Here is a 115,343-nt window from a genome sequence, read left to right as displayed (position 1 = left end):
CTTGAGGGCAATAAAGAAGGACAGGTTGCTCGCCGACGAAGACTAAGTTAGGACACTCCATCATATAAGCTGTACGATCATTGTTGAAATCAAGATTTCCTACTTCAACCCAGTTGCTATAATCGTTATTCACTGCTTTGTAAAGGCGAACGAATCCTTTTTTCTCAAGGTCTTGACCACCGACGATGGCATAGTATTGATCTTTGAATTTAAAAATTTGTGGGTCGCGGAAGTGGTCGGTAGCATCCTCTGGTTGATCAATAAGGATTTGGTCGATTTTTTTGAGGTTCCCATTCTGGTCTATGAGGGCTCCGATTTGGTAAGGATGGCGGATCCAGTTCTCATCTCGTACATTTCCTGTATAGAATAAGAAAAGTTCGTCATCGAATTGCATAGCCGAACCAGAATAGGCTCCATGGCTATCTAAAGGTGTGTCTGGTAAAACTTTAAGACCAGTTTCTTTAAAATGAACTAAATCATCACTTTCCAGTTGTACCCAAGACTTCAATCCGTGAGCGGCTCCAAAGGGAAAGTTCTGGTAAAAGAGAATCCATTTACCATTAAAATAGGAGAAACCATTTGGGTCATTTAAAAGGCCAGTTTTGGGTTCGACATGGTAATGAGTATGCCAAGGAGAATTAGCCATGTTTTCTTTTATTTGTTTCTTTTCTTCTTCGGTCCAGTCTTCATACCGTTTGTACCGAAGTTCTGTTGTCCATTCCATTTGACTCCTCCAAAATTTTTCTTACTTCCATAGTACCGATTTCTATAAAAAAAAGCAAGACTTTGGCCAAAGAATTAAGAAAAAATGTCAAACGTTTATCATAAAATATCGAGGCAGAGGCTAGATTTGGTTTATGAAAACAAATGAAAGAATGAAAGTTTTTGAAAACTTGAAAACCAGATAAGAGCCATATCATACAGTGGAAGGGCGTTTAATTTAATGAAAATAAAAAGCACTTCTTTCAAACATTCAAAAATCGCAAATAAACATCAAAAACTTTCTGCAAAACGGTTGACATATTCTTGATACATGGTACAATTAAATGCGTAGAGACGGGTGAACCGTTTTCAAAACAATAAAAAAATAAGGAGATTTTTGCAAATGTCAAATACAGAAATTGCAAAAAAAGTCATCGATGCAATCGGTGGAGTTGAGAACGTTAGCAGTGTTGCTCACTGTGCGACTCGTCTTCGCGTGATGGTCAAAGATGAATCAAAAATCAACAAAGATGTTGTTGAGAACATTGAAAAAGTACAGGGAGCTTTCTTTAACTCAGGTCAATACCAAATCATCTTTGGTACTGGTACTGTAAATAAGATCTACGATGAAGTAGTGGCTCTAGGCTTGCCAACTTCTTCAAAAGATGAAATGAAAGCTGAAGCAGCGAAACAAGGAAATTGGTTCCAACGCGCAATCCGTACCTTCGGAGATGTTTTTGTCCCAATTTTACCAGCAATCGTTGCAACTGGTTTGTTTATGGGAATTCGTGGTGCTATTGCTCAAGACCAAGTGCTAGCTTTGTTTGGTACTACAGCAGACGCATTTAAATCTACAGATTTCTATACCTATTCAACAATTTTGACAGATACTGCGTTTGCCTTCTTTCCAGCCTTGATTTCATGGTCTGCGTTCCGAGTGTTTGGAGGAAATCCTGTTCTTGGGATTGTAATTGGTTTGATGATGGTTAGTCCGACACTTCCTAATGCGTGGGTTGTAGCGGAAGATCCTTCTAAAGCAGCAACATTCTTTGGTATCTTCCATCATGTAGTTGGATTCCAGAACTCAGTTCTTCCCGCTTTCTTCGTTGGTCTAATTGGTGCGAAACTTGAAAAGTGGCTCCATAAGAAAATTCCAGATGTCTTAGATTTGTTATTGGTTCCATTATTTACATTGACAATCATGTCATTCCTCGCTTTGTTTATTATTGGACCATTCTTCCACAGCATCGAGGAACATGTACTGAATGCAACTAAGTTTATTTTAAATTTACCATTCGGCCTTGCAGGTCTTCTTATCGGTGGGGTTCATCAGTTGATTGTCGTTACTGGTGTCCATCATATTTTTAATCTTCTTGAATCGCAATTAATTACTTCGGATAAGAAAGATCCATTTAATGCAATTATTACAGCTGCTATGACTGCACAAGCTGGTGCGACTTTAGCGGTGGCAGTGAAATCAAAATCTCAAAAAGTGAAAGCTTTAGCATTTCCTGCAACTATTTCTGCCTTATTAGGTATTACTGAGCCTGCAATCTTTGGTGTGAACTTGCGTTATGTAAAACCATTCGTTATTGCTTTGGGAGCAGGTGCTGTAGGTGGTTGGATTGCATCTATGTTAAACCTTGCTGGTACAGGATTTGGTATTACAATTATTCCAGGAACACTTCTCTATCTAAATGGTCAATTATTGAAATATGTATTTATGGTTGTATTTACAACTGCACTAAGTTTCGGTTTGACATATATGTTTGGTTATGAAGATGAAGCTTCATCTGTTCCTGCAGAGGACAAAGAAGCTGGTGCAATTATTGAAGAAGAAACAACTGGAACTGTTCCAGAAACTCTTCAAGATGAAACGATTATCTCTCCAATCGTTGGCCAAGCGGTTGCTTTAGAAAATGTGAATGACCCTGTCTTCTCAAGCGGTGCGATGGGGCAAGGGATTGCAGTGAAGCCATCTGAAGGTGTCGTTTATGCTCCTGCAGATGCAGAAGTAACCATTGCTTTTGCAACAGGTCATGCCTTCGGTTTGAAGACAGCCAACGGTGCTGAAGTTTTGATCCACGTTGGTATCGACACAGTTTCAATGAACGGTGAAGGGTTTGATCAAAAGGTTGCGCAAGGTGACAAGGTCAAAGCTGGCGATGTTCTTGGAACATTTGATTCTGCTAAAATTGCAGCAGCTGGTCTTGATGATACAACAATGGTCATCGTCACAAACACAGCCGACTATGCTTCAGTTACTCCAGTGGCAACTGGTGAAGTTGCTAAAGGCGATGCGATTATCGAAGTGAAAGCTTAATTAAATCTATGTTTGTTCAAGGACTGGTTAGGGCTTCCTCCAGTCCTTGAATTGTATATGAAGATAAGGAAGAGGACGGGGAAGATTATCTTTTATACCTAAATAAGAGTAGTTTTTTCTATAAGGAATAGAAGTGAACCGTTTTCCTTTATGATATAATAGAAAAAAAGAGAATTGAAGAAGAGGTTTGATATGACTAAATTATATGGAAGTCTTGAAGCAGGTGGAACAAAGTTTGTTTGTGCTGTAGGTGACGAAAATTATAACGTCATTGAGAAAATACAGTTTCCGACAACGACCCCTATTGAAACCCTTGATAAATGTATTGAGTTTTTCTCTAAGTTTGAAAATCTTGCAGGTTTAGCGATTGGTTCATTTGGACCGATTGATATTGATAAAAATTCAAAAACATATGGTTTTATTACAACAACTCCAAAACCACATTGGGCCAATATTGATGTGGTAGGTGCTTTCCGTCGGGCATTAAATGTACCGATTTACTTCACAACTGACGTAAATAGCTCAGCTTATGGTGAGGTCGTGGCTCGTAATAATGCGGGTGCGCGGATTGAAAACCTAGTCTACTACACGATTGGTACAGGAATTGGGGCTGGTGTTATCCAGCGTGGTGAATTCATTGGTGGTGTGGGACATCCTGAGATGGGCCATTACTATGTTGCCAAACACCCAATGGATGTTGAAAAAGAATTTAATGGGGTTTGTCCATTCCACAGAGGCTGTTTAGAAGGTCTTGCGGCTGGTCCAAGCTTGGAAGCTCGTACCGGTATTCGTGGGGAAAATATCGGACTCAATAGCTCTGTATGGGATATCCAAGCCTACTATATTGCCCAAGCTGCTGTCAATGCGACTGTAACCTTCCGTCCAGATGTGATTGTATTTGGTGGAGGAGTGATGGCACAACAGCACATGCTGGATCGCGTCCGTGAAAAATTCACCGTCTTATTGAACGGCTATTTACCAGTGCCGGATGTTCGAGACTACATCGTGACTCCTGCGGTGGCTGGAAATGGTTCAGCAACCTTGGGTAACTTTGTCTTAGCAAAACAAGTCAGTAAAAAAGACTAATCAGTTAAGGCTGAAACAACAAAAAGCATGAAATGCTAGGGGAGGGAGTTCTTCGTCGGGAAGATGGATGAATGACCTTCTCTTTTTTAAGCAAGAGAGGAGAAAAGATGGAAAAAGCCATTATGAAGGATCCCTTCTTTTTGAGTCAAGTATCTGAAGAAGCGGCTAAAGAGGATTTGTATTTGGCGCAAGATTTACAAGATACCTTACGAGCTCACCAAGATTCCTGTGTTGGCATGGCTGCTAATATGATTGGTGTACGCAAACGAGTGATTATTATCCAATTTGGCGTGATGCCCTTGGTTCTCTTTAACCCTGTTCTAGTCAAGAAAGAAGGAGCTTATGAGACAGAAGAAGGCTGTCTTTCTTTGGCAGGAAGTCGAAAAACAAGTCGTTTTGAAAAGATTCAAGTCTCCTACTACGACATCAATTGGAAACCTCAGCTCATAAGCTTAGAAGGTTTTGCGGCCCAGATTTGCCAGCATGAGCTAGATCACCTGGAAGGGATTTTGATCTAAGTCCAGCTGCTTATTAAGTAATCGATCGAAGAGAAATTGTTGATGAAAAAAGAATATTTGTTCTATGAACGGATTAGACCATTTTTTGTGTCCCATCCCTGTTATCTTTCTTTATTAAAGTGGGTCAACCGCCTCGTCACCCTTCTGATGCCTCTCCTTTATGTCTATGTCCTTTGGTCAGTCTATCTGGAGAATTCCAAGAGTTGGGAAGTTCTTGCCTATCTGTTGGTTCCGGCATCTGGCTTTATTTTGTTGAGTGTCATTCGAAAACAAATCAATTGGCCCCGTCCCTATGAGATTGGGATGCTTCCTCCTTTATTAGACAGAGAAGGAAAGGGGAGCTCCATGCCTAGTCGTCATGTCTTTTCTGCAACGATTATTTCTATAGTAGCTTGGGGCGTAAATCCTATCCTATCTATCCTTGGCCTGTCCTTGACTCTTCTATTGGCAGGAGTTCGTGTTCTGGCTGGACTCCATTTTGTCCGTGATGTTGTGGTCGGATTTGTCGTTGCATTCCTATGGGGAATCGTCAGTTTTTCTCTATTAGGAATTTTCTGATAGAGGTTGGATGGGAGAAGTTTTTGAATGTAGACAAACTAGTGTTTTACATAAAACAGTTAGATGATTACCAAAAAATGACTTTTATTGTTTAGTTATTTAAGAAGATAAAGACTTTCCGCTGTGAGAAAATGCCTGAAACATAATTGTTTCAGGCATTCGGAATTATTGAGACCTTAGGCTCAATAATTAGTCATGGAACTTCCTGGATTGCTGAAATCATCCACTGGATAATTTCACCTAACGTCCGTACTCACCTAAGGAAAGTTTTTCTGAAGACTTTATCTTAAATCTGAAACTGCCTAACTTAGTTAGGCAGTTTTAATTATGTGAGATTTGGTGTTGGAATTTTTGGAAAAATCGTTCGCGTTCTTCTATAATAGCTGGACTAGGGTTTTTGAGGGAAGTTAATAAATCAACCAAGTCAGGTGTGACTTCTCGAATCAGCTCTCCCAGTGACCAAATGGCGGTTGCAATATGAATCTGGTTTTGCGAGGTTTCGATAATTTCTAAAAGTTTAGGGATGGCAGACCGGTCGTTAGCATTGGCCAATGCAATGATGGCATTGCGCTGAAGGATATTTTTCCCCCGCCAACTACCAGCGACCATTCCGAATTTTTCTTTGAATTGTCCATTGGATAGCTCGATAAAGGGGATTAATTCTGGGTGAGCGAGTTCCGGATCAATGTCAGTGGCTAGTGGATTATCCAAACCACGGTTGTAGGGACAACAGATTTGACAGATATCACAGCCGTAGATGACCGTTTTAATCTTTTTACGGAATTCCATATCCATCATGCCCTTGTCTTGGGTCTGAAAGGATAGACAACGTCGGGCATTCATGGTGCCATCTCCGATTAAGCAAGAAGTCGGGCAGGCTTCTACACAGCGGTTACAATCTCCGCAACCATAGTCAACGGCTTGATCGGGTTCAATCTCTAGGTTGGTGATAAGCTCCCCTAAAAACATATAAGAACCGTATTCTTTCGAGATGACGAGGCCGTTCTTTCCGATAAAGCCAATCCCTGCTCGTTGAGCAACCGCGGTATCAACTAAGGCACCGGTATCCACCATGCCCTTGTATTCGAAGTCGGCGGTCAATTCTTCAATCCCTCGTGCTAGTCGGTCTAATTTATCCTGCAAGACATAGTGATAATCAAGGCCCCAGCTATTGGGGGTGAATTTTCCGCGTTTATAGGCCGTCTTTTGAGGTTGTTGTTTTAACTTGTGGGGATAGGCAACGGCAATGGAAATAATCGTTTTAGCAGAAGCTAAACTTAAACGTGGTTGGATTCGTTCTTCAATATTTTTGTGCTCAAAACCAGAATTTCGGCCTTCTTCCACAGCTAGGCGGAGGGATTTTTCTAAATAGGAAAAATCATCCGCAGTGGTAAAGCCGATTTTTGAAATACCAATGGAGTGAGCCAATTCAATAATGGATTCTTTGAGGTTCATATTCCTATTATAGCGGAAAGCCGGTAAAAATGCGAAAATCGTGCAAAAAATTAAAAAGAGGCTAAAGAGCTTGGCAGGGCTTTCAAAAACGAGTGAAATTTGGTATAATAAAGTATTGAATACAAGGATCTATGGAGGCAGGTATGTCACAACCGTTATTTTTACAATCCGTCATGCAGGAAAAGATTTGGGGTGGAACTAGATTACGAGATGAGTTTGGCTATGAAATCCCGAGCGATCATGTTGGTGAATACTGGGCTATTTCGGCCCATCCACATGGTGTTTCTATTGTTAAGAATGGACCTTATGCTGGAATGGGCTTAGACCAACTATATGCAGAGCATCGCGAATTATTTGGAGATCGAACAGAACCGGTTTTTCCTTTGTTGACAAAGATTCTAGATGCAAATGACTGGCTCAGTGTTCAGGTTCACCCAGATGATGCCTATGGAATGGAGCATGAAGGAGAACTTGGAAAAACCGAATGCTGGTATATTATTGCTGCTGATGAGGGGGCAGAGATTATCTATGGTCATCACGCCCAGTCCAAGGAAGAATTGCGCCAAATGATCGAAGCCAAAGAATGGGATGATCTTTTAGCACGGGTTCCTGTGAAAGCGGGAGATTTCTTCTATGTACCAAGTGGAACCATGCATGCGATCGGTTCGGGTATCTTAATCTTGGAAACCCAGCAATCGAGTGACACGACTTATCGGGTTTACGACTTTGATCGTAAAGACGATCAAGGGAATCTACGTGAGTTGCATATTGAACAGTCCATTGATGTACTGAACTTAGGTGCTCCGGCAAATAGCCGACCAGTTGAGGAAAAAGTTGATCACTTGTCATCGACTTTGTTAGTGGCTAATGACTTCTTTGGTGTTCACAAGTGGGTAGTTAATGGGGAAGTTCGATTTGAAAAGACCCATGATTATAGCTTGGTGAGCATTCTCTCAGGGCAAGGAAGTCTTCAAGTAGATGGGGAGAATTATCCGATTGGAAAAGGGGACCACTTTATCTTAACGAGTGATATCCAGACTTGGACCTTGTCAGGAGAAGAGATGGAATTAATTGTCAGTCATCCATAAAGAAGAAAGAAGGTTGAGTCATCAAGTGCTCAGCCTTTTGTTGTTTTTAGGAATTTTCTAATGGATGGTTGGGAGGTGAAATTGATAAGAGAAAAAGAGGGAGAAACCATCTTCTAATCAATGGAATTTCTTGATGGATAAGCTACAGTGTGCTATAATAAAAAGAACGTTTAAAATTTAAGAAATTTGAAAAGTAAGGAAACTAATGGCTAATTTATTAAAAACAATTATCGAAAATGATAAAGGTGAATTAAGACGATTGGAAAAGATGGCAGATAAGGTCTTCTCGTATGAAGATCAAATGGCTGCCTTGTCAGATGATGAACTGAAAGCGAAAACAGAAGAGTTCAAGCAACGCTACCAAGATGGTGAATCATTGGATGATCTCCTCTATGAAGCTTTCGCAGTAGTTCGTGAAGGTGCTAAACGTGTCTTGGGCTTGTTCCCTTATAAAGTACAGGTCATGGGGGGAATTGTTCTTCACCATGGTGACGTTCCAGAAATGCGTACAGGGGAAGGGAAAACCTTGACCGCGACCATGCCGGTGTATTTGAATGCCCTATCTGGTAAAGGAGTTCACGTTGTTACTGTCAACGAATACTTGACAGAACGTGACGCGACAGAGATGGGGGAATTGTACTCATGGCTAGGTCTTTCAGTTGGGATCAACCTAGCTGCAAAATCACCTTCTGAAAAACAAGAAGCTTACGCTTGTGATATCACCTATTCAACCAACGCGGAAATCGGTTTCGACTACTTGCGTGATAACATGGTTGTTCGTGCCGAAAACATGGTACAACGTCCTTTGAACTACGCATTGGTCGATGAGGTAGACTCCATCTTAATCGATGAAGCCCGTACTCCATTGATTGTTTCAGGTCAGACTTCTACAGAAACTAGCCAACTTTATCACATGGCGGATGCCTTTGTGAAATCTTTGGAAGAAGAAGACTACATTATTGATGTCCCTTCAAAAACGATTGGTTTGTCAGATTCTGGAATTGATAAGGCTGAAAGCTACTTTAAGCTTGAAAACTTGTATGACATTGAAAATGTTGCTTTAACGCACTACATTGACAATGCTCTCCGTGCCAACTACATCATGATTTTGGATATCGACTATGTGGTCAGTGAGGATCAAGAAATCTTGATCGTCGACCAATTTACAGGTCGGACCATGGAAGGTCGTCGTTATTCAGACGGCTTGCACCAAGCGATTGAGGCTAAAGAAGGTGTGCCGGTTCAAGAAGAAACCAAAACATCAGCTTCTATTACCTACCAAAACTTGTTCCGTATGTACAAGAAACTTTCAGGGATGACAGGTACTGGTAAAACAGAAGAAGAAGAATTCCGTGAAATCTACAACATTCGCGTCATTCCAATTCCAACTAACCGTCCGATTGCACGTATTGACCATCCAGACCTTCTCTATCCAAGCTTGAAATCGAAGTTTAAAGCTGTAGTAGAAGATGTAAAGGCTCGCTATGAAAAAGGCCAACCAGTCTTGGTGGGTACTGTTGCTGTTGAAACCAGTGACTACCTATCTCGCCTTTTGGTCGAAGCAGGCGTTCCTCACGAAGTCTTGAATGCGAAAAACCACTACAAAGAAGCACAAATCATCATGAACGCTGGTCAACGTGGTGCCGTTACGATCGCGACCAATATGGCCGGACGTGGTACCGATATCAAGCTCGGCGAAGGAGTTCGTGAACTCGGTGGACTTTGTGTCATTGGTACAGAGCGTCATGAAAGCCGTCGTATTGATAACCAGTTGCGTGGACGTTCTGGACGTCAAGGGGATCCAGGTGAATCTCAATTCTACCTTTCTCTTGAAGATGAGTTGATGCGTCGTTTCGGTTCAGAGCGCATCAAGGCTTTGCTAGACCGTTTCAAACTAAGCGAAGAAGAATCTGTCATCAGATCCAACATGTTTACACGCCAAGTTGAAGCAGCTCAAAAACGAGTGGAAGGGAACAACTATGACACTCGTAAGCAAGTCCTTCAGTATGATGATGTTATGCGGGAACAACGCGAGATTATCTACTCTCAACGCTATGATGTTATTACAGCGGATCGTGATTTAGCTCCAGAAATCAAGGCCATGATTAAACGGACCATTAAACGGATCGTTGAAGGAGCAAGCCACTCAAGCAAGGAAGAACGGATCGAAGCTATTCTGAACTTTGCCAAATACAATTTGGTCCCTGAAGATACGATTTCAGAGAGCGATATTGAAGGCAAATCGGATAAAGATGTGATTGATTACTTGTATAAACGCGCTGAAGAGGTTTATGAAAACCAAGTAGCGAAACTACGTGATGAAGAAGCAGTCAGAGAATTCCAAAAGGTCTTGATCCTTCGTGTTGTGGATAGCAAATGGACCGATCATATCGATGCTTTAGATCAATTGCGTAATGCTGTCGGTCTTCGTGGCTATGCACAAAACAATCCTGTAGTTGAATACCAATCTGAAGGATTCCGTATGTTCAACGATATGATTGGTTCTATCGAGTTTGATGTGACTCGTTTGATGATGAAAGCTCAAATTCATGAACAAGAGCGTCCACGTACAGAACACAGTATTTCAACGACTGCGACTCGCAACATTGCCGCTCAAAAAACTGATTTACCAGAAGATCTTGATTTGAGTCAAATCAAACGCAATGACATTTGTCCATGTGGATCTGGTAAGAAATTTAAAAACTGTCACGGTAAAAAACTCTAATCGTATGAAAGGATTTGCCTATGTCTTTTACAGCTACTAGCCCAATCATTGATGAAACAACGGTGACTTCTCTTTACCGCTTAGAAGGGGAACATTTGGCTCGCAAAGAAGCGCGTGATCGTGAACTAGCCTCTATTTTAAAGGGGGAAGACAAGCGGATCTTGCTTGTGATGGGACCGTGTTCATCAGATAATGAGGAAGCGGTGATGGAATATGCTCGTCGACTTGCAGCCCTTCAAGAAGAAGTCAAAGATCGGGTCTTCATTGTGATGCGGGTCTATACTGCTAAACCTCGGACCAATGGAGATGGCTATAAAGGCATGATGCATCAGCCAGATACTGCTTCAGAACCAAGTTTTGTAGCTGGTTTAAAGGCTGTTCGTCGCTTGCATCATCGAGTGATTACAGAAACCGGATTGACAACAGCAGACGAATTGTTGTATCCAGAGACCTACCCATTTGTTGAGGATTTACTTTCCTATGTTGCTATTGGGGCACGTTCTGTAGAAGATCAAGGCCATCGATTTGTAGCGAGTGGAATTTCAGTCCCAACTGGATTGAAAAATCCGACATCTGGAAATCTGTCTGTCATGTTTAATGCGATTTATGCTGCACAGCATGGGCATCATTTCTTCTATAATGGTCGTTCTGTGGAGACAAGCGGAAATCCATTCGGACACGCTATTCTGCGTGGGGCCTTAGATGCGAATGGGAAAAATATTCCAAACTACCACTATGAAGATCTGTTAGAAGCTGCGCATCGCTACCAAGCCTTGGGATTGCAACATCCATTTATCCTGGTTGATACCAATCATGATAATTCAGGGAAAAAATTTGCTGAGCAGATTCGCATTGTCAGAGAAACCCTTACAAATCGTAGCTGGAATCCAATTATCCATGATGTAGTCCGTGGATTTATGATTGAATCTTATCTAGAGGACGGTCGTCAAGATCAACCAGAAGTATTTGGTCAATCGATCACAGACCCATGCTTGGGTTGGGAAAAGACAGAAAGCTTAGTACGAGAAATTTATCAGTATGTAGCTGAATAAGAGGAGAGGGCTGGAGAAAACATTCTCAGCCCTTTCCTTCTTAAATAGAGTTGCTGATAGAGAATCATTAAAGAGGAAAAGATATGATTGTTGGACATGGGATAGATATCGAATCGATCCAATCCATTGAAGAGGCCTACCAGAGACATCCGAGATTTGCTTCCAAGGTATTGACAGAGACGGAACGAGAACGGTTCGACCAATTATCTGGAAAACGGAAAATGGAATACCTGGCAGGTCGATGGTCTGCCAAAGAAGCCTTTTCCAAGGCTTGGGGAACAGGAATTGGTCCAGTAGGATTTCAGGATTTGGAAATTTTAACCAATCAAAAAGGAGCTCCTTATTTTTCAAAAGCTCCTTTTAGTGGAAAGATTTGGGTATCGATTAGTCACTCAGGCGATTTAGTTTCGACCAGTGTCATTTTGGAGGAAAGAAATGAAAGCTAGTTTACATAGACCAACGCGAGCATATGTGGATGTAGAGGCTATTGCCTATAATGTTCAACAAATACAAGCCCATATTCCGAAAGAGACCTTGACTTTTGCAGTTGTCAAGGCTAATGCCTACGGCCATGGGGTTGTGCCAGTGGTAGAACGTTTATTGCCACTAATAGATGCTTTTTGTGTCTCCAACCTAGATGAAGCCTTGGAAGTTCGCCAAGTAGCAGGTGAAAAGCCGATCTTAATTTTGGGTGTTGCACCAGTAGAACACGTTGCGATTGCCATCAAAGAGGGAATTCGCTATACAGTGGCTAGTCTCGAGTGGTTGAAAGCTTTGTTAGCTAAAAAGACTGATTTGAGTGGGTTGAAGGTTCATATAAAAGTGGATTCAGGAATGGGACGAATTGGTTTCCGTTCAGCAGAAGACTTGCAAGAAGCCATGATTTTATTAAGAGACCATGGAGCAGAAGTGGAAGGGATCTTTACTCATTTTGCAACAGCTGATGAGAAAGATGACCGCCATTTTCAAAACCAATTGCAACGATTTAAGTGCTTGTTGGAGCTCTTGCCCTTTACTCCGAAAATCGTTCATGCTAGCAATTCAGCAACAACTTTATGGCATGCTGATACCATATTTAATGCGGTCCGACTGGGCGATGTCATGTATGGCCTCAATCCAAGTGGAAGAGAGTTAGAACTTCCCTATGACATCCGTCCTGCTTTGAGTTTGGAAACAGAATTGGTGCATGTCAAGCCACTAGAAGTGGGGCAGACAGTTGGCTATGGAGCGACCTATCAGACTAGTGATGAAGAGTGGATTGGGACCATTCCGATTGGCTATGCAGATGGCTGGACCAGAGATATGCAAGGTTTTCATGTCCTTGTTGATGGGCAATTTTGCCCGATTGTCGGTCGCGTATCCATGGACCAAATCACCATTCGCCTACCGAAGGCCTACCCGATTGGGACCAAGGTAGTATTGATCGGAGTGGATGGTGATCTAGCTATAACGACAACGGACGTAGCAGATTATAGAGGCACGATCAACTATGAGGTTGTTTGTGTCTTGAGCGATCGCGTCCCAAGAGTTTATCGTCCAACAAAGGAAGATAGTGGGAAGTAAGCTGTTTGTCTTTTCCTAGCTTCCTTTCATAAAAAGTTCGAGATGAAAGAGGTTGAAGACGAATGTCCCAGCCTCCTTTCTTATCTAGGAGGAATGAATGAACTTACACCAACCACTCTCTGTCCTACCAGGAATTGGACCAAAATCAGCAGAGAAATACAAGAAATTGGGTATCGAAACGGTTGAAGATCTCTTACTTTACTTCCCATTTCGGTATGAAGATTTTAAATCAAAAAATGTTTTAGACCTAGAAGATGGAGAAAAAGCCGTTGTTTCTGGACTTGTCGCTACTCCAGCCAATGTCCAATACTATGGTTACAAGCGTAACCGTCTTCGCTTCACTATTAAACAAGGGGAGCTGGTCCTAGCAGTTAGTTTCTTTAACCAGCCCTATCTAGCGGACAAGATTGAACTGGGGCAAACGGTGGCTGTCTTTGGTAAATGGGACAAAGCCAAGGGAACCTTGACAGGAATGAAACTGTTAGCGCAAGTCGAAGATGACCTCCAACCGGTCTACCGCTTGTCTCAAGGGGTGAGTCAGTCTGCCTTAGTAAAGGTCATTAAAACAGCTTTTGAAGCTGGATTGGATCAACTGTTGGAAGAAAATCTCCCCCAAATCTTAATGGACAAGTATCATCTGCTTTCTCGCAGACAAGCAGTCAGAGCCATGCATTTTCCAAAGGATCTTGAGGAATACAAGCAGGCTCTGAGACGAGTAAAATTTGAGGAACTGCTCTTTTTCCAATTGCAACTGCAGGTCTTGAAGGAAGAAAATCGTTCCGTCGGACAGGGAATCGTGCTGGATTGGGATGAGAAGAAGCTAAAAGCTCTTCAAGCTAGTCTTCCCTTTGCTTTGACAGAAGCCCAGGAGAGAAGTCTGAGCGAAATTCTAGCAGATATGCGTTCTCCTTACCACATGAATCGTCTCTTGCAAGGGGACGTTGGAAGTGGAAAAACCGTCGTTGCTGGATTAGCCATGTATGCTACTGTGACAGCTGGCAAACAAGCGGCTTTGATGGTACCGACAGAAATTTTGGCCGAGCAACATTTACAAAGTTTGACCTCTCTTTTTTCTAACCTTAGAATCCTTCTTTTGACAGGAAGTCTAAAAGCTGCGGAGAGACGAGAACGGTTGGATTTGATTAAGTCAGGGCAAGTGGATCTTGTTGTGGGAACCCATGCCTTGATTCAGGAGGGGGTTCATTTTCATGATTTAGGCTTGGTCATTATTGATGAGCAGCACCGTTTTGGTGTGGCCCAAAGACGGGTCCTGCGTGAAAAGGGCCAAAATCCGGATGTCTTGATGATGACAGCGACCCCAATCCCTCGGACCCTGGCAATCACTGCTTTTGGAGATATGGACGTTTCCATCATCGATCAAATGCCAGCTGGTCGAAAAGAAATCATCACCCGATGGGTCAAGCACCAACAGTTAAACTTGGTTTTGGATTGGCTGGTCAAAGAAATTCAAAAAGGTTCCCAAGCCTATGTTATTTCTCCTTTGATTGAAGAATCTGAAGCCTTGGACCTTAAAAACGCTATTGCCTTAGAGGAAGAATTGATTGCTTACTTCGGGGATCGTGTCCGTATTGCCCTCCTCCATGGTAAGATGAAGGGGGAAGAAAAAGACGCCATTATGCAAGCCTTTAAGCAAGGAGAAATTGACTTACTAGTTTCTACAACTGTTATCGAGGTTGGAGTTAATGTTCCCAATGCCACCGTCATGATTATCATGGATGCAGACCGCTTTGGATTGAGCCAATTGCACCAGCTGAGAGGTCGGGTAGGACGTGGTGATAAGCAGTCTTACGCAGTATTAGTTGCCAATCCTAAAACAGAATCAGGCAAGCGACGAATGAAAATCATGACCGAAACAACCAATGGGTTTGTCTTGGCAGAAGAAGACCTCAAGCTACGAGGCTCTGGGGAAATCTTTGGAACGCGTCAATCAGGTATACCAGAATTTCAAGTGGCCAACCTCATTGAAGATTATCCGATTTTAGAGGAAGCGCGAAAGGTAGCTGTTCAAGTGGTGACAACTCCTAATTGGCGTGAACACTCAGACTGGCACTGTCTGTCTCTGCATTTGGAACAGAAAGAACACCTGGATTAAGAAGTGATAAGAAAAAGAGGCTAGGACGAAAGTCCGGCCTCTCAATTGTCTTTGGATTGTCGAGCAAGACGCAGTGGTTGAGTAGGCTCTACTACGCTGATTTCATCAGCTTTTATAGCCCTACTCAACTGTGCGGAGGTGGGACGATGAAATCGAATTCTAACGAATTACCGATTTCTGTCCCACTCTCTTTTTATCTTAATTTAAGTTTGTGGACCTATAATCGTAAAAAATAGAAAAGAGGTCTTAGCTATGCGAACCATGTTAAAATTCATCTTGTCAATCATTATCTCAGTCCATCAGAGCTATTTTTAAATACAAAAGGTGGATGTATCCATCATCGTGCCTTCTATCTATATTTTAACCTTCTATATAGTCTCTCAATTCATCGCCTTTTAATCCGGCATTGAGAGCAATCAATAGTTTCAGCCGGGCCTTAGCTGCATTGAGCTCTTTGACAAAGAAGATGCCGTGCTCGTGAAGGTTGACTCCGCCCCCATCGTAAGCATAGACAGGTTCCGCAATTCCATTGAAGCAACGGGACACCAAGGCAATAGGAAGGCCAGCCTCTTGAAATTCAAAGAGTTTCTCAGCCACTTCCTTTGGAAGATTCCCAGCTCCAAAGGCTTCAATGATCAAACCATCCATTTGCTGGACATCTAGTAGGTCAAGGACTTCTGTTTTCATGCCAGCATAGGCTGAAATGATGGGGACAACTCCCTTGATTTCTTGCAAATCAAAACGCACACGGGGTTCTGCTGTTTTGAAGAAAAGAACTTCTTTTTTCATGACCAAGCCTAGAGGGCCATGTGTGGGGGTTTGGAAGGTGCTGACATTGGTGGTATGTGTTTTGGTCACGTACTTGGCTGCATGGACTTCATCATTCATCACGACCAAGACACCCTTGTCTTGTGATTTGGGATCTGCTGCAACTCGGATGGCAGTCAGATAGTTATAGACGCCGTCGCTTCCTAATTCATTGGAGCTTCTCATGGCTCCTGTCAGGACTACTGAAATAGTTGGCAAGTCCATGGTATCTAAGAAGTAGGCTGTTTCTTCAAGAGTATCGGTACCATGGGTAATGACAATCCCATCATACTGGGAAGCCTCTTTCTGAATCTTATGATAGAGCTGCAACATGTGCTGAGGAGTTACATGAGGGCTGGGTAAATTTAAAAAATCTTCTGAAGTAAGCTCAATTCCTGCCAGTGACAGATCAACATGGTTCATAGGATTGGATGAATTGGTCACGACAGCTCCAGAGGCATCCGCCTGCATGGAGATGGTCCCTCCTGTATGAAGGGCCAAAATTTTCTTAATCATGTGTGTCTCCTTGGAATGTGTGTTATAATTTATTGTATCATAAAACGGAAAGAAAGCAGTCATCATGGAAATAAAAGCGGTCTTTTTTGACATTGACGGAACCTTGGTCAATGATAGTCGAATGGTCTTGAAGTCAACTGAAAAAGCCATTCGCGCCTTAAAGGAACAAGGAATTTTTGTTGGTTTGGCAACAGGGCGAGGGCCCTTCTTTGTCCGTCCTTTTATCGAGCGCTATGACTTTGATTTTGCGGTCACCTATAATGGTCAGTATATTTTTACCAAGGACAAGGTCTTATCTGCTTCTCCAATTGATAAGAAGAATCTGCATGACTTGATTGACTACGCAAAAAAACATCGTATTGAGATCGCCTTAGGAACAGAAGATGGAGTTGAAGGCTCTCGCATTATGAGTTTTGGTCTGAGTCCGATTTCTCTATGGTCTGCACGGTTTGTACCAAAAGGCTTTTCGAAGGCAGTTAGTCAGGGCTTCAACAAGGTGGTTAGCAAGGCTGTCCCTCAGGATCAAAAGCAACTGCAACAAATTGCCCAAGGACCGGTTTATCAGGTTCTCTTATTAGCTAGTCCTAAAGACACTCAAAAAGTTGAGCAAGCTTTTCCTGAATTAAAATTTACGCGTTCCAGCCCCTTTGCGGCGGACGTTATCAATCCAGACAACTCAAAAATGGAAGGGATTCGGATTGTAGGAGAGGAGTTTGGCTTTTCAATGGACCAGGTGATGGCCTTTGGAGATTCGGATAATGACTTAGAGATGCTCTCGGGTGTTGGCTTGTCGATTGCGATGGGCAATGGAACCAGCAGGGTCAAAGAAGTGGCTCAGCATACGACGACCAGTAATACCAAAGACGGGATCCAAAAAGCGCTGGAACATTTTGGCATTATCACGGATCAGTCACTGTTTGTTAGTCGCGACGATCACTTTAATACGGTCAAAGCCTTCCATCAACTCATGGATGGTCAAACTCAGGAAGAACCAAAGGCCTGGGACAATCAAGAGGCTCTTTACCGAACCATGTTTAAGCAGGAGGAATTGGTTGAATTTATTCGGGCAGCGAGCAAGGATGAAGTAACCTTTGATCGTTCAATTGAAAGCTTGCATCAAGCCCTAGATGAGGCAGCTAATAAGGTTCGTAGCAAACATCCAGCTGAGATCTCCTTGGTGGGGCAGGTTGATGCCTTGATTGATACGCTGTATCTGACTTATGGTAGTTTTGTTCTAATGGGGGTTGATCCTGAAGAGGTCTTTGAGATTGTTCACCGCGCCAATATGGGGAAAATTTTCCCAGATGGTCAGGCACACTTTGATGAAGTCACGCATAAAATTTTAAAACCAGACGACTGGGAAGAAAAGTATGCACCTGAGCCAGCCATTCAAAAAGAGCTGGAACGGCAAATCAAAGCTTATCAAAAACATTGCTCTGAAAAAACAGTAGAATCTGCAGAAACTAAAAAGGTGTGAGGAAATTCATTTTCCTCACACCTTTTTGTTTTTTATAAAGTTTATAAGGTCTTTTCTGATTCGCGAACCACTAACAAATCGACATTGGCATGGCGGAGGATATATTCAGAAGAAGAACCAACTAGTAAACGTTCAAAAGCATTTAGACCAGTCGCCCCAACCATGATGAGGTCAACACCTTCTGCTTCTGGGATATCAGTTGCTAAGAGAACTTTTGGATTTCCCATTTCAACCACCGAAGCAATATCTTGGACGCCAGCTTCTTTTGCACGCTTGATATACCCTTCTAATAGTTCATTGGCTTCTGTTTGGAATCCTTCATACACCTCGGCATCAAAGCTAGAGACACTTTGTAAAGCACGTGTATCAACGACATGAGCAAGGGTAAGTTTAGAACCGTTTCGCAACGCAACATTGACCCCCTTCTCAAAAGCGAGTTCAGCTTCGCGAGATCCATCGACTGCAACCATGATGTTTTCGTATTTTTGAGACATGTTCCGTCCTCCTTTACTGCTTGAAAAACGTGAAAATGAAATGGATAAACCCATTTATGTTACCTATAATTATATTTTAAACCTTTTACCATAGAAAGTAAAGGTCAAATCAGATATCTATTGGATTTCATCGAGAATGAAAGAGGTTGCTTAGTTGTACTCGAGATTAACTAGTGGTATAATGGAAGCAGTTTGATAAAGTGAGGAAAAAATCATGAAAGAATACAATAAGTCCGTCAAACTGGAGCACGTCGCTTACGATATTCGTGGTCCAGTCTTAGAAGAAGCGATGCGCATGCGGGCAAACGGGGAGAAAATCCTTCGCTTAAATACAGGAAATCCGGCTGAATTTGGGTTTACAGCTCCCGACGAAGTCATTCATGATTTGATTATGAATGCTCGGGATAGTGAAGGGTATTCGGATTCAAAAGGAATTTTTTCTGCTCGTAAGGCCATTATGCAGTATAGCCAATTGAAAAAGATTCCGAATGTTGAGATTGATGATATCTATATCGGAAATGGTGTTAGTGAGCTAATCGTGATGTCTATGCAAGGCTTGCTGGATAATGGGGATGAAGTACTTGTACCAATGCCAGACTATCCTCTTTGGACAGCAGCGGTCAGCCTAGCAGGTGGTAATGCAGTGCACTATGTCTGTGATGAAGAGGCTGAGTGGTATCCTGATATTGATGATATCAAGTCAAAAATCACATCGAACACCAAGGCTATCGTCGTGATCAACCCTAACAACCCGACCGGAGCGCTTTATCCAGATGAGGTGTTGTTGGAAATTGTCGAGATTGCTCGCCAACATGGCTTGATTATCTTTGCAGATGAAATCTATGATCGCTTGGTCATGGATGGAGCCAAACACACAGCCATTGCTAGTCTCGCGCCAGATTTGTTCTGTGTCAGCATGAACGGTTTGTCCAAATCACACCGCATCGCGGGCTTCCGTGTCGGCTGGATGGTCTTGTCTGGACCAAAACACCACGTGAAGGGCTATATCGAAGGTTTGAACATGCTTTCTAATATGCGCCTGTGTTCAAATGTCTTGGCCCAACAAGTGGTACAGACTTCTTTGGGAGGCTACCAGTCAGTGGATGAACTCTTGCTCCCAGGTGGTCGAATTTACGAACAACGGAACTTTATCTACAAGGCCATCAATGATATTCCAGGACTTTCAGCTGTCAAACCAAAAGCTGGTCTCTATATCTTCCCTAAGATTGATCGCGAGATGTACCGAGTGGATGATGATGAGCAGTTTGTCTTGAATTTCTTGAAACAAGAAAAGGTTCTCTTGGTTCACGGACGTGGATTCAACTGGAAAGAACCAGATCATTTCCGGATTGTTTACCTTCCACGAGTGGAAGAATTGGCTCAAATTCAAGAGAAGATGACCCGTTTCTTAAAACAATACAAACGATAAGTGTAAGAGAAATCGCTAATAGGCGGTTTCTTTTTTTGAATGAATCTAGCGAATATTTTGTTACATAAGCCTAATTTTTCAGAATTGAATAGAATTGTAGAAAAAATAAATAATTTTCAGATAATTTGATTGAAATTCCCTCACTTATATGATATACTTTAGCTGACTACATGCGAGGTTTATTATGGCTAAATTATTAGAAAAAACGAGAAAAATTACATCTATCTTGAAACGTTCTGAAGAACAGTTGCAAGATGAAATGCCTTATAATGCAATTGCCCGTCAACTGGCTGATATCATTCATTGTAACGCTTGTATTATTAATAGCAAGGGAACTCTTCTAGGTTATTTCATGCGCTACAAGACGAATAATGACCGGGTTGAGGCTTTTTTTGACAATAAAAAATTACCAGAAGATTATGCTAAAGCAGCTAGTTTAGTCTATGAAACAGAAGCAAACCTTCCTATCGAACATGATTTGACCGTCTTTCCGGTAGAGACCAAGTCTGAATTTCCTGATGGCTTGACGACCATTGCTCCTATCCACGTATCTGGGATTCGTTTGGGATCTTTGATTATCTGGCGCAATGATAAAGAGTTTGACGATGATGATTTGATCTTGGTTGAGATTGCTAGTACTGTAGTTGGGATTCAAATGTTGAACTTCCAACGAGAGGAAGACGAGAAAAACATTCGTCGCCGGACAGCGGTCAATATGGCTGTTAATACCTTGTCTTACTCTGAACTGCGGGCGGTTTCTGCCATCCTTGGGGAATTGAAGGGGAATGAAGGACAGTTAACTGCTTCTGTGATTGCGGATCGAATCGGTATTACCCGCTCTGTGATTGTCAATGCGCTTCGGAAATTGGAATCAGCTGGTATTATTGAAAGTCGTTCACTCGGGATGAAGGGAACTTATCTTAAAGTTTTAATCCCAGATATTTTTGAAGAAATTAAGAAAAGAGACTACTAATGAGCAAAGCATTAATTTCGATTGACTACACTGTTGATTTTGTAGCGGATGAAGGTAAGCTAACGGCAGGAGCTCCCGCCCAAGCCATTTCTGAGAGCATTGCCCAGGTGACCCAATTAGCCTTTGATCAAGGAGCCTATGTCTTTTTTGCTATTGATGCACATGATATAGACGACCCCTTTCATCCAGAAAGCAAGCTCTTCCCACCCCATAATATTATTGGGACTAGTGGACGGGATTTGTACGGCCCCTTAGCTGATTTTTATCGGGAGCACAAAGCGGATCCTCGCGTCTTTTGGATGGACAAGCGTCATTATTCTGCTTTTTCAGGAACGGACTTGGATATCCGCCTCCGGGAACGTGGCGTAGATACCGTTATTTTAACGGGAGTCTTAACGGACATTTGTGTCCTCCATACAGCAGTGGATGCCTATAATTTGGGATATCAGATTGAAGTGGTCGCGCCTGCAGTGGCGTCGCTTACTCCTGAAAATCACCAGTTTGCTTTAAATCATTTCAAACATGTTTTAGGAGCAAAACTGGTGAATGAACAACTAGAAGAATTGTAAGATTAGAGTTCGAGGAGAAAGGCCTAGTGCCTCCCATTCCTCGGACTCTATTTTCTTGCCAAACTACCGCATAAATACTAAAAATATGGTAAAATAGAGGGTATTGAAAAATCATCATTTCACGAAAGGAAGCAAGATGAAAATTACGCAAGAAGAGGTAACCCACGTTGCCAATCTTTCAAAATTGAAATTCTCTCCAGAAGAGACAGCTGAGTTTGCGACAACCTTATCGAAGATTGTTGATATGGTGGAATTGTTGGAAGAAGTGGACACAACCGGTGTGGCCCCAACAACAACCATGGCGGATCGTAAGACCGTATTGCGTCCGGATGTCGCTGAAAAAGGCACTGACCGCGACCGTTTGTTTAAAAATGTACCTGAAAAAGACAATTACTACATCAAGGTGCCAGCTATCCTAGAAGATGGAGGAGATGCCTAATGTCATTCAACCATAAAACCATTGAAGAGTTGCACGACCTCCTTGTCTCTAAGGAAATTTCAGCAACCGAATTGACTCAAGCGACGCTTGACGACATCAAGGCGCGTGAAGAAGCAGTCAATGCCTTTGTGACGGTGGCTGAAGAAGCGGCCCTTGCACAAGCCAAGGCCATTGATGAAAAAGGGATCGATGCAGATAACCTCTTATCAGGGATTCCACTCGCCGTCAAAGACAATATCTCAACAGATGGCATCTTGACGACTGCGGCATCAAAAATGCTCTATAACTATGAACCAATCTTTGATGCGACAGCGGTTGCTAACGCCAAAGCTAAAGGTATGATTGTTGTCGGAAAAACCAACATGGATGAATTTGCCATGGGTGGATCTGGGGAGACTTCCTACTATGGGCCAACCAAGAATGCTTGGGACCATAGCAAGGTGCCTGGTGGATCTTCAAGTGGTTCTGCTGCAGCTGTAGCTTCAGGGCAAGTCCGTTTGTCTCTTGGTTCAGATACAGGTGGTTCTATTCGCCAGCCTGCTGCCTTCAATGGGATTGTTGGACTCAAGCCAACCTATGGAACAGTTTCTCGTTTCGGTCTCATTGCCTTTGGTAGCTCACTCGACCAAATAGGACCGTTTGCTCCAACCGTTAAGGAAAATGCGCAATTGCTTAATGTGATTGCCAGTGCAGATGACAAGGATTCGACTTCTGCACCTGTTCGTGTAGCAGACTTTACTTCTAAGATTGGTCAAGACATCAAGGGTATGAAGATCGCCCTTCCGAAAGAATACCTTGGGGAAGGAATTGACCCAGAAGTCAAAGAAACGATTCTTAATGCAGCTAAGCACTTTGAAAAATTGGGAGCAACTGTCGAAGAAGTCAGCCTGCCTCATTCTAAATACGGGGTTGCTGTCTACTACATCATCGCTTCCTCTGAAGCTTCTTCAAACTTGCAACGTTTTGACGGGATTCGTTATGGTTTCCGTGCGGAAGATGCCAAGAACTTGGATGATATCTACGTGAACACTCGTAGCCAAGGCTTTGGTGATGAAGTCAAACGTCGGATCATGCTGGGAACCTTCAGTTTGTCATCTGGTTACTACGATGCTTACTACAAGAAAGCTGGTCAAGTCCGGACACTTATTATCCAAGACTTCGAAAAAGTCTTTGCGGATTACGATCTCATCCTTGGTCCTACAGCTCCAAGCGTGGCCTTTGATTTGGATTCGCTCAACCATGATCCTGTTGCCATGTACTTGGCGGACTTGTTGACCATTCCAGTTAACTTGGCGGGTCTTCCAGGAATTTCGATTCCTGCAGGATTTGCTCAAGGTCTTCCAGTTGGTTTGCAGTTGATTGGTCCTAAGTATTCGGAAGAGACCATCTACCAAGCTGCAGCGGCCTTTGAAGCAACGACGGATTACCACAAGCAACAACCCCTTATTTTCGGAGGTGACAATTAATGAACTTTGAAACAGTCATCGGACTTGAAGTCCACGTTGAATTGAATACAAACTCAAAAATTTTCTCACCAACCTCTGCTCACTTTGGGAATGAGCAAAATGCCAATACCAATGTGATTGACTGGTCTTTCCCAGGGGTGCTTCCTGTCTTGAACAAGGGTGTTGTGGACGCTGGTATCAAGGCTGCTTTGGCCTTGAACATGGATATCCACCAGCACATGCACTTTGACCGTAAGAACTATTTCTACCCTGATAATCCAAAGGCCTACCAAATCTCGCAATTTGATGAGCCTATTGGTTACAACGGTTGGATTGAAGTAGAGTTGGAAGACGGCTCAACCAAGAAAATTGGGATTGAACGGGCCCACTTGGAAGAAGATGCTGGTAAGAACACGCATGGAACAGACGGCTTCTCTTATGTAGACCTCAACCGTCAAGGGGTGCCATTGATCGAGATTGTCTCTGAAGCAGATATGCGTTCTCCAGAAGAAGCCTATGCCTATTTGACAGCCCTCAAAGAAGTCATCCAATACACAGGTATTTCTGACGTCAAGATGGAAGAAGGATCGATGCGGGTCGATGCCAACATTTCTCTTCGCCCATACGGTCAAGAGGAATTTGGTACCAAGACGGAGTTGAAAAACTTGAACTCTTTCTCAAACGTCCGTAAAGGTCTTGAATACGAAGTGGAGCGTCAAGCGAAAATCTTGCGTTCAGGTGGGATTATTCGTCAAGAAACACGCCGTTATGATGAGGCCAACAAGAGCACGATTCTTATGCGTGTCAAAGAAGGGGCGGCGGATTACCGTTACTTCCCAGAACCAGACCTTCCCTTGTTTGAAATCTCAGATGAGTGGATCGAGGAAATGCGTACGGAGTTACCAGAGTTTCCAAAAGACCGTCGTGCTCGCTACGTGGCAGAGCTTGGCTTGTCTGACTATGATGCCAACCAATTGACAGCGACGAAAGTCACTTCTGACTTCTTTGAAGCAGCTGTAGCCCTTGGTGGAGATGCCAAGCAAGTGTCTAACTGGCTGCAAGGGGAAGTCGCACAATTCTTGAATGCAGAAGGTAAAACGCTGGAAGAAATCCAATTGACACCAGAAAACTTGGTTGAAATGATTGCCATCATCGAAGATGGCACCATCTCTTCTAAGATTGCCAAGAAAGTCTTCGTTCACTTGGCAAAAAACGGTGGCGGTGCGCGTGAATACGTCGAAAAAGCCGGATTGGTACAGATTTCAGACCCTGAAGTCTTGATCCCGATCATCCACCAAGTCTTTGCAGACAATGAAGCAGCCGTAGCCGACTTCAAGTCAGGGAAGCGGAATGCGGACAAGGCCTTCACAGGCTTCCTCATGAAAGCAACCAAAGGCCAAGCTAACCCACAAGTAGCCCTCAAGTTACTTGCCCAAGAATTGGCTAAGTTGAAAGAAGAGTAATAGAGAAAAACTAGCCGAGAGGTTGGTTTTTTCTATCCATAAAATTGTGTTAGAATAGGAAAGACCATTACATATCAACTAGCATTAGGAGAAGTTACATGAACAAATTTTTAAGAGCCTTATTTGTCCTAGTTATCATCGCCATGTCTGGAGCCATTATTTTTCAGTTCTTCTTTCCATCCTATATGGGAAGTCATTCGGGATATGGTGTTTCTGTCGGTTGGCAGCGAGAGATTGGGATTTGGAATGTGGCAGTTCTTGTGATTCTTATTGCTGTCAATCTCAAATATGATTGGTTCTATCTTCGAACGGTACTATTGGCCTTGATCATTGGTGGGCTTGGGATTGGGACCAATCATTTATTTGCTTATCTCAACTATCATTTGCCAGTAAATGCTATTGGAGCTTTTGAAAATTATCTTCTTGTTCTGGGCTGGATTGTCGGTTGGAAATTAGAGTCATCTCGGACTGATAATTAAGATATTAACCGTCTGTTTTTTCTTGACAAACTTTGTGAAAAGGCTTACAATATAGTTGTCGGGTTTCCTGAAAGGGAAATGCAATTCATGGAAATACAAAGGAGAAACACATGGAAACAATGAAAGCTGCTCGCTGGCATGGCAAGAAGGACGTTCGTATCGAGGAAGTGGAAGTCCCTAAAGTACAACCTCATCAAGTAAAGGTTGCGGTCAAATTCACAGGAATCTGTGGAACAGACTTGCATGAATACTTGGATGGGCCAATCTTCATTCCAACAGAAGAGCATGTTTATTCTGGTCAAAAAGCACCCGTTACCCTCGGTCACGAGTTTGCTGGAGAAATTGTTGAGGTTGGAAGCGATGTGACTCGTGTCAAAGTTGGGGATCGTGTGACGATTGAACCAATTTTGGCAAAACATAACCTAATCGGTGAATACAACCTCGATCCAAACTTGAACTTCGTCGGCCTTGCGGCAGATGGTGGTTTTGCGAAGTATTGTGTGCTTGATGGTGATCTTGTGCATGTGATTCCAGATAGCTTGAGCTACGAGCAAGCAGCGCTTACAGAACCTGCAGCTGTTGCTGTTTATGCCGTTCGTCAATCTGCATTGAAAACTGGGGATACAGCCGTTATCTTTGGCTTGGGTCCAATCGGTCTTTTGATTGTTGAAGCCCTTCGTGCGGCTGGTGCTTCAAAAATTTATGCAGTTGAATTGTCTCCGGAACGCCAAGCTAAGGCTGAAGAATTGGGTGCCATTGTGGTTCGTCCAGAAGAAGGTGAATCAATCGTTGAAGCGATCCATCGTTTAACAGGTGGTGGCGCCGATGTGTCTTATGAAGTAACAGGGGTTCCTGTTGTTCTTGGACAAGCTTTGGCAGCTGTTCATAAGGCTGGTGAATGTATGGTCGTATCAATTTGGGAACGCGAAGCGAGCATCAATCCAAATGAATTTGCTATTCAAGAAAAGACCCTCAAAGGGATTATCGCTTATCGCCACATCTTCCCTAAAGTATTGGAATTGATGGAACAAGGCTACTTCTCTGCTGAAAAATTGGTTACCAAGAAAATCAAATTGGAAAATATTATTCAAGATGGCTTTATCGAATTGACGCAAGATAAATCTCAAATCAAGATTTTAGTTGAGCCGTAATGTACTAAACTTATAGTATGAAACCAGTCCATATGGGCTGGTTTTTTTATGAAGGAGAACAATATAAAAAGATAGTATAAATTACGAAAACGCTTGCATAAATAATTTTTACATGCTATACTGGTTGAACACTAATTATTTTAAGGAGACATTTATGAAACAGAAACCTTCTGTGACAGGCGATAAACAAGTGGTCTATGCGATTCGTCGATTGAAAAATGGCGTTGGTTCGGTGGCGATTGCGACGAGCTTGGCTTTATTAACAGCCTTTGCTAGTCCGGTCAGTGCGGATGAAGGGATAACCCCCTCTGCACAAGCCTCAGAAGTGGTGGCAACCCCTTCTAATGAAGAGGTTAGTTTTTCATCTGATGTGAAACCAGCTGCGACCACTGAGACAGGTGAAACCCCAAAAATGGCGGATGAAAGTGTCACAGCGCCTGAAAATGTAAGCGCACTCACTGAAGAGGTGGCATCTCCTAAGGCTGAGAAGGCAGAAGAGCCGATTGCTGATCAGACTATCCGGATTCACGTGAAAAAGTTACCGGAAGAAAACAAGGAAACTCAAGGTCTTTGGACCTGGGATGATGTTGAAAAACCATCGGAAAACTGGCCGACAGGTGCCCAATCCTTTAAGGACGCACAGACGGATGCCTACGGCTATTATCTAGATGTCAAGCTCAAAAATGAGCAGGCGAAGAAGATTAGTTTCCTCATCAACAATGTTAAAGGGGACAATATCACAGGCGACAAGTCCATTGAATTGCTCTCGCCAAAAATGAATGAAGCTTGGTTGGACGACAAATTTAAAGTCTATTCTTATCAGCCTCAAGCAGAGGGGACTGTCAGAGTGAATTATTACCGGACAGATGGCAACTATGACAAAAAATCTCTCTGGTATTGGGGAGATGTAGAGAATCCGAGCAGTGCTGCTTGGCCGGATGGGACAGATTTTACAGCGATAGGGAAATATGGTCGTTACATCGATATCCCCCTAAAGGAAGCTGCAAAAGAATTTGGTTTCTTATTATTGGACGAAAGCAAGTCTGGAGACGATGTGAAAATTCGACAAGAAGATTATAAATTTGCTGATTTGAAGAATCACAGCCAAATATTCTTACGAGACGATGATCCGACCGTTTATACTAATCCATACTATGTCAACGATATCCGTATGACAGGTGCCCAGCATGTCGGAAAAGAAAAGATTGAAGCTAGCTTCTCGACCTTGGCAGGAGCACAGAAAGAGGAGTTGCTCAAGCGGACCAAGATCACAGATGCTCAGGGAAATCCTGTCACCATCTCGGACCTTCTTTTAGATGAAGCAGGGAAGAAAGTAACCTATACAGGGGATTTCTCTCAGGTTGATCAATCATATACGGTTCAATATGACAATGATCGCTTCACAACCAAAATGAACTGGCGCCTCAAGGATGAAGCTTATAGCTATGATGGAACTCTCGGAGCTCATCTTCATGAAGCTGGGGAAAAAGTGGATCTCACCCTCTGGTCACCAAGTGCGGATAAAGTATCCGTTGTCGTCTATGATAAGAATGATTCTGAAAAACTAGTTGGTCGTGTGGCTTTAGAAAAAGGGGAGAGAGGTACTTGGAAGCAGACCCTTTCTGCTGATTCAGGACTGGATATCCAAGATTATACGGGCTATTTCTACCAGTATGAAATTGAACGCCAAGGGAAAACCTTCACAGTCCTTGATCCTTATGCCAAATCGTTAGCAGCTTGGAACAGTGAATTGGCCAAGACAGATGATGTCCATAAAGTAGCTAAAGCAGCCTTTGTAGATCCAAGTAGATTAGGTCCGAGTGACTTAACCTATGCGTCCATTCCAAACTTCAAGAAACGGGAAGATGCCATCATCTATGAAGCCCATGTCCGCGACTTCACTTCTGATCCGGCTTTGGCGTCAGAGCTTAAGAGCCAGTTTGGGACCTTTGCTTCCTTTGTTGAAAAATTAGATTACCTCAAAGATCTTGGTGTAACGCACGTTCAACTCTTACCAGTTCTGTCTTATTACCATGTCAATGAATTAAAAAATAGCGAGCGCTTGTTAGAGTATGCATCAAGCAATAGCAACTACAACTGGGGCTATGATCCACAGAACTACTTCGCCTTGTCAGGGATGTATTCAACAGATCCAAGCAATCCTCAAAAACGGATTGAAGAATTCAAGAATTTGGTCAATGAAATCCACAAACGTGGAATGGGAGTGGTACTGGACGTTGTCTATAATCACACAGCTAACGTGGACATCTTTGAGGATATCGAGCCGAATTACTATCATTTCATGGATGCGGACGGTACGCCTCGGACAAGCTTTGGTGGTGGACGCTTGGGAACAACCCACTACATGTCCAAACGGGTCTTGGTCGATTCGATCAAGTATTTAGTGGATACATATAAGGTGGATGGTTTCCGATTTGACATGATGGGAGACCATGATGCAGCCTCTATCGAAGAAGCCTACAAGGCAGCCCGGGCTCTGAATCCAAACCTCATCATGTTGGGAGAAGGCTGGGTGACCTATGCAGGTGATGAAAACAGCCCAGTACAACCAGCTGACCAATCCTGGATGAAGAAAACAGATACTGTTGCAGTATTCTCGGATGATGTTCGAAACAATCTAAAATCTGGCTATCCAAATGAGGGGCAACCTGCCTTTATCACCAATGGGAAACGGAAAATTGCGACTATCTTTAAGAATCTCATCGCACAACCAACCAACTTTGAGGCAGATAGTCCAGGTGATGTTATCCAATACATTGCAGCTCATGATAACTTGACCCTCTTTGATATTATCGCTCAGTCTATCAAGAAGGATCCAAGCATTCCAGCAAATAATGCAGAGATCCATCGTCGCTTGCGTCTCGGAAATCTGCTTGTCTTGACAGCTCAAGGAACACCTTTCCTTCATTCTGGTCAAGAATATGGTCGGACCAAGCAGTTCAAGGATCCAGCTTACCGCACGCCTGTTTCCGATGACAAGGTTCCAAACAAATCTCATTTGTTGGTCGATGAAAATGGAAAACCATTTGACTACCCTTACTTTATCCATGATTCCTATGACTCAAGTGATGCCATCAACCACTTTGATTGGGAAAAAGCAACCAATGAAGACCTCTATCCAGAGAATACGCGCTCTCGGGCCTTCACCAAAGGGTTAATTGCCCTTCGTAAGTCGACAGATGCCTTCCGGATGGATAATATGGATGAAGTGAAGAGTCGCGTCAAGCTCTTGACGATTCCAGGTGAGAATGGTGTGGAAGAAGAGGATCAGGTGATTGGCTACCAAATCACTGCAAGCAATGGGGAAGTATACTTGGTATTGGTAAATGCAGATACCAAGGCGCGTGACTTTGCTCTAGGAACTGACCTAGAACGCTTTAGAAATGCAGATGTTCTAGTGGATGGGGAACGCGCAGGTGTTATCAATTTAACGGATCCAAAAGGTCTTAGCTGGACAGAAGGAGGACTTCGACTGGATGCATTAACGGCTACCGTTCTGCGACTTCCAGTTCAAGGTGCTTTTGTAGCTCCTGCAATCTTGGAAAAGCCAGAGTATCTCACAACAGAGCGAGATCAGACTCCTCAAGTTGGTCCTCTATCTCATCAGGTTCTAGAACAACCAGAGTCTCTCATAACAGAGCAAGATCAGACTCCTCAAGTTGATTCCCAATCTCATCAGGATCTAGAACAACCAATCAAAGATTTCATCGTCAAAGAAAAACCATCATCAGAGAAAACAGACGAGTTACCTGCTACAGGCGAACAATCTTCTGGACTTGCTAGTCTTGCTGGCTTCTCCCTCTTGACTGGTCTTGGATTTGGCATGACGAAAAAAGGAAGAAAAGAAGAGTAGGTTCTTCTCTATCTAGGATTAAAAATAGTTTATAAATCCAACAAAAATCAGCCCTTTTGGGCTGGTTTTTGTGATAGAATAGAGAAGAAGCAGAGTACCGCATTAATTAATTTTAGGAGGCAATATGTCTACATCTTTCAAAGGAACCTTGATGACTGTGATTGCTGGGATTGCCTGGGGGCTTTCTGGAGTGAGTGGGCAGTATTTGATGGGACACGGTTTTTCGGCCCTTATCTTGACCAATATTCGCCTGCTGATTTCAGGTGCCGTCCTCATTCTCTTTGCTTATCTATCTAATAAGGAGAATTTTTTTGCCTTTTTGAAGGATAAAAGCTCTTATATCTCTTTGATTCTTTTTGCTTTTTTGGGCTTGTTATTGACTCAGTTAACGTATCTGATTGCTATTGCAGAAACTAATGCTGGAACTGCAACGGTGCTTCAATATGTATGCCCGGTTGGTGTTTTAGCCTATACCTGCATCAAGGACCGCGTTGGGCCAACTGTCTCAGAGATTGCTTCTATGCTATTAGCGATTGGGGGGACTTTCCTGATTGCAACCCATGGACAGTTGAATCAATTGGCTATTACTCCCAAGGGTCTAGGCTGGGGCTTGTTTTCGGCCTTTGCCTATGCTCTCTATATTATCTTGCCCCTCAACTTAATCAAAAAATGGGGAAGCATGCCGGTCATTGGGGTAGGCATGCTCTTGCCAGGGATTCTCATGGTTCCTTTTAGTGGCCTGGTATCCTTTCAAGGACATTATTCTTCGGATAACCTTTTGGCCCTCTTTGGCTTGATCGTATTAGGAACTATTTTTGCTTATACGGTCTTTCTTAAAGGAACCTCGATGGTAGGGGCAGTAAAGGGGAGTTTATTAGCTTCTATTGAGCCTATTTCCGCTGTATTTTTCGCCTATATGATTATGAACGATCAATTCTATGCGATTGATTTTATTGGGATGGGGATGATTCTGCTAGCAGTTCTTCTGATCTCTCTGAAAGACCTCATCATTCAAAAAGAAAAAGGAATTCTATAAACAAAAAGTTAGTTCTATCATAGAACTAACTTTTTTACATCATTTGCCAGAAATAGTCGATGATATAGGTGAGTCCATAAGTGTAGATGACCAGAGTAATCGGTTTACAGAGAATAATAATGGTCATATAGCGCTTAAAGGTCATATTGGTTAATCCAGCTAGCATGCAGAGAAAGTCCGCTGGACTGATAGGCCAGATCATCATGAAGATGAAGAAACGATCAAACCGCTTGCCTTCGTTGAGCCAGTCAATATACTTGTCGTAGGTCTTTTTACTGACCATGGATTGGACAAACTTAGGCCCGTACATTCTCGCGAGGTGGAAGATGATGGCACAGCCGATGACGATGCCGATGTAGTTGTAGATGGTCCCAATGATGTGGCCATAGATAAAGACCCCAGCGACAGACGTAAGAGCGCCAGGAATAATAGGGACCACTGTTTGAAGGATCTGAAGAAAGATAAAAAGAGGTGGCCCGAAGATACCTGCTTGGAGAATAAAAGCCGACAAGGTTTCCTTGGATTGGAGGATGCCAGCAAAGTAGGCCCAGATACAGAAAGCAAGGGTTGCCAGGGCCCCAATGATGGAGGACCAATTAATGATTTTTTGGAGGAGAGGGGAGACCTCCCTCAATTTTTTTTCTTTTGTTATCATAACTCTTCCGCGTATTTTTTTCTTCTACTATACCACTATACCACGTTTTTGGAACTTTGTAACGATTTTGTCTATTTTAGGGAATATCAAAGAGATAGATTGGGTCCTCTTACAAAGGGGAGACAACGAAGCAAGTGCAAAATACGTCTATTTATGCTACAATGAAGAGAATATAAAAAATGGAGAAAAACGTGTCAATCGAAAATTACAAACCAGATTTTGCGGTGGAAGCAGCCTATGATCTCACCGTTGCAGACTTGAAAAAACAAGGTATCAAGGCGGTCCTTGTGGATTTGGATAACACCTTGATTGCTTGGAATAATCCGGATGGTACTCCTGAGATGCGCCAGTGGTTACATGACCTTCGTGATGGGGGGATTCGGGTTATCGTGGTGTCTAATAATAGCCCCAAACGGGTCAAGCGCGCTGTTGAGAAATTTGATATTGACTATGAAGCTTGGTCGCTTAAGCCCTTTACTTTTGGGATTGATCGGGCCCTCAAACGTTTCCACTATGAGAAAAATGAAGTGGTCATGGTCGGAGATCAACTGATGACGGATATCCGGGCCGCTCATCGAGCAGGCATTCGCTCGATTTTGGTCAAGCCTTTGGTTGAGCATGACTCCATCAAGACCCAGATCAACCGGGCGCGTGAACGCCGTGTCATGAAGCAAATGGCCGAAAAATATGGTCCAATTGTATATAAAAAAGGAATTTAATAATGGAAGAATTATTCTGTATTGGCTGTGGAGCGCCCATTCAGACAGAAAATAAAGAGGGGCTAGGCTATACTCCCCAATCAGCTCTTGAAAAGGGCTTGGAAACAGGCGAAGCCTATTGCCAACGCTGTTTCCGTCTACGTCACTACAATGAAATCACAGATGTGCATCTGACAGATGATGATTTCCTAAAGCTCCTTCACGAAGTAGGTGATAGTGATGCTCTCGTGGTCAATGTAGTGGATATTTTTGACTTTAATGGATCTGTTATCCCTGGCCTGCCACGCTTTGTAGCAGGAAATGATGTCCTCTTGGTCGGAAATAAAAAGGACATCTTGCCTAAGTCAGTTAAAGATAGCAAGGTGACGCATTGGTTGATGGAGCGGGCCCACGAAGAAGGGATGCGTCCTGTCGATGTGGTCCTCACCTCTGCCCAAAATAAGAGCGCTATCAAGGACTTGATGGAAAAGATCGAGCAGTACCGCAAAGGCCGTGACGTCTATGTAGTGGGGGTGACCAACGTTGGGAAATCGACCCTCATCAATGCAATCATCCAAGAAATCACTGGAGACAAAGATATCATCACGACCTCTCGCTTCCCAGGTACGACACTGGACAAGATCGAAATACCACTGGACGATGGGTCCTACATCTACGATACACCAGGGATTATCCATCGCCACCAAATGGCTCATTACTTGACGGCAAAAAACCTCAAGTATGTCAGCCCTAAAAAGGAAATCAAACCCAAGACTTATCAGCTCAATCCAGAGCAAACCCTCTTCTTGGGTGGTCTGGGACGGTTTGACTTTATCAAGGGAGAAAAGCAAGGCTTCACTGCCTTCTTTGATAATGAACTCAAGCTTCACCGAACCAAGCTCGAAGGAGCAACAGCCTTTTATGACAAGCATGTCGGTGGCTTACTAACACCTCCTAATAGCAAAGAAAAAGAAGAATTCCCACCCTTGGTTTCTCATGAGTTTACCATCAAGGACAAGACAGACCTGGTCATCTCTGGACTCGGCTGGATCCGCGTCAATGGAGAAGCCAAAGTAGCCGTCTGGGCACCAGAAGGCGTAGCAGTCGTTACCCGCAAAGCTATTATTTAAAATTTTGAAAGGAAATAGTTTCTTTATAGACTGGGCGAGTGCAACGAGCCTAGAAAGGATACTTTTCGCTGTGGTGAAAGCCTAAGTAGGTATTTTACTACTTAGGCGCGGAAAATTTGAGACCTAGGCTCAAATTTAAGTCATGGAACTCCGCTAGGAGGTCGCTGACGACCGCCACCACATCAGAAAAGTATCAAAAAAGAAACAATGAAAAAAGCATGACATTAACATCCAAACAACGGGCTTTCCTCAACAGCCAAGCCCACAGCCTCAAACCCATTATCCAAATCGGGAAAAACGGTCTCAATGACCAAATCAAAACCAGTGTGCGCCAAGCACTAGATGCGCGCGAACTGATCAAGGTGACCCTCCTTCAAAATACGGATGAGAATATCCATGAAGTAGCGGAAATCTTGGAAGAAGAAATCGGTGTGGATACGGTTCAAAAAATTGGACGCATCCTCATCTTATACAAACAATCAAGCAAAAAAGAAAACCGGAAGATTTCAGTCAAAGTAAAAGAAATCTAAGAGACACAGGAGAGCAGGTATATGGCCATTGAACTATTAACCCCCTTTACCAAGGTGGAGTTAGAGCCAGAGATCAAAGATAAGAAACGCAAACAAGTGGGAATCCTCGGAGGGAATTTCAATCCCGTCCATAATGCCCATCTTGTAGTTGCAGATCAAGTCCGCCAGCAACTAGGCTTGGACAAGGTCCTTCTCATGCCAGAATATGAGCCTCCGCATGTGGATAAAAAAGAAACCATAGATGAAGGCCATCGCTTGAAAATGCTGGAACTAGCCATCGAAGGCATTGAAGGTCTGGAAATCGAGACGATTGAGCTAGAGCGTAAAGGGGTTTCCTATACCTACGATACGATGAAGTTGCTCAATGAGCGAGACCCAGATACAGACTATTACTTCATCATTGGAGCGGATATGGTAGACTACCTGCCAAAATGGTATCGGATTGACGAATTAGTGGAGATGGTGCAGTTTGTCGGAGTACAGCGACCACGCTATAAGGCGGGAACCTCCTATCCTGTGATTTGGGTCGATGTTCCTCTTATGGACATCTCTTCTAGTATGGTGCGAGAGTTTATCGCCCAAGGTCGGACGCCAAACTTTATGTTGCCAAAACCAGTCTTGGACTACATCAAGAAAGAAGGTTTGTATTAATGACCTATGAAAACTATCTAGGCTTTTCTCGTGAGGTCTTGCTTGAAAAAATGCGTCAAATCCTGCCAGAAAAGCGGCTAACCCATTGTTTAGGGGTTGAGAAGGCTGCTCGTGACTTGGCCAAACGCTATGGGGCTGATGAAGAGCAGGCTGGCCTAGCAGGTTTGTTGCATGACTACGCCAAGAAATTATCGGATCAGGAATTTCTAGACTTGATTGATCGCTATAGTCTTGATCCAGCATTAAAAAACTGGGGCAATAACGTCTGGCATGGAATGGTCGGCATTTATAAGATTCAGGAAGATCTCGGACTGACAGATCCAGCCATTCTTCGCAGTATTGAGATTCACACAGTGGGGAGTAGTCAAATGTCAACCTTAGACAAGATTGTCTATGTGGCAGATTACATTGAGCACAACCGGGCCTTTCCGGGGGTAGAGCAAGCACGTGACATCGCTCAAGTCTCCTTGGATCAAGCGGTGGCCTATGAGACGGCTCGCACAGTCGAACACCTGGCCCACCAAGGATTGCCCATTTATCCCCAAACCCTTGAAACCTATAACGCCTTTGTGAAGTATTTGAAAGAGGAGCAGTGAGTGAAGACAGCTTTTATCATTATTGATGTACAAAATATCTTAGTGGAAACAGGTTTTGAGACAGAAAAGCTCCTAGAGAAGATCGCTTATTTGCAAGATCAGGCTAGAAAACAGCAGATTGAAATCATCTACATTCAGCATATTGAAACGCCAGAGGCTTTAACCTCGGAAGATTGGCAATTATCTCCTCTGTTGAAAAGACAGGAGAATGAAAAGGTATTTCAGAAGCGACACAATAGCATGTTTAAGGAGACAGGATTAAAAAAATACTTGGATCAACAAGGAATTCAACAACTGGTCCTGTGTGGCATGCAGACAGAATATTGTGTCGATACATCCGTCAAAGTGGGGTTTGAATACGGCTACAAACTGGTCATTCCAGAAGGAGCTGTCACAACCTTTGATGGAGAGGATATTCCGGCAGAAACGCTTAATGAATTTTATGAAAATATTTGGGCAGAACGTTTTGCGGATGTCTTAGATTACAAATCAATTTTTTAAGGAAAGAGGACTAAATGAAAGAAAAAGAATTACTTGAACTTGTTATTAAAGCTGCCGATGAAAAACGTGCGGAAGACATTGTCGCTTTGGATGTCCAAAGCTTGACTAGTGTGACAGATTACTTTGTCATCGCAAGCTCTATGAATAGCCGTCAGTTGGAAGCTATCGCAGAGAATATTCGTGAGAAAGTCGTTGAAGCTGGTGGTAATGCCAGCCACGTCGAGGGTGACTCAGCTGGAGGTTGGGTCCTTCTTGACTTAGGTGGTGTGGTGGTCCATGTCTTCTCAGAAGAAATGCGTACCCATTATAACCTAGAAAAGCTATGGCACGAAGCAAGTGCTGTCGATCTTTCAGCAGCCCTAGCATAAGCAGGTAAACTCAGTTGGTAGCAACTGAGTTTTGTTGGTTAAATTGAAATTCTATGGAAAGAAAGGATGGAGCCTTGTGCTTGGTTAGGTTTCTAACTGAACACGAGCTAAAAGCTTTGAGAAAAAGAGTAACTTCCTTTGTATCTGACGATACGGCAGAAAGTTTCCTATTTTCTCTTTGCTTTTCACGCTCTTTGTATCTTAGAAAGGATTTGAACCCGTCCTGTACTCCTCGGAAAATAGATAGCTCTCCTTGGAGCTTAGCTCCATCGTCGTGCTCCTAATTTTCTATCGGATTACGGGCGGACTTGGTATCATGAATATGGCGACTTATGAAACCTTTGCGTCGGTCTATGATGCGGTCATGGATGACAGTCTGTATGATTTGTGGACGGATTTTTCTCTCCGGCATCTCCCTAAAAGCAAGGATCGGAAAAAATTACTGGAATTGGCTTGTGGGACTGGGATTCAGTCTGTTCGTTTTTCCCAAGCTGGATTTGATGTGACGGGGTTAGACCTGAGTGCTGACATGCTGAAAATTGCTGAAAAAAGAGCTGCTTCAGCTAAGCAGAAGATTGATTTTATCGAGGGCAATATGCTGGACCTGTCGCAAGCAGGCACTTATGATTTCGTGACCTGCTACTCGGATTCTATCTGCTATATGCAGGACGAGGTAGAAGTAGGAGACGTCTTTAAGGAAGTCTATAATGTCCTCAATGAAGGCGGAGTCTTTATTTTTGATGTCCATTCGACCTACCAGACAGATGAGGTCTTCCCAGGCTATTCTTATCATGAAAATGCGGAAGATTTTGCCATGCTCTGGGATACCTATGAGGATGCGGCCCCTCACTCTATCGTCCATGAGCTGACCTTCTTTGTCCAAGAAGAGGATGGATCCTTTAGTCGCCATGATGAAGTTCATGAGGAACGCACCTATGAAGTTTTAACCTATGACATCTTATTGGAGCAGGCTGGCTTTAAATCTTTCAAATTGTATGCAGACTTTGAAGACAAAGAGCCAACAAAGACCAGCAAACGTTGGTTTTTTGTAGCACAGAAGTAGGAAAATATGACAGTTACAGGTATTATTGCAGAATTTAATCCCTTTCACAATGGACACAAGTACCTGCTGGAACAGGCAGAAGGGATGAAGATTGTAGCCATGTCTGGGAATTTTGTTCAACGTGGCGAGCCTGCCATTGTAGACAAGTGGACACGGGCCCAGATGGCTTTGGAAAATGGAGCGGATCTGGTGGTCGAGCTCCCCTTTCTCGTGGCTGTTCAGTCAGCTGATCATTTTGCCAAGGGAGCGGTAGAAATCTTGTCCCGTCTAGGAATCGACCAATTGACATTTGGGACAGAAGAGGTCTTGGATTACCAAGCGATTGCGACTGTTTATTCGGAGAAAGCAAGGGAAATGGAAGCTTTCTTGCGAAGCCTTCCGGATTATTTATCCTATCCACAGAAGACCCAAAAAATGTGGGAAACCTTTGCAGGAGTGGAGTTCACAGGAGATACTCCCAATCATATCCTGGCCTTGGCCTATGCCAAGGCTTGTGCTGGGAAGAGGATTGCGCTCAAGCCCGTCCAACGGCAAGGTGCAGGCTACCATTCGGAAGAAAAAGAAGTGGCCTATGCTTCTGCGACTAGTCTACGCCTGTACAAGGAAGATCAGGACTTTGTCGCTAAGTTCATGCCCAATAGCCAACTCTTTCAGTCGGCTCCACAGGTATCTTGGGAGGATTATGACCAACTACTCCGTTATCAAATCCTAACCCATCCGGATCTGACACAGATTTTTCAGGTCAATGAAGAACTGGCCAACCGGATAAAGGAGGCCGTTCGAAGTACTAGCTCTGTGGAAGAATTGGTGGAGAAAGTCGCAACCAAGCGCTATACCAAGGCGCGAGTCCGCCGCATCTTGACCTACATCTTGGTAGGGGCGATGGATCAAGCTCCTCCAGATTCCATTCATGTCTTAGGATTTTCCGCAAAGGGACAAGCCTACCTCAAAGGCTTGAAAAAATCAGTAGAAATCGTGACCCGAATCGGTAAGGAACCTTGGGATGCCTTGACCCAGCAAGCAGAGCAAGTTTATCAATTGGGCCATCCCCAACTGCCGGAACAAACCTGGGGCCGGGTGCCAGTGAGAGTGGAAGAATAGAAAGTCTCACGTAAATTTTTTCTGCCCACATTCACGTAAGGCAAGAAGTTTATGATATACGGAAACAATGTTTATCTACTGTCTAAAAGATCTTTTTAGACAGTAGATTTTTTTTACCAATTTTAAAAACTTTTTACGAATAATTAGGTAGATAAGGAAAACTTGTACAAGTTCCTGACAAGTTTTTCTTTTTCATGTATAATAATAGAAAAGAGGTAGAATGAGGTATGGTCATGGAAGCAGTCGTTTATTCAACATTCCGCAATCATTTGAAGGATTATATGAAGAAGGTGAATGATGAGTTTGAGCCTTTGACGGTCGTGAATAAGAATCCAGACGAAGATATTGTGGTCATCTCTAAGAGCGAGTGGGACAGTCTACAAGAAACTCTGAGACTAGCTCAGAACAAGGAATTGTCAGATAAGGTCTTGCGGGGCATGGCAGAAGTCCGAGCTGGTCAGGTTCAACTCCATGAGATTGAGGGGTAACGGATGTTACTCAAATTTACAGAAGATGCCTGGAAGGATTATTGTTACTGGCAAAGTCAGGACAAAAAAACACTGAAGCGAATCAATACTCTTATCAAAGAGATCCAAAAAGATCCATTTGCTGGGATTGGTAAGCCTGAACCCTTGAAATATGACTTTCAAGGAGCATGGTCAAGACGGATTGATGCAGAAAATCGCCTGATTTATATGATAGATGAGTCAGGTGTCGCTTTCCTCTCTTTTAAAGACCATTATTAAGTTTCTAACAGAGAGTCTTTTTATAGTTAAACTAGATATTTTAAGTTTCCAACTCATAGAAAGTTCCCATAAAATCCCCCTTTAAAAATAGAAAATTCTAGTCCAAGTTCAGCGATTTGTGATATAATGTTAAAGATTGAAAATAATATGAATCAAACACAAGGAGAATCCTCATGGGACGTAAATGGGCCAATATTGTAGCCAAGAAAACTGCCAAAGATGGCGCTAACTCAAAAGTATATGCGAAATTCGGAGTAGAAATCTATGTAGCCGCTAAAAAAGGTGAGCCAGATCCAGAATTGAATACTGCTTTGAAATTCGTTATCGACCGTGCCAAACAAGCGCAAGTGCCAAAACACGTAATTGATAAAGCGATCGATAAGGCAAAAGGAAACACAGACGAAACCTTTACAGAAGGACGTTACGAAGGGTTCGGACCAAATGGTTCCATGTTGATCGTGGATACTTTGACTTCAAATGTTAACCGTACAGCTGCCAATGTCCGTGCTGCCTTTGGTAAAAACGGTGGAAACATGGGAGCTTCAGGTTCTGTATCTTACCTCTTTGACAACAAAGGTGTCATCGTCTTTGCAGGTAATGATGCGGATGCCATCTTTGAGCTTTTGTTGGAAGCAGATGTAGATGTAGATGATGTAGAAGCAGAAGAAGGAACCATCACTGTTTACACTGCTCCAACTGACCTTCACAAAGCGATCGTTGCTTTGCGTGAATCTGGTATCGAAGAATTCCAAGTAACCGAATTGGAAATGATTCCTCAATCAGAAGTTGAGTTGTCAGGTGAAGATTTGGAAACCTTTGAAAAACTTTACAGCGTTCTTGAAGATGATGAGGACGTGCAAAAGATCTACACTAACGTAGATGGATTCTAATAGAAATAGACCTTTGAAGATAATTTCTTCGAAGGTTTTTTTCTTGAGGTTTGGCATTTTTAGGAAGGAAGGCAGAGGTCCAAAAAATAATGATATAGTTCCTGGCTATAACTGAGAGAAAAAAATAGGAATTAGACGAATAGGGGAGGCAGTGATAGAATAGAACTATGCTAGAAAGGGGACGAGAAATGGTATCATTTTCCTATGAACATCTAGTGCCCATTCGGCATTACGTGCATCAGCATCCAGAGTTATCTGGACAAGAATACCAAACCACAGCTTATCTCAAAGCCTATTTGGAAAAGCTAGGTGTACGCATTTTAAACAGTGGATTAAAAACCGGTCTGATTGCTGAAATCGGAAGCGGTAAACCGGTCATTGCCCTGCGTGCAGATATTGATGCCCTCCCGATTCAGGAGAACACGGGTCTCGACTACCAAAGCCGAACCCCTGGTGTCATGCATGCCTGTGGTCATGATTTCCACCAGGTGAGCCTCTTAGGGGCTGCAGAAGTCCTAAAGGGTATGGAGGCTGACTTAAAGGGAACGGTTCGGTTGATTTTCCAGCCGGCTGAAGAGACTTCTGAAGGAGCATCTGCGGTATTAGCGACCGGGCTCCTAGAGGATGTACAGGCCATCCTTGGATTTCACAACATGCCGTCATTGCCTGCGGGTCAGTTGGCCTTGCGTCCAGGCGCCATGATGGCAGGAGTTGAAAAGTTCAAGGTGACTGTCACTGGGGTGAGCAGTCATGCAGCTCGACCGGATCTCGGTTTGGATACGGTTGTAGCGATTACTAGTATGGTCCAGCAGTTGCAGACCTTGGTCTCGCGTACGGTTTCACCATTTGAGACAGCTGTCCTATCGGTGACCCATATCGAAGCTGGTTCAACCTGGAATGTTCTTCCCAAGTCTGGTTACTTTGAAGGAACCATTCGAACCTTTAATCCGGATCTCCAGAGACGGCTCAAGGCGGATTTCATTCGTGTTATCGAACAGATCTCTAACAGCACGGGAGTCATGGTCCAATTTGATTGGGGCAAGACACCACCGGTTACCTATAATGATAAGGCTTTGGCTAAAAAAGTCTTTCGTTGGTCCAAGTCTTTTGCAGAAGTTGTCGAGGCCCAGCCATCGACAGCGGGTGAAGATTTTGCCTTCTATCAAGAGAAAATCCCAGGAGTCTTTGCTTTTATCGGATCGAATGGTGCAGCGGATGCACCGGATCTCCACCATGATAGCATGGTCATAGATGATGCTGCTTTTGCAGTATCAGTTCCATATTACGTAGAAAATGCCCTCGCTTTGCTGGAAAAATTTTCAACCAAATGAGACGTGATAGATAAAACCTATCACCGCCATAAAGAAAATATAATACCCAAGAGTTAGGAATTTTGATATGATGGAAAAAGCTGTTTTTAAAAGAGGAATAAACAATTTAGTGAAAAAGGAGAACAAATGAAATTGAATAAATTCATCAAATATGTTGGTTTGAGCCTTGTGGGCTTAGCAGCAGTTGGGACTTTGGTAGCCTGCTCATCCAAGTCATCAAGTAAATCAAGTGGAAAACGGACCATCGAAGTTGCAACAGTTGGAACAACCAAACCCTTCACCTATGATAAGGACGGGGAATTGACTGGTTACGAAATTGAGGTCATGCGTGAAATCTTCAAAGGATCAGATAAGTATGAAGTCAACTTTAATAAGACAGAGTGGTCTTCTATCTTTGCGGGCTTAGACGGTGATCGTTACCAAATCGGTGTCAGCAACCTTAGCTACGATAAAAAACGTGCGGAGAAATACTTGTACCCAAATCCTTACGCTAAGAACCCAGTGGTCTTAGTAGTCCGCAAAGATTCAGGTATCAAATCACTAGACGATATCGGTGGCAAGTCTACAGAGGTTATCCAAGGAACTTCTACAGCGAAACAATTGGAAGCCTATAATGAAGAGCATAAGGATAATCCAACTGAGCTCAAATTTACAGAGGGTACCATCCAATCCATTCTTGCTAATTTGAGCGATGGCCGTTCAGATTATAAGATTTTTGAACGCTTGACAGTTGAAGCCTTGATCAAGGACCAAGGGTTGAATAATTTGGAAGTGATTGAACTTCCAAGTGATCAACAACCATACGTTTACCCAATCCTTGCCAAAGGTGAAAAAGAATTGGAAACCTTCGTCAACAAACGGATCAAAGAGTTGTACGAAGACGGGACGCTTGAAAAGTTGTCTAAGAAGTACTTTGGGGGAACCTACCTTCCAGAAGCTTCTGATATTAAATAAGGTTATTTAAAAACATCATAAGGAGAAAGAATATGAAATTAACAAAACTTTTTGGTGTAGCAGCTCTTGCTACCGTTGCAACCTTTGCCTTAGCAGCATGTGGGTCTTCAAAATCATCTAAATTATCTGATAAAGATGGTGTGACAACTGTTAAAGTTGGGGTGATGAGCTTAAGCGATACAGAAGAAGCTCGTTGGAAAGAAGTGCAAAAGAACTTGGATGATGCAAAAGCTAACATCAAGTTGGAATTCACTGAGTTTACAGATTACTCACAACCAAACCAAGCTGTTCGTGATGGGGATGTGGATATCAACGCTTTCCAACATTACAACTACCTTGAAAATTGGAACAAAGAAAACAGCGCAGACCTAGTTTCTGTAGCAGATACTTACATTGCGCCAATCCGTCTTTACTCTGGTACTAAAGATGGGAAGAACAAATATACAGATGTAAAAGATATTCCTGAAAAAGGAACCATTGCAGTACCAAACGATCCAACAAACGAAAGCCGTGCTTTGTATGTATTGGAATCAGCTGGTTTGATCAAGTTGGATACAAAAAATGGGGAATTGGCTACCATCAGCAACATCAAAGACAATCCAAAGAACTTGACAATTTCTGAGTTGGACGCTTCTCAAACAGCTTCTTCACTTCCATCAGTTGATGCAGCGATCATCAATAATACCTTTGTTCGTGAAGCAGGAATTGATTACAAGAAAGCTCTCTTTGTAGAAAAAGCAAACAGCAACTCTAAACAATGGTACAACTTGATTGCAGCTAAGAAAGATTGGAAATCATCTGATAAAGCAAAAGCAATCGAAGCCATTATTAAAGCCTACCATACTGACAACGTGAAGAAAGTCATTGAAGAATCTTCAGACGGTATGGACCAACCAGTTTGGTAATTGAGAGGATGAATAGAGAGGTGGAGAAGGTTTTCTCTACCTCTTATCGTGTATAGTAGGAGGAAATGATGTCCAATCCAAGAGAGACAGAACAAATACGCAAATTTGAAAATGATGAGGTGGCTCAGCATTATTTTGAAGTCCTGAGGACCCTCATTTCCAAGCGCTCCATCTTTGCCCAGCAGATTGGCTTAAAGGAAGTAGCGACCTATTTGGGAGAAATTTTCACGGCTGCAGGAGCTAAGGTAACTGTGGATGACAGTTACACAGCGCCATTTGTCATTGCTAAATTTGTTTCACCCAATCCGGACGCGAAGACCATCATTTTCTACAACCATTACGATACTGTTCCAGCAGATGGCGACCAACCTTGGACGAGTGATCCCTTTACGCTGTCGGTCCATTACGGGACCATGTATGGTCGAGGGGTAGATGATGACAAGGGGCATATTACAGCACGCTTGACGGCTATTCGCAAATATATCCGTGAGAATGGCGACCTGCCGGTCAACATTACCTTTATCATCGAAGGAGCAGAAGAATCTGCCTCGACCGACCTAGACAAGTATCTAGCCAAACACAAAAAACACTTGCGTGGGGCAGATCTCTTAGTCTGGGAACAAGGGACTCGTAACCAACAAGGGGAACTGGAAATCTCCGGTGGCAACAAGGGGATTGTTACCTTTGACATGGTGGTCAAAAGTGCAGATGTGGATATCCATTCCAGCTATGGTGGAGTGGTGGAATCAGCATCTTGGTATCTGCTCAATGGTTTGTCCAGTCTTCGAGATAAAGACGGTCGTATCCTGGTGGATGGCCTCTATGACTTGATTGAGGAGCCTAACGAGCGGGAACTGGCCCTGATTGATCGGTATGCCAATAAAACGGCGGACGATGTGACAGAAATCTACAATCTCCAATTGCCTATCTTGAAAGAAGAACGAAGTGAGTTCTTAAAACGTTTTTATTTTGAGCCAGCTATGAACATTGAAGGCTTGGGAACAGGGTATCAGGGACAAGGAGTCAAGACGATTCTCCCTGCAGAAGCTCGAGCCAAGATGGAAGTTCGGTTGGTGCCAGGCTTGGAGCCTAAACAAGTCTTGGAGTTAATCCGTAAACAATTGGATCAGAATGGCTTTGAGAAGATTGAACTTGTTTTCACACTAGGGGAAATGAGCTATCGGAGTGATATGAGTGCGCCGTCCATTCTCAATGTGATTGATCTGGCCAAACGCTTTTATCCAGAAGGGGTCTGTGTCCTTCCGACAACTGCAGGAACTGGTCCCATGCATACGGTCTTTGAGGCCTTGCAAGTTCCAATGGCTGCCTTTGGTATCGGAAATGCCAATAGTCGAGATCATGGTGGGGATGAGAATGTGAAAATTGCAGACTACTATACCCATATTGAATTAATTAAGGAGTTAATCACAAGTTATGAGTAAAGAAATTATCAAACTGGACCATATCGATGTTACCTTTCATCAGAAAAAACGTGAAATTGCAGCCGTGAAGGATGTGACCATTCATATCAATGAAGGGGATATTTACGGAATCGTTGGATATTCTGGTGCAGGGAAGTCAACGCTTGTACGGGTCATCAATCTCTTGCAAGTACCGTCAGCAGGTACTATCACCGTAGATGGTGATGTCATCTATCAAGATCGGGTGACCTTGAATGCTGCGGCTTTACGCCAAAAACGCCGGGACATTGGTATGATTTTCCAACACTTCAATCTTATGGCCCAAATGACTGCAGCTGAAAATGTGGCCTTCGCCCTCAAACATTCAAATTTGTCTAAAGAGCAAAAGGCTGAAAAAGTGGCTAAGTTGTTGGAACTAGTAGGACTGTCAGATCGGGCGGACAACTATCCTGCTCAATTGTCAGGTGGACAAAAACAACGGGTGGCGATTGCTCGTGCGCTCGCCAACGATCCAAAGATTTTGATTTCTGACGAATCAACATCTGCCCTAGATCCAAAAACGACCAAACAAATCCTTGCTCTTCTGCAAGAGCTGAACCAGAAGTTGGGCTTGACAGTGGTCTTAATTACCCACGAAATGCAAATTGTCAAAGACATTGCCAATCGAGTGGCTGTCATGCAAAATGGTGAATTGATTGAAGAAGGTTCTGTTTTAGATATCTTCTCTAATCCTAAGAATGAATTGACGCAAGACTTCATCACAACAGCAACAGGAATCGATGAAGCTATGGTGAAAATCAACCAGCAACAAATTGTTAAGCAATTGCCAGCGGATTCTGTTTTGGCCCATTTGAAATATTCTGGTTCGGTGACAGACACAGCGATTATCAACGATATTTATAAACAGTACCAAGTGTCTGCAAATATTCTACACGGAAATATTGAAATTTTGGATCATACCCCTGTTGGAGAGTTGGTTGTTATCCTGACTGGAGAAGCAGCCAACCTATCTGCAGCGCAACGGGATCTACAAGCTGCAGGTGTTTCTGTTCGTGTTTTAAAAGAAGGGAGTAATGCATGATTGACTTTATTCAAACCTATCTACCAAATGTTTACCGGATGGGCTGGAGTGGCCAAGCTGGATGGGGAACAGCGATTTATCTGACCCTTTACATGACCTTTATCTCTTTTGTGATTGGTGGTTTATTGGGACTCATTGCAGGTTTATTACTAGTCTTGACAGCACCAGGTGGGATTATCGAGAATAAATTGGTTTTCCATATCTTGGATAAAATCACTTCCATCTTTCGTGCGATTCCATTTATCATCTTGCTAGCCTTGATCAATCCCTTTACTCGTATGATTGTCGGAACTGGGATCGGTCCTACAGCAGCCTTAGTTCCCCTATCCTTAGCTGTCTTTCCTTTCTTTGCCCGCCAAGTTCAAGTCGTTTTATCTGAGCTTGACCGAGGTGTAATTGAAGCGGCCCAAGCCAGTGGGGCAACATTTTGGGATATCGTTGGTGTCTATCTTCGTGAAGGTCTTCCAGATCTGATTCGTGTCACAACTGTTACCCTTATTTCCTTGGTTGGTGAAACAGCCATGGCGGGTGCGATTGGAGCCGGTGGTCTCGGAAACGTGGCTATTTCCTATGGTTACCAACGCTTTAATAATGATGTCACCTTGCTAGCAACCTTCTTGATTCTGCTTTTGATCTTCTTTATTCAGTTTATCGGTGATTTCTTGACCAAGAAAATTAGTCACCGGTAAGGATGGGTGAAGTATATGAACATGATACAGAAACATCAATTTAAGCAGGTTGCAGCCTTTGCAGGCTTGTATTTTCTTGCTATTGGTTTAGGCGTCCTGCTTGGAAGTCTGGTTGACCATCGAGGGAATATGTTTTATGCTCCAGCCTTCTCTGCCCTAGTTGGTGGAGGGATCTATCGCGTCTATGTTGAGAAAATTCAACGGACAGGAGCTATTCTAGTAGTTGCTCTTGTGATTGGTGCTTTTTTCCTTTTCACTCGTCATGGAGCTGGAGCCTTTCTTCCTGCTCTTGTTGGGGGGCTTTTAGCCGAATTGGTCGCAGCCCGAGGCCGCTACCAGTCGAAGTTGGGCAATGCGCTTTCCTTCCTCCTCTTTTCCTTTACGACGACAGGGCCCATTCTCATGATGTGGATCCAACCAGCTAGTTACCGTGCTTCTTTACTAGCCCGTGGGAAGTCGATGGATTATATTGAACGCGTTATGGTACCGTCGAATATGGAGACGGTGAGCTGGTTTTTATTGACCCTTCTGTTTGGAGCTCTACTAGGTTATCTTCTAGGACAATTGGTTTATCAAAAGCTAGATAGAAAATGACATGATGGAGAAGAAATATGCACAATAATTTACTAGTCCTTCAGTCAGATTTTGGTCTGGTAGACGGGGCTGTCTCTGCTATGATTGGGGTTGCTTTAGAGGAATCACCAACCCTCAAGATTCATCACTTGACCCATGACATTACCCCTTACAATATCTTTGAAGGAAGTTACCGCCTCTTTCAGACGGTAGACTACTGGCCAGAAGGGACAACCTTTGTTTCGGTGGTCGATCCGGGTGTTGGTTCCAAACGAAAGAGTGTGGTAGCCAAAACGGCGAAGAACCAATACATTGTTACACCGGATAATGGAACCCTCTCTTTTATCAAGAAACATGTAGGGATTGTTGCTATCCGTGAGATTTCAGAGGTGAAGAACCGCCGGGCCAATACAGAATTTTCTTATACCTTCCATGGGCGTGATGTCTATGCCTATACAGGAGCTAAGTTAGCCAGTGGCCATATCAGCTTTGAGGAAGTGGGACCAGAACTCAGTGTCGAACACATTGTAGAAATCCCTGTAGTGGAAACTGTTATAGAGGACAATCTTGTCAAAGGAGCCGTTGATATCTTGGATGTACGTTTTGGTTCCCTCTGGACTTCGATTACCCGAGAAGAGTTCAATCATTTGGAACCCGAATTTGGGGAACGCTTTGAAGTGACCATCTACAACAATGACATGCTGGTTTACCAAAACCAAGTAACTTACGGCAAGTCTTTCGCAGATGTGCGGATTGGACAGCCAATCCTTTATATCAATTCCCTCTACCGTGTTGGTCTTGCTATCAACCAGGGATCCTTTGCCAAGGCCTATAATGTAGGAGTTGGGGCTTCTTGGCATATCGAAATTAGAAAAATGGAAAATTAATAGGAGATAAAATATGAAACAAAAACAAGCTTTTACAATTAAGGATGTTGTAGCCATCGGGGTTGGAGCGGCCCTCTTTGTGGTCATTGCGATGATCCCAATTCCAGCGCCAGCTCCAAATACCAACATTCAGTTGCAATACGCTCTTCAAGCCCTCTTTAGTGTGGTCTTTGGTCCGATTGTTGGTTTCTTAATGGGCTTTATCGGTCATGCTATTAAAGATGCGATGACTTATGGTCTCTGGTGGACTTGGATCATTTCTAGTGGCTTGTTTGGACTCTTTGTTGGTATCTTCCGCAAGCAAATCGGTAACCTAAAAGGAGAAGTGACCAAGAAAGAATTGATCGTCTTTAACGTCGTACAAGTCATTGCCAACTTGCTTATTTGGGGATTGATTGCTCCGATTGGGGATGTGATGATCTACAAAGAAAGTGCCAACAAGGTCTTCCTACAAGGTGTTGTAGCAGGTTCTGTCAATGCTTTAGTTGTAGCTATTGCAGGTTCTCTTCTCTTGATTGCTTATGCACGGACTCAAACAAAAGATGGAAGTTTGTCTAAAGACTAATCATAAATAAGAAGATAAAGTCTGGGAAACCAGGCTTTTTTTGTTTACCAAAAATATTTTTTACAAAATGTAAGATATATGTTGCAAAATAGAAAATATAGTGTATAATAGAGTTATAAAAACAAGAAAGGAAAAGCCTGTGGCGAAAAATCTCAAATTAAAAATAGCCCGGGTCGAGCATGATATGACCCAGGGGGATCTTGCAGATGCCATCGGGGTGACACGCCAGACCATTGGCCTGATCGAGGCAGGGAAGTACAATCCGACCCTCAGCCTCTGCCTTGCTATTTGTAAGACCTTGGATAAGACGCTGGATCAACTGTTCTGGGAGTAACAGTTTTAACATAGAAAGAGGAAGAAAATGAAACAAAAGAAAGAACCAATTGTAAAAGATGAACGGACCATGCTACTTGATGGAAAAATTGCAGGGGAACTTGTTTTAGGAATGACCTGCTTTATCGCCCTATCAGCCTTTGTGAAAGCTAGTATTTTGGACTTAGCCCTAGTAGCTTATATTCCAGAGCTCATTTTGTTGATTGTCATGGGAGTTTATGCCTTTGTGAGAAGGATCAGCTCAGGGATCGACATTCGAGATATGTTAGAAAAAGATAGCTGGTTCAGCCGCATCGGGTCAGGCATCTTATTTGCCTTATTTGTGATCGCAACGGATGTGATTGGGAAGCGCGAAACGATGAGCTTTATGTTCAGCCCCAAGTATCTGCTCAAAATCGTCCTTGCCATTTTAGTCTTTGCCCTTTTGACTTATCTGTTAGAGAAAACACTTGCTCTTATCAATCGGAAAAAACAAAAGAAGATCGAGGCAGAGTTAGAGGATTAAGGAGATTGCTTAAAAGTTGTTTAGAAATTTGAATAAAAGTCTGGCCCCCCAGGCTTCAGATTGAAGACAATGTCATACTAAAAACTTTCCTTAGGTGAGTACGGACGTCAGCGAACTTCTTCGAAGTTCCAAGACTAATTATTGAGCCTATGGTCTCAATAATTCCGAGTGCCTGAAACGTTATTGTTTCAGGCACTTTTCTCACAGCGGAAAGTTTTGGTATTTTTTTGAATCGATTTAAAAATTGGAACTCATTTTTATTTCTTTGCAGAATCGCTTAACTTATTTTACTTTAAAATAGTTTGTCTACATTCTAAAGTCTGGCCCCCAGGCTTTTATTTTTCAGTCAAATAAATTGCATTCGTTTTCTCGGGAGAGTATACTGGTATAGTTGAATGAAAAATTCTGATAATTTAATCTTAGAAAAGAGAATCTTATGGCAAAACCTATTCGTGTTTTACTTTACTATAAATATGTTCCCATCGAAAACGCAGAACAATTTGCGGCTGATCACTTGGCTTTTTGTAAATCAATTGGCCTCAAAGGACGTATCCTAGTTGCTGATGAAGGAATCAACGGAACCGTTTCTGGTGATTACGAAACAACGCAAAAATACATGGACTATGTTCACAGCCTTCCTGGTATGGAAGACCTCTGGTTCAAGATTGATGAGGAAGAAGAGCAAGCTTTCAAGAAGATGTTTGTACGTTATAAGAAAGAGATTGTCCACCTTGGATTAGAGGATGATAACTTCGATAACGACATCAATCCCCTTGAAACGACAGGTGCTTACTTGTCTCCAAAAGAATTTAAAGAAGCTCTCCTAGATGAAGATACAGTTGTCCTTGATACTCGTAACGACTACGAGTACGACCTTGGACACTTCCGTGGCGCTATTCGTCCAGATATCCGCAATTTCCGTGAGTTGCCACAATGGGTCCGTGATAACAAGGAAAAATTCATGGACAAACGCGTTGTCGTCTACTGTACTGGTGGAGTCCGCTGTGAGAAATTCTCAGGTTGGATGGTGCGTGAAGGCTACAAAGATGTCGGTCAATTGCACGGCGGAATTGCAACCTACGGAAAAGACCCAGAAGTTCAAGGAGAACTATGGGATGGTAAAATGTACGTCTTTGATGAGCGGATTGCAGTCGATGTCAACCATGTCGATCCAAGCGTTGTTGGAAAAGACTGGTTTGATGGAACACCATGTGAACGCTATGTCAACTGTGGAAATCCTTTCTGTAACCGTCGCATCTTGACTTCAGAAGAGAACGAAGACAAGTACCTCCGTGGCTGCTCCCATGAGTGCCGTGTTCATCCACGCAATCGCTATGTAGAAGAACACAACTTGTCACAAGAAGAGGTTGCTGAGCGTTTGGCCGTTATCGGTGAGACGCTTGATGGAACTCTTGCATAAGCTAAAAACAGCCTTTTGGCTGTTTCAGATTGAAGACAAAGTCTTTTGAAAAACTTCCCTTAGGTGAGTACGGACGTCAGCGAACTTCTACGAAGTTCCATGACTTAGTTTTGAACCTAAGGTTTCAAAACTCCCGAGTGCTTGAACCACAGTGGTTCAAGCACTTTTTCTCACAGTGGAAAGTTTTTCATCTTTTTTAATGACAAAAAAATAAAAGTCATGTTTTGAAAGTCATCTAGCTGTTTAATGTAGCACAATAGTTTGTCTACATTCAAAAACAGCCTTTCGGCTGTTTTTTCTATGGAAAGTCATGAAAATTTGTGCTATAATTTGGTAAGCGATTACAAAAAGGAGAAAACAAATGTCAGTTGTGTTTTCAATTCGAAATAAAAAGAGTATGTTTGGCTATCAAAAAGTGATGCCAGCTAAAGATGTATTGAATTTGGTGGAAGGAGTTCTTACCTACAGTTTTGAGGAAGCCATGCTTGGTCGCTCTCTCAAAGATTTTCCAGCCATGATGTGTATCCGCTATGGCAAGAGCTGCTTGCCCATCATCCTTCGTTATCTGGATCAAGAGCATGCTTATCAGTTCATCCTTGCAGATTTTGCCACCCTTGAAGATTGGCGACTCATCTTGGAATGGCTCAGTGCCCTAGCTCGTCAGTTGGGGAATGAGATTCACGATAATTTGGGAACCAGCTATGATGCAGATTCTATTTTCTCTTTTGACTATGAGAACTATTTGCTGAAGAATCTACAGAATCTAGAAAAAGATCCAGACCTTCATCAATATCAGCTTCAGGGATTTGCTCATCCTGTAATTTTAGATCGTGAGCTCCTTCGTAAAATCCTAGACTCCGCTCAACCTTTAGAGGAGTTCAGTCAAGTGGTTAAAAAGGTTCAATACAGCTCCGCCTTCTTTAGTCAAGTTCGTTTCTACCGTCAGAACGAAACGGGAGGCATTATTGGCAGTTACAGTCTAACAGAAGATACGGATACTGTCTTGCCACGAGTGCCTTTTGTTCCAGCAGAGTTTGTAGAGAAGGTCAATATGGATGAAGTTATCGACTGGAAAGTGAACTTAGTGGAAATCACTGGAAATCCCGATATGCCAGAGAGTTATAAGCCAGTGGGGGCTGTGAATTTAGAAGCCCTACTGAATGCTTTGGAATCAAGTGAATTTGAACTGTTAGATGCCAATCAAATTGAAATAAAAAAATTGTCCAAAGAACGCTTGTTGCAATTAGCCCAACTCTAATAAAAAAAGTTCTCAGTGTTGAGAACTTTTTCTTTTAGTTTGATTCATGTGGCAAGATCAAGTTAAGGATGATTCCTGTCATAGCGGAGAGGGCTGTTCCTGATAGGGTCACTGGACCAAGTTTCAGAATTGCTCCACCAAGTCCAAGAACCAACATGGCACTTGCAATAATCAAGTTGCGCATCAAGCTGAAGTCAACGCGTTCTTTGATCAAGACTTTCAAACCATTACTTGCGATTACCCCATAGAGCAAGATGGACATCCCACCTAAAACAGAATTTGGAATAGTAGAAATGAGGGCAGTAAACTTACCAAGGAAGCTCAAGGAAATAGCAATCAAGGCTGCATTTCGGATAACGGAAACAGAAGCGATGCGAGTCATCCCAATAACGCCTGTATTTTCACCGTAAGTGGTATTGGCTGGACCACCAAGGAAGGCAGATACAGATGTTGCAATCCCGTCACCAAGAAGGGTACGGTGAAGACCTGGTTGTTTCAAGAATTGACGGCCACAGATTTGGCTAAGCACGGTATGGTCACCGATGTGTTCTGAAATAGTTACGATAGCGATTGGCAAGATGGCGATGGTTTCAGGACCGAAATATAAGTTGTATTGTTTGAAGGCTCCACCCGTATTGAAAGGAAGATAGAAACCAGGGATTTCAAACCAGTTAGCCTTGAGGACCGGATCAAAGTTCACCAAGCCCAAGCAAACTGCGAAGACATAACCACCGATAATGGCAAAGAGGAAAGGAATGATTTTGAAGAAACCTTTTCCTTTGGTGTTGATAAAGGCGGCAATCAGGAAGGTTACGACAGCGACAAGGGCATTTTTCCAATCTCCCCCTTCGACAAAACCAGCGTTTTTAACAGCGGATCCTGCAAGTCCAAGACCAATAACGATAATCATAGGTCCAATGACAACGGCAGGAAGCAATTTGTCAATCCAGCGAGTGCCTGCTACTTTAACCCCTGCAGCGACTAGCACGTAGATCAGACCGGTCAGGATAACCCCTGTTTGGGCTGCATCGACTTTTCCTCCCATTTCCTTCATTGCCAAAGCCATGGCTGTGATGAAGGCGAAGGAAGAGCCGAGGTAGACAGGGACTTTAAAGCCGGTACAAGTCATATAAATCAGTGTCCCAACCCCTGATGCAAAGAGGGCAACGGATACGGGCATGCCCAAGATGAGTGGTACCAGGATGGTTGCCCCAAACATGGCGAAAACGTGTTGGAAACTTAATAAGATTCCTTTTAGGGGTGCCGGACTTTGGTCGACATCCAGGAGCAAATCAACAGTTGATTCTTCTTTCATAATAACCTCACTTTTGGGCACCAAAAAAGAGCCCATGAATATTTTTGCATAGCAAGGGCCCTCAGATTATTCATATTCTGTGTCTTTGTCACCTCACAGGATGACATTAAAAACCTTTGCTTCTAAGAAGTATAGCAGAAAAAATTCGTTTTGTAAACGAATTTTTCCCGAGCCAAGAAACGAGAGAGCGAGGTTCGTTTTGTAAACGAATTTTTCCCGAGCCAAGAAACAAGAGAGCGAGGTAGAAGTTGGTAAGAGTTATCTATTTTCATCATAAAAGAGGTCAACGGTAGACGCAGTGGTTGAGGAATCCTTCTTCCTTTTGGAGGACAGCTCTGTTGTTTCCCATCACAAAAGGCGAACAAGTGAGCTTGCTTTTCCCCTTTGTTAGAAGGAAAGAGGCCGATTTTGTGGTATAATAGAGGACTAGAAGTAGAATGAATGAAAGAGAAGTCAGAGATGCTGTTAGAAGAATTTGATGCCAATCGACAGGCGATTATCAACCCACAAGACCTACATGGTCCCATTGAAGGATTTCCCAAAGTAGTCATCTCTTGCTTTTCAAGAGTAACTTTTGCGCGCCTCCTTGAAAATTATGAACATGAGGTGCTTGCAAAAACTTCCATGGCCAACTTTGAAGTCATAGTCTATGGGATTACGATTGAAGACCAAGAGATTGCTGTCTTTAATGCACCAGTTGGGGCTGCTTCCTGTGTAGGGATTATAGAGGATTTGATTCAATTTGGGATGGAAAAACTAGTGCTCTTTGGGACCTGTGGGGTTTTGGACCAAGATATTGAGGCGACCTCCATCATCATTCCAACGGCTGCTCTTCGAGACGAAGGGACCAGCTATCACTATCTTCCGGCTAGTGATGAAGTGGAAGTAAATAAGGAAAGCCTTCCTCTCTTCCAAGTCTTTCTGGATAGTCACAAGGTTTCCTATCAGAAAGGAAAAGTGTGGACGACAGATGCTCCCTACCGGGAAACCATCGATAAGATGAAGCGACGAATGGAAGCAGGAGCCATCTGTGTAGATATGGAATGTTCGGCAGTGGCAGCTTTAGCAGCTTTTCGGGACTTTGAGCTCTGCCATTTCTTCTACGCAGCAGACCACCTCTCGGAAGAAAAATGGGATATCCGAACCTTATCTAGTCATGAGGATTTAGATAGCAAGGATCGAATCGCGGATTTGGCCATCCAATTTGCGCTCTTATGGGAAAAGGCGAACTAAATGAAAGAATCAATGATTGAATTGAAGGATTTTTCCTTCCAATACAAGGCACAGTCTGAGCCAACTTTGAAAAATCTCAACTTAACCATTTATAAGGGGGAAAAGGTCCTGATTGTCGGGCCATCTGGTTCTGGAAAGTCAACCATTGGCCAGTGCTTAAATGGGATTATCCCTAATATCTATAAGGGAACCAGTAGTGGTCAATTCCTCATTCAGGGGAAAGAAGCCTTTGATCTCAGTATTTATGAGAAATCTCACTTGGTCAGTACGGTCTTACAGGATACGGATGGTCAGTTTATCGGTCTCAGCGTAGCAGAAGACTTAGCTTTTGCCCTTGAAAACGATATGGTGGAGCTGGAAAGTATGAAATCCCGGGTCCATACCTGGGCGGAGCGCTTGGATTTGAGCAAGCTCTTGGATCATCGGCCACAAGATTTGTCCGGTGGGCAAAAACAACGGGTCAGCTTGGCGGGTGTTCTGATTGACGAAAGTCCGATCCTGCTCTTTGATGAGCCACTGGCTAATCTAGATCCCAAGTCGGGTCAGGATATTATTGATCTGATTGATCAGATTCATGAAGAACAGGGGACGACAACCATTATCATCGAACACCGTTTAGAGGATGTACTCTACCGTCCGATTGATCGGGTTATCTTGATCAATCAAGGTCAAGTTCTCTTTAATGGTCAACCTGATGATTTATTGAGGACGACACTGCTGGCTGAAAATGGGATTCGTGAACCTCTCTATTTAACGACTCTTCGCCAGTTAGGCCAGGATATCAGCAAGCTACCGCATTTGGACAAGGTAGAAAAACTACCACTTGGTGATGTATCAGTGGATATCCCAACTCCTCATTTTGAAAAAGGAGCAGAGGCAGAGACAATCCTAGAACTTGGTCATTTGAACTTTGCTTATCGAGAAGGCCAGCCCATTCTAAAAGACCTTTCTCTAACCATTCCAAAAGGCCAACGGTTGGCTATTGTTGGTAAAAATGGGGCTGGAAAATCAACCCTTGCTAAGGCGATTTGTGGCTTCATCCAGACGGAAGGAACCTATTTCTCAAAGGGAGAGGATATCAAGGGTGATAGTGTCAAGGAGCGGGCAGAGCGCGTGGGCTATGTCCTGCAAAACCCCAACCAGATGATCTCGACCAACATGATTTTTGATGAGGTGGCTCTGGGTCTTCGCTTGAGAAATGTTCCAGAGGCCCAGATTGAAAGTCGTGTCCATCAAGCCTTGAAGACCTGTGGTCTCTACGAATTTCGTAAGTGGCCGATTTCTGCTCTATCTTATGGTCAGAAAAAGCGGGTGACCATCGCCTCTATCCTTGTCTTGGGACCAGATGTTCTCGTCCTCGATGAGCCGACGGCTGGTCAGGACCAACGAAACTATACGGAAATTATGGATTTCCTTGATGAACTCCATCAAAAAGGGCATACCATTGTCATGATTACCCATGATATGCAGCTCATGCTGGATTATTCGGACCGGGCAGTCGTGGTCATGGATGGGCAGGTTTTGGCTGATTTGACACCGGCAGAGCTCTTGACCCAACCAGAAATTTTGAGACGGGCTAATTTGAAAGAAACGTCTATTTTCGCCTTGGCAAATCGACTTGGTGTCGATCCTCTTGCCTTGACCCAGTTTTATATGAATCAGAAGGGGGAAGGTCATGAATAATCGCTTAGTCGGCTACCATGCCGGAACCAGTTTTCTGCATCGCCTATCAGGCGCTAGCAAGCTTCTTTTCTTATTGTTGGTATCATTAGCTGCCATGTTGAGTTACGATACTCGCTTATTGTTGGTCATCGGTCTGGGTGCCCTCGCCTTATTTGCAACATCAGGCATTCGTTTGAAAGACATCTCCTTTGTTCTGAGCTTTGCCCTAGTCTTTGCCCTTCTCAATGTCTTGATGGTCTATCTTTTTGCCCCTCAATATGGGGTAGAAATCTATGGAGCAAAGACAGTTCTTCTAGATGGTTTAGGGGCATATAGTATTACAGCCCAAGAGTTATTTTATCTCTTCAACCTAGCTTTGAAGTATGTGTGTACCATTCCCTTAGCTCTCATTTTCCTGATGACCACCCATCCCAGTCAGTTTGCATCGAGTCTCAATCAGATTGGGGTGTCCTACAAGATTGCTTATTCAGTGAGCTTGACCCTGCGCTATATTCCAGATGTGCAGGAGGAATACCAGATTATCAAGCTCTCGCAAGAAGCAAGAGGCTTGGAGTTGTCCAAAAAGGCCAACTTTGTCCAACGGGTGAAGGGAAATCTTCAGATGATTTCTCCCTTGATTTTTAGTTCTTTGGAGCGGATTGAAACGATCTCTACGGCCATGGAACTGCGTCGCTTTGGAAAAAATAAAAAACGGACCTGGTACACCTATCAGGAGATGACCACTCGTGATCGCTTGATTATCTTGGGGTCAATCTTCATGGTGATCTTGAGTATCGTCCTTATTTGGGTAAACAAAGGTCGCTTCTATAATCCTTGGAGGTAAGAAAATGGCAGAAACAATTTTAGTAACGGGAGCATCTGCTGGCTTTGGCCAAGCCATTTGTCACCGCTTAGTTGCCGATGGGCATCGCGTGATTGGCGCTGCTAGACGCATTGAAAAACTACAGGCTCTTCAAGAAGAGCTGGGAGAAGCTTTTTATCCCCTTCAAATGGATGTGACGGATTTTTCTCAGGTGGATCATGCACTTGCCAGTTTGCCAAAAGCTTGGGAGAGAGTGGATGTTTTGGTCAATAATGCTGGCTTGGCCCTAGGCCTCGCTCCAGCTCATGAAGCAGAGCTTGCAGATTGGCTGACCATGATCCAGACCAATATAATCGGTCTGACCTATTTGACCCGGCAAATCCTTCCTCAGATGGTGGAACGAAATGATGGTTATGTCATCAATATGGGGTCAACTGCTGGGACAGTGCCTTATCCAGGTGCCAATGTGTATGGTGCTACCAAGGCCTTCGTTAAACAGTTTTCATTAAATCTGCGTGCGGACTTGGCTGGAAAACAGATTCGGGTGACCAATATTGAGCCAGGTCTCTGTGAAGGGACCGAGTTTTCGACGGTACGCTTTAAAGGGGATGAAAAACGGGTAGAGGCTCTCTATCGAGATGCCCATGCCATTCAACCAGAAGATATTGCCAATACCGTAGCTTGGCTCATTCAACAGCCCAAGCATGTCAATGTCAACCGCATTGAAATCATGCCGGTTTCCCAAACCTTTGGACCGCAACCGGTCTATCGGGGTGACTAGTTGCTAACCAGCACGATCCGGTGCTGGTTATTTTTCAATGTTGAGAATAGAGAATAGGAGGAGGAAACCCATGTCAAAAGCCTTAGTGATTGGTTCAACTGTTTGTGATGTTATGGTCTATCTGGATCGACTACCGAGTCGGGAAGGAGACGCCCATATCCATGAGCAGACTTGGTCTCTTGGAGGGTGTGCCTTTAATGTCGTCTCCGTACTTCATGCTTTGGGTCAAAATGTTGACTTCATCTCGCCAGTGGGGACGGGTGTCTACGGGGACTTTGTCAAGGCAGAACTCAAGAGGCTGGGCATCCAGACTCCAATCTCAGTAACCGGGGCAAATGGTTGTTGTTATTGCTTTATTGAGTCGGATGGTGAAAGGACCTTTTTATCAGATCATGGAGTAGAATATAGTTTTCAGAAGGAATGGCTCCAGTCTCTGGAGCAGGAAAGCTACGATTCTATATATCTCTGTGGCCTTGAAGTAGAAGAGCCGACTGGATTGGAACTGATTCAATCTGTGTCAAAAATCAAAGGTCAAGTCATCTTTGCACCAGGACCTCGAGGACTCTTGATTCCCGAGGAGCGTTTGGAAGCCATCTATGATCTCCACCCCATTCTCCATGTCAATGAGGCAGAAGCCAAGGCTTTTTCAGCTTGTGAAGAGATTGCTGACGCAGCTAAGAAACTCTACCAAAGAACGGGGCAGTTAGTCATCGTCACCTTGGGAGAAAAAGGAGCGATCGCATACGATGGTATGTTCTACGAGGTGGCCGGATTTCCGACAGAAGTCGTCGATACTGTAGGCGCAGGAGACAGTCATCTGGGAGCCTTTTTAGCGGCATCTTTGCAAGGGCTAGATGTGAAAGAAGCGCTAACCTTTGCTAACCATCTAGCAAGTATGGTTGTGGCGACCAAGGGAGTTCATTTAGAGCGCCATCACTACCATACCCTAGAGCAAGAGTTAAAAAAATTAGTTTATTCAAAAAGAAGCTGACAAACTGTCAGCTTCTTTTTAGTATCATCTTATAACGGACGCTTATTGGGCATGCCTGCTTTTCTTGGGTATTTATTAGGGGTTTCTTTTTTCTTTTCTACAAGAGTGATATAGCGTGGATCCCCATTAGGCAATTCATACTGTAGATTGTCTTCAACCTTGCTAAACAGTAAGTTAAGGGCATTTTTAGCTTCTTCCAACTCTTCTGGAGCATTGCTAGCCTTGAGAGCAAGAAGCCGTCCCCCTACTTTCAGATAGGGAATGGTCAGCTCAGAAAGGACCTGCATGCGGGCTACAGCACGGGCAGTTACGATATCAAATTGGGCACGAAAGGCTTTGTCTTGTGCAAAGTCTTCAGCTCGTCCATGGTAGAAATGTACTCCGCTCAAGCCCAACTCTTCAGCCAGCAAGTGAAGGAAATTGATCCGCTTATTGAGGGAATCAATGATGGTCACATCTAGCTCAGGGAATAGGATTTTCATTGGTAGGCTTGGGAAGCCGGCACCAGCTCCGATATCCAAGAGACGGATGGGGTGGTTTTCAATTAAACCCTGCAAAATGGGTGCGATAGAATCATAAAAATGCTTGAGATAGACTTCGTCTTTTTCTGTGATGGCAGTGAGATTAATTTTCTCATTCCATTCCACGAGGAGCTCAAAATAGCGTTCGTATTGCTCTTTTTGACGATCAGTTAATGGAAAGCCGAGGTCGGCTAAACGGACATAAAATTCTTCTGGTTTCATGCTTTTATTTTACCACAAAATAAGGGAAATTTGATATACTGGTAGAAAGAAATGAAAGGAATTCAATAAAATGATTTGGATTATTCTTGGGATCATTGTGGTCCTTGTGTTGATTGTAGTAGGAGTTTACAACGGTTTGGTGAAAAGCCGGATGCAAACTCGCGAAGCTTGGAGTCAAATTGATGTACAATTGAAACGTCGAAATGACTTGATTCCAAACTTGATTGAAACCGTTAAAGGGTATGCCAAGTACGAAGGAGATACACTAGCAAAAGTGACTCAACTTCGCCAACAAGTGGCTCAAGCTACTTCACCTGCAGAAGCGATGGCAGCCAGTGATGCTCTTTCACGTCAAGTGGCAGGCATTTTTGCGGTTGCTGAAAACTACCCAGACTTGAAGGCTAACACCAACTTCATGCAATTGCAAGAAGAATTGACCAATACAGAAAACAAAATTTCTTATGCCCGTCAATTGTACAACAGTGTCACAAGCAATTACAATGTGAAATTGGAAACTTTCCCAACAAACGTAATTGCTGGAATGTTTGGCTTCAGACAAGCCGAATTCCTTCAAGTGCCTGAAGAAGAAAAAGCTGTACCAAAGGTGGATTTTAGCGGATTAGGAGACTAATATGCTTTTTGACCAAATTGCAAGCAATAAAAGGAGAACCTGGATTCTCCTTATTGCTTTTTTCATACTCTTGGCCCTCATCGGAGCAGCCGTTGGCTACCTCTGGTTAGGCTCCTCACTTGGTGGCGTCATCCTAGCTTTGATTATTGGTGGGATTTATGCCTTTAGCATGATTTTCCAATCAACCGAGGTCGTCATGCGGATGAACGGTGCGCGTGAGGTGACCGAAGAGCAAGCCCCTCAACTCTACCATATTGTCCAAGATATGGCCATGGTAGCTCAAATCCCTATGCCTCGAGTTTATATTGTAGATGATCCGTCCATGAATGCATTTGCGACAGGATCCAATCCTCAAAATGCTGCTGTTGCAGCAACGACAGGCCTTCTAGCTGTGATGAACCGGGAAGAATTGGAGGGAGTCATCGGACACGAAGTCAGCCATATTCGCAACTACGATATCCGCATCTCCACGATTGCGGTTGCCCTTGCCAGTGCCATCACCATGCTCTCTAGTATTGGAGGACGGATGATGTGGTGGGGCGGTGGCCGTAGACGGGATGATGATCGAGAAGGGGGCAGTGGTTTAGAAATTATTATTCTGATCCTTTCCCTCCTTGCCATCGTCTTAGCTCCATTAGCGGCGACTTTGGTTCAGTTAGCCATTTCTCGCCAACGGGAGTTCCTAGCGGATGCCTCCAGTGTCGAATTGACACGGAATCCTCAAGGAATGATCAATGCTCTTTTGAAGTTGGATAACAGTGTGCCTATGCAACGAGAAGTCGATAGTGCAAGTAGTGCTCTCTTTATCAACGATCCTAAAAAAGAATCCGGCTTTCAAAAACTCTTTTATACCCATCCACCCATTGCTGAGCGGGTTGAAAGATTAAGAAACATGTAAAGTAAATCCATCAAACAGTGGATTCAGATTGAAGACACAATCATCTTAGAACCTTTCCTTAGGTGAGTACGGACGTCAGCGAACTTCTATGAAGTTCCATGACTTATTAAGATACAAAGGGCGTCTGCGGATAAAGTCAAAATAGGAAGTTTGACGCAGAATCTTTCGATTCTAGGAGAACTTATCTTTTTGACACAATCCGCAGCCCGTGTTCAATTCGTTTTGAACCCCCTCGCTCTTTAATTTCCAGGCTCAGGCTAAAACAGTTTCCCAAACTGTTTTACTCCCAAAACTCCCGAGTGCTAGAAACAAGGTTGTTTCTAGCACTTTTCTCACGGCGGAAAGTTTCAGTAGATGATTGAATAACTCTAAAGAATAAAAAGTATTTATCTTTAGAGAAGTAAATAGAATTGTATAAAAGATAACTTTGTCTTTAAGCTCAATCCACCCAATGGTGGGTTTTTTTATTTGGTTGTTAAGAGGAGGGTAGTGAAACCAAGGATAGCAAAGGTCCCCCACGCTAGGGGAAGGCTCCAGATAGCTAGACTAGAAAAGAGAGCTGTCCCAAGTGGCATGGCAAAGCTGACCATCAGTCCCAAAAAGCTAGAGGTAGAAGCTAATTTTTCAGCGGGTAATTTGCTCATTAAAAGGCTGGAAACTTTTGGGTTGATTTTTGCAACAAGATAACCAAGGAATGTGATGAGTAGAAGGGAAAGAATGTCCCAGCGTACCAGGATATTTGTGAGCCCAAGCATGGTCAGCCCACCTGCGATCCACAGTAGGATATGGTGGAGCGATTGCTTGGAAAAATAGTCATAGGGTGTCAAACTAGCCCAGACCATGCTTAAAATAGTAACTGCCTCTAAAATCAAGAGCGACTGGCTAAAACTCAACTGAAAGAATGGGGAGTGAAGTAGTTGCAAATTGTAGATACCAGAGATGGATCCCCCTAGGGCATTGATAAGAACCAATGAGAAGAGCAACTTGCCAAAGTGGTGAACCTCCTCATCTGCAAAAATATTTTTGGCATTGGAATACATCTCTTGGCATTCGTGGAGCAAAGAATTCTTATTTTGGGGCTCAATGACGGGGTCATGTGTCAGCTGCTTTTTTCTCATCAGGAGACAGGTGGAAGACAGGAGAAAAGTCACGGCATTGATCGAAGCGACCAGAGCAAAATGTTGATGGCTGATAGCTAGCAGCCAAACTCCTAGAGCTTGTCCAGAAATCGAACAGACCATACTAAGTAGTTGATTGAAGGAATAGGCCTCCATCAAATCCTCGCTAGAGATGTTCTTTTTCATGATGGGGAGTTGTAGCCCCCCGCGATAATCGCTCAAACAATCTGAAACAATGTTTAACAAACAGATGAAGGAAAAAGCAAAGTAACCCGGAATCTTGGTTATGAGAGCAATAAGGATGAAGAGGATGGCTTGGAGAAAGCCGATGCGGATCAACCAGTTAGCTTTTTTCTTCGTATGGTCAGCCTTCATCCCAACAAAAATGCTAAAGAGGCTAGGAATAAACACAATGAGATTGGCAATGCCAACTGCCAGACTCGGTTGCGGCATGCTGGCAGCAAAGACCACAAAGACCAGATTGTAGATGGCAGCACCAAGGGTATTCAAAAAGCGAGAAAGACTGAGTAAGGCAAAAATTTTATTACGAGCTAAGAGTTTCATAAACCTTCCCCCTTCGTGTGAACAGTTGCTAGGACTTGTTTGATGGATCGAACAATCTGTTTAAAGACCTCCAATTTCTCCTCTTCAGAGAGAAGAAGTTTCTGATCTTTTAGGTAGATGCTGGTATGCTTGAGAAACAAATGAAGGAAGTATCTTTTTAGTTTGGTCATCATGGAAGGAACCTTCTTTCTTTGCTTGATGGTTCTATTGTAGACCTCAAAAACAAGAAAATCAAAATGTTGCATATTTTCAACAAAAAGAGGCTGGGACAAAAGTCCTAGCCTCTCAATTGTCTTTGGATTGTCGAGCAAGACGCAGTGGTTGAGTTGGCTCTACTACGCTGATTTCATCAGCTTTTACAGCCCTACTCAACTGTGCGGAGGTGGGACGACGAAATCGAATTCTAACGAATTACCGATTTCTGTCCCACTCTCTTTTCAGGATTCCTTGATCAGTTCTTGCAGGCCCTGTTTGTAGTAGTTGGCACTGTCCTTACAATCCAGAATAGAGAGAACCTGGATGGCCTGCTCCATCTTTTCAAGACCAGCTTCTTTTTCACCCTTCCGATAAAGAAATTCTCCTTTGGCGTAGAGATAAACCGTCCGAAGGTAGGCTTCGTTCTCAGAGTAAAAGTGGTTGTTAATCAGGTGATCAAAATAGGTTGCATCTTCAAATTCATTTGAATTAATGGCCAGAAAAAAGCCATTAAGGAAAATAGAATTGATGGCAGGACGAGAGGAATCTAGGAGAAGCTTGAAATCCTCACGTTGGACCAACTCCTCTGTGTATTGTCGATAGAGCTGACTAGAGAAAAGAGGAGAGGTCAGTGAAAATAGGCTTAACTCAAAATTTCCCCAGACCATGACAGAGAAGAGGTAGTCATAGAGGAAATCTAGTTCCTCTTGGCTAGCAGCCAACTCTACCTCAGGATATAAGCCAAGTATTTTGGCCTTGAGAATAATGCTGGCTAAGAAGTCTTCTTTTTTGTGATCTTTCTGATAGGCTAGTTGGTAGCTTTGGTACAAGGCTTGGTCGTGTTCCAAGCTCATGTTTTCATAGTGCTCTTTCAACAATTTGGGAATAAAGGAGTGCTGATCGATACCAGCTAGATGGGAAAACTCACTGAGGCTGGTTTTGATCTGTTGAAGGGCCTGAAAAAACCGTTGCGTCGTCAGGTCATTTTCCCCTCTTTCAAATCGAGATAACATGGAGCGAGAAAATTCGCCACCTGTAGCCTCCTCTAAAGAGATGTGGCGACTTTCACGTATTTGCCGAAAAACTGCTCCGATTTCTTTCATGAATTCTCCTCTATCTAACATTGCTCAATGCCCTAGCAAGTGAACCTCTTTTGTCCAAGAGATGGTGGGACCCTTGTGTACAACACCAATTTGCCTAGTCTCTGTATCTTTTTTCATGATTATAACAAATTTTTGAGGAGACATCTTGGTTGAAGGGACAGCTTCATGATATACTAGTAGTATCTAGAAGATTTGAGGACAAAAGAATGAACTTATTTACACAAGAAATCCGTAAAAATCCTGAAGGACTAGCATTTAATCAAGAGTTGGATTTGTTAAAGGATCTGCAAAAGCGTAATCCAGAAATTCTTGATTTGAAGAATGTGACAGCGACAGGGGGAGTAGCCTATGATACAGGTCTCTATGTCCTGGATTACCAGTTGAGCTACACTATCGTTTTGGCCTCTAGCCGAAGCATGGAGCCTGTCGAGATTCAAGAGAGCTATCCTGTAACAGAGGTATTTGCGGAGGATGTACAGTCAGAGGCAGATATCGAAGCTCTTGAGGAAGACTTGATCCTTCCAATCGAAGGTGGGAAGATTGACCTGAGTGAGAGTGTAGCGGATAATATTCTGCTCAATATTCCTCTCAAGGTTCTCACTCCAGAAGAGGAGGCTGGAGAAGGTTTTATCGAGGGCAATGATTGGAAAATCCTATCCGAAGAAGAATACCAAGCTGCTCAAGCGATCAAGAAAGAAGAAAACAGTCCTTTCGCTGGTCTAAATGGCTTGTTTGACGAAGAATAAGCTAGAGATTGCATTTGATAAATTTAGACATAAATACAGGTCTTTTCTTTGAGGAAAGGCCTTCTTTTGATATACTAGGATTAATAAACAACAGAGGATAGACCTCTAAAAAGGAGAAAAAGTATGGATACTTTATTTATTCCAGGTTGGTTGATTACCGGCCTAATAGTCGCAGTTATTATTTTGATTTTGCTTGTTAAAGGTTATGTGAACGCTAAACCCAACGAAGTCGTGGTCATTACAGGTCTTCGGAAACAACGTCACTTGCGTGGGAAAGCTGGCTTTATGATTCCCTTTGTCGAACAACGCTCTTATCTTGATATTGAGCAATTCTCGACAGATGTTCGGACGTCAGAAGCAGTCCCAACACTGGACTTCATTAACGTCCGTGCCGATGCAGCTGTTAAATTAAAAATTGGTACAACCGATGAAATGATTGCCCGGGCTGCAGAAAACTTCTTGAACTGGAATACGACAGATATTTCCAATTCTGTCCAAGATGTCTTGGAAGGAAACTTGCGGGAAGTGATCGGTCAGATGGAGCTCCGTAAGATGGTCAATGACCGTCAAGAGTTTGCCTCAAAAGTGCAGGACAACGTAGCACCAGACTTGGCCAAAATGGGTCTGGAAGTCATCGCTTTTACGGTTCAATCCTTCTCTGATGAAGGGGGAGTCATCGATAACCTCGGGATTGAAAATGTTGAAACCATCAAGAAAGATGCCTTGATTGCCAAAGCCAAAGCGGAACGCGAACGCAAGGAAGTCGAAGCAGAACAAGATAAATTGGCCAACGACAAACGCGTCGCTGCCGACCTTGAAATCGCGCAAAAACAAAACGAATTAAAACTCAAACAAGCAGCCCTCAAGCAAGAAGCAGATATTGCCCAAGCAAAAGCAGATGCCGCTAAAGGGATTGAGGCAGAAGTGCAACGTCGTGAACAAGAGCGCGTGGCAGCCGAAGCCAATATCATGAAACAGGAAAAAGAAGCGGAAGTCAAAGAGCGCGAAGTTAAGGTTCGTGAGCAAGAATTGGATGCCAACATCCGCAAACAAGCTGAAGCTGAAAAATATGCGCGTCAACAAGCTGCAGAAGCAGAATTGATCGAACGCCAACGCAAGGCGGAAGCAGAACTCTTCGAAACACAAAAAGAAGCCGAAGCTCGGAAAGCCCAAGCCGAAGCTGAGAAATTCGCCCAATTGCAAGAGGCCGAAGCTATTGAAGCCAAAGGACGCGCCGAGGCCGAAGCTATTCGCTTGAAACTAGAAGCCGAAGCCAAAGGTTTGGACCAAAAGGCCGAAGCGATGAAGAAAATGCAAGAAGCAGCCATTACCGAAATGGTGGTGGACAAGTTGCCTGAAATTGCGCGTGCTGTCGCAGAACCATTAACCAAGGTGGATAAGATCACCATGTACGGGGAAGGCAATGCTTCTAAGATGGTGGGCGATATTATGCAAAGTATCGACCAAGTCTCTCAAGGAGCTGGATTTGATATTCGTCAATTGCTAGCAGGAGCTCTTGGAGTTAATATGACGGTCAACAAACTCAAAGAAGGAGAACAACCGGTCATTGAAGCAGAAGAGTTAGCTTCAAAAGAAGATTAATGTCATTCATCAGAAAGTGTCTGAGGACTGTAACTCAGGCACTTTTTGTTTTTGGATTCAAAGTAGATAGGAGCTATCTTTCTACATGAAGGGGCAGGGGATGATTTTCTACTTTCATTTGATGTCAAAAAATGGTAGAATATAGGCAAACTATAAAGAGGAGTGTCACATGACAAAAGCAAACTTTGGTGTTGTTGGTATGGCCGTTATGGGTCGTAACCTTGCCCTTAATATTGAATCTCGTGGATACACAGTTGCTATCTATAACCGTAGTAAAGAAAAAACAGAAGATGTTGTTGCTTGCCATCCTGAAAAGAACTTTGTGCCAAGCTATGATATCGAAAGCTTCGTAAACTCTATCGAAAAACCACGTCGGATCATGCTTATGGTTCAAGCAGGACCTGGTACAGATGCGACTATCCAAGCCCTTCTTCCACACTTGGACAAAGGCGATATCTTGATTGACGGAGGAAACACTTTCTACAAAGATACTATCCGTCGTAACGAAGAATTGGCGAACTCTGGTATCAACTTCATCGGTACAGGTGTTTCTGGTGGTGAAAAGGGTGCCCTTGAAGGTCCTTCAATCATGCCTGGTGGACAAAAAGAAGCTTATGACTTGGTAGCTGATGTTCTTGAAGAAATCTCTGCAAAAGCACCAGAAGATGGAAAACCATGTGTGACTTACATCGGTCCTGATGGAGCTGGTCACTATGTGAAAATGGTCCACAATGGTATTGAGTATGGGGATATGCAATTGATCGCAGAAAGCTATGATTTGATGCAACACTTGCTTGGCCTTTCAGCTCAAGATATGGCTGAAATCTTTACAGAGTGGAACAAGGGCGAATTGGACAGCTACTTGATCGAAATCACTGCGGATATCCTTGGACGCAAAGACGATGAAGGTCAAGATGGACCAATCGTAGACTACATCTTGGATGCTGCAGGAAACAAGGGAACTGGTAAATGGACTAGCCAATCTGCACTTGACCTTGGTGTGCCATTGTCACTCATCACTGAGTCAGTATTTGCTCGTTACATCTCAACTTACAAAGAAGAACGTGTGCACGCTAGCAAGGTGCTTCCAAAACCAGCTGCTTTCAAATTTGAAGGAGACAAGGCTGAGTTGATCGAAAAGATCCGCCAAGCCCTTTACTTCTCAAAAATCATCTCATATGCACAAGGTTTCGCACAATTGCGTGTAGCTTCTAAAGAAAATAACTGGAATTTGCCATTTGCAGACATCGCCTCTATCTGGCGCGATGGATGTATCATCCGCTCTCGTTTCTTGCAAAAGATCACAGATGCATACAACCGTGATGCAGATCTTGCAAACCTTCTTTTGGATGAGTACTTCTTGGATGTAACAGCTAAATACCAACAATCTGTTCGTGATATTGTTGCTCTTGCGGTTCAAGCTGGTGTACCGGTACCAACCTTCTCAGCAGCCATCACTTACTTCGATAGCTACCGTTCAGCTGACCTTCCAGCAAACTTGATCCAAGCGCAACGTGACTACTTTGGTGCTCACACATATCAACGTAAAGACAAAGAAGGTACCTTCCACTATTCTTGGTACGACGAAAAATAATTGTAGGTTATGACAAAGCGGATATTACTAGTAGAAAATGAAAAGAATTTAGCGCGCTTTATTGATTTAGAACTTCAAAAAGCAGGCTATGTAGTTGATTTGGTAGAACAAGGGGAAATCGCCTTGAAACTCCTGCAGGCTACAGAATATGATTTAATTCTTCTCAATTACGAACTAGAAGATATGAGTGGGGAAGATTTTGCCCAACGCCTGAGCAAGATTCGTCCTGCAGCAGTCTTGATTGTCTTAGATAGTCGTGAGAAAATTTCTGAGCATATGGAGAGTATCCAGCGATTTGCAGTGTCTTATGTCATCAAACCATTTGTGATTAGTGATTTAGTTGAGAAAATCATCGCTATTTTTAGAGGCCGTGATTTTATTGACCAACATTGTAATCAGATGAAAGTTCCTACTTCCTATCGGAATTTACGGATTGATGTCGAGAATCGTATGGTGTATCGGGGAGAGGAAGTGATTGACCTGACACGTCGTGAGTATGATTTGTTAGCGACTTTGATGGGGAGTAAGAATGTCCTCAGTCGCGAGCAATTGCTGGAGCGTGTCTGGAAGTATGAGAGTACAGCAGAAACCAATATCGTTGATGTCTATATTCGCTATCTTCGTGGAAAAATAGATCTCCCAGGACAAAAGAGCTATATCAAAACTGTCCGAGGTGTCGGCTACCAAATGCAAGAATAAGAACATTCCCTTTGATGAGAAATCTCAAAGGGATTTTTTGTTTATCAAAAAGGAAGAAAGAAGAAAATTTTTAAAAAAATTTTTTTAAAAAAATTGTGAAAGAAGCAAACGTTTGCTTAAAAGATAGGCTTTTCAAGGCCTTTATGTATAAAGTTTGTGAATTAAAAATGTAGATGTAAGGGCTTTACAAATAGAAAAAAAGTGGTATAATAGTAGGCGAGATATGCAAACGTTTTCTTATATTACGGGCATTTCAAATTTATAAGGAGGTCGAATGATGAATAAACAATCATTCAAAAGTCTATTTAGCTTTGAATTTTGGCAAAAATTCGGTAAAGCGTTGATGGTGGTCGTTGCAGTTATGCCGGCGGCGGGTCTGATGATCAGTCTTGGCAAAACGATTGCAATGATTAACCCAGAACTTGGTTTCTTGGTAACTACCGGTGGTGTTCTTGAACAGATCGGTTGGGGAGTTATCGTTAACCTTCACATTCTCTTTGCATTGGCTATCGGTGGTAGCTGGGCAAAAGAACGTGCTGGTGGTGCCTTTGCGGCAGGTCTATCCTTTATCCTGATCAACCGTATCACTGGTGTGATGTTCGGTGTAACAGGAGATATGCTGAAAGATCCAAAAGCACAAGTTCATACTCTTCTTGGTGGATCTATCAAGGTTGCTGATTACTTTACGAGTGTTTTGGAATCACCTGCCTTGAATATGGGAGTTTTCGTTGGGATTATTGCCGGTTTTGTAGGGGCAACAGCCTTTAATAAATACTACAACTACCGCAAGTTACCAGATGCCCTATCATTCTTTAACGGGAAACGGTTTGTTCCTTTTGTCGTTATCCTTCGTTCTGTAATTGTGGCTCTTGTCTTGTCATTCTTATGGCCAGTAGTCCAAACAGGAATTAATAACTTTGGTATTTGGATTGCTAACTCAAAAGAGACTGCACCATACTTAGCACCATTTGCCTTTGGTACTTTGGAACGTCTCTTGCTTCCATTCGGTCTTCACCACATGTTGACCATTCCAATCAATTATACTCAACTAGGTGGTACTTATCATATTTTAACTGGTATTGACCAAGGTAAAGATGTATTTGGTCAAGATCCACTTTGGTTGGCTTGGATCACAGACTTAGGAAATACAAAAGTCTCTGACCCTGCTACTTACCAACACTTGTTGGATACCTTCACACCTGCTCGTTTCAAAGTGGGACAAATGATTGGTTCATTCGGTATCTTGATGGGGGTTGCCCTTGCCATGTACCGTAACGTAGACCCTGATAAGAAACACAAATACAAAGGGATGATGATTGCGACTGCTCTTGCAACCTTCCTCACAGGGGTTACAGAACCAATCGAGTACATGTTCATGTTTGTAGCAATGCCTCTTTACCTCGTTTATGCAGTGGTACAAGGTGCAGCCTTCGCGATGGCAGATGCCGTCAACCTCCGTGTCCATTCATTTGGATCAATTGAGTTCTTGACTCGTACACCAATGACCATTAAAGCTGGTATTGGTATGGATATCATTAATTTCATCTGGGTAACTGTACTTTTTGCAGTGATCATGTACTTCATTGCAAACTTCATGATCCAGAAATTTAACTACGCAACTCCTGGACGTAATGGAAACTACGAACAAGCTGAGGGTGGTGCAGAAGAATCTGAAACTTCAGGTTCAAGTAAAGTGGCCGCTGCTTCTCAAGCGGTTAACATCATTAACCTTCTTGGTGGTCGTGCCAATATCGTCGATGTAGATGCATGTATGACTCGTCTTCGTGTTACTGTTAAGGACGAAACTAAAGTCGGAACAGAAGAACAATGGAAGGCTGAAGGAGCGATGGGACTTGTCATGAAAGGACAAGGTGTCCAAGCGATTTACGGTCCAAAAGCAGACGTCTTGAAATCAGATATCCAAGATTTGTTAGACTCAGGTGAAGTGATTCCTGAAACTCTTCCAAGTCAAAAGACAGCAGCTCAACAAGCAGAAGTTGCCTTTAAAGGGGTGACAGAAGAAGTTCGCTCAGTTGCTGAAGGACAAGTCATTGAATTAGAAAAAGTTCAAGATCCAGTCTTCTCACAAAAAATGATGGGTGACGGATTTGCAGTTGAACCAGCAAATGGTCAGATTGTTTCACCAGTAGCTGGTAAGGTGACAAGCGTCTTCCCTACCAAACATGCGCTTGGTTTGGTAACAGAATCTGGTCTTGAAGTCCTCGTTCACATCGGTCTTGATACTGTAAGTTTGGAAGGTAAACCTTTCACAGTGAAGGTAGAAGAAGGCCAAACAGTGGCAGCGGGAGACCTATTGGTAGAAGCAGATTTGGATGCTATTCGTGAAGCTGGACGTGCAACTACAACGGTTGTAGTCTTCACAAATGGTGCAGCTATTAAATCTGTCACTCTTACACAAACTGGTCAACTTCCAGCAGATGCTGTGGTTGCTAAGGTTGAATTATAATCTATGAGAGTTATTCCTTGTATCTATTGGATACAGGGAATTCTCTATTAGGAGAGTAGGATCATGAAATTTTTAACTTTAAACACTCATAGTTGGATGGAAGAAAATCCCCAACAAAAATTTGAGGACTTATTAAAAGACATTCTTGAAAAGCAATACGATGTGATTTGTTTCCAAGAAATAAATCAGACCATCGAAAGTCCAGTTGTTCCTGTTAATGACTTGTACCATCCAACTCCTTCTGCGGAGCCGATCCATCAGGATCACTATGTTCGTTGTTTAGTTGAAAAATTAGAAGAAGAAGGATTGAGCTACCACTGGACCTGGGCTTATAACCATATCGGCTATGACCGTTATCATGAAGGTGTGGCGATTCTATCGCGTACCCCAATCCAGGCAAGCGAACTCTTGGTTTCAGATGTGAATGATCCAACAGATTATCATACACGACGGATTGCCATTGCAGAAACCCAAGTTGATGGGAAAGACATTGCTGTTGCCAGTGTCCACCTCTCTTGGTGGGACAAAGGCTTCCAGCAAGAGTGGGCGCGTTTAGAAGAGCGTTTTAGCCAATTGCAGAAACCCTTGATCTTAGCAGGAGATTTTAATAATCCAGCTGGTCAAGAGGGGTATGAGGCCATTTTAGCGAGTCCGCTAGCTCTTCAAGATAGCTTTATTGAAGCCCGTCAGACCAAGGGGACTTACACAGTAGGTCCTGGAATTGATGGATGGGATGATAATCAGGTACCTTTGCGGATTGATTATGTTTTCACTTCAAAAGAATGGGTTATCGAACGACTAGAAGTTGTGTTTGATGGTTCCAACCAACCTCTCATCAGCGACCATTATGGTTTGTCAGCTGACTTGTATTTACCATAAGATTCAAATCCCTATGCCTTTAGGAGGCTAGGGATTTTCTTTGTTTCGCTTGCTTTCACTTTAGCCCTAAATATGATAGAATAAAGTATTAAGAAACGATAAGGAGGGTGTCCATGCGGTGTCCAAAATGTGGCGGAAACAAGTCTAGTGTTGTAGATAGTCGCCAGGCAGAAGATGGGAAAACGATTCGTAGAAGAAGAGAATGTGATGAATGTCATCATCGCTTCACCACTTATGAACGAGTAGAAGAGCGGACTCTTGTTGTGGTGAAAAAAGATGGCACCCGGGAACAGTTTTCTAGAGATAAAATATTTAATGGGATTATTCGATCTGCTCAGAAACGTCCTGTTTCAAGTGACGAAATTGAGGAAATTGTGGGTCGCATCGAACAAAAGATTCGAAGCCAGAGTGAAAATGAGATTCAGAGTGACTATATTGGATCACTGGTCATGGACGAGTTAGCAGAGTTGGACGAAATTACCTATGTCCGCTTTGCGAGTGTCTATCGTAGTTTCAAGGATGTTGGTGAATTGGAAAGTCTCTTAAAACAGATTACCAAAGGAACGAAGAAGAAAAAGGAAAAATAGATGAAGCCCAATACTTCATTTTCTTTCTTGAAGAATAATTATTTGGCGCCTACAGGAGCCTCCTTTACGCATCTGTATGGACCAATATTAGGTGTTCAAGCAAGTCAATTATATACTTTTCTGCTGAGTCTCTATGATCAGGGGAAAGAAAAACGGCTGATTGCTGTTGTTTTAAATCATCTGGATCTAGGTTTCGCTCATTTTCTCGAAAGTTTAGACCGCTTGATTGCCATGAATTTATTAGAGGTTTATGAAACAGAAGAAGGACTTCAGTTCCGATTTGTGCCTCCGCTAGAAGCAGATCAATTTTTTGCCAATGTTGCTTATCAGAAATTGCTGGAGAAAAAAATAGGAGAAGCAGCAGTTCGTGACTTGCTTCCTGAAAAACCAGAGGGCGAAAAACGGAAGGTGAACTTTGCCTCTGTCTTTGGTATTGATGGAGTTTCGACCCCTCAGAGAAAAACATCTTCCTTCAGTTTGGAGCACTTTAAACAATTAATGGCGCGGGATGGCCTTCGTTTTGAGAACGAACAAGAGGACCTCTTAGTTCTCTATGCCATCACTGAAGAGAAGAATTGGACTTGGTATGAGACCTATCTCTTGGCTAAGGAGACAGCGGCTAATAGGCTCATTTCGACCAAGCGGATGAGACAGAAACTAACCCAACAACCACAGGAAAACGGCAAGGATGAGTTTACTCCGCAGGAAAGAGCCATTATCCGGGAAGCAAAAAATAAGACCAGTCGTCAATTTTTAGCAGGAATTAAAAAAGCACGTAAGGCTGTCGTGACCCAATCTGAGCGTCAAGCGATTTCTGATTTGGCCCAGTTAGGCCTATTAGATGAAGTCATAAACGTGATCTTGTTGTTGACCTTCAATAAGGTTGCTTCTGCTAATCTCAATGAAAAATATGCCTTAAAAGTTGGGAATGATTTTGCGTATGAGGGGATTAAAACGGCTGAAGAGGCTGTCCTGAAGATCCGCCAGCGCCAAGACTCCCATACACAAAAAGCAAAAGAGAAAGCAACTAAGAGTGGACAAGCGACTGGAAAAACCAATGTTCCTAAGTGGAGTCAGCCTAACTATACCAATCAGACCAGCCAGGAAGAACAGGCTGATCTGGAACAACAAAAACGGGCCTTGCTCGAGAAATTAAATCAAGGAGGGGAGTAAATGGAGAGCGTAGGGAAAACCATGTCCCAGATGAATCGATCACAGCAGTTCAATTATGAAGAATTGGTAGCTCAAATTCTCGCCGAACCTGAGATTGCAACCTTTATTCAAAAGGAAGCCTTGTCGGATGCTGAAATCCGTCGTAGTATTTCCAAGTTTAACCAATACATCAGTGAACGGAATCGCTTTGTCCTCGGGGATGAGGATTATATTGCAAGAGGGTATAAGCCTGTATTGGTCATGAATGAGGGCTATGCGGATGTTTCCTACGAGGAGACACCTGAGTTGATTGAGGCACAAAAACAAGCTGCTATCAACAGACGCTTGCAACTAATCAACTTACCAAGCACTTTGAAGGAAGCTTCCTTAGCCAAAGTCGACTTGGATGATCGTGGACGTTTTGGAGCCTTTGAAGAGTTAGCCAATTTTGTTGCTTCCTATCCTCAAGCCCGTAAAGGAATCTTTCTATACGGAGATTTTGGAGTAGGGAAAAGCTATATGATGGCAGCCTTTGCTCATGACTTGTCCGAAAAACGGCAGGCTTCTTCAACGATTCTGCATTTTCCAAGTTTTGTCATTGATGTCAAAAATGCCATCAACACAGGCCAAGTCAAAGAGATGCTGGATCAAGTCAAGAAGGCTGAAATTTTGATTCTAGATGATATTGGAGCAGAGCAAATGTCGCCTTGGGTTCGGGATGAAGTCTTGCAAGTGATTTTGCAACACCGGATGCAGGAGATTCTTCCAACCTTCTTTACCTCTAATTTCAACTTTGAAGATTTGGAACGTCATTTTGCTACATCTCGGAATGGAGATGAGACTTGGCAAGCCAAGCGTGTTATGGAGCGAATCAAGTTCCTGGCTAAAGAAGTCCGCCTAGAAGGAGAAAATCGCCGATGAATCCTGTTATTGATTTGATGAAATCTCATTCTTCTGTCCGTCGTTTTAAGGAGGAGGACATCAAAGAAGAAGACCTCCGAGCAATCCTAACAGCTGGACAAATGGCTTCCTCTTGGAAAAACTTCCAGTCTTACTCCATTATCTTAGTGAGAAGCCAGGAAAAGAAAGAGGCGCTCTATCAATTCGTCCCTCAGGAAGCTATTCGTCAATGCTCTGTTTTCTTACTGTTTGTAGGAGATCTCAACCGAGCTGAAAAAGGGGTTCGGATGCATACGGATCAATTCCATCCAGAAGGACCAGATAATTTATTAATTACTTCTGTAGATGCGGCCTTGGCAGGTCAGAATACCTTGCTGGCTGCTGAAAGTCTAGGCTATGGAGGCGTCATTATTGGCTTGGTTCGGTATGAAGCGGCTGAAGTGGCTAAACTATTTAACTTACCAGACTACACCTATCCTGTCTTTGGGATGGCTTTAGGAGTGCCAAATCAGAACCATCCTGTGAAGCCTCGCCTTCCGTTAGAAGCTGTTGTTTTCGAAGAAAGTTACCAGGAGCAAATTCCTGAAGTGATTGAAGCCTTTGATCGAGTACAGACTGCCTATGCTGGAGCACGGGCAACGGATACTTGGAGCCAACGATTGGCTGCCCAATTTGGACAGGAAGAACCAGCTGCTACGGCAGAATTATTAAAGAAACACCAACTAGAAAAATAAGAGAAAAGAGGACACCATGGCTTTACCTACTGTTGCCATTGTAGGACGTCCCAACGTCGGGAAATCAACGCTCTTTAACCGGATTGCCGGTGAGCGGATTTCCATTGTCGAGGATGTCGAAGGGGTTACTCGGGACCGTATTTATGCAACGGCAGAGTGGCTCAACCACCAATTTAGTATTATTGATACTGGCGGGATTGATGACGTGGACGCACCTTTCATGGAGCAAATCAAGCACCAAGCTGAGATTGCCATGGATGAAGCAGACGTCATTGTCTTTGTCGTATCTGGAAAAGAAGGGATTACAGATGCAGATGAGTATGTCGCTCGGATGCTCTACAAAACCCACAAACCAGTCATTTTAGCAGTCAATAAAGTGGATAATCCAGAGATGCGAACTGACATCTATGATTTCTACGCTCTTGGCTTAGGAGAACCCTTGCCAGTGTCATCTGTACACGGGATTGGTACAGGGGATGTCTTGGATGCCATCGTTGAAAACCTTCCGACGGATCGAGAGCCAGAAAATCCAGATGTCATCAAGTTCAGCTTGATTGGTCGTCCAAATGTCGGAAAATCTAGTCTGATCAATGCTATCCTTGGGGAAGACCGCGTCATTGCCAGTCCTGTGGCTGGAACGACGCGAGATGCGATTGACACCCATTTTACCGATGCGGAAGGCCAAGAATACACCATGATTGATACAGCCGGAATGCGAAAATCTGGTAAGGTTTATGAAAATACAGAGAAATATTCTGTCATGAGGGCTATGCGGGCTATTGATCGCTCGGATGTGGTCTTGATGGTCTTGAACGCAGAAGAAGGAATTCGCGAGTACGATAAGCGGATTGCTGGATTTGCCCATGAAGCTGGAAAAGGGATGATTATCGTGGTCAATAAGTGGGATACCCTTGAAAAGGATAACCACACCATGAAGCAATGGGAAGATGATATTCGAGATCAGTTCCAATACCTTTCTTATGCACCTATCATCTTTGTCTCTGCTTTGACCAAACAACGCTTGCACAAGCTACCAGACATGATCAAGCAAATCAGTGAGAGCCAAAATACACGCATTCCTTCAGCTGTCTTGAACGATGTCATCATGGATGCCATTGCCATTAATCCGACACCGACAGATAAAGGAAAACGTCTGAAAATCTTCTATGCGACTCAAGTCGCTACCAAGCCACCAACCTTTGTGGTCTTTGTCAATGAAGAGGAGCTTATGCACTTCTCTTATCTTCGTTTCTTGGAAAATCAAATTCGGAAAGCCTTTGTCTTTGAAGGGACCCCGATTCATTTGATTGCTCGGAAACGGAAGTAGGTGTTTATGAAAACTTTGAAACAAGGACTCCTGCTTATAGTCACATTCATAGTATTTCTGGGACTGACAGCTTGCAGTGTTGAAAGAGAAGAAACCTATGAGAAAAAAGATAAAGACATTCTTCTTCGAGTGACGATTCGACATAGATCCAACCAAATGATCTCTGAAGAGTTTTGGGCTGATAATTTTAATGTAAATATTGAAGATGACTCTGAGTTCGATTATATTAAAAAAGAAATTGTTGAACCTAAAAAAGGAATTTCGGGCTATACAACAGATGTGAGTCGGACGAAAGAGGGTGGACTGATGATTCATACCAAGATCGTCTACCAAGACTTAGATGTTGAAGCCTTAAATAAAGCCAACGATGAGAAAAAAACGTTTGGAGAACTGGCCAACTATTCAGAACATATCAAAAATTTCAAAAAAGAGGGTTATAAGAGAATAAAATAAAAGAGAGTGGAACAGAAATCGGTAATTCGTTAGAATTCGATTTCGTCGTCCCACCTCCGCACAGTTGAGTAGGGCTGTAAAAGCTGATGAAATCAGCGTAGTAGAGCCCACTCAACCACTGCGCCATACTCGACAATCCAAAGACAATTGAGAGGCTGGACTTTTGTCCCAGCCTCTTTCTGATTGAAGATAAAGTCTTCTGAAAAACTTTCCTTAGGTGAGTACGGACGTCAGCGAACTTCTATGAAGTTCCATAACTTAGTTTTGAGCCTAAGGTCTCAAAACTACCGAGTGCTAGAAACAACAGTGTTTCTAGCACTTTTCTCACGGCGGAAAGTTTTTCATCTTCTCAAATGACTAAAAAAAAAGTCATTTTTTTGAAAATCATCTAGCTGTTTTATGTAAAACAATAGTTTGTCTACATTCAAAAAGAAAAGTAGAGTAGGTGATAGTAAAATCAGGCATTGAATCTTTTGCAATTCCTTGTCTTTTTTTCTATTTTAGAGGGGATATGATATAATAAAGGGATAAACATAAGGTGGTAAATATGGCAAAATTAATTCCTGGGAAAATCCGTTCAGAAGGAATCCTTCTCTATGAAAACGGGAAAGTATCCCTACAGGAAATGAAGAATCAGTACCTCTATTTCAGAATTGACAATGAGTCCCTCCGGTATAGTCTAGATGATCAAGCAATTTTTTGTAGTTGTGAGTTTTTCCAGAAGAAAAAATTCTGTGTGCATTTAGCCGCAGGAGAAGCCTTTTTAAAAAATGATGAAGAAGGGAAGGAACTCTTGCTTGGTTTGGAGCAAGATGCAACAGAAAGTCAAGAAACAAAGGAAAAAGTATCTTTTGGAAGTTTGTTTTTAGATCAAGTCCTACCAAAAATTGAAAGCAAAGAAGTCCGTTTTGGTCTCTCAGCAACCGGTCATGTAGACGACTATTCCGGTCAGTTTTTGTGGACCCTTCGTATCTATCGCAGACCGGATGAGAGATCTTATGTGGTGCGGGATGTTGTAGCTTTTTTGCAAGCCATCAGAAAACAGTCCCATTTTGCGATTGGAAAAAGTTATTACGAGCCGATTTCCTACGCAGCATTTGACCCTGAAAGTCGTGCCTTAATTCGATTCTTAGAAGGCTTGTTATCGGGAGATACGGTGCATGATGCCCTCTTCTTTCCAAATGGGGGTCGTCATCTTTACTTTCCAATGAGTTTCTTTGAAGAAGCTGTGCAATTATTGATGGACCTACCGTCCTTTACCCTTGAAGTCGGACTGGCTACCTATCAGGAAGTATTCTTTCAAGAACTCCAGGAAGATTCAGGCTTGTTTTCTTTCCAAGTAGTGGAAATGAAGGAGTTTATCGAACTACAGGTTCAAGTGGCTTCCTATAAAATGGTGGAAGGTCGCTTTCTTTTGGCAAATGGCCATTTTTATCAAATATCACCGCTTCAAAAGATTTTGATTGAGGCTGTGCAGAGTTTACCCCTCTCCAGTGATCAGAAAAGACATGTTCAATTTGATTTGTCTGATCAGACCAAATTAACCTATAGCTTAGAGCAATTTAGGAAAATTGGTGAGGTGAAAGCACCAAGTAATTTCTATATTCACGATTTTCAACCTCACTTTGCTTTTGATTTATCGGAGCAAGGAGAAGTGTTGCTGGATCTAGTTTTTGTCTACGAGGACCGCATCGTTCGCTCTGAGAAAGAACTTAAGGATCTGCCTTATTCCAGTAATTTTGATAAGGAACGTTTGGTTTTTGAAACCATCTTGACAGCTGGCTTTACCAATCAATTTCAAACCAAACGAGCTCCTCTCCTTCCCAAGCAGATCTATCCCTTCTTTCATCAGACCCTTCCTTTGTTTGAAGAACTGGGAGAGGTCGAAGTTTCGGACAAGTTGTTAGACCTGTATCAGGTTGAAAAGCCAAAGATTGCCATTCAAACCAGTGGTCGTCTCCTTGAGATTGGTTTTGAATTTGACTCCATTGATCCCTCTGAGGTTGAGCAAGTGATGAGTGCCTTGGTTGAGAAGAATGACTATTATATCAGTCAATCAGGAAAGGTTCTAATCTTTGATGAAGAAACCAAGCGGATCAGTCAGACTTTATTGAATCTTCGTGCAAAGAAGACAAAAACAGGTCAGTTACAAACCAATCGCATTGCAGCCTTCCAGCTCTCCCAGTTATTTGAGTCAGCTGACAATGTCCAATTTTCTGAAGAGTTTCGTCACTTGGCTCATGACTTGATTCATCCAGAGCAATTTCCTTTGGGTGAGTTGCAAGTGACAGCTAAACTTCGAGATTATCAGGAAGTCGGAGTCCGCTGGCTATCCATGCTCAATCACTATGGCTTTGGGGGGATTTTGGCAGATGATATGGGACTTGGAAAGACCCTCCAGACCATTGCCTTTCTCTCGAGTGTTGCGACGGCGGATTCTAAGATTTTGATCTTAGCTCCATCTAGTCTAATCTATAATTGGAAAGAGGAGTTCGAAAAGTTTGCTCCACAAATGGAAGTGGAGGTTATCTATGGCCTCAAAGCAAGTCGCGACGAGGTGATTGCAAGCAACCCTCAGGTAGCGATTACCAGTTACGCTTCCTTCCGCCAGGACGTAGAGCAATACGAAAAAAATCAGTACCAATACCTCATCTTGGATGAAGCCCAGGTCATGAAAAATTCCCAAACCAAGATTGCCCAATATTTACGGAAATTCGATGTTCCTCATACCTTTGCTTTGTCAGGAACGCCAATAGAAAACCATGTAGAGGAACTCTGGTCGATTTTCCAAATTGTGCTTCCTGGTTTGTTTCCGGGTAAAAAAGAATTTAAACAATTGAGTCCAGAGACTATTTCTCAATACGTCAAGCCCTTTATCATGAGACGGAAAAAAAGTGAAGTCTTGCAGGAGCTTCCGGATTTGATTGAGATGACCTATAAGAATGAATTGGCTGACGATCAAAAAACGATCTATTTAGCCCAGTTGAAGCAAATGCAAGACCGCATTCTAAGCTCTTCTGAAGAGGAACTCAATCGCAGTAAGATGGAAATCTTATCTGGTTTGATGCGTCTTCGTCAGATTTGTGATACTCCATCCCTCTTTTTAGAGGACTATACTGGAGAAAGTGGGAAGCTGGATAGCCTTCGAGAATTGCTAGAGCAGATCAAAGATGGAAACCAACGAGTGTTGATCTTCTCACAATTTAGGGGCATGTTGGATATCATTGAAAAAGAGTTGGATGCTCTGAAGATGACTTCGTTTAAAATCACAGGATCTACGCCAGCTAATGAGCGACAAGATATGACCAACGCCTTTAACTCCGGTCAAGGGGATGCCTTTCTCATTTCCTTGAAGGCAGGTGGAGTTGGCTTGAATTTGACAGGTGCTGACACGGTTATTTTGGTTGACCTATGGTGGAACCCTGCGGTAGAAGATCAAGCCATTGGCCGTGCCCATCGAATGGGACAAGATAAGAATGTTGAGGTCTACCGGATGATTACTCGAGGGACCATCGAAGAAAAAATTCAAGAGCTCCAGACTAGCAAACGTCATTTAGTTTCTACCATATTAGATGGCACCGAAACGCGCTCCAGCCTTTCTATTGAAGAAATTCGGGAAATTTTGGGTATTTCGGTAGAATAACTTGAAAAATTAAATGAATAGTTTATAATTAATGAAGTGTCGAAAGGAAGAAATAGGATGACGGATAAGCAGTTTCCTCAAGTAGCAGATGATGAATTGATGCTAACTCAAATGCCCCATATGAATTTATATGATGATGGGGACTTCATTAGTAATATTCTTGGGGAGTATACAGATAAAAACTATTTAGAATGGGAGCCAATTGCTACTGGAAAGGTAGCAGAGCAACCTTATCAAAAAAATCTACAAAAATCCCTTCAAAAACCATTTGAAGTGCCTACTAAGTCAAGAAGGCAACCAATGACTCCTGATTTCAAGGAGCCTGTTGATAAAAAGAGCCCAGCAAATCGCTACGCAGAAGAAGCTCGTGAAGCAGCGCGTGCCGATTTGAAAAAGAAGCGGACGGCTCCGTATTTGACGGCGGATATTGCATCTAAGCCCAATCGTAAAAAATTCACCCCTTCTTTCATGCCAAAAGTGAAGCCGACAGCTCCTTTTCAAAAAGAAAATCCCGGTGAATTGATTAAATATGGTGAGCGACTGAAACAAGAGCAATTGATCCTTTTAGAAGGGGCAGAGGAACGTCCAGTTCAAGAATCCCATCAAGAAGTAAAACCCAAAAAGAACAATTATGATTTCTTGAAAAAGAGTCAAATCTATAACAAGGATCAACAGAACATTTCAACGAGACCCATTAAACAAGAACTCAATGTGACCAATCTGGACTAGCGGGAGGAGAAACTATGTCAAAAACATTTCATTTTATCGGAATAAAAGGAGCTGGTATGAGTGCCTTGGCTCTCATGCTCCATCAGATGGGACACACTGTACAAGGATCTGATGTAGAGAAATATTACTTTACTCAAAGAGGTCTGGAGCAAGCAGGGATTACCATCCTACCATTCAGCGAAGAAAATCTTACGGGAGATCAAATCTTGATCGCTGGAAATGCCTTTAAACCTGAGAACAACGTAGAAATTGCTTATGCAGATGCTCAAGGCTATACCTATCAACGCTACCATGAATTCTTGGGTGAATTTATGCGTGATTTTGTCAGCATGGGAGTAGCAGGAGCTCACGGGAAAACCTCTACTACAGGGATTTTGTCTCACGTTCTGTCTAATATCACAGATACTAGCTATTTGATTGGGGATGGAACTGGTCGTGGTTCGAAAGGTGCTAAGTACTTTGTCTTTGAATCAGACGAGTACGAACGTCACTTCATGCCTTACCACCCAGAGTATTCAATCATCACCAATATTGACTTTGACCATCCTGATTACTTTACTGGCCTAGAAGATGTTTTCAATGCCTTCAATGATTATGCCAAACAAATCTCCAAAGCCTTGTTCATCTATGGTGAAGATCCTGAGCTTCGTCGGATTACAGCTAAGGCTCCGATTTACTACTATGGATTTGAAGAAGAAGGCAATGATTTTGTAGCTAGTGATCTCTTGCGGTCTACTACGGGATCAACCTTTAGTGTTCACTTCCGTGGAGAAGATTTGGGTCAATTCCAAATCCCATCCTTTGGACGTCACAATATCATGAATGCAACAGCGGTCGTTGGGTTGCTTTATATCGCTGGATTCGATCTTGATTTGGTTCGGGAACACTTAAAAACATTTAGTGGGGTCAAACGTCGCTTTACAGAAAAGATTGTCAACGATACCGTCATCATTGATGACTTTGCCCACCATCCAACTGAAATTATTGCCACTTTGGATGCAGCCCGTCAAAAATACCCAAGTAAGGAAATTGTAGCGGTCTTCCAACCTCATACCTTTACTCGGACGATTGCCCTCTTGGATGAGTTTGCGGATGCTTTGAATCAGGCAGATGCGGTGTACTTGGCACAAATTTATGGATCAGCTCGTGAAGTGGATCATGGGGATGTCAAAGTTGAAGATCTAGAAGCGAAAATTATTAAGAAATCAGGTGTGATTACAGCTGAAAACGTTTCTCCACTTTTGGATCATGACAATGCCGTTTATGTCTTCATGGGAGCAGGAGATATCCAGACCTATGAATATTCATTTGAACGTTTACTTGGGAACTTGACCAATAACGTTCAATAAGGAGATACCATGCAACCAAGCGTTAGGATTCGGTTTGCTAAAGAAAATGATTGGGATGAGATCGAACAGATCACGTCCCAAAATTTTTCTTTTCAAAGAGAGAAGCTGCAAGAACTGAAAGGGTTCAGGACCCTGGTCTTGGAATTTGAAGGGCGAGTGATTGGAAGTTGCCTGATTCAGTTGGAGGAGCAGTTCGAGAATCCCTCTTTAAAATTATTGTGGTTGGAAATTCTTCCAGACTTTAGAAAACAAGGCTTTGGTATCTTGCTACTCGCCGCACTCAAGTCTCTTGTAGCTCAAGAATCCTTGTTAGGGATTCATGTGACCTGCCAGGAAGAGTTGATTCCGTATTTTGAAATGAATGATTTTCAACTAGAGATAGGGGATAAGGAAGAAGGAGTGGAGGGCTATCACCTAATGTGGCACCTATCCCTATAGAAAGGAAGAAAAATGAACATTCGTCGCGCAACGATTGAGGATTTAGAAGCCATTTTTGCCATAGAACTGGAAAATTTTAGTCCAGAAGAGGCAATAGATAAGACGGTGCTTGCAAAACATATTGACGTTTTTTCTACTAGCTTTTTGGTCGCTGAAAAAGATGGCCAGATCCTAGGCTATCTAGAAGGACCCGTCACTCAAAAGCGATATGTCGATGACCGCTCTTTTACAACAGAAGTAAAGGATGAGTCTCATCTACCAGGTGGTTTTATTACCCTTACGAGTCTTTCGATTTCTCAGTCTGCCCAAGGCTTAGGAGTTGGGAAAGCCCTACTTGAAGCCATGAAGAATCTTGCCTTAGAAGAAGGACGGGCAGGGATCAGCCTGACTTGTCATGATTACTTGATTGAGTATTATGAAAGGAACGGCTTTGTAAACGAAGGACGCTCGGCCTCTAACTATGCTGGGGAGGTCTGGTACGATTTGGTATGGGAGGTCCCATCAAGTAAGTGATCAATAGGATTTAAGCCCCTCAAGTCTCGTTCCTATTGCTTTTCTATCCCTTTTAAGATATAATATTAAGGATTATGACAAGGGGGGTCAAGTATTTGACTGAAAACCAACAAGAGAATGAAAAATTATTAAGTTTCAAAGAGCGGATTCTCCGTGATCTTGAAGAAGCCAATAAACAGATTGTACAGGTTGAAAAAGAAAATGACTCACCTGTTCAAGAAATCACTAATCCAGAAATCAAAGAAGGCGAGACGGAAGGACCGCTTCCTGAGCATGTATCAGAAGAGCCCGAGGTTCAGGAAATAGTAGAGATTCCAGAGAAAGTAGAAAGAGTAGAAGTACCAGAGGTTACAGAGGTCCCTGCAATTCAGGAAGTAGCCGAAGAAAACCAAGAAGAAACACCTCTACCAATCGAAGAGCCAACTCGAGAAGCAGAAAGCTCAAGTCAGCCTGTGGCTGTTTCGAGAAAAGAAACACCGGTATCTAGTGTTTCGCGCAAGGATCGTGACCAACGCGTTCAGAAAAAGAAAAAACAGAATACCATTGCGAAGCGGATCGTCTTGACAGTTCTAGGAATTCTTTTTGTCTTAATGGTTGCAACTGGAATTTTTGCAGTGACCTATGTTCAATCTAACTTAAACGCTATGGATGCCAAGGCTACAGAGTTTGTAACCGTTGAAATTCCTGCTGGTTCTAGCAATCGTGAAATTGGGACTATTTTGGAGAAAAAAGGCTTGATTAAGAATGGCCAGTTCTTCAACTATTACACCAAGTTCAAGAATTATGGGAACTTCCAATCCGGTTATTTCAATCTTCAAAAGAGTATGGATCTCGATACCATTATTCAAAAATTGCAAGAGCAAGGAACAAAAACTCCGGAACCACCAGTCTTAGGAAAAATTACCATTCCTGAGGGCTACACGATTGATCAAATCGCGGAAGTGGTTTCTGTAGATGCAAGCTCCAAATCTGGTGCCAAGACTCCGTATACGCAAGAAGAATTCCTAAAAATCATCCAAGATGATGCCTTTATTGAAAAGATGGTAGCCAAGTATCCTAAGTTATTAGCAACCTTGCCGTCCAAAGAAAGTGGCGTACGCTACCGCTTGGAGGGATATCTCTTCCCAGCTACTTATGGCTATGGAAAAGATAGTAAAATGGAAGATCTTGTAGACCAGATGTTAGCTGCAATGGACCAAAATCTTTCAGCCTACTATGACACCATGGAAGCTAAAAATATTGATGTCAATGAGGCATTGACACTGGCTTCTTTGATTGAAAAAGAAGGTGCTACTGATAAAGATCGCAAGGATATTGCAAGCGTCTTTTATAACCGTTTGAATCAAGATATGCCTCTTCAAAGTAATATTGCCATCTTGTACGCACAAGGCCAATTAGGCAAGAAGACGACACTAAAAGAAGACGCAACGATTGACACCAATATCGATTCACCTTATAATATCTACAAGAATACTGGTTTGATGCCTGGTCCAGTAGATAGTCCAGGGGTATCTGCAATTGAAGCAGCCGTTAACCCAAGCAAGACAGACTACCTCTACTTTGTAGCAAATGTAGAGACTGGGGAAGTCTATTTTGCAAAAACTTATGAGGAACACACTAAAAACGTGGAAGAACACGTGAATAGCAAATTAACAGAAAGCAGCTCAAACTAAGGAGGATGTGGCATGCCACACCTTTTTAGTTCGAAAAAATATATAGAAAAGAGAAAGAAATATGGCAGAAAAAACCTATCCAATGACCCTAGCTGAAAAGCAAAAATTAGAACTTGAATTAGAAGAGTTGAAATTAGTTCGTCGTCCAGAAGTTGTAGAGCGGATTAAAATTGCTCGTTCTTACGGAGACCTTTCAGAAAACAGTGAATACGAAGCAGCTAAAGACGAACAGGCTTTTGTTGAAGGACAAATCTCAAGCCTAGAAACAAAGATTCGTTATGCTGAAATTGTCGACAGCGATGCTGTCGCTGTTGATGAAGTAGCGATTGGAAAAACCGTTACTGTTCAAGAAATTGGCGAAGACGAAGAGGATGTTTACATTATTGTTGGTTCAGCTGGAGCGGATGCTTTTGCTGGTAAAATCTCAAATGAAAGTCCAATCGGTCATGCCTTAATTGGTAAGAAAACAGGGGACACTGTGACGATTGAAACTCCAGCAGGAAGCTACCAAGTGAAAATCTTGAATGTGGAAAAAACAGAATAAAAAATGAGAGTGAGTCACTCTCATTTTTTTTTTGAAGATGAAGTCTTCTGAAAAACTTTCCTTAGGTGAGTACGGACGTCAGCGAACTTCGAAGAAGTTCCATGACTTAGTTTTGAGACCTTCGCTCTTTAATTTCCAGGCTCAGGCTAAAACAGTTCCCCAAACTGTTTTACTCTCAAAACTCCCAAGTGCCTGAAACAAAATAGTTTCAGGCACTTTTCTCACAGCGGAAAGTTTTTCATCTTCTTAAATAACTAAAAAATAAAAGTCATTTTTTGATAATCATCTAACTGTTTTATGTAAAACAATAGTTTGTATCTATTATTATATGAGAATGAACCACTCTCTTTTTTTGTAGTAATGGAAAAGGCCGAGATGATATCTCGGCCTTTTTACTAGTATTAGTTACGATTGCGTTGTTTTCCAGCGTTTCGTTTTTTGTTTCCGTTAGTTGGAAGGGAACGATTCGCATTGGTTGGATTAGTAGGTGTGATATCTTTTTTAACGCGACGTCCATTGGATGCTGGAGCTTTTGGAGGGTTGTTTTTATATTCCTCAGCAACTTGTTTCCGCAATTTTGGACGGATGAGGTAGTTGATGACAAATTGTTGGATAATCTGTACGAAACCACCGACTACCCAGTAGAGAGTGACACCAGCTGGTGAAATCAAAGAGAAGACGGCAATCATAATTGGACTTACGAGAGCTGTTTTCTTCATAGTTTCTCTTTGGTTTTCATCTTCGATACCATGGAGAGCGAGCATACTTTGAATGTAGTAAAGAACAGCAACAACTAAGGTTAAAGCAAGACTTTTTGAACCGAGACCAATGCCAAGGAAAGAGTCCTTGCTAATACCAGGAGTGTATTGAGCTGCATAAAAAAGGGCAGAGAAGAAAGGCATTTGAATCAACAAAGGCAAACAGCCAATGCCGCCGAATGGGCTGACACCATTTGCTTTTTGAGCATCCATCAATTCAGAGTTGGCCAATAATTTCTCTTCTTGAGTCTCCGCATTTTTGATGCGTTCTTGGATCGGCGCAAAGATTGGTTTGAGGTAGTTCATCTTCTCAGACTGGTAGGTTGCCTTCCATGATTGATAAATACCTAGTGGGAAGATGATGACACGAACAATCACTGTTACGAGGATAATCCCTAGACCAAAGCCGAGGCCAAGATCTGTCGCAAAGAAATTGATGGCTTCCCCCATCGGTTTTCCAAGGAGATTCCAGACGAAACCGGTTGGTTGTTTGGTTGTCTTGTCGATGCTGACACATCCTGTTAAGAGGAGGAGGGCTGACAAGCTGAGAACAGCAAGTAGATAACGTTTATATTTTTTCACGAGTTATAATCCTTTAATTTTAAATAATACCTTTCTATTCTACTGTTTTTTTATCAAATTAACAATAGTTCTCTAGACTTAATTTGAAATTTTAAAATCTTTGTAGGGTTCGAAGTTTGCCAGATGGACGTCTAGATAAGAAACCTTTGAAAAAGGAGTAGGACCTTTTCGTATTTCTTGGATAAATTTAGCCATGCGGGCATTGTCTGCGCAGGCGGCAAGGATAGTGACCGTTCCGTCATCATTGTTCCAGACCCGACCTGTAATACCTCCAATTTCTAATGCTAAGCTATAAACTCCCCAACGGAAGCCAACACCTTGAACCCGACCTTGGGCCGTCATTTCAACTTTTTGCATGCTTGTTCTCCTTGTGCTTGAATTCCTACTCAGGACGGAGAAGCTCCTCCTGTGAATGTGGTATAATAGTCTTATGAATATTATAACCTCTAAGTCCAATAATGGGATCAAAAAAGTTAAAAAACTTCATCAAAAAAAATACCGAATCGACTCCTACCTGATCGAAGGCTGGCATCTTTATGAAGAAGCTATCAATCATCAGGCTCCGATTGAACAAGTCTTTGTTCTGGAAGAGTTTGTAGATAAGGTCAAGAAAGATACGAAGGTGACCATCGTAACTCCTGAGGTTTTAGCAGAAATTGCTGATTCCAAAAGCCCTCAAGGAATTGTGGCAGAAATTAAGATACAGCCAATCCAGCATCTTCAGCTGGCTCAAGGACGGTATTTATTGTTAGAGGATGTTCAAGATCCAGGAAATGTCGGAACCATGATTCGGACTGCTGACGCAGCAGGCTTTGACGGGGTGCTTCTAACTGATCAATCAGCAGATTTGTATAATATGAAAACTTTGCGCTCTATGCAAGGGAGTCATTTTCATCTTCCTGTTATCCGTTTGCCTAAAGAGCAACTCTTAACAGCCATTGAAGAAAGTCAGCTCCCCATCTATGCGACCACCTTGTCTCAGGATTCTATTGACTATAAGCAAGTGGAGAAAGTCCCTGCTTTTGTACTGGTCATGGGGAATGAAGGACAAGGTATTAGTGACCAGATGGCTGAGAAGGCAGATCAGCTGGTTCATATCACCATGCCAGGTCAGGCAGAGAGTCTGAATGTCGCTGTTGCTGCAGGGATTTTGATCTTTTCTATGATTGAAGAATAGTGCGTTAGTCAGATAGAGGAGGTGAGACGCATGTATCGACAAGACAAAGAATATATGGCTGAAGTCGGACATTTGATCCAGCATCCCAAACTTCAAAAATTAAAGGAAATTCCCCACCATATTCATTCCAACCGTTTAGAGCATTCCATTCACGTTAGCTACACCAGCTACCGCATTTCTAAGAAGATGGGCTGGGATACCAAAAGTACAGCAAGGGGAGCTCTCTTGCACGATCTTTTTTACTACGACTGGCGGCAGGTCAAATTTAACAAGAGCCATGCCTGGGTACATCCTCGGATAGCTGTCCGAAATGCCAAAAAGATAACAAGCCTCAATAAAAAAGAAGAGGACATCATCCTCAAACATATGTGGGGCTTGACGCTTGCTCCACCTCGCTACAAAGAATCTTTCCTCGTGACCATGGTCGATAAATACTGGGCGATCAAAGAAGCCTCAGAACCAATGAGAAAAAAGTGGTCAAAGAGGAGACTTTTCCATCGAAAAATGTTAAAATCATAATAATTTAAGTTTGAAAGGAATGATTGATGATGAATCAACAAACCGTTATCCACGAACAAAGTGGTCTTAATAGCTTTTATAGCAAAATTTATTCTCTAGTTGGAGTTGGAGTTGGAGTTTCTGCTGTCGTCTCAGCATTGATGATGACCCTTTTCCAAGAAACCTTCATATATATTCTAACTCAGGCTCCATGGGTCTACTATATTGCCATTGCTGTTGAATTGATTTTGGTCCTGGTCGCTTCGAGACAATCTGTGAAAAACAATCCCATGGCCTTGCCTCTCTTTTTAACTTATTCAGCTCTGAATGGCTTTACCTTGAGTTTCATCATTGCACGCTATGCTCAAGCGACAGTTTATAAAGCCTTCGTCGTTAGTGCCTTGATGTTCTTCATCATGTCTGCCATTGGTCGTGTGACCAAAAAAGACTTGTCTGGAATGGGACGAGCATTTATGGGGGCCTTGATTGGTATTATCATTGCTTCGATTGCGAACATCTTCTTACAAAGCTCTGGTATGGATTATGTCCTTAGCATTCTTTGTGTTATCATCTTTGCAGGTTTGACTGCTTGGGATAACCAAAAGATTCGTTATGTCTATGAACAATCCAATGGTCAGCCAACCAATGGTTGGGTTGTTGTTTTGGCTTTGGAACTCTATCTTGATTTCATCAACTTGTTCATCAATATCTTGCGTATTTTTGGACGCAACGATTAATCGAAAGAGCCGGGAAACCGGCTTTTTTTGTTGGAAAACTTGTGATATACTAAAGAAAATTGATAGAAAAGAGAATCTTCACATGAAACGTCCATTTATTAGTAGAGAAAGATTAAAACAAATTACGGAAACCTATCCAACTCCCTTTCACCTATATGATGAAGCTGGGATCCGGCAGACAGCTCGTGCCCTCCATCAAGCCTTTTCTTGGAATCCAGGCTTTAAGGAGTATTTCGCTATCAAAGCGACCCCTAATCCAGCCATCCTAAAAATCCTCAAAGAAGAAGGCTGTGGCGTGGACTGTGCTAGCTATGTGGAGTTGCTGATGGCACAAAAATTAGGGTTTACAGGCAAAGAAATCATGTTTTCTTCCAACAATACACCGGCTGAAGAGATGGTCTTTGCCCGTCAGCTAGGAGCGACTATCAACTTGGATGCCTACGAAGATGTAGCCTTCCTACAATCTGTTGCGACACTACCGGAGGTCATCTCTTGCCGCTATAATCCAGGAGGGGTGTTTGAACTGGGAACGGATATCATGGACCATCCTGAAGAGGCTAAGTTTGGCATGACCAAGGAGCAATTGATCCAAGCATTTACGGAGTTGAAAGATTTAGGAGTCAAACGATTTGGGATCCATGCCCTCTTAGCTTCGAATACCGTCTCCAATGATTACTATCCAGAATTGGCTAAGCAATTATTCCAGTTGGCAGTAGAAGTGGTTGAAAAGACAGGGGTGACTTTGGACTTTGTCAACCTCTCCGGTGGGGTTGGAGTGAACTACAAACCAGAAGACCAACCAAATGATATTGCTGTGATTGGGGAGGGTGTTCGTCGGGCTTACGAGGACATTTTAGTTCCGGCCGGCTTAGATCAAGTGAAAATCTATACGGAATTGGGCCGCTTTATGCTGGCATCCCATGGCCTATTGGTCACCCATGTCACCCATAAGAAACAGACTTATCGAACCTATCTAGGAGTAGATGCTTCGGCTGTCAATCTCCTCCGTCCCGCTATGTACGGTGCCTACCACCATATCACCAATCTGGATCGTCTAGATGGAGAGACCGAAGTAGTAGATATCGTTGGTAGTTTGTGTGAAAACAATGACAAGTTTGCCAAGAATCGGGAATTTCCTGTCTCTGAGATTGGAGATCTTTTGGTCATCCATGATACAGGAGCGCATGGTTATTCTATGGGTTATCAGTACAATGCCAAGCTTCGCTCTGCCGAGATTTTATTAGAAGAATCGGGCCAAACTCGTCTCATCCGACGGGCCGAAAAACCAGAGGATTACTTTGCAACATTGTATGGCTTTGACTTTGAAAAATAGGGCCTTTTTGGTATAATAGAAAATGTGTAAATATTGAATTTAGGAGAAAAACACTTATGTCTACATTTTTGACAATTTTATTGATTATCCTTGCTTTCTTTGGTGGAATGTTGGCAGGTATGTACCTACTTCGCAAGCAGTTTGAAAAAGAATTTGCATCAAACCCACGTTTGAATGTTGAAGCGGTTCGTACATTATTGGGAGCTAGTGGTCAACGTCCAAGTGAAGCGAAGGTACAACAAGTTTACCGTCAAATTCTGAATCAACAAAAAGCATCTTTGAATACGAAGAAGAAATAAAAGCAAAACAGATGACACAATAAAATAAGTAGGGGACTTTAAGATTTTTCTTGGTCCCTTGTTTTGAAAGGAAGGCAGATGGACAATCGACCAATTGGTTTTTTGGATTCGGGTGTCGGAGGGTTGACCGTTGTACGCGAATTGATGCGGCAACTTCCCCATGAAGAGGTGGTCTATATTGGTGATTCTGCCAGAGCACCTTATGGTCCGAGACCAGCAGATCAAATTCGTGACTATACTTGGGAGATGGTTCGTTTTCTCCTAACGAAAAATGTGAAGATGATTGTTTTGGCCTGTAATACGGCGACAGCCGTTGTATGGGAAGAGGTGAAAGAAGCCTTGGACATCCCTGTTTTAGGAGTGATTTTGCCAGGAGCTTCCGCAGCGATCAAGGCGACAAAAAGCAAACGAATTGGGGTGATTGGGACTCCAATGACGGTTGCCTCAGATATTTATCGGAAAAAAATTCAAAGCCTGTCACCAGAAATGGCAGTAGAGAGTTTAGCTTGTCCGAAGTTTGTCCCTCTGGTAGAATCCAATGAGTTGCAGTCCAGTGTTACAAAAAAAGTCGTCTATGAAACATTGAAACCTTTGGCTGGGAAAGTGGATACGCTGGTTTTGGGATGCACCCATTATCCTCTCCTTCGCCCTATTATTCAAAATGTCATGGGGCCAGAGGTTCAATTAATTGATAGCGGTGCTGAGTGTGTCCGGGACATCTCAGTCTTGCTCAACTATTTTGAGATTAATCGCAGTCGCCAACTGGAGGATTGCCATCATCAGTTTTATACAACGGCCAATGCAGCCAGTTTTGCAGCGATTGCTAAGACTTGGTTGCATCAAGTCGTTCATGTGGAGCATGTAGAATTATGAACCAAAAGATATATGAATACAAAGATGCCTTAAATTGGTTTCTAGCTGAATGGGGAGATCGGAGTGACTATAACGAATATAGTGAAGTCTCTTCAGAAGCTTCTGAGCTTGTTGACTTAGTAGAATCACTAGTTGGAGACACAGACTTGGGCTTCCCCCTAAATGTAACGGTTGTTCGTTACGCCTCTAGCTTACAGTTTTTGACCTTCCTCTTTCAAATCGTAGAGGAAACAGTAGGTCGGAAAATTGAAATCGTGCAACGTCAAGGAGCTCTTCTCATTGTAGAAGGAGAGCAACTGCTCTCTGTTTATCTGCCTAAGAATGGTCTTCCACTTGCAGATTTTTTGGGTCAGGAAGGCCTCAAGGATCGCTTGCTTATCGCAACTCGGAATGAAGGAAAAACCAAAGAGTTTCGTCAGATTTTTGAGCAAATGGGCTTTGAAGTCGAGAATCTCAATGACTATCCAGATCTTCCAGAAGTCGCTGAAACAGGAATGACATTTGAAGAAAATGCTCGCTTAAAAGCTGAGACAATTTCACAGCTAACAGGGGAAATGGTCTTGGCGGATGATTCAGGACTTATGGTCGATATTCTTGGGGGCTTACCAGGTGTCTGGTCTGCTCGCTTTGCAGGTGTGGGAGCGACCGATCTAGAGAACAATGCCAAGCTCTTACATGAGTTGGCGATGGTCTTTGAATTGAAGGATCGGTCAGCAAAATTCCACACAACCTTAGTGGTTGCCAGTCCTGGTAAGGAAAGCCTTGTTGTCGAGGCGGATTGGCCAGGCTATATCAATTTTGAACCAAAAGGTGAAAACGGGTTTGGGTATGATCCCCTCTTTTTAGTAGGAGAAACAGGTAAGACATCTGCTCAACTAACTCTAGAGGAAAAAAATCAACAATCGCATCGTGCCTTAGCCGTGAAGAAATTAGTGGAGGTATTCCCAACATGGCAGAACAAGTAATCATCGTCATGAGCGATTCTCATGGAGATCGTCAGATCGTAGAAGAGATCAAAAACCACTATAAAGGTAAGGTCGATGCCATTTTTCACAACGGGGATTCTGAGTTAGAAAGTACCGACCCTGTATGGGAAGGCATTCATGTTGTTAAAGGGAACATGGACTTTTATGGGGAGTACCCAGAACGGTTGGTGACGCAATTGGGTCCTACCCGAATTATTCAAACCCATGGTCATCTTTTCCAGATTAATTTTAGTTTTCAAAAGTTAGATTTGTGGGCCCAAGAAGAAGATGCAGATATCTGCCTCTATGGCCATCTGCATATTCCGGATGCTTGGAAAGAAGGGCGTACCCTTTTTCTAAACCCAGGGTCAATCAGTTTACCGAGGGGGCCCATTCAAGAGTGCCTTTATGCTAAAGTAGAAATTGGTGCAGATTCCTATCGAGTTGAATTTTTAAATCGGAAGCATGAGGTCTATGAACCTCTTACAAAGGAGTTTGATCGATGATCGCCAAGGAATTTGAAGAATTTATTCTTCAAGAAGAAAAGACTTTTTTGACACCAGCGCGGAATTTGGCTGTTTTAATTGATACCCACAATGTGGATCATGCCATCTTGGTGCTGAGTCAAATTAGCTACACTCGTGTTCCTGTTGTGACCGATCAGATGAAGTACGTAGGGACGATCTCTTTAACAGACATTCTTTCTTACAAAATGAAACATGATTATTCTGATGAAGTCTTTTCATCCATGGATATCGTTCATATGACGAAGAAGGATGGAGAGTACTTAGGAAAAGAGTATAATTTGACAGAAGTCTTGCATAAGTTGGTAGAGGAATCCTTTCTACCAGTTGTTTCAGAGGATGGAGTCTTTGAAGGGATCATCACTCGAAAATCCATTTTAAAAGCCATCAACTCCCTCATGCACAATTTCTCAATTGAATATGAGATGAGGAAAAAATGAAAGAATACATAGCTAGTTTTATCAAAGAAAAAGACTTAAGTGAAAATTCACAGACGGCCTATTCTTATGATTTGGATCAGTTCGTGGATACTGTTCATAACCATGTCTCAGATACCAATCTTCGAATTTATCAAGCTTCGATTAAGGATTTTAAACCAGCTGTTCAAAAACGGAAGCTATCAGCCGTCAACCAATTTCTGTTTTATCTTTATCAGCACCAGGTTATTGAGGATTACCATCGTTTGGTCCTTCCAAAAGTCTCTGTGCCGAAAAGCCACGATCAAGAACTATTGGACTTATCCCTCTTGTGGGAAGGATCAGACTTATCCCAAGGGCGCTTGATTGCCCTCTTGATTGTTGAGATGGGCTTGTTGCCTAGTGAAATTCTTCAGTTGAAAATCGTTGATATTGAACTGGATTTTCAGGTTTTACGAGTAGGAAAAGAAGGACAGAAACGGGTTTTGCGTATCCCGGATGCACTTCTGGGAGAGTTGACAGATTTGATGACAGGGACTTATTTATTTGATAACAAGGGCAAGGCCTATTCACGTCAGTGGGGCTTCCGTCAATTAGAGTCCTTCCTATTGGAAAAAGGTTTTGAAAATCTTTCGGCGCAATCCTTACGGGAACAATACATTTTAAAACAAAGAGAACAGGGGATGGATTTGTTTAGCATCGCCCGAGAGCTCGGTTTAAAAACCCTAGTAACCCTAGAAAAGTATAAGTAATGGATATTAAAATAAAGGATTTTGAAGGTCCCTTGGATCTTCTCTTACACCTCGTTTCAAAATATCAGATGGATATTTATGAGGTTCCTCTAATTGAGGTGATCGAGCAGTACTTGGCCTATCTGACGACCCTCCAAGCCATGAGGCTAGAGGTTGCTGGTGAATACATGCTGATGGCCAGTCAGTTGACCTTGATTAAGAGTCGGCGTCTCCTTCCAAAAATTGCGGAGCAAGCAACGGATGAAGAAGATTTAGAGCAAGACCTCCTGTCTCAAATCGAAGAGTACCGGAAGTTTAAACTATTGGGTGAAAAGATGGCCCTTCAACACGAGGAGAGAGCCCAATATTTTTCAAAACCCAAAACGGAATTAGTCTATGATGATGCAGAATTGGTCCATGACAAGACCACGATTGATCTTTTCTTGGCCTTTTCAAAATTGTTAACGAAAAAGAAAGAAGAATTTCGACAAAATCATACGACCATTGTTCGAGACGAGTATAAAATTGAAGACCTGATGAATGTTGTTCGTCACCTGTGTCAGCCTGGTAAGAGAATCTTGCTACAAGATATTTTTGAGGAAGCCAAGGATGTCAACGAACTGATTACAGTCTTTTTGGCGACTTTGGAATTAATTAAAGTACAAGAAGTTGAGGCTCTTCAGGAAGAACCATTTGGAGATATTATTTTAGTAGGATTAAAGAATGAGTAAAATTGCAGAGATGGAGGCCCTCTTGTTTGTTGCAGGAGAAGATGGTTTGACGGTGAGGCAGATTGCCGACCTCTTATCCCTTCCTCCCACAGGGGTGATTCAAAGTTTAGAAAAATTGGCCCAGAAATATGAGCAGGATCAAGATTCTAGTATGGCCTTATTAGAGACAGCGTCAACCTATAAATTAGTGACTAAATCCCAATATGCAGAGCTGTTACGTGAGTATTCAAAGTCACCAATGAATCAAAGTCTCTCTCGGGCTGCCTTGGAAACTCTCTCTATCATTGCCTATAAACAGCCGATTACTCGGATTGAAGTCGATGATATTCGAGGGGTTAACTCAAGTGGAGCTATTTCAAAATTACTTTCTTTTGAGTTGATTCGAGAAGATGGGAAGAAAGAAGTCATTGGGAGACCTAATCTCTATGTGACGACAGATTACTTTTTGGATTACATGGGGATAAACCATCTAGACGAGCTACCAATTGTTGAAGAGACTGAGTTAATCGGTCAAGAAAGCCAATTATTTACAGAAAGAACTGAGGAAATTGATGAGAATTAACAAATATATTGCTCATGCTGGTGTCGCAAGCCGCCGCAAAGCAGAGGAATTGATTAAGCAAGGCCTTGTCACTGTAAATGGCCAAGTGGTCCGTGAATTGGCGACAACGATCAAGTCTGGAGACAAGGTAGAAGTAGAAGGTCAACCAATATACAACGAGGAGAAGGTTTACTACCTCTTAAATAAACCAAGAGGGGTCATCTCCAGTGTATCAGACGATAAAGGGAGACCAACTGTTATTGATTTGTTACCGCAAGTCAAGGAACGGATTTATCCTGTTGGTCGTTTGGACTGGGATACCTCTGGGGTCCTCATTTTGACTAATGATGGTGATTTTACGGATGAAATGATCCACCCGCGTAATGAGATTGATAAGGTTTATGTTGCGCGCGTGAAGGGATTGGCCAACAAAGAAAACTTGCGTCCCTTGACTCGTGGTGTGACCATTGATGGCAAAAAGACCAAGCCAGCAACCTATGAGATTCTAAAGGTTGATCCAGAAAAGAATCGCTCAGTTGTCCAATTGACCATCCATGAAGGACGCAATCACCAGGTCAAAAAGATGTTTGAAGCCGTTGGCCTCTTGGTGGATAAATTGTCCCGGACCCAATTTGGAAATCTAGACGTTTCTGGACTTCGTCCTGGTGAATACCGCCGTCTCAATAAAAAAGAAATCAGCCAATTGCATACCCTTGCAGTGACAAAGACGAAAAAATAATGAAGAAATGTGCGATTGGTCTTGTTCGTCTCTATCAACGCCTTCTTTCTCCCCTCTTTCCACCCTCCTGTCGCTATAGTCCTACCTGTTCCAACTATATGATTCAGGCTATTGAACGGCATGGTTTGAAAGGGATTCTGATGGGGCTTGCCCGGATTCTTCGTTGCCATCCCTGGAGCAAGACTGGAGTAGATCCAGTTCCAGATCATTTCAGTCTGAGAAGCCACCTAGAAGAAGAGAAAAGCGAAAATTAAGTTAGAGCAAACTTTCATAAGAAGTCTCACTCAGAGCAAAGAAAAAAGTTTTGGAAATTCTCCAAAACTTTTTGTTTTTAGCGATCGGACCAAGTGCGAGGCATAAAGAGCAGTAACATCGGGTAGATTTCTAACCGTCCTGCAATCATGGCAATTGATAGTAAGAATTTAGAGATGGGGCTAAAGATAGCGAAGGTATCCGTTGTCCCAATCATCGGTCCGATATTGTTAAAGCAACTAAAGACTGCACTGACAACCGTCATAAAATTGTTGCTGTCAAAGCTGACAACCGCAATGAGGGCGATCGTAATCAAGGTATAGACTACGAAATATTTTAAGATTTTGTGCTGGGTGTCTTTATCCAAGGCAGTGCCATTCACATGCAGGGTCATCACCCGATTGGGTGAGAGAGTCGAACGAATTTGATTCTTCCCGATCCGAGCTAGAATTAAGCAGCGAATCACTTTTAGTCCCCCAGCCGTTGACCCAGCGGATCCACCAACCACCATGAGCATGAGAAGGAGGAACTGAGAAAAGAGCGGCCAATCAACAGTATTGCCAAAACCAAATCCAGTTGTGGTAATGACATTGGAGACTTGGAAAAAGGACATTTCAAAACTATCTGCAAAATTATGATAGAGATGGAAAATGTTGCAGGCAATCATAAGGGAAGAAACCCCGACAATCATCAGGTAGGTGCGAAGTTCTTCATCGCCGAAGAAGGCTTTGAACTTGCGAAGCATGATGTAGTAATAAAGGTTAAAATTGACCCCAAAGACCAAGACTCCAAAGCTGACCAAATAGGTGATGAGCGTCGAATGGTAGTGAGCAATCCCGTCATTGAAGACGGTGAACCCACCAGTACCAGCAGTCCCCATAGCAATGATAAAGCTATCATAAAGAGGCATGCCAGCACAGAAGTAGATTACGACAAAGAGGAAGAAGAGGGCTAAATAGAGGTAATAAAGGATTTGAGCTGTGTTCTTCAATTTGGATACAATTTTACCAAATACGGGACCAGGCACTTCTGCTTTCATCACTTCGAGGTGGCTGTTCTTATTGTTGTCCATAATAGCTAGGGCAAAGACCAGCACCCCCATCCCTCCGATTAAGTGGGTGAAACTACGCCAGAAAAGAAGGGAAGGACTGAGGACGGAGACATCATTTAAAATGGTTGCCCCTGTAGTCGTAAAACCAGAGCTAACTTCGAAAAATGCATCAATGATGTTTGGGATTTGTCCTGAAAAGACAAAAGGAAGAGCACCAAAGAAGGACCAGAGGATCCAACATAAAGCCACAATCAGAACGCCTTCCTTGGCATAGATGTGAAAATCTTTGGGTTTGAAAAAGGAACCAATGCCTCCCAATACAAGGAGGATGGCAATGGTTGCAAATAGGGAGATAAAGACAGTCGGGCTATCCTTGACAACAAAATCGTTCTTTAGATTGAGAAGTGCAACCACAATCGGCACACAGAGTAACATGGCTTCAATCAGAAGGAGTTTTGCTAAAAGGTAGCGAATCATACTTTTGTTCATGGCTTACCCCTCTAACAAATCATAGATTTTAGTGATGTTGCTGATTAGGGTAGTAACGATAATGCGATCCCCTATCAAAAGATGGTCATCTCCAGTTGGGAAAATAGCTTTCCCGTTTCGAATAATGGCTGCGATGAGAACACCTTTTTTCAATTTCAGTTGTGCCAAAGGTTTGCCCGTCATTTTGTTTTCTTCGCGAATCTGGAATTGAAGGGTCTCGATTTGACCGTTGGCGACGTGGTGCAAGGCTTCAAGATTTGAATAGCGGGCATTATAGCGACCACGAATGAAGTGCATGATGGTGTCCACCGCAATTCCTTTAGGTGTCACAATACTTGAAAAATCTTGCCGATCAATAATTTCCAGTAGGCTAGTCCGGTTGACCTTGGTAATATTCTTTTGAACACCTATGCTATTTAGGAACATAGAAGCGATAATGTTTTCTTCATCGACCCCTGTTAGAGTCGCCACGGCATCAAAGTTACCTGCGCGCTCTTCCATTAGAATATCTTTTGATGTCCCATCTCCCTGGATAACATAAAGATCCGGGAATTCTTGACTAAACCATTCTGCCCGTTTTTGATCGATTTCAATGACTTTTAAGTCAATCTTCCGTTTGCTATTTTCCAAAATATTTAGGAGATAGTAGGAAATCTTGCCAGCTCCAATCAGAAGCAGACTTTTAACAACTTGCGGTCGAATGCTATTGTGAAAACTCACAATTTCCACTCGATTTCCAGTCATGAATATTTTATCAAAGGCTTGTAAAGTGAAGTCGCCATCTGGAATCGTTAATTGACCTTGCCGTTCGATAGCACAGATAATGATGTTTCCGTATTTCTTTCTGAATTGAGAAAGAGTCATCTGGCAGAGTGGGCTTTCCTCCTTGATTTTGAACTCCATGAAGGCTACTCGCCCACCAGCGAAGTGCTCAACAGATAAGGCATTTGGGAAGTCAATGCTATTAGCAATGTAGCGAGCAGCAAGAAGCTCAGGATTGACAACTAGAGAGAAGCCGAGAATATTTTTTTCTTTAAAATAAGAATTTGAGTATTCCGGATTGCGGACCCGGACAATGGTTTCTTTGGCTCCCATTTTTTTGGCTAAGACGGCAGAAACCATGTTGACTTCGTCTTGCTCTGTTAGGGCGACAAAGATGTCACAGTCGGCTACATCTGCTTGTTCGAGAATCTTAAAGTTGGCACCATTTCCAACAATACCAATGATATCGTAGCGTTTGGTAATATGATTAACAACGGCTTCATCTTGTTCGATCAAGATGACATCGTGATTTTCTGCGACGAGGGAACGACAGAGTGCTGTTCCGACTTTACCGCCTCCAACTACAATAATTTTCATGAATATTTCCTCCAAAGTATGATTCTATCTTACTCTATTTTCAAAAAAAAATCACCTCTTAATAGTGGAGATAGGGCATAAAGGGGCAGATTCTCTAAACTACATGAAAGAGAATGTAAAAAAGTGAAATTTTTTTGTCGAAATAGTTGACAGGAGGCATGAAAGTGGTATACTGATACAGTAACCTCATTGATTTACCTCAAACCTGTTGTGAGTTAAGTTAATGAAGTCGTAACCACGCTGTTTGCTGAGCTTGACTCCGGGCAGTGTGGCTATTTTTTTGCCAGAAATGAGATCGTGATGAATATTGAAGAATTAGCTTATACAGAAACCAAATCAAAAAACCATGTAGTTCTCTATCAACCTCAAATTCCCCAAAACACAGGGAACATTGCTCGTACTTGTGCAGCTACCAATGCCCCCCTTCACATCATTCGGCCCATGGCTTTTCCTATCGATGATCGGAAGATGAAACGTGCGGGACTGGATTATTGGGATAAGTTGGATGTTCGCTTTTACGACAGCTTGGATGAGTTTATGGAGGTTGCAACTGGAGGAAAGGTCCACCTGGTTTCAAAATTTGCTGATCAGACCTATTCGAATGTAAATTATAATGATAATTTAGAACATTATTTCATCTTTGGTCGTGAGGACAAAGGCTTACCAGAGGATTTTATGCGGCTCCATGCTGAAAAGGCAATTCGGATTCCGATGAATGATGAACATGTTCGAAGCTTGAATGTCTCCAATACCGTTTGTATGATTGTCTATGAAGCCCTCAGACAACAGGAGTTTGCAGGCTTAGAGCTGGTCCATCAGTATGATGGAGATAAGTTGAAGTAGAGCAAATGCTCTTTACAAAAGTCCACTTGTTGTAACTTTTGATATTACAAAACACTTGCAATAGCAGGTGTTTTTTGTTATGATTAAGGGGTCTTCAGGGCAGGGTGTAATTCCCGACCGGCGGTGACTTTTACTAGCTATTTTGGCTTACTCGTCGTTGTCTTGTCTCGATATACGGTAGTATTATCTTCGACTGCAACGCCTAGATTAATCCAAAATATCTTCGTAAAAGAAGTCCGCGAGCGCAAGCTGATGTGGTGCGATTCCACAACCGACAGTATAGTCTGGATGGGAGAAGACGAGAGAGGAACAAACCTGTTCTTATTGACGATGGACTTGATGGAAATTTTGTTGATTGTATAAGAAATTAGTCTTTGCACTTTTTTCTTGTAGCATCAAGGCTTTTTTCGTCAAGTATTAAGGAACTGTTTAAGTTTTCTTTAAAACGATTGAAATAGAATAAGGGTAAGGGAATCTTTCCAACTTCTTCTAATTTTAGTAAAAATTGGAGGAACCTGTGATGACAAATACTCGAAAACTGACCCTAGTGGCTGTTTTATCTGCACTTTCTTTTCTATTGATGTTTTATCAACTATCAATAGGGATTGATTTTTTAAAGGTTGACTTTAGTACGATTCCAATCTTACTCGCCTTAGTTCTGTTAGATTTGAAGAGCTCAGTTGTGGTGATTTTGATTCGATCGGTTCTCAAGTTGGTTCTGAATGGTCGAGGAGCTGAGACCTTGGTAGGCTTACCAGTTAACATAATTGCTGTCTTAGTCTTTGTCTTAGCATTTGCAGTCATTTGGAATAAGAAAAAAACTCTAGCACGGTTTGTGATAGCTAGTCTGGTTGGGACCATTGGTTTAACCCTTTCCATGCTCCTAGTTAATTATTATTATGCCATCCCTCTCTATGCTAAATTTGTTGGATTTGATATAGCGAAGATGGTCGGAGTTGAAAAGTATCTTCTCAGTATGGTTGTTCCCTTTAATCTAATAGAAGGACTGATTTGGGCTGTTACCTTCTGGATGGTATACACCGTCGTACAGCCCCTACTTAAAATCTATGAAAAATAAACAATCTCATTTTCTAAAGGGCTCTTTTGCCCTTTTGTTATTTATGATTCTGGGTTATGTAGTCAAATTTTATCCGGAAAATTTAGTCGGAATCGATCAACCGATTCAATCGGCTATTCGCGGGGACTTACCAGCCTATTTGACTGCCTTCTTTACCCGTGTGACAGTGCTGATGAACACACCAGTTGTCGTATCCTGGGTTGGCGTCATTGTCCTCTTCTTTGTCTGGAAGAAATGGTATACGGAGGCCTTCCTCCTCATTGGGAGTTTAGTCACAACTGGATTACTCGTGGTGATTCTGAAACACATCTATCTGCGCCCACGTCCAGCACTTCAACACTTGGTACAAGAGGGTGGCTATTCTTTTCCGAGTGGTCACTCTTTAGCAGCCACCCTCGTATTTGGTGGTTTGATTATTATTGTAGGACAACGCATGACCTCTCAAGTCGGAAAAGTCCTGGCTCAGATTGCCCTCTTCCTTTGTATGGTAACCATTGTTGTATCTCGTGTCTACGTTGGGGTTCATTACCCGACAGACGTAACAGGAAGTATGCTTTTGGGATTCGGTCTTTTACAAATGGTCTTTCCTTATTACGACCGTTTGCGTTTTGAATGGCGCTTTAAGAGTAAGCAGAAGTAAAGCATGAACGATTTATTTGAAGAAAAGGTCCTAAGGGTCGTTGCTCAGATTCCCCTGGGATGTGTGGCCACTTATGGTCAAATTGCCCAACTTATTGGCTATCCTCGCCACGCCCGCCAGGTCGGCAAGGTCTTGGCAACTTCTACAAAAGATGTAGCCTATCCTTGTCATCGGGTCGTGACGTCTACTGGTCGCTTGGCTCCTGATTGGGAAGAGCAAGGCACGCTTCTCTGGGCAGAAGGGGTAGAACGGAAAAAGAATGGCTGTGTCGATCTTAAGAAATACAAATGGAAAGCAGAGGAGACTCAACTTTGAGTTCACTTTGCTTTTTTGCTATAATGAGGGGTATGAAATCCTATTCGACCTTAAATGATTATTATCGAACTTTATTTGGAGAAAAGACCTTCAAAGTCCCGATTGATGCGGGATTTGACTGTCCCAACCGTGATGGAACAGTTGCTCGTGGGGGCTGTACTTTTTGTACAGTTTCTGGTTCTGGGGATGCCATCGTAGCGCCAGATGCCCCTATTCGGGATCAGTTCTATAAAGAAATTGACTTTATGCACCGTAAATGGCCGGATGTCAAAAAGTATTTGGTCTATTTTCAAAATTTCACCAATACCCATGAAGCTGTTGATGTCATTCGGGAGCGCTATGAGCAAGCCATCAATGAGCCAGGTGTCGTAGGGATAAACATCGGGACACGGCCAGACTGCTTGCCAGATGAAACTTTAGCCTATCTAGCAGAATTGACAGAGCGCATGCATGTGACCATTGAGCTGGGCTTGCAGACGACTTATGAAGCAACTTCTGAACTGATCAACCGGGCTCATAGTTATGAGCTCTATGTAGAAACGGTGAAGCGGATTCGCCAACAGGTTCCTAAGGCAGAGATTGTTTCGCATTTGATTAACGGTCTGCCAGGGGAGACGCATGAGATGATGGTAGAAAATGTCCGTCGTTGTGTGACGGACAATGAAATTCATGGCATTAAATTGCACCTGCTCCATCTCATGACCAATACCCGGATGCAGCGAGACTACCATGAAGGGCGATTGCAATTGTTGAGTCAGGAGGAATACGTGTCGGTCATCTGTGACCAACTGGAGATCATTCCTAAGGAGATCGTCATCCACCGGATTACAGGAGATGCTCCACGCGAAATGCTGATAGGACCGATGTGGAGTCTCAATAAGTGGGAAGTACTGAATGCCATTGAAACAGAAATGCGTCGTCGAGGAAGTGTTCAAGGCTGTAAAGTAGGAAAATTGGAGGAGTAGCATGTTGCGACCATTAGAAATGGCCCATGATTTTCTTAGGGAAGTCATTACAGATCAAGATACCGTCGTTGATGCGACCATGGGCAATGGCCATGATACCCTTTTCTTGGCTAAACTAGCCAAAGAAGTCTATGCATTTGATATCCAAGAGCAGGCCTTAGTCCATACGCAGAAGCGTTTGGAAGAAGCTGGCCTTTTCAACGCCCACCTTATTTTAAAGGGGCATGAAGAAGTAGATAGTTATGTCGACCAGGTCAAGGCAGCTATCTTCAACTTAGGCTATCTTCCTTCAGCAGATAAGTCGATTATTACCCAGCCCAGAACAACGATTCAAGCAATTGATAAGTTATGTCACTGCTTGGTCAAGGGTGGGCGGATTGCCATTATGATCTATTATGGTCATGAAGGTGGAGATATAGAGAAGGACGCGGTTTTATATTTTGTCTCCCAACTTCCTCAACAAGAATTTACGGTCACTAGTTACCGGATTCTGAACCAAATCAATCATCCCCCATTTTTAGTCATGATTGAAAAATTAGAAAGTTATCGCCATGGATAAAGAATTTTTAAAAAATAAAATTGAAGATCTTCGCCACAATTTTGTGGAGTCCACCTCTCATGAACGTGCAGTCGGTTTTTTGGATGAAGCACGGATGAGCAAAAAGATGATCAAAATCAAGAAGAAGCTGGTCTCTCTTGAAATGGAACGTTGCCAGAAGAAAATTGAGCACAAGGATCTGACAAAGATTGATCAAAAGATCCAAGAACAAAAGCAACTCTTTGAGGACTGTTGTAACCAACGATCAGGAGGATAAGGGATGGAGATTCTTGTCTATGCCATTGTCTTTTCCCTGATCCTGATTGTCTCCAATGCGACCAATAAGTTGATTCCGACCTTGTCCCTCCCCTTGATCCAGATCGTCCTTGGGATTGGGATTGGCTTTCTCTTACCCAATTCGGAGTATCACTTAGATACCGAACTCTTTTTGGCCTTGGTTATTGGACCATTACTCTTTCGAGAAGCAGAAGAAGCAGACATTACCTCGATTTTGAAGCACTGGCGCATCATTGCCTTTTTAATCTTCCCAGTCATTTTTATTTCGACCCTTAGCTTGGGCTGGATGGCTCATCTCATGTGGATGGGAATTCCTTTGGCTGCTTGTATGGCAGTTGGGGCAGCGCTCGGTCCGACAGATTTAGTGGCCTTTGCCTCTCTATCGGAACGCTTTTCCTTTCCAAAACGAATCTCCAACATTCTAAAAGGAGAGGGCTTGCTCAACGATGCTTCAGGCTTGGTCGCCTTTCGTGTGGCACTGGCTGCATGGACCACTGGAGTATTTTCCTTGGGCCAAGCTAGTTGGGACTTGGCTATCTCCATTTTAGGCGGTTTTGCGGTAGGGATTGTGACAGCAGCTATCAACCGTGGGCTTCAAAAACTACTGCTCAGTGTTCGGGCAACAGATATTGCCAGTGAACTCATTTTAGAATTGAGTCTTCCTTTGTTAACCTTCTTTATCGCAGAAGAGATCCATGTGTCGGGGATTATTGCGGTGGTCGTGGCTGGAATTCTAAAGGCTAACCGGTTTAAGAAAATTACCCTACTAGAAGCCAAAGTCGATACGGTCACGCATACGGTTTGGAATACAGTCAATTTTGTCCTCAACGGTTCTGTCTTTGTCCTCTTGGGGATGGAGCTAGAGATGATTTCTGAGCCAATTCTTAGGACTCCCTTTTACAACAATCTGCTCTTGATTGTGACAGTTCTCTTATTGACGGGACTCTTGTTCCTCATTCGCTTTTTGATGGTGTATGGATTTTACTGGTACAGGGGTTTCCAATTGAAAAAATCCATTGACAAGTATCTGAAAGATGCCCTCTTATTGACCTTTTCAGGGGTCAAAGGAACGGTGTCTATTGCGACCATTCTCTTGATACCAACGCATTTAGAAGCAGAATATCCTGTTCTCTTGTTTTTAGTAGCAGGGGTCACTTTGTGTAGTTTCTTACTCGGCCTTCTCATCCTACCGAAGCTCTCCGAAGACAAAGAGGAATCCAATGATCATTTGATGCACATTGCTATCTTGAACGATGTCGTCATGCTATTGGAAAAAGAGTTGACGGTGACCAAGCAGAAGGGTCCTTTGTATGCGGCGATTGATAATTATCATGGGCGGATAGAAAATATGATTCTCAGTCAGGAGGATAAGGCGACTCAAAGAGACTGGGAACAACTGAAACTCCTTATTCTTAGTATCGAGAATGATGGTTTGGAACAGGCTTATGAAGAAGGAAAGATTCGAGATAGAAGTTACCATGTCTATCAACGTTATCTTCGATCCATGGAGCAGAAGGTCAACCGCAATCTGTCATCCCGCCTGACCTATTATTTCTTGGTACTCTTCCGCTTGCTCCGACTGCTTTTGCACGAGCTTGTGACCTTTGGATCAGGTATTCGGGCATGGAAAAACGGAGAGAATTACAAGCTCGAAGCCATTGACTATGACCAGATTGCTGCCTTGTATTTGGCCAATACAGAAATTATTATCGAGAGTTTGGAAAACCTAAAAGGGGTTTATCGCAGTAGCTTGGTTTCTTTCCTTCAAGAATCACGCTTGCGTGAAACGTCTTTGATTACCAGTGGAGCCTTTGTAGAGCGGGTTATCAATCGGATCAAGCCCAATAATATTGATGAGATGCTAAGAGGTTATTACCTGGAGAGAAAACTCATTTTTGAATATGAGGAACAGCATTTGATTTCGGCCAAGTATGCGCGTCGCATGCGGCAAAATGTCAACGAATTGGAAAACTATTCCTTAAGAGAAAGTGCCAATACTCTTCCTTATGACATGATCAATTACGCTCGAAATCGATGAAAATGCTTTTCAGCTAAATAGAAGAAAAGAGATTGGTGACGCTTGTCCCAATCTCTTTGTTTTGTATCTTAGCAGACTATTGATTACTGGTCTGGTTGAATGTAATAGCGGTCCTCTCCGATTGGAATTAGCTGGACTTGTCCTCCATAAAAGTCTGATAGAGTTGCTTGGGTGAGGATTTCCTTCTTAGATCCTTGAGCAAAACTTTGTCCGTCTTTGAGGAGAAGAACATGGCTAAAGGACTTGGTGATTTCCTCTGCATGGTGGGTGACAAAGAGAATGGTCGGTGCCTTTTCCATCTGTTTGATCTGGTGGATCAGTTGAAAAATCGCTTCCCGAGCAAACAAGTCGAGCCCACTTGAGGCTTCGTCAAAGATAAGAAGATCGGGTTCTTCCATGAGACTGCGGGCGATAAGAATCGTCTGTTTTTCCCCTTGAGAGAGAGTCCGGTATTTTCGCCCGATTAAAGAAGCAGCACCGATGCGACGCAACATGGATCGTGCTTCATCGAGTTCTTTCTCTCCATAAGTTGTATAGAGAATGCTACTCTTGTATTTCCCAGTGAGGACGATTTCTTCCGGAGAAAGAGATTCAGGAATACGCTCAGAAATAAAGGAGCTGACCACTCCGATTCGCTTGCGGAGCTCAGGAATGCCCCCTTGTCCAAATTGTGTCCCGAGAACGGAAACCTCTCCTTCCGTTTTCCAATATTCCGCCATTAAGAGACGAAGTAGGGTTGATTTGCCAGCACCATTTAGTCCAAGGATGGCCCAGGTTTCCCCCTTATTGACGGTCCAATTCAAACGTGAAAGGAGATTTTTCCCTTCTTTTCTGAGAGTGACGTCTTTCAGTTCAATTAAGCTATCTTTCATCTTTTTAACCTTCATAAAAATATTCTCTATTTTACCATAAATATGATAAAATAGCAGATAGGAGGAAAGGGATGTTTCATAAAAGTAAATTATTTTTCTGGACCTGTGAAGTCCTAATATTAACGATTATATTCTATATTTGGGGAAGTATGGGAAGTCTCATTTCTCCATTTGTATCTGTTCTGAATACCATTATTCTTCCATTTTTAATTGCTGGTTTCTTGTATTATATCACCAACCCAATCGTAGAATTTTTGGAAAAGAAATTTCATCTGAATCGAATTTTGGGCATTCTATTAACCTTGGTAACCCTTTTTGGATTGATTATTTATGGGATTGTTTATATCTTGCCTATTTTGATCAATCAGTTGACAAGCTTGATTAATTCAACCCAAGGTTTGTATTGGGAAGTGCAAAGTTTTGTAACGAAGTTATCTAAGAATCCAGCCTTTCAGAGTATCAATATCCAATCGACCATTCAGCAACTAAACCTATCTTATGTAGATATTCTACAGAATATCTTGAATAGTGTGACCAATAGTCTGGGTAGTGTGGTATCGACAATTGTCAATACGCTCTTTATTCTCGTCATGACCCCAATTTTCTTGGTTTATTTCTTGATAGATGGGAAGAAGTTACTTCCGATGTTGGAGCGGACCATCCTGAAGAATGACCGACGGAATATTACCTCTCTCTTAGTGAGCCTCAACCAAACGGTTTCTCGCTATATTAGTGGAATTTCTATTGATGCCTTGATTATTGGAACTCTAGCCTTTATTGGATACAGTTTTATCGGTTTGAAGTATGCCTTGGTCTTTGCGATTTTTTCAGCCTTGGCCAATCTCATTCCTTATATTGGACCGACGATCGGCTTGATTCCTATGGTGGTCACTTATGCTTTTACCGATTTCAATATGATGGTTAAAGCAGTCATCTTCATGTTGATTGTTCAACAAATCGATGGAAACATCCTTTATCCACGGATTGTCGGAGGCGTAATGAAGGTGCATCCCATTACGATCATGGTCCTCTTGCTCTTATCCAGTAACATCTATGGTGTAATTGGAATGATTGTAGCGATTCCGGTTTATTCGATTGGTAAAGAGATTGTAAAATTCCTCGCAGCCTTGTATGAAAGTCATAAAAAGACACAGAAGCAGCGCAAGCAGGAAGAATTTGGGATTATCAATAAATCCTAGTAGAATAAATACAAAGGGAATGGACAACCATTCCTTTTTTTGTTTATATAACATGAAAGACTAGGATAAGTTCTTGAATCGTAAACTTTTACCTTTCCTTTTAGAAAATATGTTATAATGAATTAGTAATGATACAAAATCGAGGAGTTTCTATAAGATGATAGAATTGCTTTCCAAAAAGCAGCGACGCCAAATGCGTTTGCTAGAAACATTAATTCGAGAGAAGCGCTGGTTTCATTTGAAGGAACTCGCTGAAATGTTAGATTGTACAGAACGGTCATTGAAGGAGGATCTTTCAAATTTACGAACGGTCTTTAATGAGTTTTTGATTGAGTCTTCGACAAATGGTATTAAGATTAGTTATGACGATTCGATTGGGATTGAGGTGGTCTACCATCACTTCTTTAAAGAATCTACAGCTTTCTCCCTCTTGGAATACTTGTTCTTCCATAAGGACGTTTCCAGTGACTTAATTTGTAGACGGTATAATCTCAGCCAACAATCATTTTATCGCTTGATTCGAAATATCAACCAAATTATTCAGGAAAAGTACAATATACGAATCACCTTGAATCCTCTAAATGTCGTGGGGGACGAAGTTGATATTCGCTTTTTCTATTCCCAGTATTTTGCAGAGCGGTATTATTATTTAGAGTGGCCATTTCCAGATATCAGAGAGCAAGTCATTATTGATTTCATCACCTTCTTCTATAAACTGACAGAAATCCCACTGACTTATTCGATCTTCCATTCTTATAAAATTATGCTGACGGTCTACCTTTACCGGATTAAGCAAGGGTATCGAATTGAAGGGGCCAATAATTTTGAACAATACGCCTATCTCTATCAAGAGCTCCCAAAAATCAATGAGATGCTTCGTTATTTTGGTTTGCAGCTGGGTGTAGAATTTAACGAAGAAATCATAGAACAGCTCTTTATTATCTTCCTACAGAAACGCTTCTATTTTACCCCACAGGATCTGATTGACTCCACTGAGGAAGATGCTGTTACAAAAAAATCCTATATTTTAGCCTCTCAATTTCTTGATCACCTGAGTGAATCTTATGGTTTAGAACTTGAGAATTATGAAGAGATGATTATGCATATTCACAACACCGCCTATTTGGAGCGGCGTGAAATCTTTGGTGAATTTCTTCTCTATGATACCAAGAGCTATACCAATGAGGATTATCGAACCCTCTTCCCTAAATTTTATCAGGATGTTGAAACAGGTTTGTATCACTATCTCAAAGAGATGGGCTTTCATGAAAATCCTGAAAACCTCAAGCATCAGATTTATACCGTATTTTCACATTGGGAAAATCTATTGCCTCAACTATTAAGGAGACGGACAGCTGTCAAGGTCTTAATCATTAGCCGATACGATGACCACCATGCCAAGTCCATGATTGATTTCTTAAAATTCTATTGTACGGATAACTTTGAGTTTTCACAGGTCATCAAGCATGACTTTAATCTTCATGAACTAGAGCACACCGAATATGATGTCATTGTTGCCAACTTTATGATTCCGGATATAAAAGGTAAAAAATTTATTTGTACAAGTAGTTTGACCCTTTTAGAACTTGTAGAAAAACTGAATGTACTCTTTTATGATTTTACACGTTATGGAGTATAACTGAGCCTTCCCTCCTCTTATAGGAGGGAAATTTTTGCGACTATGCACCATTTTAAAAAATATGATATAATGGGCATTATTACTATACATTGAGGAGAATATCCATGGAAGACCCTGGCAGTCAGGATTTAATACTGCAATTTGTTTTACTATTTGTATTGACCTTATTAAATGCTTTTTTCTCTGCAACTGAGATGTCGATGGTATCGCTGAATCGCTCTCGGGTGGAACAGAAGGCTGAAGAGGGCGATAAAAAATACATTCGCCTCTTAAAGGTATTGGAAAATCCAAACCACTTTTTGTCTACGATTCAAGTCGGCATTACCTTGATTACCATCTTGTCTGGGGCAAGCCTAGCCAATGATCTTGGGAAAGTCATAGCTTCTTGGATGGGAAATACGGAGACAGCGCGTGCGATGGCTAGTTTCCTCTCACTGGCTTTTCTGACTTATATTTCGATTGTATTTGGTGAGTTATATCCGAAGCGTATTGCCATGAATCTAAAAGATAGTTTGGCTATTCGGACGGCTCCAATTGTTATTTTACTAGGGAAAATCGTTAGCCCCTTTGTCTGGCTCTTATCGGCATCAACCAATCTGGTAAGTCGTCTGACACCAATGCAATTCGATGATGCAGACGAAGAGATGTCACGAGATGAGATTGCCTATATGCTGGCTAAGAGTGAAACGAGTCTGGATGCTGACGAGATTGAAATGTTGCAAGGAGTCTTTTCGCTAGATGAGCTGATGGCGCGTGAGCTAATGGTTCCTCGTACGGATGCCTTTATGGTGGATATCCAAGATGATACCAGAGAAATCATCGAAAGTATCTTAAAACAGAACTTTTCTCGTATCCCTGTCTATGATGACGACAAGGACAATGTCATTGGTCTCATCCATACCAAACGCTTGCTTAATGAAGGTTTTGTGAATGGCTTTGAGAACATATTTCTTCGCAAGATTCTTCAGGAACCACTCTTTGTACCGGAAACGATCTTTGTTGATGATCTCCTAAAGGAGCTTCGGAATACACAGAATCAGATGGCCATTTTGCTCGATGAGTATGGAGGAATGGCTGGTCTGGTAACCTTGGAAGATCTTCTTGAGGAAATCGTCGGGGAAATCGATGATGAAACCGATAAGGCTGAGAATGATGTTTTTGAAATTGAGCCTAACCTCTATATTGTTCAGGGGATTGTGACCCTAAATGATTTCAATGAGTATTTCGATGTGAAGTTAGAAAGCGATGATGTGGATACCATTGCAGGCTACTACCTAACTGGGGTTGGTCGCATTCCAGGTCATAAAGAACGCTTAAGTTTTGAAGTAGACAGCATGAAGAAACACTTGATCCTTACAAACGATAAGGTGAAAAATGGTCGTGTTACCAAGGTGAAGGTTGAGGTCAGTGACCTAGTCGATGAAGATGAGCAAGCGACAAAAGGTCAAGAATAAGAACATCAAATCAGGGATTTTCCCTGATTTTTTTATGCTCATTTTAGTCGGATTTGCATCTCCCATGAATTTCCTTTATAATAAAATAACTAAATGTTAGAAGGAGATAGCAATGAAACAAGAAGAATGGTTAGCAGAGTTCGAGAGAGTAAATGGTCGACCGGCCAATCAGGAGGAAATCCAACAGGTTTTTGGTCAGTTTGGAGGTCCAGAAACACAAGCGACACAGGATACGCCGGTAAATCCAATTCAATCTCCATTTGAAGGTGCAGCACCTGTTTCCAATCAAGGACAATTTGGAGGACCCTTACCGTTTCCAGAACAAGCCACATTTGGAGGTGCGGCGCCAACTCCAGAGCAAACACCATTTGGAGGTTCGACGCTGTCACCAGAACAAGCACAGTTCGGAGGTCCAGCTCCGGCCCAAGCCTCATTTGGAGGTGCAAGCCCAGCTCCAAATCAATACCAAGGTGGAACAAGTCCGTTTCAACATCAAGGACAAGCTTTTGGGCAAATTGGAACTCAGCCACAAGCTCCTGTTCAGGATTCGGCTCAAGCAGGAGCGCCCTTCGCATCCTATAACAATGCTCAGATGCAGGGAGGTTATCCAAACAATGGGCAACTGAATTACCAGACTAATTCCCCATATATGGGACAAGCCCCAATACCCGGTAAGAAGTCTAAGAAAGGACTGATTATTGGATTATGTAGTCTTGTCGCCGTTGCAGTTTTAGCTGTGCTTGCCTTTTTCTTATTTGCTAAAAATCCTAATAGTATTCAAGGGAAATGGTCAGCTACTCCTGAGATGAAAAAGACAATGAAGTCTGCTTTTTCAGGCACTTTTTCTACTACATCAGATATTTCTAGTGAATTTGTAAAAGATATGGATATGATCGTAGAGGTAAAGGGGAAAAAAGTAACCATCAGTGTGATTGGTAAGATTGATTTCAAGGGAGCTGCAAAGGAACTCTATGATGATGGGGACAATGATTTTTACTCTGTTGAGGATGCCTTAGACTATATCCAGGAAAACAGTGAGAATTCCTATTTAGAGGATATGGGACTTGAAATCGATGTGAAGAAAGGTACTCTTAAAATGGTAGCCTTTGAAGGTGAGGTGGATGAAAAAGATCACCGATTCATTCAGGATGAAGATAAGAGTCATTTCCTTCGATACGATCTCAAGTATAAAATTGAAAATGGAACGCTGAAAGTTTCCGTGGATGGAAATGATTATGGAATTGAATACTCCTTTAAAAAATAAGATATTCGCTTATTTAGGCTCTTTGTCAACTGTAGTGGGTTGATGAAAAGTTATACCCTGAGAGTGGGACAGAAATCGGTAATTCGTTAGAATTCGATTTCGTCGTCCCACCTCCGCACAGTTGAGTAGGGCTGTAAAAGCTAATGAAATCAGCGTAGTAGAGCCCACTCAACCACTGCGTCTTGCTCGATAATCCAAAGACAATTGAGAGGCTAGGACTTTTGTCCCAGCCTCTTTTTGATGTTCTTGTTTTCAACAATAAAATAGGCTCCATAATTCCTATGGTGGTTTTACCCACTACAGGAATCATAGAGCCATGAAATCAGGGCTTTTCCCTGATTTTTTATGCTCATTTTAGTCGAATTTGCTTCTCCTATGAATTTCCTTTATAATAAAATAAGTAAAGGTTAGAAGGATATAGTAATGAAACAAGAAGAATGGTTAGCAGAGTTCGAGAGAGTCCATGGTCGACCGGCCAATCAGGAGGAAATCCAACAGGTTTTTGGTCAGTTTGAAAGTCCAGAAACACAAGCGACACAGGATACGCTGGTAAATCCAATTCAATCTCCGTTTGGAGGTGCAAGCCCAGCTCCAAATCAATACCAAGGTGGAACAAGTCCGTTTCAACATCAAGGACAAGCTTTTGGGCAAGGAGGAACTCAGCCACAAGCTCCTGTTCAGGAGTCGGCTCAAGCAGGAGCGCTCTTCACATCTTATAACAATGCTCAGATGCAGGGAGGTTATCCAAACAATGGGCAACTGAATTACCAGACTAATTCCCCATATATGGGACAAGCCCCAATACCCGGTAAGAAGTCTAAGAAAGGGCTGATTATTGGATTATGTAGTCTTGTCGCCGTTGCAGTTTTAGCTGTGCTTGCATTTTTCTTATTTGCTAAAAATCCTAATAGTATTCAAGGGAAATGGTCAGCTACTCCTGAACTGAAGAAAGAAATGACAGCTGGTTTTAAAGAAAGTTTCACCTCGACTTTAGATATCTCTAGTGAATTTATTAAAGATGTCGAAATGATTGTGGAAGTAGAGGGTAATAAAGTAAAAATTTCTACATCAGGAAAAGTTGATTTTAAAGGAGCAGCAAAAAAACTCCTTGAAGGCGATAAAAGTTATTTATATTCTATGGAAAATGCCTTGGAGTACATTGAGGAACGAAGCAAATGGGGTTACTTGAAGGAAATAGGAGTTGAAATTGATGTTAGAAAAGGAACCATTGATATGGTGCTATTTGAAGGCGAGTTATCTGAAAAAACTCATGAATTTCTTGTAGATAGTGGTGGAAACTTTGTAATGCAATACAATCTCAAATATAAATTGGTAAACGGAACATTAACGGTTTATCAGAATGAAGAGGATGATTTTAAATACACCTTTAAAAAATAAGATATTCGCTTATTTAGTGCCCTAATTGGGCGCTTTTTTTGTTACTATACGTAGAAAAAATAAGATAATTAAAAAAATTCTGAATTTAGGCTTGACAGCTTGAAAAATTTTCGGTAAGATAGTCAACATAAAAAAACGAAAGCAGAAACTTATGAAAAACACGAACTCCACATTGTTGAATCAAAACTTTTACTTTAGCTACTTTAGATAGTGTTTGTAGACATGAATTCATGGATGCAAACGAAACGAGCAATTTGTTTGTATCTATGTGGCTAAGATTTTTGATTGTGGTCCATATAGATGATATCTAAATGGACGGCAATGCTGGCATACTTTTAAGTTTGTGAGGAATGATACCAACCGTTTAGAATCATCTAAACGGTTTTTTGTATTCTGTTTGAATGTTTTAGAGAAGGAGACATATTTCATGAAAGTTGTAAAGAAGTTACTTGCCCCGGTTCTGGTAGTTGGTCTAC

At 42.6% G+C, this 115,343-nt stretch carries 114 protein-coding genes, 2 pseudogenes and 1 riboswitch (2 of these 117 running past the window's edge); of the genes and pseudogenes, 101 read left to right on the top strand and 15 right to left on the bottom strand.

What is annotated here, in order from left to right; all coding sequences use genetic code 11:
- Positions 1-724, bottom strand: the 5' portion of a protein-coding gene (locus tag EL081_RS08185) for a sucrose-6-phosphate hydrolase (protein WP_126404763.1). 731 nt of this gene lie to the left of the window's left edge; the window shows 724 of its 1,455 coding nt (coding positions 1-724); its start codon is at positions 722-724; its stop codon lies beyond the left edge, outside the window.
- Between the two features lie 381 nt (positions 725-1,105).
- On the opposite strand from EL081_RS08185, the gene EL081_RS08180 reads away from it, so the two are divergent.
- From EL081_RS08180 to EL081_RS08165, 4 genes are all read left to right on the top strand, one after another.
- Positions 1,106-3,025, top strand: a complete 1,920-nt coding sequence (locus tag EL081_RS08180; protein WP_126404762.1) for a sucrose-specific PTS transporter subunit IIBC — start codon at positions 1,106-1,108, stop codon at positions 3,023-3,025.
- A 192-nt stretch (positions 3,026-3,217) separates the two neighbouring features.
- On the top strand, positions 3,218-4,111 hold the full coding sequence (gene scrK, locus EL081_RS08175) for a fructokinase ScrK (protein WP_126404761.1): 894 nt from the start codon (positions 3,218-3,220) through the stop codon (positions 4,109-4,111).
- Between the two features lie 107 nt (positions 4,112-4,218).
- Positions 4,219-4,629, top strand: a complete 411-nt coding sequence (locus EL081_RS08170; protein WP_126404760.1) for a peptide deformylase — start codon at positions 4,219-4,221, stop codon at positions 4,627-4,629.
- Positions 4,630-4,671: 42 nt separating this feature from the next.
- Positions 4,672-5,187 carry a phosphatase PAP2 family protein gene (locus tag EL081_RS08165; protein ID WP_126404759.1) on the top strand — a complete coding sequence of 172 codons (516 nt, stop codon included), beginning with the start codon at positions 4,672-4,674 and terminating at the stop codon, positions 5,185-5,187.
- A gap of 321 nt (positions 5,188-5,508) precedes the next feature.
- Here EL081_RS08165 and queG read toward each other — a convergent pair whose 3' ends face one another.
- Positions 5,509-6,642, bottom strand: coding sequence for a tRNA epoxyqueuosine(34) reductase QueG (queG, locus tag EL081_RS08160; protein WP_126404758.1), 1,134 nt, complete (start codon positions 6,640-6,642; stop codon positions 5,509-5,511).
- Positions 6,643-6,785: 143 nt separating this feature from the next.
- On the opposite strand from queG, the gene manA reads away from it, so the two are divergent.
- The 6 genes from manA (at position 6,786) to recG (ending at position 15,183) form a co-directional block, all read left to right on the top strand.
- The gene (gene manA / locus EL081_RS08155) at positions 6,786-7,730 is read left to right on the top strand and encodes a mannose-6-phosphate isomerase, class I (RefSeq protein WP_126404757.1); all 945 of its coding nucleotides are present in this window, start codon (positions 6,786-6,788) and stop codon (positions 7,728-7,730) included.
- A 205-nt stretch (positions 7,731-7,935) separates the two neighbouring features.
- The gene (secA, locus tag EL081_RS08150) at positions 7,936-10,455 is read left to right on the top strand and encodes a preprotein translocase subunit SecA (protein ID WP_006595697.1); all 2,520 of its coding nucleotides are present in this window, start codon (positions 7,936-7,938) and stop codon (positions 10,453-10,455) included.
- A 20-nt stretch (positions 10,456-10,475) separates the two neighbouring features.
- Positions 10,476-11,507: a 3-deoxy-7-phosphoheptulonate synthase gene (locus tag EL081_RS08145; RefSeq protein ID WP_006595698.1), complete on the top strand. Its 1,032-nt coding sequence runs from the start codon at positions 10,476-10,478 to the stop codon at positions 11,505-11,507.
- Between the two features lie 83 nt (positions 11,508-11,590).
- Positions 11,591-11,953: a holo-ACP synthase gene (acpS, locus tag EL081_RS08140; protein ID WP_023024231.1), complete on the top strand. Its 363-nt coding sequence runs from the start codon at positions 11,591-11,593 to the stop codon at positions 11,951-11,953.
- Positions 11,943-13,070, top strand: a complete 1,128-nt coding sequence (alr, locus tag EL081_RS08135; protein WP_126404756.1) for an alanine racemase — start codon at positions 11,943-11,945, stop codon at positions 13,068-13,070. The genes acpS and alr overlap by 11 nt, the downstream gene beginning before the upstream one ends.
- A 97-nt stretch (positions 13,071-13,167) precedes the next feature.
- Positions 13,168-15,183, top strand: a complete 2,016-nt coding sequence (gene recG, locus EL081_RS08130) for an ATP-dependent DNA helicase RecG (RefSeq protein ID WP_126404755.1) — start codon at positions 13,168-13,170, stop codon at positions 15,181-15,183.
- A 360-nt stretch (positions 15,184-15,543) separates the two neighbouring features.
- On the opposite strand, the gene EL081_RS08120 is transcribed toward recG, so the two are convergent.
- A complete protein-coding gene (locus EL081_RS08120) occupies positions 15,544-16,506 on the bottom strand; it encodes an asparaginase (RefSeq protein ID WP_126404754.1) in 963 nt (320 codons plus the stop codon).
- Positions 16,507-16,570: 64 nt separating this feature from the next.
- On the opposite strand from EL081_RS08120, the gene EL081_RS08115 reads away from it, so the two are divergent.
- Positions 16,571-17,983, top strand: coding sequence for a Cof-type HAD-IIB family hydrolase (locus EL081_RS08115; RefSeq protein WP_126404753.1), 1,413 nt, complete (start codon positions 16,571-16,573; stop codon positions 17,981-17,983).
- Between the two features lie 41 nt (positions 17,984-18,024).
- On the opposite strand, the gene EL081_RS08110 is transcribed toward EL081_RS08115, so the two are convergent.
- Positions 18,025-18,477, bottom strand: a complete 453-nt coding sequence (locus EL081_RS08110) for a universal stress protein (RefSeq protein ID WP_126404752.1) — start codon at positions 18,475-18,477, stop codon at positions 18,025-18,027.
- Positions 18,478-18,691: 214 nt separating this feature from the next.
- Here EL081_RS08110 and EL081_RS08105 point away from each other — a divergent pair, with 214 nt between their 5' ends.
- The 10 genes from EL081_RS08105 (at position 18,692) to EL081_RS08060 (ending at position 31,335) form a co-directional block, all read left to right on the top strand.
- The gene (locus EL081_RS08105) at positions 18,692-19,906 is read left to right on the top strand and encodes a pyridoxal phosphate-dependent aminotransferase (RefSeq protein ID WP_126404751.1); all 1,215 of its coding nucleotides are present in this window, start codon (positions 18,692-18,694) and stop codon (positions 19,904-19,906) included.
- Between the two features lie 184 nt (positions 19,907-20,090).
- Positions 20,091-20,879, top strand: coding sequence for a GTP-sensing pleiotropic transcriptional regulator CodY (codY, locus tag EL081_RS08100; protein WP_126404750.1), 789 nt, complete (start codon positions 20,091-20,093; stop codon positions 20,877-20,879).
- The gene (locus tag EL081_RS08095; protein ID WP_126404749.1) at positions 20,879-21,448 is read left to right on the top strand and encodes a cysteine hydrolase family protein; all 570 of its coding nucleotides are present in this window, start codon (positions 20,879-20,881) and stop codon (positions 21,446-21,448) included. The genes codY and EL081_RS08095 overlap by 1 nt, the downstream gene beginning before the upstream one ends.
- A 136-nt stretch (positions 21,449-21,584) precedes the next feature.
- On the top strand, positions 21,585-21,887 hold the full coding sequence (gene gatC, locus EL081_RS08090) for an Asp-tRNA(Asn)/Glu-tRNA(Gln) amidotransferase subunit GatC (protein ID WP_002884769.1): 303 nt from the start codon (positions 21,585-21,587) through the stop codon (positions 21,885-21,887).
- Positions 21,887-23,353, top strand: coding sequence for an Asp-tRNA(Asn)/Glu-tRNA(Gln) amidotransferase subunit GatA (gene gatA / locus EL081_RS08085; protein WP_126404748.1), 1,467 nt, complete (start codon positions 21,887-21,889; stop codon positions 23,351-23,353). Before gatC ends, gatA begins: the two co-directional genes overlap by 1 nt.
- Positions 23,353-24,795, top strand: a complete 1,443-nt coding sequence (gene gatB / locus EL081_RS08080; protein ID WP_126404747.1) for an Asp-tRNA(Asn)/Glu-tRNA(Gln) amidotransferase subunit GatB — start codon at positions 23,353-23,355, stop codon at positions 24,793-24,795. The genes gatA and gatB overlap by 1 nt, the downstream gene beginning before the upstream one ends.
- Before the next feature lie 98 nt (positions 24,796-24,893).
- Positions 24,894-25,274 (top strand): hypothetical protein, encoded by a 381-nt coding sequence (locus EL081_RS08075; RefSeq protein ID WP_126404746.1) that lies wholly within the window; start codon positions 24,894-24,896, stop codon positions 25,272-25,274.
- Between the two features lie 110 nt (positions 25,275-25,384).
- Entirely contained in the window at positions 25,385-26,425 is a 1,041-nt protein-coding gene (locus EL081_RS08070) for a 2,3-butanediol dehydrogenase (protein WP_126404745.1), read from the top strand.
- Positions 26,426-26,579: 154 nt separating this feature from the next.
- The gene (locus tag EL081_RS08065; RefSeq protein WP_126404744.1) at positions 26,580-30,299 is read left to right on the top strand and encodes a pullulanase; all 3,720 of its coding nucleotides are present in this window, start codon (positions 26,580-26,582) and stop codon (positions 30,297-30,299) included.
- Between the two features lie 124 nt (positions 30,300-30,423).
- Entirely contained in the window at positions 30,424-31,335 is a 912-nt protein-coding gene (locus EL081_RS08060) for a DMT family transporter (RefSeq protein ID WP_126404743.1), read from the top strand.
- Between the two features lie 34 nt (positions 31,336-31,369).
- Here the strand turns inward: EL081_RS08060 and EL081_RS08055 are convergent, their stop codons facing one another.
- A complete protein-coding gene (locus EL081_RS08055) occupies positions 31,370-31,990 on the bottom strand; it encodes a TVP38/TMEM64 family protein (RefSeq protein WP_126404742.1) in 621 nt (206 codons plus the stop codon).
- A gap of 191 nt (positions 31,991-32,181) precedes the next feature.
- Between EL081_RS08055 and EL081_RS08050 the strand changes: the two genes are divergently transcribed.
- The 25 genes from EL081_RS08050 (at position 32,182) to EL081_RS07925 (ending at position 52,186) form a co-directional block, all read left to right on the top strand.
- A complete protein-coding gene (locus tag EL081_RS08050) occupies positions 32,182-32,709 on the top strand; it encodes a YqeG family HAD IIIA-type phosphatase (RefSeq protein WP_045759146.1) in 528 nt (175 codons plus the stop codon).
- A 2-nt stretch (positions 32,710-32,711) separates the two neighbouring features.
- Positions 32,712-33,818 (top strand): ribosome biogenesis GTPase YqeH, encoded by a 1,107-nt coding sequence (gene yqeH / locus EL081_RS08045; protein ID WP_126404741.1) that lies wholly within the window; start codon positions 32,712-32,714, stop codon positions 33,816-33,818.
- A gap of 218 nt (positions 33,819-34,036) precedes the next feature.
- Positions 34,037-34,348: a ribosome assembly RNA-binding protein YhbY gene (gene yhbY / locus EL081_RS08040; RefSeq protein WP_006595720.1), complete on the top strand. Its 312-nt coding sequence runs from the start codon at positions 34,037-34,039 to the stop codon at positions 34,346-34,348.
- Positions 34,349-34,369: 21 nt separating this feature from the next.
- Complete coding sequence (locus EL081_RS08035) at positions 34,370-34,999, top strand: nicotinate-nucleotide adenylyltransferase (protein ID WP_126404740.1); 630 nt, start codon at positions 34,370-34,372, stop codon at positions 34,997-34,999.
- On the top strand, positions 34,999-35,595 hold the full coding sequence (yqeK, locus tag EL081_RS08030) for a bis(5'-nucleosyl)-tetraphosphatase (symmetrical) YqeK (RefSeq protein ID WP_126404739.1): 597 nt from the start codon (positions 34,999-35,001) through the stop codon (positions 35,593-35,595). The genes EL081_RS08035 and yqeK overlap by 1 nt, the downstream gene beginning before the upstream one ends.
- Positions 35,596-36,096 carry a cysteine hydrolase family protein gene (locus EL081_RS08025; RefSeq protein WP_126404738.1) on the top strand — a complete coding sequence of 167 codons (501 nt, stop codon included), beginning with the start codon at positions 35,596-35,598 and terminating at the stop codon, positions 36,094-36,096. It abuts the gene before it with no gap.
- Positions 36,097-36,110: 14 nt separating this feature from the next.
- Positions 36,111-36,464 carry a ribosome silencing factor gene (rsfS, locus tag EL081_RS08020; protein WP_126404737.1) on the top strand — a complete coding sequence of 118 codons (354 nt, stop codon included), beginning with the start codon at positions 36,111-36,113 and terminating at the stop codon, positions 36,462-36,464.
- A 322-nt stretch (positions 36,465-36,786) separates the two neighbouring features.
- Entirely contained in the window at positions 36,787-37,527 is a 741-nt protein-coding gene (locus EL081_RS08010; protein WP_277870576.1) for a class I SAM-dependent DNA methyltransferase, read from the top strand.
- Between the two features lie 6 nt (positions 37,528-37,533).
- Positions 37,534-38,628, top strand: coding sequence for a nucleotidyltransferase (locus EL081_RS08005; RefSeq protein ID WP_126404734.1), 1,095 nt, complete (start codon positions 37,534-37,536; stop codon positions 38,626-38,628).
- Between the two features lie 233 nt (positions 38,629-38,861).
- The gene (locus EL081_RS08000) at positions 38,862-39,116 is read left to right on the top strand and encodes a type II toxin-antitoxin system Phd/YefM family antitoxin (protein ID WP_003014291.1); all 255 of its coding nucleotides are present in this window, start codon (positions 38,862-38,864) and stop codon (positions 39,114-39,116) included.
- 3 nt (positions 39,117-39,119) lie between these two features.
- Positions 39,120-39,374: a Txe/YoeB family addiction module toxin gene (locus tag EL081_RS07995; protein WP_126404733.1), complete on the top strand. Its 255-nt coding sequence runs from the start codon at positions 39,120-39,122 to the stop codon at positions 39,372-39,374.
- A 173-nt stretch (positions 39,375-39,547) separates the two neighbouring features.
- The gene (locus tag EL081_RS07990) at positions 39,548-40,264 is read left to right on the top strand and encodes a YebC/PmpR family DNA-binding transcriptional regulator (protein ID WP_126404732.1); all 717 of its coding nucleotides are present in this window, start codon (positions 39,548-39,550) and stop codon (positions 40,262-40,264) included.
- Positions 40,265-40,452: 188 nt separating this feature from the next.
- Entirely contained in the window at positions 40,453-41,595 is a 1,143-nt protein-coding gene (locus EL081_RS07985; RefSeq protein WP_126404731.1) for an amidohydrolase, read from the top strand.
- A 126-nt stretch (positions 41,596-41,721) separates the two neighbouring features.
- Entirely contained in the window at positions 41,722-42,549 is an 828-nt protein-coding gene (locus EL081_RS07980) for an amino acid ABC transporter substrate-binding protein (protein ID WP_126404730.1), read from the top strand.
- 32 nt (positions 42,550-42,581) lie between these two features.
- A complete protein-coding gene (locus tag EL081_RS07975; RefSeq protein ID WP_126404729.1) occupies positions 42,582-43,454 on the top strand; it encodes a MetQ/NlpA family ABC transporter substrate-binding protein in 873 nt (290 codons plus the stop codon).
- Between the two features lie 68 nt (positions 43,455-43,522).
- Positions 43,523-44,896: a M20/M25/M40 family metallo-hydrolase gene (locus EL081_RS07970; protein WP_125334839.1), complete on the top strand. Its 1,374-nt coding sequence runs from the start codon at positions 43,523-43,525 to the stop codon at positions 44,894-44,896.
- Positions 44,889-45,956 carry a methionine ABC transporter ATP-binding protein gene (locus EL081_RS07965; protein WP_126404728.1) on the top strand — a complete coding sequence of 356 codons (1,068 nt, stop codon included), beginning with the start codon at positions 44,889-44,891 and terminating at the stop codon, positions 45,954-45,956. Before EL081_RS07970 ends, EL081_RS07965 begins: the two co-directional genes overlap by 8 nt.
- Positions 45,953-46,645 carry a methionine ABC transporter permease gene (locus EL081_RS07960; protein ID WP_006595735.1) on the top strand — a complete coding sequence of 231 codons (693 nt, stop codon included), beginning with the start codon at positions 45,953-45,955 and terminating at the stop codon, positions 46,643-46,645. The genes EL081_RS07965 and EL081_RS07960 overlap by 4 nt, the downstream gene beginning before the upstream one ends.
- A 15-nt stretch (positions 46,646-46,660) precedes the next feature.
- Entirely contained in the window at positions 46,661-47,239 is a 579-nt protein-coding gene (locus EL081_RS07955; protein ID WP_126404727.1) for an MptD family putative ECF transporter S component, read from the top strand.
- 17 nt (positions 47,240-47,256) lie between these two features.
- Entirely contained in the window at positions 47,257-48,105 is an 849-nt protein-coding gene (locus tag EL081_RS07950) for an SAM hydrolase/SAM-dependent halogenase family protein (protein ID WP_126404726.1), read from the top strand.
- A gap of 13 nt (positions 48,106-48,118) precedes the next feature.
- A complete protein-coding gene (locus EL081_RS07945; RefSeq protein ID WP_126404725.1) occupies positions 48,119-48,670 on the top strand; it encodes an ECF-type riboflavin transporter substrate-binding protein in 552 nt (183 codons plus the stop codon).
- Positions 48,671-48,809: 139 nt separating this feature from the next.
- Positions 48,810-49,004 (top strand): helix-turn-helix transcriptional regulator, encoded by a 195-nt coding sequence (locus EL081_RS07940; RefSeq protein ID WP_126404724.1) that lies wholly within the window; start codon positions 48,810-48,812, stop codon positions 49,002-49,004.
- Between the two features lie 27 nt (positions 49,005-49,031).
- On the top strand, positions 49,032-49,508 hold the full coding sequence (locus tag EL081_RS07935; protein ID WP_126404723.1) for a DUF6773 family protein: 477 nt from the start codon (positions 49,032-49,034) through the stop codon (positions 49,506-49,508).
- A 436-nt stretch (positions 49,509-49,944) separates the two neighbouring features.
- Positions 49,945-50,928 carry a rhodanese-related sulfurtransferase gene (locus tag EL081_RS07930; RefSeq protein ID WP_048716527.1) on the top strand — a complete coding sequence of 328 codons (984 nt, stop codon included), beginning with the start codon at positions 49,945-49,947 and terminating at the stop codon, positions 50,926-50,928.
- Between the two features lie 361 nt (positions 50,929-51,289).
- Positions 51,290-52,186 carry a DUF4299 family protein gene (locus EL081_RS07925; RefSeq protein ID WP_126404722.1) on the top strand — a complete coding sequence of 299 codons (897 nt, stop codon included), beginning with the start codon at positions 51,290-51,292 and terminating at the stop codon, positions 52,184-52,186.
- Positions 52,187-52,220: 34 nt separating this feature from the next.
- Here the strand turns inward: EL081_RS07925 and EL081_RS07920 are convergent, their stop codons facing one another.
- On the bottom strand, positions 52,221-53,501 hold the full coding sequence (locus EL081_RS07920) for a uracil-xanthine permease family protein (protein ID WP_009731544.1): 1,281 nt from the start codon (positions 53,499-53,501) through the stop codon (positions 52,221-52,223).
- A gap of 459 nt (positions 53,502-53,960) precedes the next feature.
- Here EL081_RS07920 and EL081_RS07915 point away from each other — a divergent pair, with 459 nt between their 5' ends.
- The 6 genes and pseudogenes from EL081_RS07915 (at position 53,961) to EL081_RS07895 (ending at position 58,991) form a co-directional block, all read left to right on the top strand.
- Entirely contained in the window at positions 53,961-54,734 is a 774-nt protein-coding gene (locus EL081_RS07915) for a nucleoside phosphorylase (RefSeq protein WP_126405070.1), read from the top strand.
- A pseudogene (locus EL081_RS10270) lies at positions 54,735-55,586 on the top strand (DUF3744 domain-containing protein); the annotation flags it as partial.
- A gap of 27 nt (positions 55,587-55,613) precedes the next feature.
- Positions 55,614-56,417, top strand: a pseudogene (locus tag EL081_RS10265) (energy-coupling factor ABC transporter ATP-binding protein); the annotation flags it as partial.
- Complete coding sequence (locus tag EL081_RS07905; RefSeq protein ID WP_126404720.1) at positions 56,410-57,240, top strand: energy-coupling factor transporter transmembrane component T family protein; 831 nt, start codon at positions 56,410-56,412, stop codon at positions 57,238-57,240. The pseudogene EL081_RS10265 and the gene EL081_RS07905, both read left to right, overlap by 8 nt.
- Positions 57,241-57,244: 4 nt before the next feature.
- Positions 57,245-58,000 (top strand): SDR family oxidoreductase, encoded by a 756-nt coding sequence (locus EL081_RS07900; protein WP_126404719.1) that lies wholly within the window; start codon positions 57,245-57,247, stop codon positions 57,998-58,000.
- A gap of 70 nt (positions 58,001-58,070) precedes the next feature.
- Positions 58,071-58,991, top strand: coding sequence for a carbohydrate kinase family protein (locus tag EL081_RS07895; RefSeq protein WP_126404718.1), 921 nt, complete (start codon positions 58,071-58,073; stop codon positions 58,989-58,991).
- 29 nt (positions 58,992-59,020) lie between these two features.
- Here the strand turns inward: EL081_RS07895 and rsmG are convergent, their stop codons facing one another.
- Entirely contained in the window at positions 59,021-59,734 is a 714-nt protein-coding gene (rsmG, locus tag EL081_RS07890; RefSeq protein WP_126404717.1) for a 16S rRNA (guanine(527)-N(7))-methyltransferase RsmG, read from the bottom strand.
- Between the two features lie 70 nt (positions 59,735-59,804).
- Between rsmG and EL081_RS07885 the strand changes: the two genes are divergently transcribed.
- On the top strand, positions 59,805-60,365 hold the full coding sequence (locus EL081_RS07885; RefSeq protein WP_049472048.1) for a LemA family protein: 561 nt from the start codon (positions 59,805-59,807) through the stop codon (positions 60,363-60,365).
- Position 60,366: 1 nt separating this feature from the next.
- On the top strand, positions 60,367-61,263 hold the full coding sequence (gene htpX, locus EL081_RS07880) for a zinc metalloprotease HtpX (RefSeq protein ID WP_126404716.1): 897 nt from the start codon (positions 60,367-60,369) through the stop codon (positions 61,261-61,263).
- Between the two features lie 464 nt (positions 61,264-61,727).
- On the opposite strand, the gene EL081_RS07870 is transcribed toward htpX, so the two are convergent.
- The 3 genes from EL081_RS07870 to EL081_RS07865 all read right to left on the bottom strand — a co-directional run bounded on the left by EL081_RS07870 (position 61,728) and on the right by EL081_RS07865 (position 64,243).
- Positions 61,728-62,945 carry a transporter gene (locus EL081_RS07870; protein ID WP_126404714.1) on the bottom strand — a complete coding sequence of 406 codons (1,218 nt, stop codon included), beginning with the start codon at positions 62,943-62,945 and terminating at the stop codon, positions 61,728-61,730.
- Positions 62,942-63,118 (bottom strand): hypothetical protein, encoded by a 177-nt coding sequence (locus EL081_RS10080; protein WP_164555441.1) that lies wholly within the window; start codon positions 63,116-63,118, stop codon positions 62,942-62,944. Before EL081_RS10080 ends, EL081_RS07870 begins: the two co-directional genes overlap by 4 nt.
- A 264-nt stretch (positions 63,119-63,382) precedes the next feature.
- The gene (locus EL081_RS07865) at positions 63,383-64,243 is read right to left on the bottom strand and encodes a helix-turn-helix domain-containing protein (RefSeq protein WP_126404713.1); all 861 of its coding nucleotides are present in this window, start codon (positions 64,241-64,243) and stop codon (positions 63,383-63,385) included.
- Positions 64,244-64,449: 206 nt separating this feature from the next.
- Here EL081_RS07865 and EL081_RS07860 point away from each other — a divergent pair, with 206 nt between their 5' ends.
- From EL081_RS07860 to greA, 19 genes are all read left to right on the top strand, one after another.
- Complete coding sequence (locus tag EL081_RS07860) at positions 64,450-64,989, top strand: DUF177 domain-containing protein (RefSeq protein ID WP_048716562.1); 540 nt, start codon at positions 64,450-64,452, stop codon at positions 64,987-64,989.
- A 123-nt stretch (positions 64,990-65,112) separates the two neighbouring features.
- Positions 65,113-66,591 carry a flotillin family protein gene (locus tag EL081_RS07855; protein ID WP_003005145.1) on the top strand — a complete coding sequence of 493 codons (1,479 nt, stop codon included), beginning with the start codon at positions 65,113-65,115 and terminating at the stop codon, positions 66,589-66,591.
- Positions 66,592-66,760: 169 nt separating this feature from the next.
- On the top strand, positions 66,761-68,185 hold the full coding sequence (gene gndA / locus EL081_RS07850) for an NADP-dependent phosphogluconate dehydrogenase (protein ID WP_126404712.1): 1,425 nt from the start codon (positions 66,761-66,763) through the stop codon (positions 68,183-68,185).
- 9 nt (positions 68,186-68,194) lie between these two features.
- Positions 68,195-68,884 (top strand): response regulator transcription factor, encoded by a 690-nt coding sequence (locus EL081_RS07845; protein ID WP_126404711.1) that lies wholly within the window; start codon positions 68,195-68,197, stop codon positions 68,882-68,884.
- Between the two features lie 277 nt (positions 68,885-69,161).
- On the top strand, positions 69,162-71,351 hold the full coding sequence (locus tag EL081_RS07840; RefSeq protein WP_126405069.1) for a PTS transporter subunit IIBC: 2,190 nt from the start codon (positions 69,162-69,164) through the stop codon (positions 71,349-71,351).
- A 63-nt stretch (positions 71,352-71,414) separates the two neighbouring features.
- Entirely contained in the window at positions 71,415-72,230 is an 816-nt protein-coding gene (locus EL081_RS07835) for an endonuclease/exonuclease/phosphatase family protein (protein WP_126404710.1), read from the top strand.
- Positions 72,231-72,343: 113 nt separating this feature from the next.
- The gene (nrdR, locus tag EL081_RS07830; protein WP_006595763.1) at positions 72,344-72,817 is read left to right on the top strand and encodes a transcriptional regulator NrdR; all 474 of its coding nucleotides are present in this window, start codon (positions 72,344-72,346) and stop codon (positions 72,815-72,817) included.
- Positions 72,818-73,990, top strand: coding sequence for a DnaD domain protein (locus tag EL081_RS07825; RefSeq protein ID WP_126404709.1), 1,173 nt, complete (start codon positions 72,818-72,820; stop codon positions 73,988-73,990).
- Positions 73,991-74,890 (top strand): primosomal protein DnaI, encoded by a 900-nt coding sequence (gene dnaI, locus EL081_RS07820; protein WP_126404708.1) that lies wholly within the window; start codon positions 73,991-73,993, stop codon positions 74,888-74,890.
- Positions 74,887-75,603, top strand: a complete 717-nt coding sequence (locus EL081_RS07815; protein ID WP_126404707.1) for an NADPH-dependent oxidoreductase — start codon at positions 74,887-74,889, stop codon at positions 75,601-75,603. Before dnaI ends, EL081_RS07815 begins: the two co-directional genes overlap by 4 nt.
- A gap of 16 nt (positions 75,604-75,619) precedes the next feature.
- Positions 75,620-76,930 carry a ribosome biogenesis GTPase Der gene (gene der, locus EL081_RS07810; RefSeq protein ID WP_006595767.1) on the top strand — a complete coding sequence of 437 codons (1,311 nt, stop codon included), beginning with the start codon at positions 75,620-75,622 and terminating at the stop codon, positions 76,928-76,930.
- Positions 76,931-76,936: 6 nt separating this feature from the next.
- Positions 76,937-77,383 (top strand): hypothetical protein, encoded by a 447-nt coding sequence (locus EL081_RS10075; RefSeq protein ID WP_164555421.1) that lies wholly within the window; start codon positions 76,937-76,939, stop codon positions 77,381-77,383.
- A gap of 547 nt (positions 77,384-77,930) precedes the next feature.
- Complete coding sequence (locus tag EL081_RS07805; RefSeq protein WP_126404706.1) at positions 77,931-81,026, top strand: DEAD/DEAH box helicase; 3,096 nt, start codon at positions 77,931-77,933, stop codon at positions 81,024-81,026.
- 57 nt (positions 81,027-81,083) lie between these two features.
- On the top strand, positions 81,084-81,755 hold the full coding sequence (locus EL081_RS07800) for a cystathionine gamma-synthase (protein WP_126404705.1): 672 nt from the start codon (positions 81,084-81,086) through the stop codon (positions 81,753-81,755).
- 14 nt (positions 81,756-81,769) lie between these two features.
- Positions 81,770-83,104 carry a UDP-N-acetylmuramate--L-alanine ligase gene (gene murC / locus EL081_RS07795; protein ID WP_126404704.1) on the top strand — a complete coding sequence of 445 codons (1,335 nt, stop codon included), beginning with the start codon at positions 81,770-81,772 and terminating at the stop codon, positions 83,102-83,104.
- A 9-nt stretch (positions 83,105-83,113) separates the two neighbouring features.
- Positions 83,114-83,542: a GNAT family N-acetyltransferase gene (locus EL081_RS07790; protein WP_126404703.1), complete on the top strand. Its 429-nt coding sequence runs from the start codon at positions 83,114-83,116 to the stop codon at positions 83,540-83,542.
- Positions 83,543-83,554: 12 nt separating this feature from the next.
- Positions 83,555-84,055, top strand: coding sequence for a GNAT family N-acetyltransferase (locus tag EL081_RS07785; protein WP_126404702.1), 501 nt, complete (start codon positions 83,555-83,557; stop codon positions 84,053-84,055).
- A gap of 74 nt (positions 84,056-84,129) precedes the next feature.
- Positions 84,130-85,728, top strand: a complete 1,599-nt coding sequence (gene mltG, locus EL081_RS07780; protein WP_126404701.1) for an endolytic transglycosylase MltG — start codon at positions 84,130-84,132, stop codon at positions 85,726-85,728.
- Positions 85,729-85,789: 61 nt separating this feature from the next.
- Positions 85,790-86,272, top strand: coding sequence for a transcription elongation factor GreA (gene greA / locus EL081_RS07775; protein ID WP_006595775.1), 483 nt, complete (start codon positions 85,790-85,792; stop codon positions 86,270-86,272).
- A 401-nt stretch (positions 86,273-86,673) separates the two neighbouring features.
- Here greA and yidC read toward each other — a convergent pair whose 3' ends face one another.
- Both yidC and EL081_RS07765 read right to left on the bottom strand, forming a co-directional pair.
- On the bottom strand, positions 86,674-87,612 hold the full coding sequence (gene yidC / locus EL081_RS07770) for a membrane protein insertase YidC (protein WP_126404700.1): 939 nt from the start codon (positions 87,610-87,612) through the stop codon (positions 86,674-86,676).
- A 78-nt stretch (positions 87,613-87,690) separates the two neighbouring features.
- A complete protein-coding gene (locus tag EL081_RS07765) occupies positions 87,691-87,969 on the bottom strand; it encodes an acylphosphatase (RefSeq protein WP_126404699.1) in 279 nt (92 codons plus the stop codon).
- Between the two features lie 73 nt (positions 87,970-88,042).
- Here EL081_RS07765 and EL081_RS07760 point away from each other — a divergent pair, with 73 nt between their 5' ends.
- From EL081_RS07760 to yidD, 14 genes are all read left to right on the top strand, one after another.
- Positions 88,043-88,789, top strand: coding sequence for a TrmH family RNA methyltransferase (locus tag EL081_RS07760; RefSeq protein WP_126404698.1), 747 nt, complete (start codon positions 88,043-88,045; stop codon positions 88,787-88,789).
- A gap of 30 nt (positions 88,790-88,819) precedes the next feature.
- On the top strand, positions 88,820-89,308 hold the full coding sequence (locus EL081_RS07755; RefSeq protein ID WP_048715413.1) for an HDIG domain-containing metalloprotein: 489 nt from the start codon (positions 88,820-88,822) through the stop codon (positions 89,306-89,308).
- 29 nt (positions 89,309-89,337) lie between these two features.
- Positions 89,338-90,024, top strand: a complete 687-nt coding sequence (locus EL081_RS07750) for a Bax inhibitor-1/YccA family protein (protein ID WP_126405068.1) — start codon at positions 89,338-89,340, stop codon at positions 90,022-90,024.
- 82 nt (positions 90,025-90,106) lie between these two features.
- On the top strand, positions 90,107-91,357 hold the full coding sequence (locus EL081_RS07745; protein ID WP_126404697.1) for a diaminopimelate decarboxylase: 1,251 nt from the start codon (positions 90,107-90,109) through the stop codon (positions 91,355-91,357).
- A 56-nt stretch (positions 91,358-91,413) separates the two neighbouring features.
- Entirely contained in the window at positions 91,414-91,656 is a 243-nt protein-coding gene (locus tag EL081_RS07740; RefSeq protein WP_006595782.1) for a YneF family protein, read from the top strand.
- A gap of 78 nt (positions 91,657-91,734) precedes the next feature.
- Positions 91,735-92,529 carry a glutamate racemase gene (racE, locus tag EL081_RS07735; RefSeq protein ID WP_006595783.1) on the top strand — a complete coding sequence of 265 codons (795 nt, stop codon included), beginning with the start codon at positions 91,735-91,737 and terminating at the stop codon, positions 92,527-92,529.
- Positions 92,526-93,494: a nucleoside-triphosphate diphosphatase gene (locus EL081_RS07730; protein WP_126404696.1), complete on the top strand. Its 969-nt coding sequence runs from the start codon at positions 92,526-92,528 to the stop codon at positions 93,492-93,494. The genes racE and EL081_RS07730 overlap by 4 nt, the downstream gene beginning before the upstream one ends.
- Complete coding sequence (locus tag EL081_RS07725; protein ID WP_126404695.1) at positions 93,479-94,000, top strand: metallophosphoesterase; 522 nt, start codon at positions 93,479-93,481, stop codon at positions 93,998-94,000. The genes EL081_RS07730 and EL081_RS07725 overlap by 16 nt, the downstream gene beginning before the upstream one ends.
- Entirely contained in the window at positions 93,997-94,458 is a 462-nt protein-coding gene (gene cbpB, locus EL081_RS07720; RefSeq protein ID WP_126404694.1) for a cyclic-di-AMP-binding protein CbpB, read from the top strand. Before EL081_RS07725 ends, cbpB begins: the two co-directional genes overlap by 4 nt.
- A complete protein-coding gene (xerD, locus tag EL081_RS07715; protein ID WP_006595787.1) occupies positions 94,455-95,186 on the top strand; it encodes a site-specific tyrosine recombinase XerD in 732 nt (243 codons plus the stop codon). The genes cbpB and xerD overlap by 4 nt, the downstream gene beginning before the upstream one ends.
- Positions 95,186-95,896 (top strand): segregation/condensation protein A, encoded by a 711-nt coding sequence (locus EL081_RS07710; protein WP_048715402.1) that lies wholly within the window; start codon positions 95,186-95,188, stop codon positions 95,894-95,896. The genes xerD and EL081_RS07710 overlap by 1 nt, the downstream gene beginning before the upstream one ends.
- Positions 95,889-96,458 carry an SMC-Scp complex subunit ScpB gene (scpB, locus tag EL081_RS07705; protein WP_023024095.1) on the top strand — a complete coding sequence of 190 codons (570 nt, stop codon included), beginning with the start codon at positions 95,889-95,891 and terminating at the stop codon, positions 96,456-96,458. The genes EL081_RS07710 and scpB overlap by 8 nt, the downstream gene beginning before the upstream one ends.
- Complete coding sequence (locus EL081_RS07700; protein WP_023024093.1) at positions 96,448-97,176, top strand: pseudouridine synthase; 729 nt, start codon at positions 96,448-96,450, stop codon at positions 97,174-97,176. Before scpB ends, EL081_RS07700 begins: the two co-directional genes overlap by 11 nt.
- Positions 97,176-97,430 carry a membrane protein insertion efficiency factor YidD gene (yidD, locus tag EL081_RS07695; RefSeq protein WP_048688293.1) on the top strand — a complete coding sequence of 85 codons (255 nt, stop codon included), beginning with the start codon at positions 97,176-97,178 and terminating at the stop codon, positions 97,428-97,430. Before EL081_RS07700 ends, yidD begins: the two co-directional genes overlap by 1 nt.
- A 77-nt stretch (positions 97,431-97,507) precedes the next feature.
- Here the strand turns inward: yidD and EL081_RS07690 are convergent, their stop codons facing one another.
- Together EL081_RS07690 and trkA are read right to left on the bottom strand one after the other, a co-directional pair.
- Positions 97,508-98,968 (bottom strand): TrkH family potassium uptake protein, encoded by a 1,461-nt coding sequence (locus EL081_RS07690; protein ID WP_126404693.1) that lies wholly within the window; start codon positions 98,966-98,968, stop codon positions 97,508-97,510.
- Positions 98,969-98,971: 3 nt separating this feature from the next.
- The gene (gene trkA, locus EL081_RS07685) at positions 98,972-100,327 is read right to left on the bottom strand and encodes a Trk system potassium transporter TrkA (protein ID WP_126404692.1); all 1,356 of its coding nucleotides are present in this window, start codon (positions 100,325-100,327) and stop codon (positions 98,972-98,974) included.
- Between the two features lie 300 nt (positions 100,328-100,627).
- Between trkA and EL081_RS07680 the strand changes: the two genes are divergently transcribed.
- From EL081_RS07680 to EL081_RS07645, 8 genes are all read left to right on the top strand, one after another.
- Positions 100,628-101,170, top strand: coding sequence for a tRNA (cytidine(34)-2'-O)-methyltransferase (locus EL081_RS07680; protein ID WP_126404691.1), 543 nt, complete (start codon positions 100,628-100,630; stop codon positions 101,168-101,170).
- A gap of 86 nt (positions 101,171-101,256) precedes the next feature.
- A riboswitch (FMN riboswitch) is annotated at positions 101,257-101,474 on the top strand.
- A gap of 216 nt (positions 101,475-101,690) precedes the next feature.
- Positions 101,691-102,248, top strand: a complete 558-nt coding sequence (locus EL081_RS07675) for an ECF transporter S component (RefSeq protein WP_006595795.1) — start codon at positions 101,691-101,693, stop codon at positions 102,246-102,248.
- Positions 102,238-102,888: a phosphatase PAP2 family protein gene (locus EL081_RS07670; RefSeq protein WP_126404690.1), complete on the top strand. Its 651-nt coding sequence runs from the start codon at positions 102,238-102,240 to the stop codon at positions 102,886-102,888. Before EL081_RS07675 ends, EL081_RS07670 begins: the two co-directional genes overlap by 11 nt.
- A gap of 3 nt (positions 102,889-102,891) precedes the next feature.
- Positions 102,892-103,203, top strand: a complete 312-nt coding sequence (locus EL081_RS07665) for an MGMT family protein (protein WP_126404689.1) — start codon at positions 102,892-102,894, stop codon at positions 103,201-103,203.
- A 23-nt stretch (positions 103,204-103,226) separates the two neighbouring features.
- The gene (locus tag EL081_RS07660; RefSeq protein WP_126405067.1) at positions 103,227-104,168 is read left to right on the top strand and encodes a TIGR01212 family radical SAM protein; all 942 of its coding nucleotides are present in this window, start codon (positions 103,227-103,229) and stop codon (positions 104,166-104,168) included.
- 1 nt (position 104,169) lies between these two features.
- A complete protein-coding gene (locus EL081_RS07655) occupies positions 104,170-104,727 on the top strand; it encodes a tRNA (mnm(5)s(2)U34)-methyltransferase (RefSeq protein WP_126404688.1) in 558 nt (185 codons plus the stop codon).
- Positions 104,720-104,983: a hypothetical protein gene (locus EL081_RS07650; protein ID WP_126404687.1), complete on the top strand. Its 264-nt coding sequence runs from the start codon at positions 104,720-104,722 to the stop codon at positions 104,981-104,983. The genes EL081_RS07655 and EL081_RS07650 overlap by 8 nt, the downstream gene beginning before the upstream one ends.
- A gap of 3 nt (positions 104,984-104,986) precedes the next feature.
- Positions 104,987-107,041: a cation:proton antiporter gene (locus EL081_RS07645; protein WP_126404686.1), complete on the top strand. Its 2,055-nt coding sequence runs from the start codon at positions 104,987-104,989 to the stop codon at positions 107,039-107,041.
- An 83-nt stretch (positions 107,042-107,124) separates the two neighbouring features.
- Here the strand turns inward: EL081_RS07645 and EL081_RS07640 are convergent, their stop codons facing one another.
- The gene (locus EL081_RS07640; RefSeq protein WP_126404685.1) at positions 107,125-107,928 is read right to left on the bottom strand and encodes an ABC transporter ATP-binding protein; all 804 of its coding nucleotides are present in this window, start codon (positions 107,926-107,928) and stop codon (positions 107,125-107,127) included.
- Between the two features lie 56 nt (positions 107,929-107,984).
- Here EL081_RS07640 and EL081_RS07635 point away from each other — a divergent pair, with 56 nt between their 5' ends.
- From EL081_RS07635 to EL081_RS07605, 6 genes are all read left to right on the top strand, one after another.
- The gene (locus EL081_RS07635) at positions 107,985-109,112 is read left to right on the top strand and encodes an AI-2E family transporter (protein WP_126404684.1); all 1,128 of its coding nucleotides are present in this window, start codon (positions 107,985-107,987) and stop codon (positions 109,110-109,112) included.
- Between the two features lie 157 nt (positions 109,113-109,269).
- A complete protein-coding gene (locus EL081_RS07630; protein ID WP_126404683.1) occupies positions 109,270-110,751 on the top strand; it encodes a M protein trans-acting positive regulator PRD domain-containing protein in 1,482 nt (493 codons plus the stop codon).
- A 104-nt stretch (positions 110,752-110,855) separates the two neighbouring features.
- Entirely contained in the window at positions 110,856-112,205 is a 1,350-nt protein-coding gene (locus tag EL081_RS07625; protein ID WP_126404682.1) for a hemolysin family protein, read from the top strand.
- A 112-nt stretch (positions 112,206-112,317) separates the two neighbouring features.
- Positions 112,318-113,469 (top strand): hypothetical protein, encoded by a 1,152-nt coding sequence (locus EL081_RS07620; RefSeq protein WP_126404681.1) that lies wholly within the window; start codon positions 112,318-112,320, stop codon positions 113,467-113,469.
- Positions 113,470-113,892: 423 nt separating this feature from the next.
- Entirely contained in the window at positions 113,893-114,867 is a 975-nt protein-coding gene (locus tag EL081_RS07610; protein ID WP_126404680.1) for a hypothetical protein, read from the top strand.
- A 427-nt stretch (positions 114,868-115,294) separates the two neighbouring features.
- Positions 115,295-115,343 carry the 5' portion of an ABC transporter substrate-binding protein gene (locus tag EL081_RS07605; RefSeq protein WP_126404679.1) on the top strand. The gene runs 926 nt beyond the window's last position, so 49 of the gene's 975 nt are visible here — the first part of the coding sequence; the start codon lies at positions 115,295-115,297; the stop codon falls past the right edge of the window.

It is taken from the genome of Streptococcus viridans, assembly GCF_900636365.1.
In the GTDB taxonomy this organism is placed as follows: Bacteria; Bacillota; Bacilli; order Lactobacillales; family Streptococcaceae; genus Streptococcus; species Streptococcus viridans_A.
This window is presented reverse-complemented; position numbering and strand designations above follow the sequence as displayed.

Coding starts and splice junctions, on each gene's coding strand:
- EL081_RS08180 (WP_126404762.1), top strand. CDS start 1,106: ATGTCAAATACAGAAATTGCAAAAAAAGTCATCGATGCAATCGGTGGA.
- scrK (WP_126404761.1), top strand. CDS start 3,218: ATGACTAAATTATATGGAAGTCTTGAAGCAGGTGGAACAAAGTTTGTT.
- EL081_RS08170 (WP_126404760.1), top strand. CDS start 4,219: ATGGAAAAAGCCATTATGAAGGATCCCTTCTTTTTGAGTCAAGTATCT.
- EL081_RS08165 (WP_126404759.1), top strand. CDS start 4,672: ATGAAAAAAGAATATTTGTTCTATGAACGGATTAGACCATTTTTTGTG.
- queG (WP_126404758.1), bottom strand. CDS start 6,642: ATGAACCTCAAAGAATCCATTATTGAATTGGCTCACTCCATTGGTATT.
- manA (WP_126404757.1), top strand. CDS start 6,786: ATGTCACAACCGTTATTTTTACAATCCGTCATGCAGGAAAAGATTTGG.
- secA (WP_006595697.1), top strand. CDS start 7,936: ATGGCTAATTTATTAAAAACAATTATCGAAAATGATAAAGGTGAATTA.
- EL081_RS08145 (WP_006595698.1), top strand. CDS start 10,476: ATGTCTTTTACAGCTACTAGCCCAATCATTGATGAAACAACGGTGACT.
- acpS (WP_023024231.1), top strand. CDS start 11,591: ATGATTGTTGGACATGGGATAGATATCGAATCGATCCAATCCATTGAA.
- alr (WP_126404756.1), top strand. CDS start 11,943: ATGAAAGCTAGTTTACATAGACCAACGCGAGCATATGTGGATGTAGAG.
- recG (WP_126404755.1), top strand. CDS start 13,168: ATGAACTTACACCAACCACTCTCTGTCCTACCAGGAATTGGACCAAAA.
- EL081_RS08120 (WP_126404754.1), bottom strand. CDS start 16,506: ATGATTAAGAAAATTTTGGCCCTTCATACAGGAGGGACCATCTCCATG.
- EL081_RS08115 (WP_126404753.1), top strand. CDS start 16,571: ATGGAAATAAAAGCGGTCTTTTTTGACATTGACGGAACCTTGGTCAAT.
- EL081_RS08110 (WP_126404752.1), bottom strand. CDS start 18,477: ATGTCTCAAAAATACGAAAACATCATGGTTGCAGTCGATGGATCTCGC.
- EL081_RS08105 (WP_126404751.1), top strand. CDS start 18,692: ATGAAAGAATACAATAAGTCCGTCAAACTGGAGCACGTCGCTTACGAT.
- codY (WP_126404750.1), top strand. CDS start 20,091: ATGGCTAAATTATTAGAAAAAACGAGAAAAATTACATCTATCTTGAAA.
- EL081_RS08095 (WP_126404749.1), top strand. CDS start 20,879: ATGAGCAAAGCATTAATTTCGATTGACTACACTGTTGATTTTGTAGCG.
- gatC (WP_002884769.1), top strand. CDS start 21,585: ATGAAAATTACGCAAGAAGAGGTAACCCACGTTGCCAATCTTTCAAAA.
- gatA (WP_126404748.1), top strand. CDS start 21,887: ATGTCATTCAACCATAAAACCATTGAAGAGTTGCACGACCTCCTTGTC.
- gatB (WP_126404747.1), top strand. CDS start 23,353: ATGAACTTTGAAACAGTCATCGGACTTGAAGTCCACGTTGAATTGAAT.
- EL081_RS08075 (WP_126404746.1), top strand. CDS start 24,894: ATGAACAAATTTTTAAGAGCCTTATTTGTCCTAGTTATCATCGCCATG.
- EL081_RS08070 (WP_126404745.1), top strand. CDS start 25,385: ATGGAAACAATGAAAGCTGCTCGCTGGCATGGCAAGAAGGACGTTCGT.
- EL081_RS08065 (WP_126404744.1), top strand. CDS start 26,580: ATGAAACAGAAACCTTCTGTGACAGGCGATAAACAAGTGGTCTATGCG.
- EL081_RS08060 (WP_126404743.1), top strand. CDS start 30,424: ATGTCTACATCTTTCAAAGGAACCTTGATGACTGTGATTGCTGGGATT.
- EL081_RS08055 (WP_126404742.1), bottom strand. CDS start 31,990: ATGATAACAAAAGAAAAAAAATTGAGGGAGGTCTCCCCTCTCCTCCAA.
- yqeH (WP_126404741.1), top strand. CDS start 32,712: ATGGAAGAATTATTCTGTATTGGCTGTGGAGCGCCCATTCAGACAGAA.
- yhbY (WP_006595720.1), top strand. CDS start 34,037: ATGACATTAACATCCAAACAACGGGCTTTCCTCAACAGCCAAGCCCAC.
- EL081_RS08035 (WP_126404740.1), top strand. CDS start 34,370: ATGGCCATTGAACTATTAACCCCCTTTACCAAGGTGGAGTTAGAGCCA.
- yqeK (WP_126404739.1), top strand. CDS start 34,999: ATGACCTATGAAAACTATCTAGGCTTTTCTCGTGAGGTCTTGCTTGAA.
- rsfS (WP_126404737.1), top strand. CDS start 36,111: ATGAAAGAAAAAGAATTACTTGAACTTGTTATTAAAGCTGCCGATGAA.
- EL081_RS08010 (WP_277870576.1), top strand. CDS start 36,787: ATGGCGACTTATGAAACCTTTGCGTCGGTCTATGATGCGGTCATGGAT.
- EL081_RS08005 (WP_126404734.1), top strand. CDS start 37,534: ATGACAGTTACAGGTATTATTGCAGAATTTAATCCCTTTCACAATGGA.
- EL081_RS08000 (WP_003014291.1), top strand. CDS start 38,862: ATGGAAGCAGTCGTTTATTCAACATTCCGCAATCATTTGAAGGATTAT.
- EL081_RS07995 (WP_126404733.1), top strand. CDS start 39,120: ATGTTACTCAAATTTACAGAAGATGCCTGGAAGGATTATTGTTACTGG.
- EL081_RS07990 (WP_126404732.1), top strand. CDS start 39,548: ATGGGACGTAAATGGGCCAATATTGTAGCCAAGAAAACTGCCAAAGAT.
- EL081_RS07985 (WP_126404731.1), top strand. CDS start 40,453: ATGGTATCATTTTCCTATGAACATCTAGTGCCCATTCGGCATTACGTG.
- EL081_RS07980 (WP_126404730.1), top strand. CDS start 41,722: ATGAAATTGAATAAATTCATCAAATATGTTGGTTTGAGCCTTGTGGGC.
- EL081_RS07975 (WP_126404729.1), top strand. CDS start 42,582: ATGAAATTAACAAAACTTTTTGGTGTAGCAGCTCTTGCTACCGTTGCA.
- EL081_RS07970 (WP_125334839.1), top strand. CDS start 43,523: ATGTCCAATCCAAGAGAGACAGAACAAATACGCAAATTTGAAAATGAT.
- EL081_RS07965 (WP_126404728.1), top strand. CDS start 44,889: ATGAGTAAAGAAATTATCAAACTGGACCATATCGATGTTACCTTTCAT.
- EL081_RS07960 (WP_006595735.1), top strand. CDS start 45,953: ATGATTGACTTTATTCAAACCTATCTACCAAATGTTTACCGGATGGGC.
- EL081_RS07955 (WP_126404727.1), top strand. CDS start 46,661: ATGAACATGATACAGAAACATCAATTTAAGCAGGTTGCAGCCTTTGCA.
- EL081_RS07950 (WP_126404726.1), top strand. CDS start 47,257: ATGCACAATAATTTACTAGTCCTTCAGTCAGATTTTGGTCTGGTAGAC.
- EL081_RS07945 (WP_126404725.1), top strand. CDS start 48,119: ATGAAACAAAAACAAGCTTTTACAATTAAGGATGTTGTAGCCATCGGG.
- EL081_RS07935 (WP_126404723.1), top strand. CDS start 49,032: ATGAAACAAAAGAAAGAACCAATTGTAAAAGATGAACGGACCATGCTA.
- EL081_RS07930 (WP_048716527.1), top strand. CDS start 49,945: ATGGCAAAACCTATTCGTGTTTTACTTTACTATAAATATGTTCCCATC.
- EL081_RS07925 (WP_126404722.1), top strand. CDS start 51,290: ATGTCAGTTGTGTTTTCAATTCGAAATAAAAAGAGTATGTTTGGCTAT.
- EL081_RS07920 (WP_009731544.1), bottom strand. CDS start 53,501: ATGAAAGAAGAATCAACTGTTGATTTGCTCCTGGATGTCGACCAAAGT.
- EL081_RS07915 (WP_126405070.1), top strand. CDS start 53,961: ATGCTGTTAGAAGAATTTGATGCCAATCGACAGGCGATTATCAACCCA.
- EL081_RS07905 (WP_126404720.1), top strand. CDS start 56,410: ATGAATAATCGCTTAGTCGGCTACCATGCCGGAACCAGTTTTCTGCAT.
- EL081_RS07900 (WP_126404719.1), top strand. CDS start 57,245: ATGGCAGAAACAATTTTAGTAACGGGAGCATCTGCTGGCTTTGGCCAA.
- EL081_RS07895 (WP_126404718.1), top strand. CDS start 58,071: ATGTCAAAAGCCTTAGTGATTGGTTCAACTGTTTGTGATGTTATGGTC.
- rsmG (WP_126404717.1), bottom strand. CDS start 59,734: ATGAAACCAGAAGAATTTTATGTCCGTTTAGCCGACCTCGGCTTTCCA.
- EL081_RS07885 (WP_049472048.1), top strand. CDS start 59,805: ATGATTTGGATTATTCTTGGGATCATTGTGGTCCTTGTGTTGATTGTA.
- htpX (WP_126404716.1), top strand. CDS start 60,367: ATGCTTTTTGACCAAATTGCAAGCAATAAAAGGAGAACCTGGATTCTC.
- EL081_RS07870 (WP_126404714.1), bottom strand. CDS start 62,945: ATGAAACTCTTAGCTCGTAATAAAATTTTTGCCTTACTCAGTCTTTCT.
- EL081_RS10080 (WP_164555441.1), bottom strand. CDS start 63,118: ATGATGACCAAACTAAAAAGATACTTCCTTCATTTGTTTCTCAAGCAT.
- EL081_RS07865 (WP_126404713.1), bottom strand. CDS start 64,243: ATGAAAGAAATCGGAGCAGTTTTTCGGCAAATACGTGAAAGTCGCCAC.
- EL081_RS07860 (WP_048716562.1), top strand. CDS start 64,450: ATGAACTTATTTACACAAGAAATCCGTAAAAATCCTGAAGGACTAGCA.
- EL081_RS07855 (WP_003005145.1), top strand. CDS start 65,113: ATGGATACTTTATTTATTCCAGGTTGGTTGATTACCGGCCTAATAGTC.
- gndA (WP_126404712.1), top strand. CDS start 66,761: ATGACAAAAGCAAACTTTGGTGTTGTTGGTATGGCCGTTATGGGTCGT.
- EL081_RS07845 (WP_126404711.1), top strand. CDS start 68,195: ATGACAAAGCGGATATTACTAGTAGAAAATGAAAAGAATTTAGCGCGC.
- EL081_RS07840 (WP_126405069.1), top strand. CDS start 69,162: ATGAATAAACAATCATTCAAAAGTCTATTTAGCTTTGAATTTTGGCAA.
- EL081_RS07835 (WP_126404710.1), top strand. CDS start 71,415: ATGAAATTTTTAACTTTAAACACTCATAGTTGGATGGAAGAAAATCCC.
- nrdR (WP_006595763.1), top strand. CDS start 72,344: ATGCGGTGTCCAAAATGTGGCGGAAACAAGTCTAGTGTTGTAGATAGT.
- EL081_RS07825 (WP_126404709.1), top strand. CDS start 72,818: ATGAAGCCCAATACTTCATTTTCTTTCTTGAAGAATAATTATTTGGCG.
- dnaI (WP_126404708.1), top strand. CDS start 73,991: ATGGAGAGCGTAGGGAAAACCATGTCCCAGATGAATCGATCACAGCAG.
- EL081_RS07815 (WP_126404707.1), top strand. CDS start 74,887: ATGAATCCTGTTATTGATTTGATGAAATCTCATTCTTCTGTCCGTCGT.
- der (WP_006595767.1), top strand. CDS start 75,620: ATGGCTTTACCTACTGTTGCCATTGTAGGACGTCCCAACGTCGGGAAA.
- EL081_RS10075 (WP_164555421.1), top strand. CDS start 76,937: ATGAAAACTTTGAAACAAGGACTCCTGCTTATAGTCACATTCATAGTA.
- EL081_RS07805 (WP_126404706.1), top strand. CDS start 77,931: ATGGCAAAATTAATTCCTGGGAAAATCCGTTCAGAAGGAATCCTTCTC.
- EL081_RS07800 (WP_126404705.1), top strand. CDS start 81,084: ATGACGGATAAGCAGTTTCCTCAAGTAGCAGATGATGAATTGATGCTA.
- murC (WP_126404704.1), top strand. CDS start 81,770: ATGTCAAAAACATTTCATTTTATCGGAATAAAAGGAGCTGGTATGAGT.
- EL081_RS07790 (WP_126404703.1), top strand. CDS start 83,114: ATGCAACCAAGCGTTAGGATTCGGTTTGCTAAAGAAAATGATTGGGAT.
- EL081_RS07785 (WP_126404702.1), top strand. CDS start 83,555: ATGAACATTCGTCGCGCAACGATTGAGGATTTAGAAGCCATTTTTGCC.
- mltG (WP_126404701.1), top strand. CDS start 84,130: ATGACAAGGGGGGTCAAGTATTTGACTGAAAACCAACAAGAGAATGAA.
- greA (WP_006595775.1), top strand. CDS start 85,790: ATGGCAGAAAAAACCTATCCAATGACCCTAGCTGAAAAGCAAAAATTA.
- EL081_RS07765 (WP_126404699.1), bottom strand. CDS start 87,969: ATGCAAAAAGTTGAAATGACGGCCCAAGGTCGGGTTCAAGGTGTTGGC.
- EL081_RS07760 (WP_126404698.1), top strand. CDS start 88,043: ATGAATATTATAACCTCTAAGTCCAATAATGGGATCAAAAAAGTTAAA.
- EL081_RS07755 (WP_048715413.1), top strand. CDS start 88,820: ATGTATCGACAAGACAAAGAATATATGGCTGAAGTCGGACATTTGATC.
- EL081_RS07750 (WP_126405068.1), top strand. CDS start 89,338: ATGAATCAACAAACCGTTATCCACGAACAAAGTGGTCTTAATAGCTTT.
- EL081_RS07745 (WP_126404697.1), top strand. CDS start 90,107: ATGAAACGTCCATTTATTAGTAGAGAAAGATTAAAACAAATTACGGAA.
- EL081_RS07740 (WP_006595782.1), top strand. CDS start 91,414: ATGTCTACATTTTTGACAATTTTATTGATTATCCTTGCTTTCTTTGGT.
- racE (WP_006595783.1), top strand. CDS start 91,735: ATGGACAATCGACCAATTGGTTTTTTGGATTCGGGTGTCGGAGGGTTG.
- EL081_RS07730 (WP_126404696.1), top strand. CDS start 92,526: ATGAACCAAAAGATATATGAATACAAAGATGCCTTAAATTGGTTTCTA.
- EL081_RS07725 (WP_126404695.1), top strand. CDS start 93,479: ATGGCAGAACAAGTAATCATCGTCATGAGCGATTCTCATGGAGATCGT.
- cbpB (WP_126404694.1), top strand. CDS start 93,997: ATGATCGCCAAGGAATTTGAAGAATTTATTCTTCAAGAAGAAAAGACT.
- xerD (WP_006595787.1), top strand. CDS start 94,455: ATGAAAGAATACATAGCTAGTTTTATCAAAGAAAAAGACTTAAGTGAA.
- EL081_RS07710 (WP_048715402.1), top strand. CDS start 95,186: ATGGATATTAAAATAAAGGATTTTGAAGGTCCCTTGGATCTTCTCTTA.
- scpB (WP_023024095.1), top strand. CDS start 95,889: ATGAGTAAAATTGCAGAGATGGAGGCCCTCTTGTTTGTTGCAGGAGAA.
- EL081_RS07700 (WP_023024093.1), top strand. CDS start 96,448: ATGAGAATTAACAAATATATTGCTCATGCTGGTGTCGCAAGCCGCCGC.
- yidD (WP_048688293.1), top strand. CDS start 97,176: ATGAAGAAATGTGCGATTGGTCTTGTTCGTCTCTATCAACGCCTTCTT.
- EL081_RS07690 (WP_126404693.1), bottom strand. CDS start 98,968: ATGAACAAAAGTATGATTCGCTACCTTTTAGCAAAACTCCTTCTGATT.
- trkA (WP_126404692.1), bottom strand. CDS start 100,327: ATGAAAATTATTGTAGTTGGAGGCGGTAAAGTCGGAACAGCACTCTGT.
- EL081_RS07680 (WP_126404691.1), top strand. CDS start 100,628: ATGAATATTGAAGAATTAGCTTATACAGAAACCAAATCAAAAAACCAT.
- EL081_RS07675 (WP_006595795.1), top strand. CDS start 101,691: ATGACAAATACTCGAAAACTGACCCTAGTGGCTGTTTTATCTGCACTT.
- EL081_RS07670 (WP_126404690.1), top strand. CDS start 102,238: ATGAAAAATAAACAATCTCATTTTCTAAAGGGCTCTTTTGCCCTTTTG.
- EL081_RS07665 (WP_126404689.1), top strand. CDS start 102,892: ATGAACGATTTATTTGAAGAAAAGGTCCTAAGGGTCGTTGCTCAGATT.
- EL081_RS07660 (WP_126405067.1), top strand. CDS start 103,227: ATGAGGGGTATGAAATCCTATTCGACCTTAAATGATTATTATCGAACT.
- EL081_RS07655 (WP_126404688.1), top strand. CDS start 104,170: ATGTTGCGACCATTAGAAATGGCCCATGATTTTCTTAGGGAAGTCATT.
- EL081_RS07650 (WP_126404687.1), top strand. CDS start 104,720: ATGGATAAAGAATTTTTAAAAAATAAAATTGAAGATCTTCGCCACAAT.
- EL081_RS07645 (WP_126404686.1), top strand. CDS start 104,987: ATGGAGATTCTTGTCTATGCCATTGTCTTTTCCCTGATCCTGATTGTC.
- EL081_RS07640 (WP_126404685.1), bottom strand. CDS start 107,928: ATGAAGGTTAAAAAGATGAAAGATAGCTTAATTGAACTGAAAGACGTC.
- EL081_RS07635 (WP_126404684.1), top strand. CDS start 107,985: ATGTTTCATAAAAGTAAATTATTTTTCTGGACCTGTGAAGTCCTAATA.
- EL081_RS07630 (WP_126404683.1), top strand. CDS start 109,270: ATGATAGAATTGCTTTCCAAAAAGCAGCGACGCCAAATGCGTTTGCTA.
- EL081_RS07625 (WP_126404682.1), top strand. CDS start 110,856: ATGGAAGACCCTGGCAGTCAGGATTTAATACTGCAATTTGTTTTACTA.
- EL081_RS07620 (WP_126404681.1), top strand. CDS start 112,318: ATGAAACAAGAAGAATGGTTAGCAGAGTTCGAGAGAGTAAATGGTCGA.
- EL081_RS07610 (WP_126404680.1), top strand. CDS start 113,893: ATGAAACAAGAAGAATGGTTAGCAGAGTTCGAGAGAGTCCATGGTCGA.